The organism is Paenibacillus sp. FSL R5-0749 (assembly GCF_038595085.1).
In the GTDB taxonomy this organism is placed as follows: Bacteria; Bacillota; Bacilli; order Paenibacillales; family Paenibacillaceae; genus Paenibacillus.
The window spans coordinates 4,322,072-4,437,414 of the sequence record NZ_CP152005.1; the positions used below are offsets into that span (position 1 = coordinate 4,322,072).

The window sequence follows — 115,343 nt, forward strand, 5'->3', positions numbered from 1 at the left end:
ACTGGCTGCAACACCAATCACAATGCCCCAAAAAAAGGATGACGTCTTCATTACACCAACCTCCTTCAAGTGTTAAAATCATATTTAGTGTTTGCGGTAGTGAGCAATCTCATTCCGCATAAATACAGGAAAGCGAGTTGAAATCATGTTCAGACATACAGCCTCCCTGATTATTGCTGCAAGTTTGCTGCTGTCAGCCTGTGGGGTAGCCGAAGAAAAAACATCAGAAAATTCCACATCAGCAGGCGAATCCACCACGATTCAAGAAGAACAAAGTAATTCTAACCCAGCTGAAACAGGAGAATCCGGAACCAGTGCCCCTGAACTCTCAGCGAATGATACAACTGTGACTGAAGAAGAAACCGAATCTTCGGGAAAGGTTTCTACAGAAGAGAAAGTGGAAAAGACCTATCATATGAATGAAAATTATTATATTAAACCGAACGATGATACAAGCCAAAGCAAAGTGGTCTTGTTAACGTTTGATGATGGACCCAAAGAAGAAAAAATGATTACTTCACTAATCGACACTCTTGATAAACACAACGCCAAAGCGATATTTTTCGTCAATGGATATCGGGTGAAAAGTCATCCGGAATTGCTCAAACTTATCCACGAACGGGGTCAGATTGTAGGCAATCATGCCTGGGATCATGAGGATCTCAAAAAAATGTCTAATGCTGAAGCGGCAAAACAGGTTACAGATGTCCAAAAAATAGTGAAGGATACCATTGGTGAAGAACCGCAATTCTTCCGCCCACCTTTTGGATCGGGTAATGATGCACTGAAAGCTGCTGTGAAGAAAAATGGCATGTTATATATGACATGGTCTAATGGTTCCCTTGATTGGGATAAAAGCACCAAAGACAAACCGGAAAAAGTCATTCAAAATGTAATGGACCAGTTAAATCCAGGAAGTAATATTTTGATGCATGAATTGCCATGGACGGTTGAAGCATTGGATGAGTTGCTGACCAAGCTCGAAAAGAAAGGCTACGCATTTGTCGATCCGCGTGCAATCGAATTGGAAACTCGTTAAATCCTTATTTCTCGTATGTGTAAAGTTAAACAGCCTTGATCCAATGGATCAAGGCTGTTTCTCTGTAAGTGCTTTTTCCGCGGGCGCTCTTAATGTGATGATATGCATCTCCGCAGGACAACCTAGTCGGAGAGGAAGATGATTCGTACCGTATCCTCTGCTGACCAGCATTTTACCTTCTTGATGAACGTCCTCCGGATTGCGCTTCAGGGAGTACCACCCATTCGATATGGGACGATACGCTTTACTAAGGAAAACGGGTCCAAAAAATGGTAATACCAATTGCCCGCCATGTGTATGACCACTTAAAATAAGATCTGCATTTTGCTCCAAGCGAAGGGCCTGCAAAGGATCATGAACAATCGCAATTTTGCAAAAACTGTCGCCGATCTGCTCTAACAATTCATCGCCCTGTCTGGAACGATAATCTATACCGATCAGGCTTAATTTGTCGTTGCCCCTTTGTAGATATTCCACATTATCCTGCAAGAGCTGAACGCCCGATTGCTGAAGAATACGAGCAAGTTGAGCGGTACCAGCCCGCTTGTCATGGTTGCCATACACGGTAAAAGAAGGAGCAATGTTCGATAAGAGTTTCATATTATGTCTTACTAGAGACCATGAGATTCCTCTTTCCGCAACATCCCCACCGATCAGAACCCAGTCCACCTTGTTTTTAAAGTTTGCCAGATCCTTCTGCTTTAGATTGCGCTTATGAGTGTCGGATACATACAAAATCATGGCCCCATCAAAGGATGTTGGCAGATGAGGAACTTCGACCTCTTCTTCAATCAATTGATGAACATGGGCTTGACGCCACATATGAGAGAGTAGCAAAATTCCAATCAAAATGACTAATCCTGCGAGTAATAACATTACCACGGCAAGGGAAGGAACGTATTCAGAGCGGGGGCCCCTTCTACTCCCCACCAAACCAGACTAATCGTTAGCATGACAAAAATAAAAATGAGTGAATTGACAAACCTCTTACTCAATTTTAAACGACGTGAAGGATGTAATTCTGTCCGTGTAGGAAGCGAACCCGCTTCGGGGATCGATTCTTCTGTCGATTTTGGCGTTTTTTTGGAGCGTGATGGTGCCCTTTGAGGAAGTACTGGACTTTCCAGCTTTTCTGTATAAGGCTTGCGCTGTGATCTAGGTAAAGTAACGGAAGTAATTGGTGTAATTCCGCCAACCTCAGCAGCTGCTGCTGTTTCAGCAACGATGCTTACTTGAGAAGCCATCTCTCGCTCGGATGTCTCTTTTTTATCCGATTGACGATGGCGCTGACTGCCATATGTCTTCATTCTACTTAATGGCTGATTCATGATCCCCTCCGAAAACGTATCGCTAATCCGGACACCAAATCAATAATAAAGTGACATAATATAGGCGCCCATAATGTGCCGGATTGCAGGTAAATCCAACCCAATCCATAACTTGAGACAAACACCCAGCCTGTTGGAATCCAGTGGCGCAAATAACGAATGTGGATAACTGCAAATAAAATACTTGTCCAGTAAGGACCGATGGCATGTTGAATGGCTCCACGGAATAATAATTCCTCACACACAGCAACAATGGCTGCTATACATACAATGTGCCAGATCGGACGTCCACGGAACAACATCTCGTTAATTCCACCGTCATCCATGCTTTCCTGAGGTATAACATACGACAGTACCAAGTCCATAACAAGCATAATGCCAGCAAGACCAAGACCCCACCATACAAATTGGTAATTGTCAGGCCATGCGAGTACATCTAACAAGTTTCGTTTTTGCAATAAGATCCACACAACTCCGATAATCAGTGTCAGACCTTGAGTAAAGTATAGATTGATTAAAAGCAAACGCTCGGTGAGCTGCTGTGGCTCAGCCTTCTGAATCTTGAACTTGGGAAACTTGAATTTTTTCATCGGATACGTCTGTCCTCTTGAGTTAAATTTGATGGATAACAATTACGTTGTCCAATCGGATAGTATACTAAATCATAGCCAAAAAACCAAATAGGTTCAAGGCCTGCCCCAAGTCCTGGTTTTGCGTCAGTGACATTACTTCATTAAAGCAGTAAAATCCGGTTCACCAAACAGCTTACATTCCATCTTCTTGTAGTAGATAGAATAAGGAATGCATTGCTTATGGTGTCTTGGTATAGGTACGAAGCGAAAGCCATCTGCGAAACAATTTAAAACATTTAAGCCTATTGACATGCTCATGTCAGCCATGATACATTATGAAAAAATTAGTCACGTTAAACACGATGATGGAAAAAAGACGTTGCTTCGTCTTACAGAGAGCCGATGGTTGGTGTGAATCGGTGGCAGGCAATGGTCTTGAGCGCTCCTGAGTTATTGCATTGAAATTGGAGTAGGTGCAATCGGTTTAGACCCGTTATCCTCTTCGGTCTTCATTGACCGCTAAGACTGTCGTTGCGAAACGGCGGTGAATTAGGGTGGTACCACGACAACTCTCGTCCCTTATTGCGCAAGCAGTATGTGGATTGAGAGTTTTTTGATTTATTTTAATGGATATCTGTGGAATCACTCTATTTGCTTCACCTTCCCCCTCTGTTGCGACACCGCGTTGTTGGGCGGAAGAATCAACCTGGTTTTAAGGAATACCTCTTCCCTGAGGTCAAACCTTGACGATATAGATACACATACCTAAGGAGGAAGAAACCATGTACAAAGTGTTAGTGTCGGACCCAATCAGTGATCTCGGTATCCAGCAACTGGTGGATGCAAATGATGTTGTTGTTGAGAAGAAAACCGGTCTTAGTGAAGATGAACTTGTTGCCATTATTGGTGATTATGATGCCCTCTTGGTTCGTAGCCAGACTCGTGTTACAGATCGTATTATGACGGCGGGTACCAACCTTAAAGTGATTGGACGTGCAGGTGTTGGTGTAGATAACATTGATCTGGAAGCTGCTACACAGCGCGGGATCATCGTTATTAATGCACCTGATGGCAATACCATCACAACCTGTGAGCATACGTTTGCCATGATGATGGCATTGGCACGACACATTCCTCAGGCATACGCCAAGACTATTCAGGGTACGTGGGATCGTAAAACCTTCCTGGGTGTGGAATTAAGAAATAAAACGCTAGGTGTACTGGGTATGGGACGAATCGGTAGTGAAGTTGCCAAACGCGCTAAAGCATTCGGAATGGACATCCTTGCATACGACCCGTTCCTGACGGAGGAGCGTGCCGAGAAGCTGCAAGTGAAGCTGGCTAGTGTAGATGATATCATTCGTAATGCGGACTTCATGACCGTTCATACGCCATTAACACCGGAAACACGGCACATGATTTCACGTCCACAATTCGAAGTTATGAAAAAAGGCATGCGTATCATCAACTGTGCTCGTGGTGGTGTAGTTGACGAGATGGCACTTGTGGAAGCAATTGACGAAGGCATTGTTGCTGGAGCAGCATTTGATGTATTTGAAAGTGAACCACCTGCTCAGGACCATCCATTCCTGAATCACCCTAGCATCATCGTCACACCTCACTTGGGTGCATCGACTGTTGAGGCACAAGAAAACGTGGCAATTGACGTTTCTGAACAGGTTCTTCACATTCTGCGCAATGAACCTTTCAAGAACGCAGTTAACATGCCGGCTGTTGCACCAACCGTAATGAACAAATTGCAGCCTTATTTCAAATTGGGTGAAACATTGGGAAGTTTTGCAGCACAGATTACACAAAATGCAGTGCAGGAGATCCGAATCGACTATGCTGGCGAACTTTCTGAAGTAGATACATCGCCTCTTACGCGTTACATTGTGAAGGGTATTCTCGCCAGACATTTGGGTGGGGAAGCCAACATCGTCAACTCCATGCATTTGGCCAAAATCCGTGATCTGAATGTGGTTGTAAGCCAAACCTCTGCAACCAAAGGATTCACTAACCTGATTACTGTAACATTGGTTACAACTCAGGATGCTGAGGAACGCCGTGTAGCAGGTACATTGCTTGCAGGTTATGGAGAACGTATCGTTCGTCTGGACAAATTCCCGGTAGATATCGCTCCGGAAAGTCATCAAATCTTGATCTCACATAACGATAAGCCAGGTATTATCGGTCGTGTAGGAACACTGCTTGGACAAAACGATGTCAACATCGCATCCATGCAGGTTGGACGTAAAATTATTGGTGGTGCAGCCATCATGATTCTGACCGTAGATAAAGCTGTGCCAAAAGACGTGCTTGTGCAGCTTGCTGCGCTGCCTGAGATCAATACTGCTGTTGAAATCGTGCTGGAATAATCATACGTATTATAAATGTAAAAGAAAAGACGGGACCATCATGGTTCCGCCTTTTTTTGTCGCGAATTAAATTCAGTATCCATTTCAATTTTCAAGTTAAATTTGATAATGGTGAGTGATACTTCTGGCCGTGCACTTTCGGTTGCCCCAAACACCTGTTGTTTGATTGACCACTATCTGGAAAGAAAGAGAAACCCGAGTTATAAAAACGATTTGGGTTTCTCTGGATTCTGCTGCACCTATCCCGTAATGAGTCCCTCTTCTTTTGCCCACTAGTGATTCATCTTAAGACGTTATCAGACAATTAACTTAACTGAATAATATTTAGTGTAGATCCTGGAGGAGAAAGAATAGCTGTGCCAATAAGCCCGAATAATTGTAACTGTATTGTTGAACCAGCCGTAACGGTAACCATAAAGTCAGACTGAAGCTGACTGAGCGAAAGTGCTGGAGATACTACACTCGCTGGAATAGCTGTACCATTAAGTAAAACCCGAGATTGAATAGCAAGTGCAGCTGTCAGATTTATTTTGTATGAGATGTAATAACGACCTGCATTGGCAAGTGTGAAGGTGTCATTTGTCCCATTGACGGTTATACCTGTGCCGATATTTTGGTTATTCGGCAATGGAACGAGTGTACCTCCCAATATTACAACAATCGTACCATTAGTGTTCTCAGCAAAAGCAGAGTTAGATGTTACAGATGTTCCGGTTGCACCGGTAGCTCCCGTTTCACCAGTAGCACCCGTTATACCGGTACTTCCTGTTATGCCGACTCCTGTGGCCCCGGTTATCCCGGTTATCCCTGTTGCTCCTGTTCCCCCAGTTGCGCCCGTTGGTCCAGTGCTTCCCGTTACACCAACTCCTGTCGCTCCTGTTTCACCAGTGACACCCGTTAGTCCGGTTGTACCTGTAGCTCCTGTAACCCCAGTCGTTCCGGTCGCCCCTGCAAGACCCGTTACTCCACTTACTCCCGTTTCACCAGTAGCACCCGTTATACCGGTACTTCCTGTTATGCCGACTCCTGTGGCCCCGGTTATCCCTGTTGCTCCTGTTTCACCAGTTGCACCCGTTGGTCCAGTGCTTCCCGTCACACCAACTCCTGTGGCTCCGGTTATCCCTGTTGCTCCTGTTTCACCAGTGACACCCGTTAGTCCGGTTGTACCTGTAGCTCCTGTAACCCCAGTCGTTCCGGTCGCCCCTGCAAGACCCGTTACTCCACTTACTCCCGTTTCACCAGTAGCACCCGTTATACCGGTACTTCCTGTTATGCCGACTCCTGTGGCCCCGGTTATCCCTGTTGCTCCTGTTTCACCAGTTGCACCCGTTGGTCCAGTGCTTCCCGTCACACCAACTCCTGTGGCTCCGGTTATCCCTGTTGCTCCTGTTTCACCAGTGGCACCCGTTGGTCCAGTGCTTCCCGTTACACCAACTCCTGTGGCTCCCGTTATCCCTGTCGCTCCTGTTTCACCAGTGGCACCCGTTGACCCGGTACTTCCTGTTATGCCAACTCCTGTTGCTCCAGTTAACCCTGTCGCTCCTGTCTCACCAGTGGCTCCCGTTACTCCCGTACTTCCCGTTATGCCGACTCCCGTGGCTCCAGTCACACCTGTCGCTCCTGTTTCCCCTGTCGCACCCGTTGACCCGGTACTTCCTGTTATGCCGACTCCTGTTGCTCCAGTTAACCCTGTCGCTCCTGTTTCACCAGTGGCACCCGTTGGTCCAGTGCTTCCCGTTACACCAACTCCTGTGGCTCCGGTTATCCCTGTCGCTCCTGTTTCCCCTGTCGCACCCGTTGACCCGGTACTTCCTGTTACGCCGACTCCAGTGGCCCCCGTTATACCTGTTGCTCCTGTTCCACCAGTGACTCCGGTTAGCCCTGCCGTTCCCGTCGCTCCTGTTTCCCCAGTTGCACCGGATGCCCCTGTGTCTCCAGTACTGCCGGTTACGCCAACTCCTGTGGCTCCCGTAACACCCGTTGCCCCTGCGCCCGCAAGCAACGTAAAATCCGGTGAAGTCCCTGGCGTTCCCGTTGGTGATGCCACATTCGCGATATACGTACTTCCATTAAACGTTACGACCTGACCGACTGGATACGTCGGCGCAACTGCTGGATCGAACGGCACCACTCCCGTGAGTCCTGCACCCGTAACACCCGTTGCTCCGGTATTTCCTGTCACTCCAGCTCCCGTTACACCTGTCACACCTGTTGCTCCCGCACCCGCAATTAATGTGTAATCCGGTGATGTACCCGGTGTGCCCGTTGGAGATGCAAGATTGGATATATACGTACTGCCATTAAACGTTACAACTTGGCCGGCTGGATACGTTGGGGCTAAGGCTGGATCAAATGGCACGAGGCCACTCAAACCTACGCCTGTCGCTCCTGTTACACCTGCTGTTCCAGTGGGCCCCGTAGATCCTGCACCTGCAAGCAGTGTATAATCCGGCGATGTGCCCGGCGTTCCTGTTGGTGATGCCACATTCGCGATATACGTACTTCCATTAAACGTTACGATCTGACCGGCTGGATACGTTGGCGCTACCGCCGGATCGAATGGCACAACACCATCTAATCCAATTCCTGTGGCCCCGGTAACTCCCGTTGCTCCTGCGCCGGCAAGCAATGTATAATCCGGTGAAGTCCCCGGCGTTCCCGTTGGTGAGGCTACATTGGCAATATACGTACTGCCATTGAACGTTACTACTTGACCCGCTGGATACGTTGGGGCTACGGCTGGATCAAATGGCACGAGGCCACTCAAACCTACGCCTGTCGCTCCTGTTACACCTGAAGTCCCTGTAACTCCGGTACTTCCCGTTACCCCGACTCCGGTGGCTCCTGTAACTCCCGTCGCTCCTGCGCCTGCAAGCAACGTATAATCTGGCGACGTGCCCGGCGTGCCCGTCGGTGAGGCCACATTGGCGATATACGTACTCCCGTTAAACGTTACAACCTGACCCACTGGGTACGTTGGGGCTACCGCTGGGTCGAATGGTACGATACCACTCAAACCTGCACCTGTCGCTCCCGTTACACCTGAAGTCCCTGTAACTCCGGTACTTCCCGTTACCCCAACTCCGGTGGCTCCGGTAACTCCCGTCGCTCCTGCGCCTGCAAGCAACGTATAATCTGGCGACGTGCCCGGCGTGCCCGTTGGTGAGGCTACATTGGCAATATACGTACTGCCATTAAACGTTACTACTTGACCCACTGGGTACGTTGGGGCTACGGCTGGATCAAATGGTACGATACCACTCAAACCTGCACCTGTCGCTCCCGTTACACCTGAAGTCCCTGTAACTCCGGTACTTCCCGTTACCCCAACTCCGGTGGCTCCGGTAACTCCCGTCGCTCCTGCGCCCGCAAGCAACGTATAATCCGGCGATGTACCCGGCGTTCCCGTTGGTGCAGCTACATTGGCAATATACGTACTGCCATTGAACGTTACAACCTGACCCACTGGGTACGTTGGGGCTACGGCTGGATCAAATGGTACGATACCACTCAAACCTGCACCTGTCGCTCCCGTTACACCTGAAGTCCCTGTAACTCCGGTACTTCCCGTTACCCCAACTCCGGTGGCTCCGGTAACTCCCGTCGCTCCTGCGCCCGCAAGCAACGTATAATCCGGCGATGTACCCGGCGTTCCCGTTGGTGCAGCTACATTGGCAATATACGTACTCCCGTTAAACGTTACAACCTGACCAACTGAATATGTTGGAGCCACGGCTGGATCGAATGGCAAAATGCCTGTTAGTCCTGCCCCGGTTGCTCCCGTTACACCTGAGGCACCTGTGGCTCCTGTAGGTCCTGCTCCTGCAAGCAATGTATAGTCTGGCGAAGTCCCTGGAGTACCCGCAGGAGAAGCCACATTTGTTATATACGTACTGCCATTTAAGGTAACAACCTGACCGGTTGGATACGTTGGAGCTACTGCAGGGTCAAACGTAACTGCACCATCAAGGCCTATGCCCGTAGCTCCAGTCGAACCTGTAACTCCAGATCCTGCTAGCAGTGTATAATCTGGTGAACTGCCGGGTGTACCTGTTGGTGATGCCACATTGGTAATATAAGTACTTCCCCCAAATGTGATGATCTGTTCAGCGGGATAGGTTGGTGCTAATGCCGGATCGAATGGCACGATACCACTTAAACCTACGCCTGTGGCCCCGGTTGCTCCTGTCGTTCCTACACCCGTGTCTCCCGCAGCCGCAAGCAGCGTGTAATCCGGGGAGCTTCCTGGTACTCCTCCAGGACTTGCAACATTCGTAATATAAGTACTCCCGTTGTACGTAACAACCTGACCGGTTGGATATGTCGGGGATTGAGCCGGATCAAAAGAAGTTATTCCAGTTAGGCCTACACCAGTTGCACCGGTGTCCCCTGCAGCCGCAATTAATGTATAATCTGACGAAGTTCCCGGTGTTCCTAAAGGACTGGCAACACTTGTAATGTACGTACTCCCGTTATACGTAATTATCTGACCGGCTGGATAACCCGGGGCAAGCGCTGGATCAAATGCTAATGCACCCGTTAAACCAGCTCCGGTTGCTCCTGTAGCTCCGGTCGTTCCTCCCGCCAACAAAAGAGTGTAATCCGGGGAACTCCCAGGTATACCCAACGGACCGTTTACATTAGCAACATAAAGATTCCCCTCATAGCTTACTACCTGACCCTGAGCATATGTCGGTCCAAGTGCTGGATCATATCCGGTAATATTGTTTAAACCTACACCAGGTGCTCCTGCCGGACCCTGTGCTCCCTGTGGGCCAACTGGTCCTACTGGGCCGATTGGTCCAATTCCTCCTGCTGGTCCAGTAGCACCTTTCACCCCGGGAACACCCGGAACACCTGGTACTCCTGGTACTCCTGGAACTCCCTGTGGGCCAGTTGGTCCGGTAGCTCCTCCGTTTCCAAGAGTTGTCGTCGCCCGACTTAAGGATAACGATATCGAACGGATTAACCCCACGAATTTATCTTTTTCTACAGGTGGCACTTCAAGAAGTAACGTCACACTCAATAAATCATCTAGTAAATGTTGCAAGTTACCTGCGAGATTAATTAAAGGAACAGGAATAACCTCTGAGCCTGCAATCGTTAATTCCAGTACTGCTTGTAATTCTGCTTTTACCCCGGCACGAAATCCGGATTCATTTACAAATGTAAGTAACGGGCGTAATCCATTCTGTAATGCTAGTATATTGGCTGAAGTCGGCTGGCCGAGTGCAGCTGGAATAGTCACAGCGAGAGAACGCAGTATGGATTCAAATTGCTCCTGTTCTTTAGTGGTTATGGGAATAAACGGAGAGCCCGCTCTAAAAGATCTGCCTTCCAGAAAAGCTTTAATATTGACCCTTTTTCGATCATCGGACATGCTTAACTCAATCCTCCTCTATCTTGCTTGCTTTTCAAGCTTATGTAACATAGGAAGGAAAATTATCTTGGACACTCTTTTTAGTCAAAAATAAAAAAAATCATGTTCCACGTTGAACAAGATTAAACGGTACTCTTCAACAAAAAACACCCTCCGTAAGAGGGTGTTTCCGCACTTTTTGTATGAAATCAGGCTATTTCGATGAATCCAAGGGAAATTGTAAAATAAACTCTGTTCCTTCGCCAAGCACACTGTTGACGGTAATCATGCCTTGATGCGCATCAACAATATTTTTCACAATCGCTAACCCAAGCCCTGTACCTACACTTTCTCCCCGAACACGAGCCTTGTCTGCTTTGTAGAATCGTTCGAAAATAAATGGCAAGTCGGATGAAGGGATACCTACACCCTGATCCTTCACTGAAACTCTAACGAATGGCGCACGAAGATAAGTGACCCGCTCTGCCGAGATCATTACATTTTTGCCAGTCGGCGTATGCCTGAAGGCATTATCCAGCAAATTCGTAAAGACTTGCTCAAGTCGATCCTCATCTGCCTGTTGAAGTTCAATGGTTGGCTGTTCACATTCGAAGTGCAGTTGAATTCCCTGTTCTTTCGACCGCACTGAGAACTTCCGGTATACACGCTCAAGTAGTTCTCCAAGGTCAACTTCCTTCATCACCATGTCCGTGTGTCCAGCTTCCATCCGAGCCAGATCAAGCAGGTCTTTGACCAATCTGCCCATCCGCAGGGACTCATCATGAATAACCTGGATAAGTTCTTCGCTCTCTTCCGGTGAGGTTGCCATACCGTCCAGTAGGGCTTCACTGTAACCTTGCATCATGGATAGCGGAGTTCGTATTTCATGAGATACATTAGCCACAAAATCACGCCGCATTTTCTCCAAACGCACTTCTTCTGTTACATCTCTCAAGACAGCCACAGCGCCTCTGACAACACTGTCAGCATACAACGGTGCCATCTGGACAGACCAAACGCCTTGCTGTACATGAACATTGGAGTTCTGGTCCCCACCTTGCTCCATCACCATTCTGAACAATGGAAGAAGGGGCTCAGGTACATCACGTGAAGACTTGTCAAACTGTTCAGAATCTTTTCCTTCGTCCACTTTCGCCCAATCCAGATCATACCAAGTCTGCATGATCTTCTCTCCTGGCGGATTCGTCAGAATAACTTTGCCTTCACCATCAAATGTAACCACCGCATCGGTCATGCTTCGAAGCACACTAGCCAAATGTTCCTTCTCATGGTTAAGGTTTCGAATATTATCTTCCAGTTGGGCAGCCATATGATTAAAAGTATTGGCCAATTCACCAATCTCATCACTCGTTACCAGGGAGAGACGTGTTCCGTAGTTGCCTTTGCGAATCGCATTGGCTGCCTGAATCAATTGCTGCATAGGCTGCGTTATTTTGGTGAATAGGAACAATGCAAAAAAGGTAGTTAAACTGAATCCGATAATACAGATATAGGTGAACAACCGTTTAATATCTCTGGACTCGGATTCTGCAAAGTTCGTATCAATGTAGGGCAGCAAAAAAAGACCCAGCGCTATAAGTACACAACCCACAAGGCAGATAATAGTGATCCATAACTTCCCGACCAGCGATCTCCAGAAACTTAAACTACTTCGGTACTTCCAGTTTATAACCGACACCCCACACCGTCGTAATCATGGCCGCCGACTCTGGCGATACCTTGTTAAGTTTCTCGCGAAGACGCTTCACATGCGTATCCACGGTACGAAGATCGCCAAAGAACTCGTAGTTCCATACATCTTTGAGCAATTCTTCTCTGGAGAACACTTTGTCGGGAGATGTTGCCAAGTAGTGCAACAATTCATATTCTTTTGGTGTAAGGCTAATCTCTTCACCACCAGCCGTGACCCGGTGGGCATCATGCTCAATAACCAAATGTGGGAACACGATGTTATTACTCGAATTGCTCTCCTTCGAGAGATAAGCTGTCGCGGAAGATCGACGCAAAATCGCTTTGACACGATAAATCACTTCACGCGGACTGAATGGTTTTACTACGTAGTCATCAGCGCCAACTTCGAAGCCTTGAACCCGGTTAATCTCTTCACCTTTTGCAGTGAGCATCAAAACCGGCGTTGATTTCACCTGACGAAGACGGGTACACACTTCAACTCCATCCATACCCGGTAACATCACATCAAGCAAAATCAGTCCGTAGTCCCCTGCTGTTGCTTTACGCAGCGCAGTTTCCCCATCCTCAGCTTCATCAATTTCATAACCTTCTTTTTCGAGATACATTTTCAAAAGTCTGCGGATTCTCTCTTCGTCATCCACGACCAGTATTCGATTCTCATGTTCAGCCATGCCTCTCCAGCCCCTTTGCAATAACTCCTGATCACTTCTATTATGTTCGATCTGGCGAACAATATTTGAATACCCTTCAATAAAAAGGTACGTTTGTGTTTCCCGTTTCTAAATCCAACCTTTGCAAGACGAGTCTGTCCTAGTCCGCTCCAGCGTACGAATGCAATCCGGCAATGATCAGATTCACCCCAACTAGCGTAAACATGACAACCAGGAAACCAAGAACCGCAAGCCATGCAGACTTTTGACCTTGCCAACCTCTGGATAAACGCAAATGCAGATACACACTATAATATAGCCATGTAATTAACGCCCACACCTCTTTGGGGTCCCAACCCCAAAAACGACTCCAGGCAATCTGAGCCCAGATCATGGCAAAGATTAATGCTCCCAGTGTAAATATTGGAAAACCGATGGCAATCGCACGATAACTTATTTCATCCAGATCATCGGCATCGATTCCATCCATCATTGGCTGTAACGCTTGTCCAAGGGGTCTGCGCACAAGAAGTCGTACAATTCCATACAGGATCAGACCTACAATAAGTGACCAAATCACCGTATTCAGCTTACGCCCGGCATTTACGCCGTTCATCCAGGAAGGCGTCTCAAGTAAAGGTTTTTTCATGCCAAGAAACGGTGTCATGCTCTCCACTTCGCTATTATATGGCGCAAAAATTGGAGGCATGCGATAATTCACTTTCTCTATTGTACTATTTTCCTGTACCTGCATGTCAATGCTGACCGTTTTCTGCACAAAAACCGCCTCATAACCAGCTGCACGAAAGGCAAATACAGTCCCTATAAATCCAATAACGACAACGATCGTAACCAGGGTGAATTCAACCCATCCTCGTTGACGTCTTGAAGACTTGTCCTTACCACTAAAATCAACAGTACGGAGCAAATACATGAACCCTGCGGCAAAACCCACGGCGAAGAATGCTTCACCAAGTGCGGCCAACGTCACGTGTATTTTCAGCCAGATGGACTGAAGTGCCGGGATCAACGGTTGTACCTCCTGTGGAAATACAGCAGCATAAGCCATTATAATGATGGTAAGTGGTAAGGCAAACAAACCCAGTAACGACTTCCGATATATCGCGTATACAACGATAAATGCAACCATGATCATCATGGACAGAAAAGACATGAACTCGTACATGTTACTAACAGGAATATGCCCTGCCCCAGCCCATCGGGTTGCAAAGAATACAAGATGTGCCGCCAAAGCGACAGTCGAGGCAATGAAAGCTCGTTTACCCCAGCGATTCATGTGCGCCAGAGGATCACGATTGCTCCATTTTTTGCCCATTACCGCAACACCATATAAAAAGAATGCGGCACAATAGAGAAAGAAAGCTACGATAAATGCGTCGCTGCTGAAATCCAATAAATTCATGCTTGGTTCCCCCCGTTATCCAACGACTTCTCTTCCACTTCCAAATTCATTTGTTTCAAAACAGCCGCCACTTCACGCCTGAAGCCAAACCAGTTTTTGTTGGTATGTCCACCCAAGGTAAGCTGTTGATCATCAAAACGAATCCAGATGCGGCGATGATGCCAATAAAAACCCATGACCAGACCCAACATGACAATGCCGGCTCCTACCCACACAAAAGGCATTGCTTTATCTACGCGTATATTGAGATAACTTACGGATTGAATAATATCAACCTTGTCCATGCTGTCCACTTCCAACTGTAAAGGAATCTCTGTTCCAATTAGCTGTTGGTTAATTGCATCCTGCTGAAACCGTTGTTTATCAATCTGCTTCGCAAAATAAAGATATTGTATCCCCTCTTCCGGCAGATTCGGTCCCTTAATAAGAAAGAGAAAAGCAGGTGCATTAGGTGAAGGCGATATTGATTTGGGCTGTCCATTCTCATCCAATCCAAAGTCCATGAACTTTTCCTTCACGGTCAGTTCATAAGGGCCCGCTTCAAATGTTTTTTGGGTATCGACCATATCAATCTTAATCGCCCCATATACTTCACCAGTCTTTGTATTAACCAGATCCGGCGTTACGGATCGAATGGTGGGTGTTAGATCATAATCAAACTGATATGCTTTCAGACCGTTATAATTTAAGGGATGATTCACACGAACATCATGTCTGGCCACCTCAGCTAATTGAGGTTTTTTTGAAAGATCCGAACAATCTGCTGTACATTCATACAAAACAACTTTTGTTTCGAACAGTTTTGGAACGGTCTTGTTCAGGTTACGGAATTGCTCCGGTACTTCTTCCTCACTGTAAAATTCAACATTAAACTGTTCGTTTTTCAGATACATCGACGTATTCGGTATCTTTTTGATCTCACCTTCCGGAAAAGCAACATGCTCATCCAGATTCAGGCCAGGCAGCCCTCGTGCAAGCACCGCCAGCAGAAATATAATGAGTCCAATATGAATGACATATGGGCCCCATCGACTGAATCGCTGTTTCTCGGCGAGTAAAGCATCACCCTGAGTATGCACGCGGTAGCCTTTCTTTTTCAGCGGCGTAACCGCTTTCTTAATCCAGTCTTCTGGTGCCTCTTCGATAGGACCTTGGTACACCAGACGCTGTCTTGTTAGAAATTGCGTGTGTTTACGTATTTTCTGTTTATTCAGTGCTTTGTAGAGCGGTAGGACGCGATCCAGACTGCATATCACCAATGATGCACCAATCAGCACCAACAGCAAGATAAACCACCAGGATTCGTATGTATGGGATAAACCCAACAGATAATAGATATGACCCAACTGACCGTATGTTTCTTTGTAATACACGGAAGGATCAATATTTAGAAATGTACTTTCTTGCGGATAGATCGTGCCAAGCATAGAGCCTACAAGCGTTAACACAATCATATAGACAGCAATTTTGACGGATGAAAAAAAGTTCCAGATGCGATCAATGATGTTGGGATTACTGCGCTGTGAACGGCGCGCCATGCCATCGTAACGCATTTCCAGCACTTCATTCGATTTAGCTTCAGACTCCAGTAGTGGTTTCCCACATGCTTCACATAGTACAGTGCCAACCGGATTTTGGTGTCCGCACTCACATTTGGTATTTTGGAACACGAATAGACCTCCTGTCAGGGCTGCTTCGCCAGTTGCGAAATTTGAGCGTCAAGTGTGTCCAAATCAAGTTGCCCGATATGAATGGTAGAGATTTTGCCGGTGTCGGATACAAAAAATGTTGTTGGCATCGGAGAGATCCCGAAATCACGAACCGAGTTTTTCTCACGGTCTAACATGATTGGAAATGTAACCCCAACCTGCCGAACAAAATTATCCACGGTCATCTGGTCTTCTCCAACATTAATTCCGACAAATTGTACCCCCTTGTCCTTCCATTTGTCAGCTTGTGCCTGAAGTGCAGGCATTTCTTTAACACAAGGTTCACACCAGGTGCCCCAGAAATTGATCACCAATGCTTTTCCTTTGTACTCGTCAGACGTATGAACTTGACCATCCAGGCCCAGCAGTTCAAAAGAAGGAGACCTGTCCCCTTCCTTTGGCTTGCCGTTCGAGCCGGATACCGATGTCGTAATCGCATATCCGCCCAACACCAGGATCAATGTCAAAATGACGATTTGCACCGTTCTTCTTGATTTCCCCATGTGCTGCTCCCCTTTTAAGTGACTCTAACACTCGCATATTATTGAACTGGACAACTGTGAACATCCTATGAACAATTATAGCGAATTTCGTCACAAAACTGCGGCGGTTTTATGAAAATTATGTGTCCTCACATTACCTTTTTTTCATTTTTCTGGCTGGTTCTGATTGTGCGAGGGTAATCAGGTTGTTAACTTCCTCTTTGGTCAGATTGCGTGTCAAACCACGTTTCAGGTTTTGTAGCAAAATGCCACCAAACGAAATCCGTTTCAACCGGGTTACCGGATGGTTGATCGCCTCGAACATGCGTCTAACCTGACGGTTACGCCCTTCATAGATCGTAATGGAGATCACCGACTCATTGGCCGCTGTATCCACATCTTTGTACTCCACCTCTGCAGGAGCAGTCATGCCATCATCAAGCATAATGCCTGTCTTTAATTTTTCCAGAGCCGAACCATGCGGCACACCTTTGACCGTTGCGTGATAAGTTTTGGGTACGTGATGCTTCGGATGCGTCAACAAATGTGCAAACTCACCATCATTGGTCAGAATCAATAAGCCCTCTGTGTCATAATCCAGACGACCCACAGGGTATACACGTTCCTTGACACCTTTCAGGTAGTCGGATACAATTTTCCGACCTTCCGGGTCAGATGCACTTGTGATTACGCCTTTTGGCTTGTTCAACATCAAGTACACTTTTTTCTCACTGCGGATCGGTTTTCCATTAACCGTAATCATATCCTCTTCGGGGTTCGCTTTCGTACCCAGTTCGGTTACGACCTCCCCGTTAACTTCTACTTTGCCGGACAGGATTAGTTCCTCGCTCTTACGGCGGGATGCAATGCCTGCCTGTGCGATAATTTTTTGTAATCTTTCCATGTTTGTCATGTCACCTCACACTAATGATACCCATCACGCAAGGAAATCACAAGGATAATCCAAGGATTTTGTAAACTGACGACACGAATATCCATTTCAGGCTGACTTCCCCTTTGAGATTCACGTAAAAAAAGCCTACCTTTGCACGATCTGTTCAACACAGATAGCGTAAAGATAAGCCTTTACCTCAAACCAATTAATTGGAAACTTTTCCGGCAACTGCAACCTGTTTTTTGGCAGGCGTAGCGCTGTCCTTAATGAAAGACTGCAATGTTTTGGAAGTAATATAATAGGTGCGTCCACCGTATACAAATGTCATCATACCAATGACCCGGTTGTTCTGGTCCAGCACAGGGCCACCTGAATTACCTTGTGCCATGGATTTCACAATACTGCCGATTCCCTTTTTACCCGGAACATCCGAGGCTTGGGAACTGAACACTCTGCTTTTGGCTATCGTATTGTAGGTTGAAGGAAAATCTTCATCCAGGATGACCAGATCACCAGCAGGATTTTTGGGGAATCCAATCGTATAGACAACCTGGTTATCCCTTGCGTTTGCAAATGTGACCGGTTGGGCGTCTATTTCCTTGTCCAACTTCAGCAGCGCCATGTCTGTTACCGGATCAGTCTTCACAATCTTTGCCTTTACAGGTTTACCTAAGGAACCCGGACTCGCAACAGTCAGTGTGCCTTCATCGCCATCAGACAGTTCAGCATAACTCTGAACCACATGGTAATTCGTGAGCACTTCATCCTTCGAGATCAGTATCGAGGTACCAATATCATAATATACCATATCGGGTTCATTCTGCTTGACCAAACGTACATTCACGACGGGGAAAGAATCCGCTGTGACTGCCATTTGTGCACGCAGCTGTTTGTCGAAGTAACCTGTAAAATGTATCGTCTGAACGGCTTGAGCCGCCGCCAGCCCCGTTGAACCAGCGAGCATTGCAATGGCAAGCACACCTGACATTCCAACACGGAGCATTCGTTTCCAACTCTTCTGCATGTCTCACTCTCCTCCGCTATTATTCTAGCATAACTAATATATCGGAAGGAAAGGAGATATCTTTTAACCAAAAACGAGCAAACAAATGGCGAGGGCAGCAATAAAACCAACGACATCGGAAAACAACCCTACTTTGAGTGCATACCGACCATTCCTTATGCCTACAGCCCCGAAATAGACAGTCAGCACATATAATGTAGTATCTGTACTCCCCTGAATCGTAGATGCCATACGTCCAATCATGGAGTCGGGGCCATGGGTTTTAATCAGATCGGTTGTAAACGCCAGGGAGCCTGTCCCAGTCAAAGGACGCAGTATTCCGAGTGGTAACACTTCGCCTGGAACACCCATCCAGGACACCAATGGAGCCAATAGACTAATTACAAAATCCAGTGCACCCGAGGCACGAAATACGCTGATTGCGACCATCATGCCTACGAGATGCGGGATAATACTGATTGCAGTAGAGAATCCATCCTTGGCCCCATCAACAAAGGATTCGTAAACCGGGACCTTTTTGGTAAACGCATATAATGGAACAAACGCGATAATAACCGGGATGGCCCAGACAGAGATCCAGTTGATGAAGGTTAACAAAGCTACTCATCCTTTCATGCCGGGTTTGCCACTTTTCTGTATACGTGGCGGTTTATGTAAAGCCCTATTCCGATACCAGCGATCGGCGATTATAGCAGCAAGTGTAGCGATAATGGTAGCCATTAATGTTGTTCCCACGATCTCTGTAGCATTGGCGGAATGATAGTTTAATCGGATGGCAATTAGCGTTGTTGGAATAATGGTAATGCTGGCCGTATTCAGAGCCAGTAAGGTGCACATGGCTGGAGAAGCTGTTTGTTTATCCGGATTAAGCTCCTGCAGCTGTTGCATGGCTTTGATTCCCATTGGTGTCGCCGCATTTCCTAGCCCCAGCAGATTGGCACTCATATTGGAGAGAATATAACCCATCGCCGGATGATTTTTGGGCACATCGGGGAACAGGAAGCCCACAATGGGACCGAGCAGCTTAGCAATCCGAGACAGGAGACCGGCATCCTCAGCCATTTTCATCATGCCCATCCAGAACACAAGCACACTGATCAGTCCAAAACACACTGTAACTCCCGTGGCCGCGCCATCAAAAGCGGCTTGCGTGACCACCTCAATATTGCCGTTGATGGCTGCAAAAGCAAATCCGATTAAGATCATTAGCAGCCAAATTAAATTGATCAATGGTTATACCCTCCCTTCAACGATGATTCTACTAAGGAGACAACAGGTGACTTAACACGGCACGCCAAGCTGCTGCCCAGGAAGAAACGTCTCCGATTCCCCCTATCGTTGCCTCATCTGTCTTTGGTTCAGGAGGAATAAAACTGCCTTTGCGATATACCGGAATCGAGCCAACAAGTTTTCCGTCAAGTTGCATATCGATGCGTCCTGCCAATCCAAATGTAGGGTCTGTTGATTGTTTATTCCCTTCCGTTTCAGATTGGGCGCGATTTTCGTGCAAAATCAACTTTTTAGTCAATGAACTTTTCTCACTCTCAGCAAGTGGATACCAAAATCCCCGGCCTGTAACGACATCTGTATTTTGCACAGGCTGTTCTTGCCTCGCAATCTCTACCAATGGGAAGTATTCAAACCCAAAATCAAGCATCCGAGCATGATCATTCCAATCATTTCCATCGTTCAGCGTTACCGCGGCGAGCTGCTGTCCATTGCGTGTAGCCGAGCTGACCAAACATCTGAAAGCTTTCTTTGTATAGCCGGTTTTCACACCATCTGCACCTTCATACATCCGTAGCATTTTATTTTTGTTGTGCCAGGAGTATTCCCAGCTTTCATTGGGGTTCGGTGCGGATTTGTCCTCCGTGGCCACGATGCGTTTGAATACCGGATTGTGCAACGCGTAGGCAGTTAATCTGGCCAAGTCATTGGCTGTAGAATAATGACCTTCTGCATCCAGTCCATGAGGGTTCATAAAGTGGGAGTGCGTCAGACCGATTTGCTCTGCCTTTTTGTTCATTAATAGCACAAATCCTTCTTCCGAACCCCCCACATGCTCTGCGATCGCAGAAGCCGCGTCATTGCCTGAACGGAGCATTAGCCCGTACAACATGTTCTCGAGTGTCATCTCTTCACCTAACTTCAGATAGAGAGACGATCCTTCTTTGGCAAAAGCCGTGGGAGACACTTTCACTTTCTCATCCAGCTTGCTGTGTTCGATCGCTACAATCGCTGTCATGATTTTGGTCAAGCTGGCAATTCGCAGTTCCTTATCCCCATCCTTGCTGTATAAGATCCGGCCTGATGTGACATCGATGAGAGCAGCGCTTTGCGCATGTGTGGACGGACCTTGAATTGTTGCCTGGGCTTGAGTAACCCCTAAGGAAGACAGCAAGAAGACAGGGATAAGCATGCATGCAAGAACTTTCGTTATTTTTCGCATCAATTCATTCCTCCGGGTCACTTGGAATCTTGTACTATCTTATGTTCGGACAACTTGGAGTATGTCCCATAGGGCAAAAACAGCAAAAATCCCTCACGCTTGGATGCGGGAGGGATCATGACCAACTTATTCAGCTATAGGTTGAAGGATCTGGTGTAACCGGTACATCTGTTGTATTCATTGGTGTTGTATTACGTTGGAACATGCCTTGAATTCGATCAAGAACATAAGGCGTAGAGTCAATGAGTTTCTCAAACAGATGTGTGGAGTTATCAAGTGGCACAATGTGTACCCCCTGTTTACCTACCACCAGGAACGCAATAGGACGTATGGATACACCGCCGCCGCTACCGCCACCAAATGGAGAAGCCACTTTTGCTGAACTGGCATGTTCAGTAGAAGTCCCCGTGGCACCACTTTTGCCATTACTTTCTCCATTGACGTGAAAATCACTACCACCGGCAGCAAATCCGAATCCCACCTTACTGATTGGCAGAATCACGGTACCATCCGGTGTTTCTACTGCATCGCCAACAATTGTATTGACATCCACCATGGCCTTGATATTCTCCATAGCGGTTTCCATTAAGCCTTGAATTGGATGATCTGACATTTTAATTCCCTCCAGTTTCAATGTAAGCTAGGTTTGATCTAACCATATCATCCCCAAACTTGAAGGGACTTATGTAAATAAGCAATTTAAGTACACTCACTGAACTCCAACCTCACACTCCCAAAAACAGACCGACTAAGATGGACATCTACAGTGCTGTCCCACTAAGTTTTTTCTTTTGCTTTCGCTTCTCCTTACGCTTACGGCGTTGTTCTTGAAGAAGCTGAAGCCACATCCGCCATCCGCCTTCGACTTGGAGCACACGGGTTAGCAGTGTAAATCCAGCGATCAAAAGAGCTGTAATCCGAATCTTTACTCTGCAATCGAGCTCTGTTCTGAACTCCATTTCGTCTGACCACACCGGCATCACCTGAAGCACGGGTGTCTCATCGAACCGAATCTGATAGGTGAGAAAACCAACAATAATGGACTTGATACTCCACACCCAGCCCGTCAGCACCGCGGTGTATGCTGCATCGCCAACGCCGATGTGGGTAGACCAGGACAGTTGAGTCATATGCACATGCATGAGTGTTTGCTTGAGCCACAGCTTGAGTGCATCAGTCGCTCTTAGCATAACCTTTACATCTTTGGCCCACTTTTTGACTTTACGTTTGTTCACCCGCTCACTACCCTGGGCTTCCCCTCTGGAATGATTCATGGACTGTTCAGTCTTGACCAGAAAACCTTCCTTCATATTGCGAAAAACAATACTCGGGATCTCATAGTTAATCCGCACAATTCCATAAAGAATACGAACATTAATATTGGCGTAATCATCACTTTTATGCTTACTGAATGTAAAATGTACATGAACATTTGAGATGAGGACTGCGGCAATCAGCAATGCGAACAATAAACCGATTCCTCCAAGCCAAATCCACACAGGCCTTACCTCCAAGCCCTCAATTCTTTTCTCGTCTAGTATGGCACTCTGGATAGGAAAAAATTCACGTCTGACCTAAAAATCCCATTTCAGATTTATTTGGAACCGGTCCGTAACCTTTTATATAGACAAATTTGGACTTAAGATTAGTTACACTGGTCACTCCGATGACAGAATAACCTTCCGATCGCTGTTATCCCCAGATTTTTTTGATTCCCTTCTCTAAAGGGTAAATCCGGGGATAAGCGTATGCTTCCGATGCAGCTTTCTTTCAGAAAGCTTTTAGACGAACACTCCGTTTCTTCAGATTATTTCTGTCCTCTCCGTTATGTGTAAAATCTTTAGTTCAATCTATCTAAAACAATGCACAAATAACCGACTCCACTGCTGGGTGTCGGTTATCATGAATTTGCAAATTAGAATGATGAATCCGTATTATCGTCTTCGTTGTCTATTTGACTCCCATCATCTGTCGGATCAGCGCTTTCCGGTTCCAATTGTTGCAAATCCAGTTTGTTGAACAACAGTTGTGTCTCTTCCTCCAGGTTTTCCGAATCTTCAAACAACCCTGGTTCCGGAAGGTCTTTGATTGAAGCTAGTCCGAAATAATCCAGAAATGACTTGGTCGTTCCGTACAAAATGGGGCGTCCGATTGCCTCCGCTCGTCCCACTTCAATGATCAGATCCTTATTCACAAGTGTATGAATAGCCCGCTCCGATTTTACACCGCGAATCTCCTCAATCTCAACCCGGGTAATCGGCTGCCGGTACGCCACGATGGCCAACGTCTCCAGCGCCGCCTGGGATAAGGAGGTTCGTGCTGGTGAATACGCCAGTTTCTCAAAATACACAGCATGCTCAGGCAAGGTACCCAGCTGAACTACGCCAGCAATCTTGAGAATCTGTACACCTCGACCCTGCTGTGAAAATTCATGAATCATCTCCTCAATCGCGTCCGTTACAAGCTCCACTCGCTGGTCGACGATCTCGGCAATTTGTTTGATGCTTAGACCCTCTTCTCCGGACAAAAACAGCAGGCCTTCAATAATCGATTTCAATTTCGGAAAATCCATGATTCTTTGTTTCCCCTCTCCACTCCATAACGATATCCTCAAACAACCGTTCCTGATAACAGACAATCTGCTTCATCTTCATCAGTTCCAGCACCGCCAGAAAAGTGACAACAATCTCATGGCGATAGATATGCTCATCCATCAATTTGGAGAATAACAGTCTGCCTCCCGGCCCCATACTTTCCAAAGCGCCGATGACATCCCGTATCCGGTCCTTAACCGAAATCTCATCCCGTTTGATACGGGTTACGGTTGTACGCTTCTCAGCCTTGCGTAGCGCCTTCTGAAATGCTGCAATCAGGTCAGAGGTATGTAATCCCTCAACCGGGTTCGAAGGAGCTTCTACAGGCATATAAGGGCGCAGATCCTCGGGCTCTTTGGAAAATATAAGGCTGCGTTCCCACTCACGTTCATGAAGATGTCGCGCAATTCCCTTGTACTTGCGATATTCTATCAGACGTGCAATGAGCTCTGCACGTGGATCATAATCTTCTTCTTCCATAAAATCATAATCCTCGAAGTCTTCAATTACCGGTGGTTTGGGCAGTAGAAGTTTGCTCTTGATCGACAGCAGTGTAGCAGCCATGACCAGAAATTCACTTGTAATATCCAGTTCCAGTTCCTGCATCGAATGCAGATACGCCATGTATTGATCGGTAATATCGCTGATGGGAATATCCTGGATATGAATTTCAGCCTTGTCAATCAGGTGAAGCAGCAGATCCAAAGGCCCTTCAAAAGTCTCCAGTTTGTATGTAACTACCGTCACTAGACGAATCCTCCCGCCAGAAAAATACAAAACCCTGCCAAGCCGTCCGAATCCGGTCTCCCGTCTTCGTCTGCGCATAGCAGGGCACTACTATTAAATAAGCACTATTTTAGCTGTTTCGTCAAGTTTGCCATCTCAATTGCCGCCGTAGCTGCATCCCAACCTTTGTTACCCGCCTTGGTTCCGGCACGTTCAATCGCTTGTTCAATATTTTCTGTCGTAACCAATCCGAAGATCGTAGGCACGCCAGTTTTCAGGTTAATTGCTGCTACCCCTTTAGCCATCTCGTTGCACACATAATCGTAATGTGTAGTTGATCCACGGATAACGGTTCCCAGGGTAATCACTGCATCATACTTGCCGCTCTCTGCCATCTTCTGCGCAATCAAAGGGATTTCGAACGCTCCTGGAACCCAGGCTACATCTACTTCATCATCCTGCACACCGTGACGTTTGAATGCATCGAGCGCTGCGCTAAGCAATTTACTGGTGATAAATTCGTTGAAACGTCCAACGACAACTCCATATCTGGATCCTTCTGATACTAAATGTCCTTCGAAAAATTGTGGCATTCAAGTCATCTCCCTAACGGTATAATGTAATGTAAGTAACGGAAATTCCTAAGTAATCAATTCCATAAATTACATGGTGAACGTTGTTCATCTAAAACGCATTTACTGTTCGTTCTGCTCGATATCATCAAACTTGAGCATATGCCCCAGCTTGGCTTGCTTCGTATGAAGATACACCGTATTGTCCTCGTTCTCTTTCATTTCGATCGCAACACGCTCTACGACTTCAAGTCCATATCCTTCAAGACCTTTAATTTTACGAGGATTATTGGTTAGCAGTCTGATCTGACGAACCCCAAGGTCTTTCAGAATTTGGGCGCCAATTCCATAATCACGCAAGTCGGCAGCAAATCCCAGCTTCAGGTTTGCATCCACCGTATCCAGACCTTCCTCTTGCAGCTTGTAAGCTTTGAGTTTGTTGATGAGTCCAATGCCTCGACCTTCCTGTCTCATATAAAGCAGTACGCCGTTGCCTTCTTCATTGATCTGTTTGAGTGCCGCATCAAACTGAGGACCACAGTCACAACGATGGGAATGGAATACATCGCCTGTCAGACATTCAGAGTGTACCCGTACAAGTACAGGTTTGGAACCATCAATCTCACCTTTAACCAGAGCCACATGTTCCTTGTTGTCTACAGCATTTGTATAGGCCACTGCTTGAAACTCGCCAAAGTCTGTTGGCATACGTACAGCCACTTCACGTTGAACCAGCTGTTCTTTTTCATTACGGTAACGAATCATGTCCTGAATACTGATCAGCTTCAGATCATGTTTGCGGGCAATCTCCTGCAGATCCGGAAGTCTGGCCATTGTGCCATCTTCCTTAATCACTTCACAGATAACGCCTGCGGGATACGAACCACACATAATGGCCAAATCTACTGCCGCTTCTGTGTGGCCCGCACGACGAAGTACACCGCCGTCTTTTGCAATCAGCGGGAACATGTGACCAGGCTTACGGAAGTCCCCGGCTTTCGCCTCAGGATCGATCAGACCTTTCACGGTAATAGAGCGTTCATGTGCCGAGATACCGGTTGTGGTATCTTTGTGGTCCACAGAGACCGTGAAGGCAGTTCCGTGGAAATCCGTATTTTGTTGAACCATTGGTTTCAAGTTAAGTTCATCCGCACGTTGTTGTGTAATCGGAACACAGACCAGACCTCTACCTTCAGTAATCATGAAATTAATGACTTCAGGTGTCGCCTTTTCAGCCAAAGCGATAAAATCGCCTTCATTCTCCCGATCTTCATCATCCACAACAATGACGGGTTTGCCACGCATGAGATCATATATGGCTGCTTCTATCGTGTCCAAAATGGATTGTTCTGACATTGTCCCACCTCCAGTTTATTTCTTTCTCTATTTATGCAAATCCGTGATTGGCGAGAAAATCTTCACTGATACTGCGCGGCTTGCCAGCACCCGTCTCTCGATGTCCTCTCCCATACTGGAGCAGATGATCCACATATTTGCCCAAAATATCGCATTCGATATTAATGGTATCCCCTGTCTTTTTCACATTTAGTACAGTTTCACCAATGGTATGCGGGATAATGGAAACCGTGAATGCGGTATCCGATGTATGGACAACGGTCAAGCTAATGCCATCCAGTGTAACCGATCCTTTGGGGATCAGGTATTTGAACAACTGGTGATCATCCGGCTTGATCTCAAACACAATCGCATTCTGATCACGTGTTATACTGCCAATCACTCCAGTACCATCGACATGGCCTTGAACGATATGTCCTCCAAAACGGCCACCGGATTGCATGGCCCGCTCCAGATTAACTTTACTGCCGGATTGCAGCTGACTGAGATTGGTATGGCGATACGTTTCAGGCATGACATCGGCGGTAAAGCCGCCACCTTCCAACGTTGTCGCAGTTAAACATACTCCGTTCACTGCTACACTATCACCTATCTTGAGATCGTCCATGATGGCGGAAGCTCCGATATTCAGGACCATCGCTTCGCCTTTCCGACCAATACGCCGGATCTGACCAACTTCTTCCACCAAACCGGTAAACATGCTGCCGCCTCCCTTGTTTAATTTATTTATTCAGGCCACACCGGAATACCGCCAATGCTGATATTATCTCCAACTTGTTCGATCTCCAACTGATTCAATTGAATTGCCTGGTTCATACGTTCCACACCCTCGAAGCGGAAACTGCCAGGTGTATCATAACCGCCTACAATCTTAGGAGCGATAAACATGAGCAGTCGATCGACCAACCGTGCCTCCAGCATCGCTCCATTCAGAGTGCCTCCGCCTTCAAGCAAAATCGAACCAATCTCACGCTCACCCAACTTGCTAAGTCCGTTTAACAGATCCACACGTGGTCCAGGACCACAGCGGATAATTTCAACACCGTAGGCTTCCAAACGTTCAGCAGCTTCAGGACTGGCTTCGTCTGTTGTCAATACCCATGTTGGAGCAAGACCATCCTTAACCATTTTGGAACCTACTGGAAGACGCAACTTGGAATCCACCACGATTCGTACCGGGCTGATGCCTTCCACTTGCAAGCGGGTTGTAAGCTCCGGATTATCTGCGATCACCGTGTCGACACCAACCATAATGCCTTGGTGACGATGACGAAGGGCATGCACAATCTCACGAGCGGACTCGTTGGAGATCCACTTACTGTCTCCGCTGCGAGTGGCAATTTTCCCATCCAAAGTCGTAGCCGTTTTCAGTGTCACGAAAGGAAGGCCTGTTGTAATAAATTTAATGAATTTTTCATTCATGCGTCTTCCACGCTCACGCAGTACGCCAACTTCAACTTCAATGCCTTGTTGACGAAGCATGCTTATGCCTCTGCCGGATACTTGCGGATTTGGATCTTCACAACATACCACAACACGTTTTACCTTTTCATGAATCAGGCGTTCACTGCAAGGTGGCGTCTTGCCATAATGACTGCAGGGCTCAAGTGTAACGTATACCGTACTGCCTTCTGCATCGCTGCCCGCCATGTTCAGTGCATGTACCTCCGCATGACCGGTTCCACGTTTCAGATGGCTCCCAAGGCCTACAATACGCCCCTCTTTCACAACCACACATCCAACAACCGGATTAATTCCCGTCTGTCCCTGTGCTCGTTCCGCCATATCTAGTGCCAGTGCCATATAAAATTCATCATTGATCATTTCCAAATCCGTTCACCCCGCGGTTTAAAGTCTTGTTTATTAAAAAATCCCCGTCGAACAACCGTTCGATGGGGATGATGAGAGACAAATGTCAACAACAGGAGTCAAATGGATACAGCACGCCAACACTTTGCCCAAAACTTCATTTCGGACAAGTGAAAATAGACACATACCTTAATGAACATCAATTACAGGTAAAGAGCTTTATCGTGTGGCATATGTATGGAACTGTCCGGCCTAACCGGATCTTCCCTGCACAGTGCAAGACAAACACATCGTGACTGTACAGCCAACTCCTGCTGAATGCAAACCTGTTAGGTCTGCACCTCTCCTTCTCCCATCCAGACTATACTGTCGGTTCTGGAATTACACCAGATCAGCCATCTGCCACAGGCAGACAGGTCACGGACTTTGCATCAAGTGCTGGACATGTGTCCTTACACTCCCTGCATCACCGCCGGTAGGGAATTGCACCCTGCCCTGAAGGATTGCTTTCGTTATTAATTGGATGTTAGCACTTTAATGCCAAAAAATCAATTGTTTTTTGTTCCTTTTTGTCACATACTAACTTTTAATAAGCTAAGATACAGCAAAAAAACCGCATCTCACTAAGAGACACGATTTTAAGTTTTTAGATTATAGATTTTAGTTTACATCCTTCTCAGTTCCATCACAGCATTCTACATATCAGGAAAACACCAACGCACCATATGCTTCAAATCTTTGGCATTGTGAAATGGCAAGCGGTCAGGTTCTGGCAGCGGCGAACTGGGAAGCGGAATACCTCTCGCAACTCTTCTGACCCAACTTGTGGAATCGATCGCGATAGCCGAGCATTGCCAGCGTCCAGTCGTTCTCGGTCGAAACGTTCTCTGCAAATCGGTTTTTCCCGGCATGTCAGGAAAGACACCATCGAGATATTCAACGATAACGCGTTTGTCTCTGACTTCATGACAGTATACCGTCACCCATACACCTTCCCGGACCCGAACAGCATACACATCTCCAGCTTCTGCCTCCCCTGTGCCTGCATCAGGAGATTTCTTTGGCACTTTCCCTCGAACACTTCTCATCTTCTCCAATGCTCCCAGGATCGTTTCCTTTACAGGTGGACTCTCTTCAGGTTTATCCGCAAGAGATATGCTACTCAGATCAAAATCATGGAATATCTTGTTCAGGTTGTTCTCATTGATTCCGATAGATGAGTCCCACCACGCCAGAGGAGCCTGTACCTCAACCCGCACATTGGGGCGCGCGTCACGCTGTATGTAAGTCGTGTATTCTGTGATCATTCCGGGATGTTCCGGCGTATCCAGTATGCCAATCAGAGCTAATGTCTCAAGCAAGTCCCGATAAGCATATTCCTTTTGTGTAGGCAAAAGACGTTCCTTCTTGAGTGCTATTGCTGCTTTGCTGTAGCGTGTTTTTGGAGGTAATTGGCGCAGCACTGTTAACACCGCACAGAGTGTCCAGCGGTCGTAATCATTAGGTATTGGAAGCTCCTGCGCGGCAGCTAGCTCTCGGAGTGCCAGTACTTGTCCAAAGGGATCACCATCCAAAGGTGTTCCATTGGTCATGCGCCAATACCATTGTAACGTCGAGTCGGTTGCTTGATCTACGCTTAATCCGCAGATCTGACAAGTACTCGAAGATGGATATGGCGTGTGTTCATGGCTTGGCATACCGCTTGCAATAAGCTTGCCCGTAATCAGCGAGCGCCAGATCATGGGTGCTGACCACATCGATGCGACAAAGGCCTGTGCTGCTTCATTTATCGTCCATTGATTTGCAAGTTGTTTCAGCTCAGCGATCGTTTCATCATGCCCCGGACGTACAAACCGGTTCGGTTCATGCCCCGCTGTCTCAAGCGCTTCTAAATCCGGTGTGGATATACTCTGAGAAACATCATGTCGGGATGCCTGTAGTTCCTCGTCCCATCGTGTGGGTCCGCTATAGACTTGTTTTAACAAACGTAATTGATCCACTGTATTCAAAGGTTCTTCATCCTCCCTTGTCGCTTCGTCTAACGACAGAATAACCCCATGCCAGAACTTTCGCCAGATCCATTATGCTCATTTTGCACTATTTCATGATGAAAATAAAAAAAGTGCTTCTATAAAAAGAAGCACTCCGAGTTTAAATCAAGTAAGTCAACGTTACAAAGCTTATTAAGCTTCTACAACTTCAACAGTCTCCATTTTGTCTTTACCTTCCAAAGCGTCCACGAACTCCATACCTTTGGTTACTTTACCAAATACAGTATGTTGTCCATCCAAATGTGGTTGTGGTTGGTAGCAGATGTAGAACTGGCTTCCACCTGTGTTACGGCCAGCATGTGCCATAGCCAGTGTTCCACGCTCATGTTTGTTCGGGTTGATTTCACAGTTGATTGTGTAACCTGGGCCACCTGCACCAGTACCGTTAGGGCATCCGCCTTGAGCTACGAAGCCCGGGATAACGCGGTGGAATGTAAGACCATTGTAGAAACCGGAGTTAGCCAGTTTCTCAAAGTTTGCTACTGTGTTGGGAGCTTCTTGATCGAACAGATCGATCAGAACTTCTCCGCCGTTTGCCAATTTAATTTTCGCTTGTTTCGCCATATGTAAATGACTCCTTTCGTATTGACCATCGTTAATGGTGCCAAAACGCATGACCCTGGGTCAAGCATTACAGCACTTTTCTTAGTGTACACCGAAAATGACTGGATCGCAAAAAAAACGGCAACTTTTTTCACAATTTAGTCCGAATACGTAAAAAGCAGACGAAAAAGGAAGTTCCCTTTTCATCTGCTTCAACTATAGAATCCCTATATCCTGAATCATGCAGAAACGCATTATCTTTGACGAATTAGCGAGTTACTGGTTGTTTGCCAATACGCGCTGGTACCAGGTCATTCTGGATGATATCCTGATACGTCTCACGGCGTACCACGACATCTCCTTGACCGTCTTTGACAAACACAACAGCTGGGCGACGAATCCGGTTGTAGTTGCTCGCCATGGAGTAGTTATACGCACCTGTGCAAGCTACAGCGAGCAGATCACCACTTTCCACTTTTGGCAGGTCCAGATCCCAGATCAGCATATCGCCACTCTCACAACATTTACCCGCAACGGATACCGTTTCCTGAGCAGCCTCATTCGCACGGTTAGCAAGAACAGCTTCGTACTTGGATTCATACAAAGCAGGACGAGGGTTATCGGTCATACCACCGTCAACAGCAACGTATTTACGCACGCCCGGAATGTCTTTGCTTGTTCCAACGGTATACAGCGTTGTTCCTGCTTCACCCACGATGCTACGGCCTGGTTCAACCCAGATCTCAGGTACGGCATAGCCAATTTGGGCAAAATGATTTTTAACTGCGTCTGTAATAGCCTTCACGTATTGCGCAACTTCAAGCGGTGTATCTCCGTCGATATAACGGATTCCGAATCCACCACCAAGGTTAACCACTTTGAAAGCAACGTTAAGACGTTCATATACGCTTGCTGCAAATTCAGCAACACGTTGAACAGCCATCTGGAAGCCTTCAACTTCGAAGATCTGGGAACCGATGTGGGAATGCACACCGAGCAATACCAGGTTAGACTGCTTGGAAGCCAGTTCAATCGCTTCAAATGCTGTACCATTGCCGATATCGAATCCAAACTTGGAATCCGTTTGACCAGTGGAAATATATTCATGCGTATGGGCCTCAACACCAGGCGTCACACGAAGCAAAATGTTTACTTTACGATTTTTGTCCGCAGCTACAGCCTGCAACAGATGCAATTCATTGAAGTTATCAACAACAAAGCATCCAATCTCTGCATCAAGAGCCATTTCGATCTCTTCCAGCGTTTTGTTGTTACCGTGGAAATGAATGCGCTCAGCCGGGAATCCTGCTTGCAGTGCAGTGAACAGTTCACCATCAGATACAACATCCAGGGAAAGTCCTTCTTCAGCTGCAAGTGCACACATCGCCATTACACAGAATGCTTTACTTGCGTATGCAACCTGGAAACCCAAGCCGGAAGCGCGGAATGCTTCCATGTACTCTCTGCAACGCTCGCGAACCAATTGCTCGTCCACAACATACAGGGGAGTTCCAAATTGTTCTTTCAGATCTGTTGCATCCACTCCGCCAATCTCCAGATGCCCTTGCGCATTTATTTTACTTGTACCATGTAAATACATAATCTGCATTCCTCACTTTTTTGTATACTGGAACAGTTGCTATTCCAATGATTTTACACCAGTATATCAAATTAGGCGGCGAGATGAATGGATTTTTCGGAAGATCATTTGTGTTTTTTACTTTTTCGCAGTTCACCGTCCGGATCATCGGACATTTTGGTGTTGTCACGGGTTTTGTTGAATGATGGACGTTTTTTATTTTCCAGTAAAGGCAGCCGGAATAAAAAGTTGCCCAAGGCCTTTGCATTAAACGGTATAAAAGGCCATAGATACGAAGAATTATATGACCGGTGAACGGTGAGTGCCAATATGAGCAATGTACAGCCAACAACCAATCCCGGAACTTTGAATATCGCTACTGCTATGAGTAAAAACAGTCTGACTAACCTGTTGGCAAGTCCCAACTCGTAACTTGGTGTGGCAAACATTCCAATGGCTGCAATGGCCATATAGAGTACAACCTCATTAACAAAGTATCCCGTTTTCACAGCAATATCTCCAACAAGAATGGCCGCGATTAAACCCATGGCCGATGCCAGAGGTGTAGGCGTATGAACTGCAGCCATCCGCAATAGATCGACACCAAGCTCTATGAGAAGAAACTGCAAAATCAGAGGCAACTTCACATTTTCCTGTGGACCAATGAAGTCCAGCCCCATCGGTTTGAGCGAAGGTTCTATTACCATGAGAAGCCATAGGGGCAGCAAAAACAGCGATATGAGAATCCCTGCAAAACGAACCCATCGTAAATACGTCCCCATCAATGCCGTCTGTCTATTTTCCTCTGCATGTTCACACAGGTCGAAGAACGTCGTTGGCAAAATCATTACACTGGGAGAAGTATCAACGAAAATGACGACTCTGCCCTCCAGCAGATGGGATGCTGTTACATCCGGCCGCTCCGAATATCGAACGAGCGGGAATGGGTTCCATCCCTTGTTGATAATCGCTTCCTCCAGCTGTTTATCTGCGGCGGGAATACCATCGATATCCACCCGCTGAATTTTCTCACGGACTGAGTCCACCTGCACTTTATCCACAATATCGTCAATGTATACCACGCAGACATCGGTTTGTGTTCTCCGCCCCACCTGCATGATCTCAAACTTAAGTCCAGGGTCGCGTATTCTGCGGCGCACCAAGGTTACGTTAGTCAGGAGGGTTTCCGTAAAGCCATCTCTGGAACCTCGGACTACCCTTTCCAATGAAGGTTCTTCTGGTGAACGAACCGGGTAACTCCGGGTATCCATTACTAGGACCGAGCGATCCCCTTCAACGAACAATGCACTCATACCTGTAAGAACCTTGTTAATGACCGCACTCATCTTCTCGACTTTTTCCACCTGTATATGGGGAATGTAACAATCGAAATAAGATTTTAGTGCGTGCTCAGATACCTGATCAGGCGTGAGATAGGTTAACCTTTTTAATACTTCCAGTAGGATCTCATCCTTGGCGAAACCCGTCAAAAGAAGCAATCCCACATGTTTGCCACCCAGCACCATCTCTCTCATATCCACATCAAAAGATTCCCCAAGTCCGAGAACTTGCTTGAGCGTATTTTTGTTTTCACTCATCCGAGGGGAAATATCATCATTTTCCTGCCAATACTGTACGGATTCCTCAATACTGTCGGACATCTCATTTTGTTTTTTCTTATTGTACGCTTTCTCCTCTTCTTCCTTCTGAATCTCATATGCAGACTTGTGCAGCATCTCTTCCGTTATACCTTCACTATGTTCCTGGCCTGTGTGCTCCGTTCGTTCATCCATCTTCCATCCTCCTATGGCCACGAGTTACCGTTGATATATAAAGAAATCAAACAGGGAACCTGTCATTTTACCCAAAATCATGGCGAGCAGTAATCCAAACAAATAAGGTTTCATGCCTAATCGTTTAGCTAGCACGGGCAGTACATTAAGCACCTCGGTGAGTGCTGCGGCGAGCAGACCGATGAACACGCCACAGAACAACCCTACGATCGGGCTAAGCAGCAGCACCCCATGCATTTTCCAATGCCAGAAGTCCGCCACCGTTCCGAGCAGTGAACCACCGATTAGCGCCCCTTCGTACCAGTGAGTCTTGTCATACGTTTGCGTAAGTTGAGCCAACCTGGGAATCATATCGAGCACCAGAATAAGCGCAATTACGCCGCTTCCTACGGCAATTCCTCCCGCAATACCCAATACAATGCTGATTGCTCCATTAAGAACGCTCATCCGCATTCATCTCCCTGCGTTCCTGCTCATGCATCCGTTCGCTTTCCTCGATGACCACATATTGATCTACATTTTGCTGGTATAGGAACATCTCCACTTCCAGCGGGGTAGGCTCCTCATTCCACTTTTTCTTGAACAAGTGATTAAAAAATACTGCCATTCCGAATCCAATGCCAATCGAATATGCCACTTGGAACAGGTAGGGATGTTCGTCCCGATGTCCAGTGAGCATCTCCACAATTCGAATCTGAACTTCCTGCATGTTCACATCGGCATGAAAATTCATTATGGTTAAGGCTGATCCGAAGAAAAGAAGTAACCACACCAAAATGAACAGGGACTTGGAAGGTTGACCATTTCCCGCGATGACTTCAACCAACGTATGACCTGATCCCATCAGTTCAACACTGACCTCCGGCAAGATGTGCCGAATTCGGGGAATAATCTGTAATATATCAATGAGGATCAGATTGCCATCCTCCGGTCCAGGACGCAAAAGTTCAAGCTCCAGTAGCCTGCTCTCCTGATTTTCAGAAGTGGTCAGTACATGTGCAATGTCTCCAAGCTTGACTGCCCTGCCCCTCTGGATGCGAATGCGGCTGCGCAGTCGAACGTAGACCATTGGAGTGGGCGTCTGAGACATCCATAACACTCCTTTGCTGCGTAATTTAGGTTAGTATTTGAAGAATGTGCAAATTTATTACAAACGGGTTGGAAAAAGATCGGGAGGTGGGTGCGGGCGCTGCGGGATAGATCGGTCATTGATCGCTGTTGCTCGGGGTAGGATACACGCAGACACTCCGACGGCAGACCAACCTTCTGATCGCTGTTGTCTCCAAATTCTTCTGATTGATTTCTAAGTGTTAGAAATTTGGAGACAAAGGCGAACGCTTCGCTTCTTCAGGTCTAATCTGCCGCCTGCGTTGCTTGTGTATCATTAGGCAAGCCCTCACGCTTCGCTCCTTTTGACCGATCCCATCCCTCCGCTGCCCATCGTCCTCCCGTTTCCAAATGGTTGAAATAAATATGCTGGGGAGGTGCATGGAGGAATTGAAAGAGGAGCTTTGCGGTTATTTTGTTCAATACAATGACGCTAATGGTAGTGATAGATTGCTAAGTAACTATTTTTAAGGAGGAAAATTCATGAAGTATATCATACTGGTTTTTATGATAGCTATTATTGCAGGATGTGGTGAAAAAATTGACGCAGACCAGATGACGAGTACTAGCGATATTTTAGCAAATGAAATGATTCAAACTGATCCAACTGCAGATCTCTTTTTACTCAAAGATCGAGTGTATGTAAGAAAAGAGGAAATCAAAAATATCGACCAATTCGGTGAAAAGTTAGGGACAATTAAATACAGATATATAGAAGAGGAAAAATTTAAGGATTTGATGTCTACGCAACTTCCCGTGGGTACAGAAATTTATCAATTCAAAAATGAAAAATCGATAGATCAGGTGATTGTTAAGGAAAATGAAAAACTAATAATCTACCAATCATTAGCTGAAGGATAATCATAATCCATTGGATGCACAGCCTAACAACAAATAACCTCCCTCGCCATAATGCGCGATAGAAGGTTGTTAGTTGTCGTATATTGGTGCATAAGCACCAATAATGTTGTCGCAATCCCCGAATCACTGCGCGATCTGGTCGCGGATGGATTGCAGTATTTTTTTCTCCAAACGGGATACCTGCACCTGAGATATGCCCAGCCTGCTGGCAACCTCGGACTGTGTCTGATCCCGGTAATACCGGAGATAGACGATTAACCGCTCCCGTTCGCTGAGACCACCGATGGCTTCGTTCAGCGCCAGTTTGTCAAACCAACGTTCCTGAGACTCGTCAGCAATCTGATCCATTAATGTAATGGGATCACCGTCATTCTCAAATACCGTCTCATGGATGGAGGTCGGTGGTTTGTTCGCTTCCTGGGCAAATACGACTTCCTCGGGGGTTACCCCCAGCTCTGCGGCAACTTCCTTAATCGTTGGTAAACGATCCAGATGTTTGGACAGTTCGTCCCTTTTTTTGCGGACTTTATTCGCCATCTCTTTCAGTGAACGACTGACCTTTAGGGTACCGTCATCCCGCAGGAATCGCTGGATTTCTCCGATGATCATCGGTACCGCGTAGGTTGAGAACTTCACGTCATAACTGAGATCAAATTTGTCTACTGACTTGAGCAGACCGATACAACCAATCTGGAACAGATCTTCCGGATCATATCCCCTGTTCATAAAACGCTGTACGACGGACCAGACGAGTCTGATGTTGCAGTTCACCAGCGTATCCCGCGAAACATGGTCACCCGACTGACTGAGCGCAATCAGCCGTTTGACCTCGGCATCGTCCAAATAGGTCTGTGAAGATGGTTTCACTTCAGCATCCATAAGAACACCAACCCCTAATTATACAATGCTTTCTTGGATTCAATCCTTTTTTTCATCTTGATGGAGGTGCCTCTGCCGGGCTCACTGCTGACTTCGAATTCATCCATAAAGTTTTCCATAATGGTGAAGCCCATGCCCGACCGCTCAAGTTCGGGTTTGGACGTATATAACGGCTGCTTGGCCAGTTCAAGATCTTCGATACCTTCACCGCGGTCTTCCACAATAATCGTGATCATGTCTTCCCGAATCTCGGCCTGGATAGAGACAACACCTTCAGAGTTGTTGTTGTATCCATGGATGATGCTGTTGGTCACGGCTTCCGAAATGACCGTCTTCAGGTCACTGAGCTCGTCCATTGTTGGATCAAGCTGGGAGATAAATGCAGCAACGGTTACCCGTGCAAACGATTCATTCTCTGACTTGGCCGCGAATTGCAGATTCATGAAATTTGTCCCTGTTCCTTCATTCATGAGACGACCTCCAGACCTGAGAGAGCAGTTCCCTCATTTTCGTATATCGGCATTATCTTGAACAGACCCGACATTTCCAGCAAACGGTACACCGGCGAATTGACGTCACAGACCACCATCTTGCCGCCTTTGTTCTTAATGAGCTTGTATCTTCCCAAAATGACACCCAGGCCCGAACTATCCATAAATTGCAGATCTTTCAGGCTGAGTACCAGATGCTCGCTTTGTCTCCGCTGGATGGCTTCATCCATTTGCATCCGTACCATGTCAGCTGTATGGTGATCCAGCTCCCCGGATAATCGTACAATCAGAATCCCGCGATGGTGTTCCATTTCCACATGCAAGTTCACGTTTGCCCACTCTCCTCCCTGTCTTGAACAAGGATTTCTACGTATCCAAAGGCTTTTCCTGCCCCCCGACAAAACTAGAAGAAAACCCCTATTTAACTACAAAATATGTTCGAAGGATGCGAACAACTCGCGTAATTCGCCTTTTAATCAAACAGGTTGGACGTAGTCCGTTTAAACAGCTTCCACCAGCCAGCTTTATTCACGTCCTGTGGAGCCTGAATGTCGAATTCCTTAATGACGTCATTGCCCTGGTACACCACCAGTTTACCTATACTTTGTCCAGCCTTGATCGGAGCTTTCAATTCTTTGGCAACCAGCAATTCATGCCGGATGTCATTGGATTTCGCTCCTTTGCGCATCAGCACACTATAATTTTGCGTGGCATTCAGAGGCAATTCGGCAACTTCACCTTTTTCGATCTTTAGACTGCCCAGCAGATCCCCTGCCTTGTAGAGAGCCTTCATCGTATATTGACTAAAGGCATAATCAAACATCGATGACACTTCGCTATTTCGTGTTTTGGTATTTGGTTCACCAAGTACCACGGAAACAACACGCAGTCCCTCCTTGGACGCTGTTGCGGACAAGCAGAACTTCGCTTCGGATGTATAACCTGTTTTCAAACCATCTGCCCCTTCATAAAAACGAACCAGCTTGTTCGTGTTCACCAGCCAGAATGGCTTTTCCGAGTCTTTGCGAAGGTAATCCTGATAGGCACCGGTGTACTTCGTAATCCCTGAATGTTTCAGCAGTTCACGACTCATGACGGCAATGTCGTGGGCTGACGAATAATGATTATCCACCGGCAGACCGTTACAGTTGGCAAAATGAGTATCCTTCATGCCAAGCTCCTTCGCACGCTCATTCATCAGCTGTACAAAGGATTCCTCCGAACCAGCAATCTTCTCAGCCATAGCCACTGAGGCATCATTTCCTGAAGCCATCGCGATCCCTTTTAACATGTCATCAACGGTCATCTCTTCCCCAGGCTCCAGGAAGATCTGCGAACCGCCCATGGAAGCTGCATATTCGCTCGTTCTTACTTTATCTGTCAGCTTCAGCTTGCCGGAGTCGATCGCTTCGATTGTAAGCAGCATGGTCATAATTTTTGTAATGCTCGCCGGAGGCAGCTGATCATGACTGTTTTTCTCATATATGACGGTTCCTGTGTCCGCATCCATTAGGATCGCAGAGCGTGCCGACGGGGCAAGATCCGTCCCTCCCGCTGCCTTCGGTGTTTCTTCAGCTAATGCCGTTGATGCCATAAGGGACAGCAGGATACAAAGGGTCATGAACGATGCCATTATTCTTTTCTTCACAAGGTTACCTCCTCAAATGACTTGCTTACTGCATGTTCCATGCATGTACTGCTAATCATTGTCGGCCCGTTTCCAGTAAATTATTCCATGTAAAGCATGATTTCCCGAACTTTTATTGAAAATGTGATCAAAGCGAAAAAAACGCACTGTACTCAACGCATGAGTAAGCGGACGTTCAACACAACAAAAAAAGGTTACCCCCGATGATTTCTCATTCGAAGAGGTAACCTTCTCTACTCAACTCTTGCTTACATTTGTGGAATAACAGCCAATACCAGCGCCAGGAACGATTCACGAACACGCTCCGTCGTTTCCATCACCTCATCATGTGACAGCGGCTGGTCCAGAATTCCGGCAGCCATGTTACTGATACAGGAAATACCGAGCACTTCCAGACCTGCATGGCGTGCCACGATCACTTCAGATACAGTGGACATGCCCACGGCGTCCGCGCCCAATGTACGCAGCATTTTGATCTCTGCTGGTGTCTCGTAGTTCGGACCAAGCATACCTGCGTATACCCCTTCACGTACGTTAAAACCTTGTGAAGCCGCCGTATCCTTTGCCAGCGCACGCAAACGGCGGCTATAGGCTTCGGACAGATCAGGGAAACGCACGCCCAGGGCAGCGTCATTGGGTCCGATCAGTGGATTTTTGCCTGTAAGATTCAAGTGATCAGAGATCAGCATCAAATCTCCAGCTTCATACGACGTGTTCACGCCGCCCGCTGCATTGGTTACAAGCAAGCTGCTTACACCCAGTTCTTTCATTACTCGTACCGGGAAAGCTGTCAATTCCGGACCATATCCTTCGTACATGTGGAAGCGGCCTTTCATCATCACGACTGGACGGCCTTTAATGGTGCCGACCAATAGCTCACCTTCATGTCCTTCTACTGTGGACACCGGAAAATGTGGAATATCCTGATAAGCGATGCTTACGCCATCTTCAATCAGTTCTGCCAGTACGCCAAGACCCGAACCCAAAATCAAACCGACTTCCGGCTTGATGGAGCTTTTGCTTTGAATATAAGAGGCTGCTTCCGAAATCATTTGTTGGTTTAATGCTGTCATGCGATGTATGTTCCTCCTTGAGTTGAAACGATCCGTCTATAGACGCATTTTGCAAAATCTATTCAATCCGAATTTATGCAAACTGCTTATGTATAACGGCGTTTGGATGTATTCAATTTATTTTATCCTAAATCGTCGCGATGTTCCGCATTTATTTGTGAATGCCATGCGTCAAAATCTATTTTGCCCTCGGATGATGGGTTTCATAGATTTCTTTCATGGTTTTGCGACCATGGTTGCCATATTGTTGCCCCGGCTGCTCTACGTGCCCCAGCATGTCCTGAACCGCACGTGTGTCCGCCCCATTGGCAATCAGGTGCGCCGCAAAGGAATGACGCAGCGTATGCGGTGTAATTTCGTCCGAGATTCCTGCGTCCACTGCGGCTTTTTTGAGCAGCTTCCAGAAGCCCTGCCGGGTTAAACGTCTGCCAGATACATTCACGAACAGTGCCTGCTCGTCCGAATCGGTTTTGAGCAATTTGTTGCGGAATTCCTCCACATATACACTTGCCCAATGTGCAGCGGGTGCACCGATGGGAAGAATGCGTTCTTTGCCCGCTCCACCGCATCGTATAAAACGCATGCCTGGCTGTACATCCCGAATGTCCAGCGCAATCAGTTCCGATACCCGAATACCTGTAGCATATAACAGTTCAAGCATCGCTCGATCTCTCACACCCTGCGGTGAACGAATATCAGGCGCTGTCAGCAGTTGTTCGATCTCCTGTATGCTTAATACCTGTGGTGGCGACTTGTCCGCCTTGGGAGCTTCCACATCAAACGTAGGGTCCTGTATAATCTCCCCCCGGCGCATCAAAAAGTGAAAGTAGGAGCGCAGAGATACGATGCTGCGGGCAATGGTTGCGTTGGCACGTCCTGCCTGTTTGAGCTGACCTGCAAACAGGACGACATGCGTGCGTCTGACCTGATCGGCTTTGTGTATGCCAAACTCCTTATCTGCAAATTCAATGAACTTGTCCACGTCTCGGAGATACGATTCAAGCGTGCTGCTCGACATCCCTTTATCATCTTCCAAGTATAAGGCATAGGCGTGTATCGTCTGTTTCATGTACAACGCTCCTCAACTGACAGATCTGCCGCTCTGGCAGACTGCTCCCGTATTTGCATCCCTGACTGTTCGAAGCTACTCCCCGTACCAATAGAACAAACGGAGACGCTCTGCCATCGTAGGACGTCCTTCTCCATTACCCGGCCAATCCGTTTCCTGAAATACTTTGATTGCATTGCCAGTCGGCATCTGATACTGGTCCACAGGTGAGATCCAGCCATTGAACAGATCCAGAACATGATAGAACAGATAGACTAGTGCAGCAAAAAATATAATAAATCGAATAAAACGGAGCCCTCTCCGCACTGATATAATCATGGGTATATCCCCCTTCTGATTCAAATCCGGTAACGTCCTTGAATCAGGGTATGTCCATAAACACAAGTTTATGCCATTAGGGGTAAACTCCAGATCACGTCCGGTGCCAAAAAAGCTCTCCCGTCAAAACCGCCGGTGAGAGCTTGAAGATATGCTATGTTATTCTTCATCTTTGGGTTTCTGTTCATTTTTAGCTTTGCAACGATAACAAATTCCATGAAAATCCAGTCGGTGATCTACTACCGAAAAGTTGAATTCCCGCTCCAAACGCTCTTCAAGCGGTCCAAGCCAGTCTTCACGTATTTCATCCATACTTCCGCATTGAACACAGATTAAGTGATGATGGTGATGCTTGGATGTATCTCCGCGCAGATCATAACGCGCTACACCGTCGCCGAAGTTGATTTTCTCTACAACATGCAGCTCACTCAGCAGTTCGAGGGTACGGTACACGGTTGCCAGACCGATTTCGGGAGCCTTTTCTTTAACGAGCATGAATACGTCTTCTGCGCTCAGATGATCTTCTTCATTCTCAAGAAGTACTCTTACGGTGGCTTCCCGCTGGGGCGTTAATTTATATCCTTGGGACTGTAGTTGCTGCTTAATTTTATCAATCCGTGCTTCCATTTTCTCCCTCCCCCTAGGAAATCACTGCACACTGCAACTTAACCCACTCTTTTCATTATAGGGGGAGTGCGTAATTAAAGTCAACATTTTACACTATGCATTGCACGTTATGCCGGTAGTAGCATTGGCGTGACCCAGCGCATCATCGCAGGTGTAACCCATGTTTCGAAAGACGCCACGCCGAGCAGCATTGCAGCCATAACCAAAGTTAACACTATATATGAAGCAAACGGCCTTTGTCGACCGGGTGTTCGCTGCATCAAAACACGATTGCGAATGATGTATAGCGAGAATGTCATCGCCGCCACACTGCAGATCAGAAGGATTGGAATGACAAATAGATTATGTGGTGCCACGGAAACCAGTGCAAACAGCAGCCCTTTCCAAGAATACTGTCCAACCAGGTAACCCACAGTGAATCCAATGAGCACACCTTTCAGAAAATCCAGAACCAGTATACCAGGCAGTCCAACGACGGATAAACCCAGAATAAAGATTAGACCTACCCATTTTAGATGAAGCATGGCGATGTCCCAATAGGCCCCGGTCTCTGTCATCTGTGCACTGTGCTGCACGGTCATGAAGAAATTACCGAGATAACCCTCCAGATCCTGGCGTTGATCAAGAGACAATGCATTCACCATAAGCGCGCCAAAAATGACGCCGACCAGAAACAAGACAGCCACGAATACATATAACGAAGTCTGACCTTTAAATGTAAAGTAGGATGAGCGCATACAGGTACGAGTCCCCTTTCCGGTATCATGCTGCAAGGATTCTCAGTTACATCCTCATAGTCATTCTTATGAACCGGAATGCACCTGTATGACTTCTTGTCCAGATTGGTTCCCTGTATGGTGAAAGTTGAACCTCGGAATATAACTACAGCATATTTACACGAGTCACTCCATGGCTCTTTCCTGAACAGCAACTTTACCGTACGTTCCTCCACCACCAGAGGACAATTCCAGTTGCCCATTCCGTGCAGCCACGATCAAGCCAGCCAGCACAGCTCCAACAACCGCAGCAAGTTCTTCCTCATGCGTACGATGAAGCACATTCATTTCTGTACCAAAATGGTCCAGTAACTGGCGCAATTTGGCTTTGCCAAGTCCCGGAATGAACTCCAGTGGTACCTGATAATGATAGGCGGGTCTGTTTGCAGGAACATGAGGACTCTCCCGATCAGAGATGGCCAGAATGCGGTCCAATACCCCTTGAACCAGCTTCAGACTGCCACAGTGAGGACAACGCTCTGCCGACATCGCTTGCTCATCCATAATACTGCCACATGCTGCACAGTAGGTACGGTGATACTTGCCCAGCCTTGGATTCAGCCCATAATTGGCAGCAATGCTCCTGCCATCTTCTCCTTGAAGTGCCATACGGAATTCATCAAAAGAAGGGGTAGCAACTTGCAATTCGTTATACTCCCGTCCAATCTTACCGAGTGAATGTGCATCCGAATTGGTCAGGAACGGCACATGATCCAACTCTCGAATATAACTGGCCATGGATGAGTCTGAGCTTAACCCCAGCTCTACCGCATCCACAAGACGGGTATCCAGCACATCGCCCATACGGGGGGCTGTACTGCCATAGATGCCTTTATGCGGTGTAAATACATGTGCAGGCACAATTAGTCCACCACGTGCCTTAATCTCGGCCTGCATCTCTAGAGCGGGCACGTATACCCGCTGAGAACTGAGATTCACATTTTTCATATAACGTTTCATCCAGTCCGTGAAGGACTTCATCGTTTTCAGATCACGGAAGTATGCGAGCATATGGAACTCACGCATTTCAGGCTCGCGCAGCTCAATCTCTGTACCCAGCAGAATGGTGGTGTCCTGGTAGGCAATACCGCCCCCCTCAATCTCGGACATCGTACCGTTCTCCAGCAATTGCTCGATATCCATCTGTACAACCGGCGAATGACAATCAATCACACCCAGCAAATGAATTCCTTTGCGATCCGATGCTTCCCGGGCAATATTCTCAAATGTCAGATCGCGACTGCCACTGATTTTTACGGCCTCGCCGCGAGAAGTTCGTCCGATGTGAATATGCAGGTCTGTATAACAGGGCTCCCACATCGTGGACGTTTTCAGTTGGTCATTCATCCCTAGAACCGTCCTGTCGTTCTGTAGAGGTCCCACGCGTACACAGCCATCATCGTTTTGGCATCACTAATCCGGTTATCGTCCATGAGTGCGTAGGCTTCCTCCAGTGTGATCTCAGATACTTCAAGGAATTCATCTTCGTCCAGTTCCATATCTCCGGCTTCCAACTCTTCAGCGATGTATAGATGAATGATCTCATCTGCGAACCCTGGTGAGGTGTAGAACGAACGCAGATGACGCAGTGACTTGGCCACATATCCCGTCTCTTCTCGCAATTCACGTGCGGCAGCCACTTCCGGCTCTTCTCCCGGGTCCAGTTTTCCCGCAGGAATCTCCACTTCGGTGCGTCCCATTGCTTGTCGATACTGATCCACTACAAGCATGCGATCCCCATTCAGAGCGAGTACAGCTACTGCTCCAGGGTGCCGGATTATCTCACGTGTAGCCGTCTCACCGTTCGGCAGTTTAACCGTATCGACCTGTAGTGAAATCACTTTCCCCTCGAAGATGGGCTTGGTGGATACGGTCACTTCATCTAGTTTTGGATTGGCAGGTTGCGCTGCATGGATGGATTGAGCAGATTGGTTTGATTTCATTCGTTCTTCAACTCCATATCGTTGGATTATATATTCGATTAATGTATAAATCTCTGATTTTGGGCATATGGTGAGCGTATAGAACTCTCACAGTAAATATAAACAAATCAGGGGGAATTTTGATGAACAGTTATTTGACGCCTAAATCCGTACACGTGGTAGGACAAGCCCGGCAAGTACAGCTCATCCTTAAGCAATGGTTGCACGAGTGGGGACCGGATGCCAAATTAAGTGATCTGCTCGCTGGACGCAAATCAATGGGGCATTGATCTATTCAGCCATAGACACATGTTTCATCCAATATTAACGAGTCTTCTCCCTTGAAATATAACATGAATTTACAAAAAGTCCGAATCCGTACAGACCGGGTTCGGACTTTTGTCTAAAAACATGTGCAGTATCTTATTTCTTGCCAGCTGCCGTTTCCTGAATAATTGCCACCACCACTTGGGACAACTTCACAATGTCTTCGGCACGAATACGTTCTTTGGTTGTATGAATATCCTCATACCCTACCGCCAGATTCGCGGTTGGAATACCAAATCCGTTAAAGATGTTGGCATCACTGCCCCCACCAGAAGCGAACGTACGAGTCTCGAGACCCATACTGCGGATGGCGCGCTGTGCAAGCTGCACAACTTCGTGCTCATCATGGAAACCAAATGCCGGATAAAGGATTTCACTTCTGAATTCAGCCGTTGCACCGTATTTGCGACATGTTGTTTCGAGCGCATCACGCATCTGTGCTACCTGCAATTCCACTTTCTCTTGCACAATACTGCGAGCTTCCGCTTCAATCTGTACAAAGTCACATACCACGTTGAGTGCTGATCCACCCTGGAATTTACCAATGTTTGCTGTTGTCTCATCATCAATTCGTCCAAGCTTCATCGCTGCAATGGCTTTGGCAGCAACCTGAATGGCGCTGATCCCGTCTTCCGGGTTCACGCCCGCATGTGCGGACTTCCCATAGATGCTCATTTGGATTTCGGCTCTGGCCGGTGCAGCTACACAGATCGTCCCTACAGCTCCGTTGGAATCCAACGCATAGCCGAATTCGGCATCGATATCCTTCGGATTCATGGCACGTGCGCCCACCAGGCCAGACTCTTCGCCCACCGTAATGACGAATTGAATTTTACCATGTGGAATCTTGTTCTCCTGAATCACACGAATCGCTTCGAACAGTGCCGCAATCCCTGCCTTGTCATCTGCTCCCAGGATCGTTGTTCCATCACTGCGAATCCAGCCATCTTCACCCAGTTCAGGTTTAATGCTCTGTCCCGGCGTTACGGTGTCCATATGACATGTGAAAAAGATCGGTGCAACACCATCTGTTCCTTCGGCCTCCCAGGTAATGACAAGATTTCCCGCACCATGTCCGATTTGTTCCATGGTGTCGTCCTCATAGACATGAAGGCCGAGATCTGCAAACTGCTCTTTAAGCACCTTGGAGATGTTCTGTTCATTTTTCGTTTCACTATCAATCTGAACCAGTTCCATGAACTGATCGATAACACGTTGTTGTTTAATCATAGGACTTTCCTCCCTCTCGTGGATACGGTACAATACAATTACTATGGCTTACTTTATGTTGAAAGGAGTTCTCTCATCATGCAAAAAAAGAAATGGTTCAAAATCATCATCTATCTCATGCTGATCGCCATGATCGGGTCCACCCTTTTCATCGCTCTCGAACCGTTGCTGTTCGGATAGCCGCATGAAGCCTTTCTACGGTCTGTTTACAGACGTTGAAGGGCTTCTTTTTCGCTAATCCAATTGATTTGATATGGAAAAATGCGATTAAAGTACGGAACAATCTCGCGTGCTACCTGCTCCACTGTATAAGACTTGCCCGTGATATCCTCCAGTGAAGTAACACCATATTGCTCAATTCCACAAGGAACAATCCCCTGAAAACCAGCATGTTGAATGCCTGAGCTGATGTTAAAAGCAAACCCATGACTGGTCACGAAACCGCGGCGATGTTTGCAACGATTAAACTTGATGCCGATCGCAGCAATCTTCATATCGCCGATCCACACACCCGTATACCCCTCTTTGCGTCCGGCTTCGATGCCTTGGTCTGCGAGATAATCTATAAGTACCTGCTCAAGTTTCCGCAAATATCCGTGTAGATCCAAGTCTTCATCCCGACCAAGAATCAATAACGGGTAACCTACCAACTGGCCCGGGCCATGATAAGTAATATCACCGCCCCGATCAATCTGAAACAAAGAAATCCCTTGCTCACGCAATTCTTCCGGACTGAGAAGCAGATGCTCCGGATGATTTTGTGAACCAATCGTATACGTTGGCGGGTGTTGTAAAAGCAGCATCTGCTCGGCTCCCTCGCCCTCGTCCAATCGCTGCACAATCTCTTTCTGGCGGTTCCAAGCCTCTTCATAATCAAGCATCGGTATGTATGCAACATCCAGCGGCTTGCTCATGATTCCCCACACCCTTCTGCTTCAGGTTCAATGTACAATTGAGCACTTGTCCATAGACAACAGGAAAAGTGCACGGCCTCCGGCACATACACTTTCCCGTCTACTATTTACTTAATACACCGTGCTCTCCATGGTATATCCTTCAAGGTTTTCTTTGACACGTTGCAAGAAACGTCCGCTGATTACGCCATCCAGGATTCGGTGATCCAGCGACAGACACAGATTAGCCATCGAACGAACAGCGATCATATCATTAATAACCACGGGCTTCTTGACAATCGACTCGAATGTAAGAATCGCTGCCTGCGGATAGTTAATGATTGGCTGGGACAGGATCGAACCGAATGAACCGGTGTTGTTCACTGTGAACGTACCACCTTGCATATGGTCCAGCTTCAGCGTACCTTCACGTGTTTTGCGAGCCAGTTCATCTACTTCACGGGCCAGACCTGCAATATTTCGCTGATCGGCATGTTTGATTACCGGTGTAAGTACGGAATCTTCGGTCCCTACCGCCATGGACAGGTTAATGTCCCGTTTGACGATAATTTTGTCCACTGCCCATACCGAGTTCATGATTGGATAGTCTTTAATCGCATTAACGACACCCTTCATCATGAAGGACAGATATGTCAGATTGATGCCTTCCTTGCGCTTGAACTCATCCTTGAGTTTATTGCGCAGCATCACGAGATTCGTCACGTCTACTTCGATCATCGTCCATGCATGCGGGATTTCGGATACACTCTGACGCATATTCCGCGCAATCGCATTACGCACAGGGGTAACATCAATGAAATACTCCGATCTTCCTTGGCCGCCACCTTCTACTTCGATCTGTGGAATTTTCGGGCTTTCGGTTAGATGAATACCTGAATGTCTCACAGGAACGCCTGCATCGGACGCTGAGATCGCTTCTCCAGCGGTTAAACCCATGTCTCCGTTTCCACGATTTACGCCACTGAATGGAGAAGCAGACGGCACACCAGAAGGTGTATGCTGTGCAACTGGAGATGATGCTTGTGCAGACGCAGACGATCCAGCCACATTACCTCCCTGTGCAACAAATGCCAGCACATCTTTGCGGGTAATACGACCACCTGCTCCAGTACCTTGGATGCTTTGCAAGTTCAAACCATGCTCTGCTGCCAGGGATTGCACTGCCGGGGAATACCGATTACGCATCGGCTGATTAGGATCATGTGCTGCTGTATTTGAGACGGCAACAGGAGTATGGCTTACATGTTGCTGCACTTGCTCCTGTTGCTGCGATACTTGTGTTACCTGCTCAGCCGCTTCTTCGTCAGAAGCTGCGACCTGCATGCGGCAGATTGCTTCACCAACAGCAATCGTTGTGCCCTCTTCCACCAAAAGGTCACCCATAATTCCATCCACAGTGGAGGGAATCTCGGCATTAACTTTATCCGTGATTACTTCACAGATCGGCTCGTACTGTTCCACACGGTCGCCCGGTTTTTTCAACCATTTGCCTATGGTAGCCGAGACCAGCGATTCCGCCAATTGCGGCATAATGACCTCGATCCATTTCATACGTTCAGCCATTTGATTATCACTCCAAACTTTACTTTTAAACGAATAAACGATCCAATAAAACGAAATTAAAACTCGGCAAGTGTACGCATTGCTGCTTTGGCTTTGTCCTTGCTCAGCATGTAGAATTTCTCCAATGTTGGGCTAATTGGCATGGCCGGCACGTCAGGTCCACAGAGACGCTGAATCGGTGCATCCAGTTCAAACAGACATTCCTCGCTAATAATCGCGGCAACTTCGGCACCTACACCACCTGTTTTGTTATCTTCGTGAACGATCAGCACTTTGCCCGTCAGACGAGCGGAAGCAATAATCGCTTCACGATCCAGCGGTTGCAATGTGCGCAGATCCAGAACGTGTGCTGTAATGCCTTCCTCACGTTCCAGCTCCTCAGCAGCCTGCATGACAAAATGCAGCGGCTGGCTGTAGCCGATCACCGTAATATCTGCACCCTCACGAAGTACGTTGGCTTTGCCGATCGGAACGATGTAATCATCCTCAGGCACATCTTCCTTGATGAGCTTGTAGCATTTTTTATTTTCAAAAAAGAGTACCGGATCCGGGTCGCGAATGGCCGCTTTGAGCAGACCCTTGGCATCATATGCCGAGTAAGGCGCTATAATTTTCAGACCAGGTGTACCAAAGAAAATCGATTCCGGACATTGGGAGTGATACAACCCACCGAAGATTCCGCCACCAATCGGCGCTCGAATGACAATCGGACAACTCCAGTCATTGTTGGAACGATAACGAATTTTGGCCGCTTCACTAATGATCTGGTTTGTTGCCGGCAGCATGAAGTCCGAATATTGCATCTCGGCAATCGGCTTCATGCCATACATCGCTGCACCGATGGCAACACCTGCAATAGCTGATTCGGACAACGGTGTGTCCATGACACGCATCTCGCCAAACTGATCCTGCAAGCCTTTGGTTGTGGTGAACACACCACCTTTGACCCCTACGTCTTCACCGAGGATAAAGACATTCTCATCCCGCTCCATCTCTTCTTTCATCGCGAGACGGATTGCATCAATATATTCCATCACTGCCATACTTACCGTCCCCCTTCTTCGCTGTCCGCATAAACGTGCGTCAGAGTGTCCTCAGGTTTCGGATATGGCGCGTTGTCTGCATATTCAGTCGCTTCTTTCATTTCCAGCGCAAGCTGGGAAGCCAGATCCGCATCCCGGGCTTCGTCCCAGATGCCGCAATCAATCAGATAGTTCTTCATGCGAAGCACGCCGTCCTTCTTCCAGTTCTCTTCAACTTCTTCCTTGGTCCGGTAAGCCAGATCATTGTCAGAAGTGGAGTGTGGAGAGAGACGATACATCATCGCTTCGATTAGTGTGGGGCCTTCGCCTGCTATGGCACGTTGACGTGCTTCCTTCACAGCAGCGTATACTTCGAGCGCATCGTTACCATCTACACGCAGTCCGGGGAAACCGTAACCGAGTGCACGGTCCGATATTTTACCGCTAAGCTGCTTGTGAATTGGAACCGAAATCGCATACTGGTTGTTCTCACACATAATAATGACAGGCAACTTGTGTACACCTGCAAAGTTGGCTCCCTCATGGAAGTCACCCTGATTGCTTGATCCTTCACCAAACGTAACAAAAGAAACAAATTTTTGCTTCTTCATTTTGGCAGCCAGCGCAAACCCGACAGCGTGCGGAACCTGTGTTGTAACCGGGCTGGAGCCCGTCACAATCCGCAGCTTTTTGTGACCGAAGTGACCCGGCATTTGCCGACCGCCACTATTCGGATCTTCCGCTTTTGCAAAAGCAGACAGCATCAACTCACGCGGAGTCATGCCTACCGCCAGTACAAAACCATAATCGCGGTAATACGGTAAATAATAATCGTGATCCCGGTCCAGACCAAAAGCAGCGCCTACTTGCGCAGCCTCCTGCCCTACACCGGATACGTGAAAGTTAATTTTGCCAGCCCGTTGCAAGAGCAAGCAACGCTCGTCAAACTTGCGTGCGAGCAGCATGTATTTGTACATATCCAATACTTCACCATCGCTAAGTCCCAGCTGTTGATGCCGATGGACCGCGTCTGCAGTACCTTGTGAACTCATATGAGGTACCTCCTTTTAATCAGAGCCTGTGCCACTCTTACTACCCGATCTTATAACCTGGTACTAAGACTTGGCTTAACCTTATTATAATCCCTTTTACCCAAAAAAGGAAAGAACCTTTCTCATAAGCCTCTTTGGCTTACATTCCAATGGCCTTTCCATCGACCGCCAGCATGGCTTCACCCATGATTTCCGACAGAGAAGGGTGTGGATGAATGGTTTGGCCGACTTCCCAAGGTGTCGCATCCAGCATCTGAGCCAGTGAAGCCTCAGCGATCAATTCCGTCACATGGGTGCCAATCATATGTACCCCCAATATATCATTCGTCTTGGCATCTGCGATCACCTTCACGAATCCATCACGACTTCCGTGAATGAGCGATTTGCCAATCGCCTGAAACGGGAACTTGCCTGTTTTGATGTCATAGCCACGTTCTTTGGCTTCACGCTCGGTGAATCCAATGCTGGCTGCTTCCGGACGTGTGTACACACATCGCGGTATACGGTGGGATCCAACGGCATGTACCGTTTCCCCTGCCAAATGATTGACAGCGAGAATGCCTTCATGACTTGCCGCGTGCGCAAGCTGTAGACCACCAATGCAGTCGCCAATAGCGTAGATGTGACCTTCACCGGTCTGTAGCTGTTTGTTCACAGCAATGAAGCCACGCTCCAGCTTGATATCCGTATTTTCGAGTCCGATATTTTCGACATTGGCCTGACGTCCAACCGACACGAGCATTTTCTCCGCTTTCAGCGTTTCCTGCTTTTCGTCACCAAGCTGCACATCAATCTGGATGCCATCTGTATCCGTGCTATAGGTTTCCGTTAGCACTTTGGCTCCTGTCAGGAAACGAACCCCCCGCTTACCAAGCAATCGTTGCATCTCTCTTGCAACATCCTCATCCTCTGCAGGCAGCACGTGAGCAGCAGCTTCTACCACCGTGATGTCTACACCAAAGTCATTCAGCATGGATGCCCACTCCAGTCCAATCACACCACCGCCGACAATAATAAGTGATGCAGGAAGCTCGTCCATACGCAGTGCTTCGTCACTGCTCATAATAAACTTGCCATCCGGTTCCAGCCCTGGCAGCACACGTGGACGTGAACCAGTAGCAATAATGAGATTGGTCGGCACAACCGTATCCATCTCCCCATCTTCAAACTCTACAGCGACCGCTCCGCTCTGCGGGGAGAAGATGGAAGGTCCGATCACGCGACCGTTCGCGTGTACGACCTGGATTTTATTTTTTTTCATCAAATATTGAACGCCCTGATGGAGCTGCTCCACAATCGCATCCTTACGCGCCTGTACTTTGGGAAATACAAGTGTGGCTCCAGCTGTCTCAATACCATACGTCTCGCTCTCCTGAATCTCGGCGTACACTTCCGCGCTTTTCAGCAAAGCTTTGCTCGGAATACACCCACGATGCAGACAGGTTCCGCCGAGCTTGTCCTTCTCAATAATAACCACCTGTTTTCCCAGCTGTGCAGCTCGGATTGCGGCTACATATCCACCAGTTCCTCCTCCAAGAATTGCTACATCACATGTAATTGGCATCTCTCATGCTCTCCTCTATGAATCAAATTTCAGTATCATTTATGATGGCTTGAATCATGGTTTGGCTTATACCCTCTATATGCCATTGTACTCTCCTTGAGCGGTCAACTCAAAGTTTGAACCAATCACACATGGACAGCCCAAGCATTCCAAGCTATGATGGAATCAGGTATGATCTGTAAGCGTAACCTTTATTTAATGTCGACTTTGGCAGGAAGGGTATAATGCTCATGAATACAAGATTGGTATTTGCGCGATTTTTGGCGATTGTTGTTCTGGTCATCCCCGGTTTAATGGCAATGAAGGGTTTTCTGATGATGAAAGACGCCCTGTTCCTATATTATGCCGAGCACGGGAACGAACTGATTTCACCAGGATTCCAGTGGCTTTCCTTTGGCGGTGGACTTGTCCTGTTTGCCGCAGGTATGAGTTTTCTGGGAGGCTGGATCTTGTTCCGTGACCGCAAGCGTAATTATGTAGGTCCCCGTTTCCGATCCAAAAATGTACCCGAAAAAGCAGAGACGCCCGGAGGGACTCGTTGAGTCCGGGCTTTTTGTGTGTTTTTACAACACACCGCCTACTTTACATAGACAGGATGGATCATCATGGTATCATTTTTAATCACGTTACAACGACTGCTCAAAGGCATTTTCCATGCGTTCAAAGACCCCAAGTTTCTGGCTTTGTTCGCGTTAACGGCAGCAACGTTGCTGTCAGGCACTTTGTTTTACACTCGTGTTGAAGGTTTGCACTGGATCGATGCATTATACTTCTGTGCGGTTACCCTGACTACGGTTGGACATCCTGAATTTGTGCCATCCACCGGATTCAGTAAAGCCTTTACTGTCATCTACATGTTTGCAGGCATAGGTCTCACCTTTGCCATGATTGCCAGAATTACAGCAGGTATTCTATTCCCTCGCAAATTAAAGACAGAAGAGGACCCGGAGTAATCTCCGGGTCATTCGTATAAGGCATCCCGCAGTTTGGTAGACATACGTGATTCTTTGGAAGAAGACTTCAGGATCGTTCTACGCAGCGTCAGGTTACTTGCCTGCAGTCGCTCCGCTTCTGCGAACAGTTCTGCAAATAAGGCCTGCGCCGCTTCATCCAGTGATGCCTGCTCTTTCAGGCTTTCATATCGTTCTTGAAGTGATGTTAATACTTCACTCATCGTAAACACCTCTTTTCCATAACTCCTAGTAACAGCTGCCGGAACCAACGGCTTAACATTCCATATAGTAACACAAAGCTGCACAGATTAGTTCTGGCTCTTACCAAAGATTTTGTGGTACTCTGTAATGGTCGCTTTTTTTGTTGAATCCCGTATGTGAGAGGAGTAGCAGCACCGTGCAAACAGGACGTATTACCGTAATTACTGGACCCATGTTCAGTGAAAAGTCCGGTGAACTCATTCGCCGTTGTCAGAAATTAATTCAATTTGGCCGTAAAAAGGTTGTGGCCTACAAACCAGCCGAGGATGATCGGTTTGCCCAAGATGAAATCGTGAGCCGAATTGGTTATCGATTGCCTGCTCATTCCATTCCCCGGCAATTAACCCCGGAATCCGTAGAAATGATCCTGAATCAAACCATAGATGCTGATGTTGTTGCATTTGATGAAGTACAATTTTTCAGCAGTGCCATCATGGAACTGGTCTCGGAGCTAGCCTATTGTGGCAAACATGTTATTGTAGACGGACTTAATATGGATTACCGTGGTAAGGAATTCGGATATATCGGCGGTTTGCTTGCCATGGCAGATGACATTGAGAAACTCTCGGCTTTCTGTGCCGTATGTGGTAGCCCGGATGCTGCCTTTACGCAACGTATCGTCAATGGGGAACCCGTTACCTTGGGTCCGGTTGTTATGATTGGCGATTCAGAAGCTTACGAGCCGCGCTGTCGTTGCTGCTTCATTCCTCCTCACAAAGTTGAATGCTCATCATAGTTTCTAAATGATCTCTAAGATCCTCCAAAAAGCCCTTTTTGGGCTTTTTTTGATTATCGCAGCGAACTTTTGCACAAAAAAGCACCGCTTTGCAGCGATGCTTACAGGATTACTTCCCGCTAGTCCCGGGAAACAAAATATTTGTTGGTCATGTAGTAAGCGTCACCACGCGACGTTTCCACCATTCCTTTTTTGGCATCCAAAAATACAATCTCTTTACACTTCGTGCAGTACCATTTCGTGCGCTTGTATGGAGATTCCGTCACGTAAGCCGTGCCGCATTTACAATCAATCTTCATTAATAACTCGGTTGATTTATAAGCACTGGACAGGCGTTCCAGGTTATCCTGTTGCTGTGTAGGCATAATGGTCTGCTGATAATCCGATAGATGATTCTGAACCTTAAAGTCTGCTACCAATCCTGCATTCAATCCAAAAAACTCCTTGCCGATTTCGGTCACGAAGCGCTTCTCATTTCTGTAGCAATCCAGCCACTCAATAATCTGCTTATTAGACAGTGGAACCGTACCCTTGATACCGCTGTTTAAGGTGTAGGTCATGATGTATAAAGTATCGTCTTGTCTACCTGAGTACATTAGAATCCTCCTTCGAATACATTTGCTAATGTACTACAAAAACGCGCATAAATCAAAAAATTCTTATTTCCTGAGCGCATCTCTTCTTATTAAATGGGAAACATTCCTCTTTCATCCGCCAAAGACTTACAAGAACTGCATACACCTGAAACATTTCCCTGCGGTGTCGCATAATGCACGACCGATCTGACGTTTTTCTTACATATGGAACAGTAGTGCCTCCTTTCTTTTTTTGGGATATAGTCCGATAGCTTCACTACATTTTGGTTCTGTCGGAATCGTTGTAAGAAGCCCAGCCATTTCATCTCGCTTCACTCTCTCTTGTTCGCTTACCTCGTAGTCGTTTTTCGCTTTTGGTTAAAAATTATCGCGCCTTCTGTTATGTATACGATTCCAAGTTGTGCATGCCTATCTCATAATCTATTCGACGTTTTGGGCGTTTTTCCTGTTTTTAATCTCTACACATATAAAAAAAACCGACATAACCTGCTTTCCTTCCTTTTGGAAGAACAGTATTTTAGTCGGTTCCCACCTTATTTATAAAAAGTTCCCAGAACGTCCAGCTCTGGTGAGCGCTCAATTCGAAACGGGTAGATATACCCCTGATTCATTCGGGTAAATTTGCGACTCCACAGATCCAGTCCGGATGTGAACTGATAGGCCTGATATATAAACTTGGAACAGTAATTACGCTCAATACTGCGAAGATTGGTCTGCAAACAGTAGAATTTCACCTGCTTGTAATGGTCCTGTACCCAACCGGCTGCTTTCATGCCTGCCTCACTCAGCCTGGAACGGAATACAATGAAGCGATCTCCTTCATAGAAACGTGTGAGATACCAGTCTAATGAATCAGCAAATACAGGCCCATAAGGATGCACATGATACACTTTGCCGTCGAGCCCAATAATCCCCATATGCCCGGCGTAATACGTTGATTCCGAACTTGGTGTGTACACAATATCTCCAGGCTCCAGCTTCATCTCGCCTAATGCGTTAATGGGCAAGTCTTGATGCAGCCGTTTGGCTGCTGTACGTTCACGCCGTCCTTCAACCAACAAGCGATGAAGTGCCCCGGCAAGTGCAAGATATATTTCAGACCATTTGATCTTTTTTTTATCAGATCGTTTGAACCACCGCTGGATGAAGGTGAAACCTCGCTGTGGCTGTGATCCCTTTTTCATACGCTGCACTCCACTCTCATCTATTTATTGGATCTAAATATAAAAATTATTTTCACTGACACTACGATGACAGAATAATCTTCCAATCGCTGTAATCCCCAGACTTTTTCTGTCCTCTCCGTTATTGTGTAAATGATTATTTCAGATGATGTTTTTGTCATTCTAATGTATCTCAGGCTTATTATAGACATTTGGTAGCACATGTTCAATTCGGCAACCATTGTGTCTGTTGAAATTATGCCTTCTTATTACCCATTTTATGCAAAAAAGATGACTTCGGGATTAACCCGAAGTCATCTTACTCGTATCCAAATGTAACCCTCTATTCTTCTACAACACCAAGGGCTTTATTTTTCTCCTTAAAGCGACTGTTATGGGAAGAAACATAAGCCACTTTTTCCGCTTCAGGGTCCATGTAAAGCTTTGCACTATTCACTGCAAGAGCAGCATCAGTGAAAGTACCCGCAATCAGATAAAGTTTACTACCATAATCTACAAAATCACCTGCAGCAAATACGCCCGGTATATTCGTTTGTAATCTCTCCGTTGTAGTGACGTGCCATTCGCCAAGGTCAAGTCCCCAATCCCGAATTGGACCAAAGTCACTCTTCATGCCATGGTTCACAATGACAGCATCTACTTCAAGCAGTTCAGTCTCGCCCGTGTCCACATGTGAGATGGTCACTTGTTCAATCACATCGCCACTCATACTATGCAATGTCTCTACCGCATAAGGTGTACGGACATCTACTGAGGATTCTCTCATGCGCAGTACATTACGCTCCAACCCGCCAAAACGGTCACGACGATGCACAACTGTCACTTGCTCTGCCAATGCTTCCAGTTCATTCGCCCAGTCTACAGCAGAGTCGCCTCCACCCGAGATCAGTACCCGTTTACCCCGGAATGGCTCGAGTTCCTGCACCGTATAGTGCAGATTGCTAACCTCATAACGGTCAGCACCTTCAAGCTCCAGCTTGGCCATTTTATATATACCATATCCGATTGCCATAATGACCGTACGTGTCCAGTGTTGTTCACCTGTTGCAGAAGTTAACAGAATTGTGCCATCAGGTTGACGCTCGAATCCTTCGATCTGTTGTTCGAACACAAGCGTTGGATCGAAAGTTCGTGCCTGTTCTTCCAATTGTTTAATCAGATCCTCACACAGGATTGGCGTCACACCCCCGACGTCCCAGATCATTTTCTCCGGATAAAATAACATGCGACCGCCTAATCTGTCCCGTGCCTCAATTAACTTGGTCTTCATATCCCGCATGCCGCTATAAAAGGCAGAGTACATGCCCGCAGGGCCACCGCCGATAATGGTTACATCATAGAGTTCCAACTGCTGATTCATATTAAAAATACCTCCGTTAATTCGATCCAGAACATCGAGTATTTGATATCGATTCTCATTATCACTTAAATCCTAGTGTAATGGTAATCTTATCAAAATACAATGGCTAAAAAACAAACATTTCTTGTACAAAACATTTACGAACTACTCTGCACTCCACTATTGCGCTCTTGGAGCCGCCAATAGCTTTTCAACGACAAAATCAAGTTGTTTATTGATTGAATAGATATCTGAATAGTAGAAGAAATCAAAATCAATCTCAATCAGACGACCTTCCTTGATCGCAGGGATGCTGCTCCAAATTGGATTATCCGTCAAGTTATCTGCCCCATCGTATACAGAGCGAAATACATAGTCACCGATATATTCAGGCAGTACTTCCATGGAAATACTGGAGCCAGCTGCCTCCGAAACCACATCAATTTTTTTCTGTACAACCTCAGGTGCTTTCATTCCCAAGTACTCATATACCGCCTGAGATCCTCGGCCAAATTGTTTGCTCTCTACAATGACCATGCCCTTCAAACCGCCCTCCACAATGGAGATCGTTTTGTCCAGTATGCCTGCATCTGCAAGAGTTTTCTTACTCTCTTCTACTTTGGTTTTGAGATTGAGGAGTAACTTCTCGGCTTCCTGCTCTTTGCCAAAAATACTCGCTATACTATGCAGCCTTTCTTCTGTTGTCATTTTCTCGTACGGAATATATACAGTAGGTGCAATATCCTTTAATAACGTATATGTCTCTTCAGAAGGAACAATGATCAGATCCGGATCAAGATCAATGACAGCTTCAGGATTCGGTTCAAACCAGGTACCCAGTGCATTTACACCTTCAAGCTCACTCTTGTATGCAGCCCCGTCATATACATCTGAGGTAGCGATCGGCTTAACCCCAAGGGCAACGACATCTCCCTGGAGATACAGAACAACAACCCGTTTGGGGTCAGCTGGGACAACGACCTCACCCTTAACCGTCGAGACCGTGCGTGTTTCATTGTCCTTGTTGGTCTGGTTTCCTGTGTCTGATGACACGGTCGTACTGCTGTTATTGGAACTGGCACCCGTTCCTTCGCCAGCTGTTAGTGTGGTTGTACCTGAAGAGCAGGCTGAGAGCAGCATCGTGATGCTCAATAGAGCCACCATAATCATACTTGAACTTGTTTTTCTTCTTTTCATTGGTGTAGACCCTCCGTCTATATATTGATAATGATTCTCATAATCAATATATCCTGACTTCCATCTACGGCCAATGGAGGATTCAGATATTTGTAATGGACGATCCTCTGCTCTCGCTTCTTCTCTCCTATTTCGTTGATACTGGATTGGTGAGATCCCCACATGTTTTTTGAAGATACGACTAAAATAATACACATCCGAATAACCCACTTCTGCTGCAATTTCACCAAGCGTTGCATCAGATCGTACAAGCAGAGTACGAGCCTTGGCAAGTCGAGTCTGAATTAGATAATCAATCGGACTGTAACCCGTTTTTCGTTTGAATTGCATGGATAAATGACGAGAGCTGTAGTTGAATTGTTCAGCCAGAGAATCAAGCGTGACCTGTTCCCTGTAATGGTTCTGTATGTAACGAAGTGTTTGTTTCACCGGATCAGCATGTTCTGTTTTGATCTCTTGCTCTGTTAGCTGAATCAGCATTTCATGAATGAATTGGTAAAATAAACTTTTCGTATGAAGCAGATCCAGACTGCCGGACTGTGCCCATGCATCTTCAAGCTCATCTAGGTAACGTAACAGTCCAAGCGGACTATTCGGCGTAAAACCATATTGCAAAGAGAACGGTGCAACCTCAGGCTGTGTCAACAACCACGTTTTGCGATAACCAGGAAAGGCAAGGAATGCTCTGTAATAGAGCAGTAGATATTCCAAATCTTCATTGGTTTGAATATCCAATGAAGCACCCTTGGCCCCATGAAGCATGAAAAATCGCTCTGCCTTGTATGCTCGTCCATCCAATTGAAGCACAGCCGATCCTCGGATTGTATATATAAAACCATTTGCCGGAAGTGTGTAGGAACTCAGTTGTTCCCCCGCCTCCATAACGATCCGGCGTATATCCAGAACCTTAACAGCGGCAAGATTCCAGCATTTTATCTGTTCATCTATTTGCATCAATTACTCTCCAATCCCAGCCTCATCCGGAACAAAGACCTTACAAGGCATCATTCTGTCACACATCCGACAACATATGCGGAGCAGAGTTTCACTAATAATATACTTTTATTATAAATGATAATAATTTTCATTATCAACTGTAATTTTAGAGTGGAGTTGGATTTCATCTCATCAAGCACTTGTTACGCTTATTTTGGTTCAGAGCTCTTCGTAAACCACGCGGCCAATTCCTCTGTTTGATCCAATGTTGCAATGGGATCAAAGTACCACGAACGATCGGGGCTCCAGATAAACACACGATCATTTTTAACCGCATCCAATGAGCTCCAGACCGGTTTTGATTTCAACTCTTCGAGAGTCAGATTATCTGCTGTAAGAATGATGTAGTCACCAGCAAATTCAGGAATTGCTTCTGAGGATACTTCCACTAGTTGATCCTTCATTAAGATCTCTTTTTTATCTGCAGGAGGATTCAAACCAAGCGCGCTGTAGACTGCTTGACCTCCCCGACCAAAATTATCACCAAAAGCTAATGGGCCTTTATCATTGAACTGCATGACCGACACCTCGGCTGCTGGATCAATCGCCTCACCGACGCGCTTCTTGGCATCTGCAATTCTTGCATCATAATCGGCTAACCATGCCTCAGCTTCTTTTTCTTTATTCAGCACTTTACCGAAATAGGCAATCTCTTCGTGGGTGTTTTTCAATTCGCCAAACGGAATAACTAACGTAGGTGCAATTTTGCTAAAGGAATCAAATAAATCAGGATTACCTGTCACAATCAGATCCGGCTCAAGTTCCAACACTTTTTCGAGAGAGATCGTTTCGTATTCGCCAATATTTTGCACACCCTCAAGTGACTTGATAAAATAAGGATTCTTGAGGTTCAACTCGGGTGTACCCACAGGTTTGATCCCCAGGGCAATTAGGCTCCCTAGATACAAGTCAACTACAATCCGTTTAGGTTCAGCAGGGATTGTAACATTTCCCTTCACCGTTGAGATTGTACGTGGTTCAGATGTTTTACTTTCACTCTCTCCTGTTGCTGTTTTCGTGGAACTTGACGCACTATTGCTTCCAGATGCATCCACGTTTGAATTACTCGCAGCCCCTGTAGAGCAGGCACTTAACAGTAAAGTAAGACTTAGTAGAATACTCAGCAGCATTCCCGTTCTTGTCTGTCTGTTCATTTTGATTGACCCTCCATGCTTATATTGATAATGATTATCACCATCACTATAAACATACCTTCCACTTCCGCCTCTGAAAATGTCATTTCGCGCCACGCCTGATGTCAGATCAGGCCAATATAAGGGTTCTGAGGTCTTCTCTTTGAATTGCAAAGGAGAAAGACCTGTATGTTTCTTGAACATACGTCCCAAATAATAACCATCCGGATAGCCGATACCGGCTGCAATCTCATCCAACGTGGCGTCCGTTTGCAGCAACATTTCCTTGGCTTTGAACAACCGAAACTGAATCAGATAATCGATGGGACTGGTTCCCGTCGACTGCTTGAACTTGCGTGACAAGCTTCTTGGGCTGGTGCCGATCATGTCTGCCAAAACATGAAGTGTAAGTGGCTGGGTATAGGAAGCCTCTACAATTTCAATAACTTTGCTGACTTGATCCATCATACTTGGATAACGATTGGATACAAGAGGAACCTGTGACGATATCTGCTCCACAAATGCATAAAACAAACTCTTGACCTGAAAGTGCTGAATGGGGTTCTTTTGCTCCCACAAAAAACGCATCTGCTTCAATTGCTCATATAGAATGGTTGGCATATCGGGGGTAAAGCCATAGTTCAATCGAAACGGATTGATACGCTCCATTAACCTTCCCAGATCGGTTCTTCCTCTGCTAGGTAGGTTAGCTTTGTACATCAAGTAATAGAAGCGCAATCCGGCTTCGCCTGCTTGAATCACCAATTTGCTCCCTTTACCGCCATGGAGAATATAAAAGCGACTCACTTCATACGTTGCGTTGTCAATCATCACTCCAGCTTCACCCTGAATGGTGAGCACAAAGGTACTTGCTGGAAATTTGTATTTCATCTCTTCATATGCCTCTAATTCCATGTAACGGATATCTGCAATACTCACCGCAGCATAGTTCCAGAGGATATAATAATCATTCCACATTTTGCTAACCCAACTCCGTCTTCATGTATTATGTCTTGATTTCCACCCACTTATTGATAACCATTATCAATTAATATGATGAAGTATGCAATACAAGCGAGGTTAATCAGACCATTCTGACTGACATAAAGCTATTCAAATCCTTCTCTTAACATCCGATATATGTAAATAGAACCATGATAAAGAGAGAAGGAGAACGAGGATATGAATTCAATCTCATCTGCAACCAAAAGCAGTTTCACTCCCGGGAATCAAGTCTCCAGTCGGGATAAAGAAATTCAGGGACTTATGCAGCAGAAGGTCCGGCTCAATGAAGAAATACAAGGGGTAAAAACCAATGATGAGTTGGATACCAAAACCAAAGCTCAGCGGATTAAATCCTTAACAAGCTCCATATCCCAGATCGATAGCCAAATTGCTCAGATTAAAGCAGAGGAATTGCAAGAGAAGAACAAATTAAGACAGCCCGAAAAGACTCAACAGCAACAACCCAAACCTAGCGATGAGACACAAGCCCCTTCACTGGATCATCTAATCAAACATAGTCAGACTTATGATCAATTGGGTAAGCTCGTCGGTTTGCGTGATCGCATGCAGGGCTCCATTCAGACCACTGAAGGGGAGACCCGCTTCGACCGACTCGTTCTGGAGATCAATCCTCCTGCAAATAGTTCTGATCTCGGCAAATCAATGATGTTGGAAAACTCAGAGCGCACCGTCTTTCAGGCAAAACGAGAGGTTGTTCAGGACATCACTTCTCAGCTCAGCAAGGTCAATCAAAAGATTGGCGATCTGGTGAAAGAGATCCATCAGCCTGCACCTAAAGAAACAACACAACCTCCGATCTCTGCAACATCTGGAGAAGAAGATCAGGAAGTAAATGAAGGAAAGAAAAAGGAAAGTAAGGAGCCATCAGATGGGGGAGCCACGAATCAGAAATCCGGAAACGGCACGCAAACTCCGGCTTCCGCCTCTCCAGCTACGTCATATCCATCTGTAGATATTCGAATCTGAGTACCATTTGCTCAAACATAACTTATATGTATACATATTAGGGTTGAGGTGTTTTGTTTTCATAGCAAAGTTCTCAACTCGCATCCAATGATAGAAAAACCACTATTACAGGTGACTAACTCCTGATAAGTAGTGGTTTTTCTTCATTTCTGCATATTAATGGTATAGGTTTAAAACGATGCTTCACTTCTTGAGGTTCATTCTGTCCTCTATATTCTCTTATAAATGTATGTTTCAATTTATTTCGTATGCGAATTCCACTTCTAACATGGATTGCTTGTGGTATCATTTGCACAGATGATGCTGCCGGCAATCGCTTTACAGCCTTTTTTGATCCGTGTGGCCTCATCAATGATCTGATCTATGTTTTCATATTTTTGCTTGCTATTGGTTACAACGGCGATCGAGACCGAAACGAGAGGAATAGGCCCATTCAACCCGGAGCGTCCTTCCCCCAGAACATGTTGATGATGCCAATCATGTTCGTTGTAGAACGTCTTTTTCATTTTCTCAAAACCTGAGATGACTTCCTCACAGATAAGTTTGTAATCATGGTGATTCAGGATCGTAATAAAATCATCACCACCGATATGTCCAAGAAAAGCTTCAGGGAAAACAAAAAGCTTGCGAAGCAAATTAGCTGTCGCCTGAATAAGCTGATCTCCCATTTTGAAGCCATAGCTATCATTGTAGGATTTGAATTGATCGAGATCAACGTATAGTACGCTAAAATGGTCCATCTGAAGAGCCTGAGATAGCCTTTCATTTATGATATGGTTACCTGGAAGGCCAGTCAGGGGGTTCATAAAAATAGCCATTTCAGCGCGTACATCAGCAACAGCAAGCAGCAAACGGCGAATACTCACAGCTCCAAAGAAACTTTCTCCCGTCGTGACCAGCACAAGGTCATATATTTCCCCTTCATCTCGGTCCATCGCAAGAACACTGACATCTGTAATCTGTTCTGAATAATCCACAACCAGTGCCTGCGTGTTCATCACAAGTTCTACAGGACGTCCCATATACAGATTATAGCCATACTGAGTCCCAATCTGTTGAAAGAATCGTTGGCGCATCATCAAAGACACCCCCTTCTCCCCCATAACAGCTATACCTTCCAGACTGGGATTGGACTTGAACAGATGATAGACGATATCACATTTTGTATCAGATTGTACTACAGGAATTGGTTCAGCAATCTCGCCTATTTGCGTAAACATACGATTCTACTCCTTTGTTCGTAGCATCTAATCTGGACTTCCCAAATATATATGTAGGTCTTTGTCAATGGTCACATCGTACCACTTTCTACTCAAAAAAGCGTTAACTGAGGGTAAAAGTTTATGAAAGATTTCCTTCTACTGAATTTTACTATAAGGCGCCTTCTTTATTGCTTAATCTAAAATTGAGAAAGAATCATGCAAAACTGAATTTCATCATTTAATTTTTGTTATTTCGTTATGCTAAAATACCGTCAGTTACTGGATGACTTCAATCCAATAATTGACGGTATTCGTTGGCATATATCATAGAAGTTTATCGGCCACTTTCCTTGCCGAATCACTACTCCTCATCCTTTCAGCTTACCTTATGTTCAATTCTCAGCTTGTCAGCAACCATCGCGATGAACTCGCTATTTGTTGGTTTCGACTTGCTGATGTTGATCGTATAACCAAACAAGTGGCTGATGCTGTCGATGTTACCACGCGTCCACGCCACTTCAATGGCATGACGAATCGCACGTTCGACGCGAGAAGGCGTGGTTTTGAATTTTTCGGCGATTGCCGGATATAATGTTTTGGTGATAGCTCCCAAAATTTCGATATTGTTATACACCATCGTAATCGCTTCGCGCAAATACTGATATCCCTTAATATGCGCAGGTACACCGATTTCATGTATGATGGACGTAATGCTTGCATCCAGATTTTTGTGTTTGCCCATTGGCACGACATTGGATTTCATAAACATGGATGAACCGCTGCTTGTAGACATCGCAGTCTGTGTTCCCACCAATTGACGTACACGGTTCGCAAGCACTTCCATGTCAAACGGCTTGAGAATGTAATAGGAAGCTCCGAGTTGCACGGCACGCTGTGTGATATTCTCTTGTCCGAATGCCGTCAGCATAATGACTTTAGGCTGTGGAGACAGGTTCAGGTTGCGCAAGCGCTCAAGCACACCCAGACCGTCCAGATGAGGCATGATGATATCCAGAATCAATACATCCGGCACATCCCGAGTTTGCTCCAGCAATTGCAGTACTTCTTCTCCATTGTATGCAATACCGGTTACTTCCATATCTTCCTGCTCAGATATATATTCGGCAAGCAAATTCGTAAATTCACGATTATCATCGGCCAGCAATACCTCAATTTTTTGCAAAACGGTATCCTCCTTTAAATTAAACATCGTTTCGTACATTTCCTTACAGGTTAAATTTTCGACACAGCAAGTTAAATTCCTCCTGTCGAAAATTATTTTTCTTTATTTTTTTTTCTCAATCCTATATAATAAATAATTTATTTCATTATCCGATATATTATGTTTCGTTTCGACAAAAAAGAACCTCAGGCTGATTATCCAGCCTTGAGGTTCTTCGTGTTTTCCTTTTTCATCATCACACCAGCATCTTGTAACATCCATTCAATGAAGCAACCATAACCCGATTTCGGATCATTCACAAATACATGAGTAACTGCACCGATCAACTTACCATTTTGTACGATGGGGCTACCGCTCATACCTTGAACGATGCCTCCGGTCTTATCCAGCAGTTTCGGGTCCGTAATTCGTAGTACCAGACCTTTCGTTGCTGGCTCCGTTTGATCTGCCACATGGACAATGTCAATGGAGAAGCGTTCAACTTGTTGACCGTCAACCACGGTAAGTATTTCGGCCGGTCCTTCTTTGACTTCATGTGAGAAAGCGACGGGAATACCTTTTGAATACAAACTGTGCTCAGGATTTCCGGACATTTTACCAAAGATGCCAAAAGCCGTATTGCGTTCAATATTGCCCAAAATTTTGCTTTCCTTGAGGAAATGAGCACGTTTTTCACCCGGATCACCGGTCTCACTTTTCGAAATGGACGTCACATTGGACTGAACAATCTGACCACTACCCACAACAATAGATGTTTGTGTATTCATATCTGTAATGACATGGCCCAGTGCGCCGTATACGCCCTGATCGGGAGCATAGAAGGTAAGTGTGCCAACGCCGGCTGCGGAATCACGAATGTATAAACCAAGCCTCCACGCTTGATCCTCGGAGTCATAAGCCGGAGTCAATCGAGTCTTGACCGTTTCATTACCACGTTTCAACACAACATCAATACCTTTTTTACTTTTCCCTGCAAGCTCAACGGCTTCAGAGACACCTGCCACGCCATCCAGACGTTTACCATCCATATGCGTGATCAGATCTCCGAGCTTAATGCCTGCGTTTTCTCCTGGCGATACACGCTCATCCTGCCCGGAATGGACTAGATGATGGCCAACCACCAGAATGCCTGCCGATTTCACTTTGACGCCAATCGTTTGACCCCCGGGTACAACACGCAAATCCGGTATCACATTCACATGCACTGTTTTGACCGGAATTTTCCCCCACAACTTCAACGTTAATTTGGCATGTCCCGTCTGTTGTGGGTTAAGATGCAAAGGTTGTTGACTCGTAACATGCATCGCGGCCTGATCATCCAAGCCAACAATATCCGGACGATCTACAACGGCGCTTGAAGCAGCAGGTACAGCTAGCCGGACATCTGCTTGCCTGCCAGCAAACACCTGCAATTCATCCGGCAGTGAAGCATAACTTTGCACAGGCTGAATGGCCTGGCTAATCACACAAAGAAAGAAGGCAAATAAAAGACCTAGCAATTTCTTCCTGAGGGGGGAATTCAATGGCTGTCACACTCCCTTTGCTTCTTTCGCTTGACGAAAGGTGGTCGCCAATTGCGTACCTTTAAGATAACCTTGCCCCCAGGCTTTTATTACTGTCAATCATTACGCCAGCCGTTCGTTTCACCCTTTTTTGGCTTCCGCCAAATTCAGCATTTCCTGTGCGTGATGCAGTGTTTTTTCTGTAATTTCCACACCACCTAGCATACGTGCCAATTCCTTCACTCTGCCTTCGTCTGACAGCGATTCCACTTGCGTCATCGTCCGTCCATCGTAGACATGTTTTTCAATGAGATACTGATGATCTGCCATACAAGCCACTTGTGGCAAGTGAGTTATTGAGAAAACCTGACAAGTCGAAGAGAGACGGAACAATTTTTCAGCAATGGATTGAGCCGCTCTACCGCTAACTCCAGTATCAACTTCATCAAAAATCAACACAGGTATCCGGTCATGTCGTGCAAAGATACTCTTCATCGCCAGCATCATTCGCGACAACTCGCCACCTGAAGCAATTTTGCCCAGTGGTCGTAATGGCTCGCCCGGATTCGGTGAGATCAGGAATTCCGCATTGTCAGCACCCTGACGATTCAGACGAATACGGCGTCCATTCCATTCTATACCCTTCGGATCTTCAAATGGGGTAATCTGAACACGCAGTGTTGTGCGTTCCATCTGCAGATCTTTGAGCTCACTTTCAACCTGTGCAGCAAGTTCTTCCGCGCATTGTTTGCGAACCTTGCTGAGTTCTTCAGCAGACTCCATCACAAGGTTAAGCATTTTGTCACGTTCAGCTCGCAATTTCTCCAGCCGTTCGTCCTTGTTCTCCAGTTGATCGGTTTCATGGCTAATCTGCTCATAATAACTCAGAATAAGTTCAACACTGTCACCGTATTTCCGTCTGAGGCCAGAAATAAGATTCAGCCTTTGTTCCACTTCTTCCAGTCTTGCCGGATTGAATTCAATCTTCTCCCGATAATCCCTTAACTGGAATGTCGCATCTTCCAATTGATAAAATGCGGATTGCAGCTGCTCCACAATGGGTTGTAATCCTTTGCTGTCATATCCAGAAATGTCTTCAATTCTTGAAAGAGCAATGCTCACAGCTTCAAGCCCGCGTTGACCACTGAGCAGATCATATGCACCAGCGACACTGTCCATCATTTTCTCACTATGGGATAGTTTGACCCGTTCTTCCCCGAGTAATTCATCCTCGCCACGTGTAAGGCTTGCAGCTGCGATCTCCTCAAGCTGAAAGCGATACATGTCCAAGAGTTGATATGCCCGCTGACTCGACTCCTGAAGCGCACGAAGTTCTTTTTCCGCCGTGATAAACTTGCTGTAGCGTTCTTGGTACTTCGCTTTGACAGGTCCGATTACTTCCGAGCCATAGGTATCAAGAAGCCCCAGATGGCTCTCTGCACGCAGCAAACTCTGATGTTCATGTTGTCCATGGATATTGATTAACTTCTCGCCTACTTCACGCAGCATGGTCAGATTGACCAATTGTCCATTAATGCGGGACGTACTTTTCCCCTGAGTATTTAACTCACGTCGAATAACCAAATGCTCTTCCGGCTCACAATGGATACCAAGCTTCTCTAATGTCTGCCATACCGGATGACTTTGTTCCATCTCAAACAGAGCTTCCATCTCTGCCTTCTCGCATCCGTACCTAATCAAATCAGCCGAACTGCGTCCACCTGCAATTAAGCCAAGAGCATCTATAATGATCGACTTCCCTGCACCCGTTTCCCCTGAAAGTACATGGAATCCCGGATGGAATACAACGTCCACTTCTTCCACCACAGCCAGATTGCGAATCGATAACGTAACTAACATCTGCAAAAACACCTCCGGATGACTACCTCAGATATTATGTTTTTGAATCATTCATTAAGCAATATAACCCATGATCCGCTCAATAACCGTCACGCTGTTTCCTTCAGTCCTGCAAATAATAAGAATGGTATCATCTCCACAGATTGTGCCCATGACTTCATTCCACTCAATATTATCAAGCAGCGCTGCAATGGAGTTGGCTGTTCCTGGCAGACATTTCATCACAACCAGGTTGTTCGTGTGATCAATGTGCAAGAAGTTGTCAACGAGTGCACGCTTCAATTTTTGAATCGGATTATATCGTTGATCTGTCGGCAAAGAATATTTATACCGTCCGTCATCCATCGGGATCTTGATTAACAGTAGTTCCTTGATATCCCGGGATACCGTCGCTTGAGTCACCTGAAAACCTGATTTCCGCAGTGCTTCAACCAAATCATCCTGAGTCTCGATTTCATTTTGACTAATGATTTCACGAATCTTGATGTGCCTTTGTCCTTTCATACATGCCTCCAGTTAAATGTATTGCAATAAAGCAGCAATTGTAATCCGCCGCAGACTTTGCCCTGCAATGTTTATTCTTTTATATTAGTCCAGATCATCCCCATCATAAACATCTTCCTGATAGTCCATGAGCCTGATTAACTTAATATCGGAATCCTCCAAGTCAACATACAGCAATCCTTCACAGCCAGGATATAACAACAGATAATTGAGAAAGCGATCCCTGAGCGCAGGGCCGGTCATTTCAAGTGGCTGTCTGCGACGTGATGTTTTCACCAGGTATCTGAGATCCTCACGTTCTGCAACATAATCGATAAATAATCTGCTGTAATAAACGGATTCATTGGCTTCAAAAGCCAGAGGGACTTTCATTTTGCCACCGATAACTTCGTAACCCTGTGCTTCAAGCAAATCCAATGCAGGAGAATCCTGAATCTTCACGTTCAGTTGCATTCCAGACAAGCTTACCGGTATCGGTCGGTTTACCCAATTACGCAAGCCGAAGAACAACCACAAGATCAAACAGACAGCAAGTACACCTATAACGATTGTGTCATATTGACCATCCATTATCGCTCACCTCGAAGACATATTCGAGGTTCATTCCCGATTTCCCTTTACACCAATCATCTTTCCAGCGAAAAGAAACCCATCTTATGATGAGTTTCCCGTAAATGTATGAGCTGCTTCCTTGGCGACTTGCTCCGCAAGTGCATCAAGTGAAGCTGGATCGTTCTCTGGTTGTGATGCATCTGGTTCTTCCAGACGCCAATGTGCGAGAAATTCTATGTTCCCTTCTCCACCGGTTATCGGGGAAAAAGTTAAACTCTTCAGATGCAAACCAAGTTGACTGGCAAAATGAAGCATCGTCTGCAATACATCCTTGTGCACCTTCGTATCACGTACCACACCGGACTTGCCTACTTTTTCACGTCCTGCCTCAAATTGAGGTTTGATCAATGCAACGATATCTGCAGGTTGTCTCAGCAGAGCCAGAAGTGGCGGTAATATGATTCGCAGTGAAATGAACGACACATCAATGCTCGCAAAGTTCGGCACCGGTCCCGTCAGATCTTCAGGAGTGACATAGCGAAAGTTGGTTCGTTCCATAACCGTCACCCGCTCATCATTACGCAAAGACCAATCAAGCTGATTATAACCCACATCAATAGCGTAAACGTGAGACGCACCATGCTGTAGTGCACAATCCGTAAATCCACCGGTGGATGAACCAATGTCGAGCATGACAAATCCATTCATATCAAGGCCGAAATGACGGATCGCTTTTTCGAGCTTCAATCCGCCTCTGCCGACATAGGGATGTACCGAGCCTTTAACTTTCAGCTCGGCTTCCCTTGGAATTTTCATGCCCGCCTTTTCGATCGGCTCATTATTGGCATACACCAGTCCAGCCATGATTGCAGCTTTTGCCTTCTCACGGCTTTCATAATAGCCCTGCTCAACCAGCAGAACATCAATTCGTTCTTTCGGGAGTGACATGTATTTCTCCTATCATGTAGATTTACGAAGGAAAACGTGTTTTGGGGATGCCGTAAGATGATTGAACGGCCATCTTGCGCAGCTCAGCACATACATTCTCCACGGTAAGACCCACTTCCTCACGTTGTTCCTTAATACTGCCATGCTCAATGAAGCGATCCGGAATCCCCATTAATTGTACATGAACATCATGCAGTCCCTGTTCTGCATAGAACTCCAGCACTGCACTACCCATGCTACCTGCTTGGGATGCTTCTTCAAGTACAATCAATTTGGTTCCGCGAACAGCCAGATCACGCAGCATCTGCTCGTCAAGAGGTTTGAGGAAGCGTGCGTTGATTACGCCTGCTGTGATACCTTCCCGCTTCACCATCTCCGCTGCTTCTTCAGCAAGCTGTACCATCGACCCGGAAGCGATGACAGCATATCCCTCCGATGGACGCAGTTGCTCCCATGATCCGATTGGAATCGGAACAAGTACATCATCCAGAGGTACACCGACCACATTGTTTCGTGGATAACGGTAAGCAATTGGACCTTCATTATAATCAAGCGCCGTTTTCATCATATGGCGCAATTCATTTTCGTCTTTTGGCATCATCAGCACGATATTCGGAATATGACGCATGAATGCCACATCGTATACCCCTTGATGTGTTTCCCCATCCGGTCCAACAAATCCGGCACGGTCAATGGCAAACATCACGTTGGCGTTATGTCGGCATATATCATGTACAATCTGATCATATGCACGTTGCATGAATGTGGAATACACCGCGAAGACCGGCTTCAAGCCTTCCATAGCGAGTGCAGCACACATGGTGGCCGCATGCTGTTCTGCAATCCCTACGTCAATCATGCGATCAGGAAATTCCTTACTAAAAGGAATGAGACCAGATCCCGTAGGCATTGCCGGAGTTACCGCTACAATCCGCTTATCCTGCTTCGCAAGATCAATCAGCGTTTGACCGAACACTTCTGTGTACATCGGTTTCCCGACTGCTTTCAGCACTTGTCCCGATTCAATTTTGTACGGAGAAATCCCGTGCCACTTGTGCGAATCGGCTTCTGCTGGCTGATAGCCCTTACCTTTGGTTGTAAGTACATGGACCATGACTGGACCATCCACATTATCCGCCTGTGTAAAGGTTTCAATCAATTTGGGAATATCATGCCCATCAATCGGTCCCAAATATGTGAAGCCCAGTTCTTCAAAAAGAACACCTGGTACCATCATATATTTGACACTGTCTTTAATCCAGCTTGCCGATTTGGCCAAACGATCTCCAATAGCAGGAATTTTTTTAAGCATGCCCTCGACATCATCTTTTGCTTTCAGATAATGACGATCCGAACGAATTTTGCTCAAATATTTATGCATGGCCCCAACGTTTGGAGCAATGGACATTTCATTATCATTCAGAATAACCATCAGTTTTCTCTGCTCATGACCGATATGATTGAGAGCCTCAAAAGCCATACCACCTGTAAGCGCTCCATCACCAATCATCGCGATAACTTGGTTGTCCTCACCCTTCAGATCACGTGCAAGGGCCATCCCCATCGCAGCAGACAATGAAGTACTGCTGTGCCCGGCTTCCCATACATCATGTTCACTTTCGTTGCGTTTGACAAACCCGCACAGTCCGTTATGTTGACGCAATGTATCAAAGCGGTCCATACGTCCTGTCAGAACTTTGTGCACATAAGCCTGATGCCCTACATCAAAAATCATTTTGTCTGCCGGACTGTTATAGCAGTAATGCAGGGCTACCGTGAGCTCAACCACGCCTAAGTTAGGTGCGAGATGCCCCCCTGTAACGGACAGCTTCTCAATCAGAAACTGCCGGATCTCTGCCGACAAAAGGGCAAGATCATCCTGAGACATCGACTTTAGATCACTGGGTTGTTTAATTTGTGGAAGCAGCACGAGAATCTCCCCGCTTTCCTAGATTGTTTAGTTTATTGTTGTAAATCGATATATACATTATGAATCAAATAACATTAAATCATTATAACATAAAAGAATAAGAATCATAATTTCCTGCACTATACTCCCGATAACGAGCATTCTCGCCAGCAAGTTATTTAGAATTCTTCTCCATATGTATTCCCGCATCCACTCGGGACAGACTTATCCCATCCACTCGGAAAAAAGACATTACACTTATTACACGGTTATACAGGGTTTGAAACAGCGCATTTGTCAGAATCTAATGGTCTCGACTCATCAAATAATCTGCAATCTCCAGCAATCTCGATGCATCAGGTAACTCGGCTCTTTCAAGTGCATCTTTAGCAGATTGGGTAAGGGATTTTACTTCGTCTACAGAAGCCTCCATACCAATAAAATAAGGGTATGTTACCTTCTGCTGATTCACATCGCTTTGTGTTTTCTTGCCCATCTTCTGCTCGTCGCCCGTCAGGTCGAGAATATCATCCTGAATCTGGAACGCCAGGCCAAGATCACGGCCAAATACACGCAAGGCTTCCAATTGTCCTTCCGTTGCTCCACCAATTCGTGCTCCGGCAATGAGGGCAAAAACAATCAGGTCACCCGTTTTGTGCAGATGAATATATTGAAGCTGTGCAAGATCAGTCATGCCTTGTTCGCCTTCCATATCCGCAACCTGGCCGCCGACCATGCCTCTTGCTCCAGCGAGTTCGGACATGTCCTCCACGATAGACAGTAACGCATCTGCTGCCACACCACTACGGCGTCCAGCTTGAACAATGCTATAAAAAGCATGAGTTAGCAGTGCATCGCCTGCCAATATGGCTGTTGCTTCACCATAAACCTTATGATTCGTTAATTTTCCCCTGCGGTAATCATCATTATCCATAGCGGGCAGGTCGTCGTGGATCAGTGAATAGGTATGAACCATCTCCACGGCGCAGGCTACCGGCATTGCAGCTGTACGCTGTGCACCGAAGGCTTCCGCCGCAGCAACGACCAGAAGAGGACGAAGGCGTTTGCCTCCGGCCATAAGTGAATACTGCATCGCATCAGTCAGCGATTGGGGTACATCCCAGTGATCAGGAAGCGTCTGTTTCAACGCTTCTGTCACCTCAGCTGTGACCTCTTCGAGGTATGCTTGAAACGAAGGACGATTACTCATGGACTTCACCGCTCTCATCGTCAGCAGTTCCGAAAGGCTTCTTGCGAAGCTCTCCATCTTCTTCTACGATCATCTCGATCTTACGTTCCACTTGTTCCAGCTTCAGACCGCAAAGTTGCGAAAGTTTCATCCCGCGCTGAAATAGATCGATGGCCTGCTCCAACGGAACATCACCATGTTCAAGCTGACCTACGATGTCTTCCAATGCCGCCATTGCTTCTTCAAAATTCAATTCCGGTTCATTCGCCATGGGTATTGTCGTCCTCCTTCATTCCCCAAACCTGACAGTCCAGCTGTCCGTCTGTTAATTTAATCTTAATTGAATCTCCAGGCTGTACATCCTTCGTCGACTTGATCAACTGCTGTTCCTGCTCGTCATAGACAAGACTGTATCCTCGAGACATGACTTTAAGCGGGCTAAGCGCATCCAGATGCCGCACAGATGATTTCCACTGTTGCTGCTTCGATCTGGTTATGGATCTGATCGCAAGTTCCAGTTGTCTGCGTGCTGCCGCATTCTCGCGGCGTGCTGCATTGACCTGATCACGAGGATTGAATCGTTGCAGTGCCGCCCGAAGACGCTCCTGCTTCTCTCCAGTCCATTTCATACGCGTATCCACTGTTCTCAACAGCCGTTGATGCATCATATCCAGTCGTTCCGTGTGCTGCATCAAGGTACGTCTTGGATGAACAAGCACCGGCGAACGCTGTAATCTTGCGAGCCGTTCACGATTGTGGATAGCACGCTGACGCAAGCTGTGTTGTAACTGGCGCTGACGTTGTGCAATCTGATCCAGCAACTCAGCTCGATTAGGTACAGCCAGCTCCGCAGCAGCTGTTGGCGTCGCCGCACGCAGATCAGCCGCAAAATCCGCAATCGTAAAGTCCGTTTCGTGTCCAACTGCAGAAATAACAGGTATATCCGAAGCAACGATCGCTCTTGCCACTATCTCCTCGTTAAAAGCCCACAATTCCTCTAGTGAGCCGCCTCCACGTCCAACGATGAGTACGTCGGCTTCTCCCATCCGGTTCAAGTTGCCAATCGCCTTAACAATGGAAGGCGCAGCACCTTTGCCTTGAACCAGCACAGGATATAAAACCACTTTGGCAGATGGATACCTGCGCTGGAGTGTAATCATGATGTCCCGTACCGCTGCTCCCGTCGGTGAAGTAACAACACCAATGGTCTGTGGATAACGCGGGATCTCTCTTTTGCGCGAAGGTGAAAATAAGCCTTCATCCTCCAGCTTTTTCTTCAGTTGTTCGTAAGCTAGATACAGACTGCCGATCCCGTCCGGCTGCATATGAGTAGCGTAGAATTGATACTGCCCATCCCTTTCATACACCGAGACATTACCACGGGCAATAACCCTTGCACCCTCCTTCGGTACAAAGGGTAATCGCTGGTTATGGGAGGCAAACATAATCGACTTAATCCGGCTGTCCTTGTCCTTCAATGTAAAATACATATGGCCGCTGGAGTGATGTGTGAAATTGGATATCTCTCCGCGTAACCAAACGTCCGACAGGACCTGATCCGATTCCAGTTTCATCCGAATGTATCGGTTCAGGTCTTTGATGGAGTAGATCTTTTGATCTGCCACAGACAGAGCCCTAGGCCAATCCGTGAGCGCGCTTGGCAGCGATCAGTGTATTTTGCATTAGCATTGTGATTGTCATTGGACCAACACCACCAGGAACCGGTGTAATTGGACCAGATACTGCCTTCACGCTCTCAAAGTCTACATCTCCTGCCAGTTTGCCGTTCTCCAAACGGTTCATGCCGACATCGATGACCACAGCACCCGGTTTAACAAAATCAGCATCCACAAAGTTTGCACGACCGATAGCTACCACCAAAATATCAGCCTGACGCGTGATTTCTTTCATGTTTGCTGTGCGGGAGTGACACATGGTTACCGTTGCATTCTCGCGTTGGAGCAACAGCGATACCGGTTTGCCAACGATATTGCTTCTTCCGATAACCACTGCATGTTTACCAGACATTTCGAGTCCAGTACGCTTGATCAGTTCAATGACACCTGCTGGGGTACATGGAAGCAGACTATCGTCTCCAATCACGAGATTACCAACATTAACTGGATGGAATCCATCTACGTCTTTATCCACAGCAATCGCATCAATGACCGCTTTCTCTTCAATATGTTTCGGCAGTGGGAGTTGAACCAAAATTCCGTTAATGGATTGTTGATTGTTCAGCTTGTCCACCAGCGCGAGCAGATCTTCTTGCGATGTGTCTGCATCCAAACGATGCACTTCGGAGTAGAATCCGAGGTCATGACATGCTTTTTCTTTATTACGCACATATACTTGGGATGCCGGATCTTCCCCGACGAGCACAACAGCCAGACCAGGTACTACCCCCTGTTCGCTAAGCTGTTTTACTTCTGCTGTCATGCTTGCGCGGATCTCTTGGGATACTTCTTTACCGTTAATAATAGATGCTGTCATTGTACTCTCTCTCCCTTATGTGAATATAAAATTAGAGGTTGTTCAAAAAAACCGCTTTTGATTAAGAGGAGCACTGAAAACCGGTCCTTTTGAACACGCACTATGGTTAATCATAACTTAAGACAATTTTGCTTTAATGGCATCCACTTCCTGAATCATGCGTCCAAGCACGCCATTGACAAACTTGCCGGATTCTTCTGTACCAAAATATTTGGACAGTTCGATCGCTTCATTGACAGATACCTTTGCCGGAATGTCATCACGGAACACCATTTCATACGTAGACAGTCGTAAAATCTGGCGATCTACACGCGAAAGACGGCTAATCTGCCAACCTTTCAAATAATCCACGAGCAAGCCGTCGATCGCTTCCTTATTGTTCCAAGCTCCTTGTACAATCTCAGTAACATAAGTACGCATTACATCTGCATCGCGAATAACCACTTCGGTTTCATTATCTTCAGCAGCTTCATTGATCAACATGTTTACAGCTTCTGCTGCACCCACCTCATTCATTTCCATCTGATACAGACTTTGTACTGCAATTTCCCTTGCCAAACGTCTTTTCATGTCCTGCCTCCTGCAGCGCTCCTTCTGGAGCGTCATCATGCTTATTTTATAATCCATGCAACCATCTCATCAAGTCCTCAAGGGATTAGTCGATGGCTTCCACGGTATTGTTATTGTTATCTCTTTTCACAAAAAAACCTGCAATACGTCTCCTCCAAAAAACGGGCAACCTAAACTACAGCTCTATTTTCGGAAGAAACATATTGCAGGGTTCAGGTAGGTCATTTAAACGGACGCCAGCGATCGCCCAGCCATTGTCCCCACTCCCTCCAGGGAATGGACGAACCCAGCTTCGAATCGCTTCGTCTGCCTAACGTATAACCGATGAACACCAAGAGTGCAAAGAACAACATATCCCAAAAACCGATCCATACATAAAGAAATCCAAAAAAGATGCCGCCGATAATTCCGGTAATTCGGCCTCTGTGACTATCCCAAATCTCTTTCCACAGCATCAGTGAAACTCACCTCATTCCACTCGACTCTTGTAGTTAGGCGACTGGGTTACATTGGCGATATACACCGTTACAAAAGAAACCGGGATGCCCGTGATCTCTTGTACATGATCATGTATCGCCTTTTGCAGATCAGAAGTCAGCGCAGGAATAGGTGTCTCACCATCCACTACCGCACGAATCATAATCTCCAGTCCTGACTCAACCACGCGTATGCGTGCCTTGACATCACGTACTCCCCGGAAACGGGAAGTTGCCTTCAAACAGAGATTCTCAATCGTCTCCATCGAAATCTGTACATCACCAAACTCCGTACGTTGATCTACAGACGGCAACGATGCACGCTCACGCCGAACCGAGATGTAGAAAAATCGCAAACTCAGGACAAACAAAATGGCTGCTGCAATAACCGATGCAACAATAACGTTTTGTTCCTGCTGATAATTCAATTCGTAAGGCAGCACACCGCTGATCAGAAGAATGACGGCTGCCGATATTGCTCCAACGCTTATGCTGTATATAAACAACAGAAGCCGATCCAGTATTTTAGCCACGAACTGCACAGCCTCCCTTGCTCACTAACATGACTTAACCTGTTCACTAGCAAAAATGAGATCGTCATCTAGCTTTCACTATAATGAAGACCTGTCCAAGACGGGGATAACCCCCGGCAGAATATGCCGGGGGAATCTGTTTCTTTTATTTTACGCGCTGACTGTTCAGGTCGATCTCTTCCACTTTCTCGGTGCTCTTGAACTGAACGTCATGAATGTGCACATTCACTTCATTCACATTCAATCCTGTCATGTTCTCAATGGAACGTTTCACGTTCTGTTGAATCTCCGTAGCTACCTGTGGCAGACGGTATCCGTACTCGATAATTACGGAAACATCAACTGCAGCTTCACGTTGGCCCACTTCAACTTTAACACCTTTGGAAAGATTTTTGCGGCCAAGCAATTCAGCAAATCCGCCAGCGAATCCGCCACTCATGCCTGCAACACCCTTTACTTCAAGGGTTGCCAATCCAGCAATCACTTCAATAACTTCAGGTGCGATTTGGATTTCACCGATATCCGTTCGTTCAAATTCAGTCGGTAGTGTACTCATAACTGTTCAACACACCTTTCGCGAGATAAGTTTGCGGCCATCCGTCAGGGCGCTGGACTCAGGTTAGATAACCTTCAGAACCCTTCCGGTCCGGCTTTACCGGAACTCCTGCAAACATCCGCGAGGTGCGGGCTTATCCTTTGCAGGAGACATGCGCTCTTATTATTACATACTATATCATTTGGGCTACATTATGACAAACAAGCCCAATATACCTATTAAATCTCGTTTTCCTCAAGAAATTTGATATCAAAGTCACCACGAATGAACGTCGGGTGCTCCAACAATTTCTGATGGAAAGGAATGGTTGTAGATATGCCCTCAATCGCAAATTCCCCAAGTGCACGCTTCATCTTGGCAATCGCCTCTTCACGATTCGCTCCCCACACAATCAATTTTGCGATCATGGAGTCGTAGAAAGGTGAAATGGTATAACCAGGATACGCAGCACTATCTACACGAACGCCAGGTCCTCCCGGTGCAAGGTAGAATCCGATTTTGCCTGGTGATGGCATAAAGTTACGGTCCGGATCTTCTGCATTGATACGACATTCGATGGACCAGCCATTGATAACCACGTCTTCCTGACGGAATGAAAGTGGGTTGCCTTCCGCTACAGAGATCATCTCACGGATCAGATCCACGCCAGTAACCATCTCAGTTACCGGGTGTTCTACCTGAATACGCGTATTCATCTCCATGAAATAGAACTCGCCATTCGGGCTGAGCAGAAACTCCAATGTACCTGCTCCAGAGTAATCCACAGCAAGGGCAGCCCGTACCGCAGCTTCGCCCATAAGTGTACGCACATCTTCGGAGAGAATCGGACATGGAGCTTCTTCTACCAATTTCTGGCGGCGACGCTGAACCGAGCAATCACGCTCTCCCAAATGTGCTGCATTTCCGTGTTTATCAGCAATAATCTGAATTTCCACGTGTTTCATGCCTGTCAGGAATTTCTCCAGATACACACCTGCATTACCAAATGCCTTTTGTGCTTCCTGCTGAGCAGCCGTAATCTGCTTAATCAGCGTCTCTTCATCTTCGGCAATACGAATCCCCTTACCTCCGCCACCGGCAGTAGCTTTGATAATGATAGGATATCCGATATCTCTAGCAATCATGATGGCTTCTTCCATACTTTCGACGAGACCGTCTGATCCAGGAATAACAGGTACTCCTGCATCTTTCATCGTCTGTTTGGCAACAGCCTTGTCCCCCATTTTGGTAATGGCTTCGGGTGAAGGGCCGATGAATGTAATGTTGCAGGAACCACAGATTTCTGCAAAGTCAGCATTCTCCGCCAAAAAACCATAACCAGGGTGGATTGCATCACATTCCGTCAGGGTAGCTACACTCATCAGGTTGGTGAAGTTCAGATAACTGTCCTTGGACAGTGTCGGTCCGATACAGTAAGCCTCATCTGCAAGACGAACATGCAGAGAATCCTTGTCCGCTTCCGAATAGACGGCTACCGTTGAGATGCCGATTTCGCGGCAGGCACGAATAATACGTACCGCAATCTCTCCACGGTTCGCAATCAATATTTTTTGAAATTTCATTTCGTTTTGTCCTCCTTCGAAGCTCATGCGGTTAGCTGTTAACCAGCTATAACGGTTATTCCGGATTCACCAGGAAAAGGGGCTGCCCATACTCGACCAGCTGTCCGTTCTCAACCAGCACTTCAACGATTTCTCCCTTGATGTCCGCATCAAGCTCGTTCATCAGCTTCATGGCTTCGATGATACATACCGTTGTTTTCTCAACAACTTTATCACCTGCGCTCACAAAAGGACCCGCTTCCGGCGAGGAAGCTCTGTAAAAAGTACCTACCATCGGAGATACAATTTTATGTAAATGACTTGTAGTATCGACCTGCGGTGCAGCTTCACTTACCACTGCTGCCGGCTGTACTTGCGGAGCAGCAATCATTTGCGGTTGCACAGCAGCTGCTTGAACATACTCCGTTTTGCCCGGTTTGCGGATCGATAACCGTGATCCTTCATTTTCAATTTCCAACTCTTGAACGGAACTTTCATCTACCAGTTTGATCAGTTCTTTAATCTCACTCAATTTAAACATTTCCATTATTCACTCCTTCGGCATCATGCCAGTCTCACTAGGACGGTCATATGGCTTTATGTATTATATCATAATCATTAAAAATGGAAAGAGCCCGAGAGTGGAACAAGCTCCCGGGACTGCTTTTCCATGATTTGGATTACTGCTCTGTGACGTATTGCACACTGATTTTGTTCTGTGAAACGGCTAATTCTTTCATCACCAGATCCACAATGGATACCGCTTGTTTTACATCCAGTTTGTCACTGAGGACCACCACTTTATACTTGTCGGAATCTTCTTGAACAATCGCATTGGCGAACTGTTGGGAGAGGGTCTCCTCAATGCCTGTGATTTTGGCTTCTTTTTCTTCCAAGGTACGGAGCTGCTCCGTTGCCTTCGCATTCTCTTCTGGTGTTTTACTCAAGTCGCCTGCCACAGTCATCAGTTCTTCATACTTGCGATTGTTACTCTCTTCACGCTGCCATTGATAGTTCTGGAACTGGCTGCTCGCAGATGCTGCCGTATTCTGCTCTTCCATTTCCTTGAGGACTTCCTCATCAGTCTTGGTTGCAGTGCCCCCAGCCTGACCGTTTGTCTCTGGTGTGGTTGCTGCCCCTTTGTCGGTCTCTTTGCCTGCTTCACCCTTATTCTCTCCCGGTTCGGCAGCAGGTGTTTTCTCTGTATTTCCAGCTTCTTTACCTTCCGTAGCCGCCGGTTCTTCCACAGCGCCAGCCGCACTTGGATCACTTTCAACTTCGCCGCTACTTACTACTTCATTCACAACCAATCCTTCTGTAGGATCAAGAATGCCTGCCGTCTCCTTCGCTTCCCCTTGCTTGATTCCATCGACTTGCTGACTGTCAGCCACCGGCGCATTGATTGGACCGGAATCTTCAGTGAACAGATAATACGCGGACAAAATGACCATCAGACTCAGCATGGAAACGAGCCATACCGTTTGACGTTTGTTATTCATTAGAACTTCCTCCTCAAATTGGCTTCAATCTTATGAGAATTGAATCTTGTGATTCAACAAACCAAATTAGTCTTGTTTGCGCGGTACAACCGAGATCCGGTAGGCTGCCACATTCAGTCCTTTTTCTACAGCATCGGTTATCAGGTCCTTCACAACCTTGTTCTCTGCACCCCTCGCAACCACAAGCACACCACGGATCTGCGGTTTGAGCTTTTTGGTCACTATGGGTGTCTGATCCCCTGATATTTCGTACGTAATAATCTCACCATCACGGGTGTATTGCGTCATATGTCGTTTGCCCCCGCTGGCATCCGTTTCTTCGGTAAGTTGCTGAGAATCCTTAACGTTCCGCTGAACGACCAGTTCTTCTGTGGAGTCCACGGTAACCATCACATCAACTGTCCCCACACCAACGATGTTTTCCAACACACCTTTGATTTTGTCTTCAAATGCAATTTCGATCGCCTGAAAAGGATTCTGTTCCGACGGATCACTCTGTATGGATGCCATGGATGTTGCCGGGTCCGGTGGTTCCCGACCGATATTTTCGGAATCAATTTTTTTGACATTGACGAAGGAATTGAACAGCATGATTCCCACGCCGATCAAACCAAGGATAATCAGCCAGCGGAAGGTTTGACTACGCCTTGCCCCACCCTCTCCGCCACCCATCCAGGTTTCCATCTTTTTGAACCATTGTTTCATCGGATACCCTCCTTCTCAGAGCACTTCAGCACTTTTCGGTTCTGTCACTTGAACTTTATTTGCATCAACATCCCACTTTTCAGTCAACAAGGTAATAATCTGCACTGCATGTTCAGACCTTGTGGATGTCTCACCTTGTTGCTTAGTTTCATCTGCTTGATCACGTATAACAGGCTCGGAAGACGCTTCATTTCCATCACGCTGTCCTTTATTTACATCAATCTGTACATCAGGTACTTCAATCTGACTGATCTGGATGGGCTGCTGCATTTGAGATGACTTATCCTTGTCAGTTGCTGTGTCTGTACCGAATATGGGTTGTGTATTTACAGCGACTTCTTGCTGCGTAGCTTTCACTTCACTTCCTGCGTCCTCTCCTGCCATCTCAACCAACACACGCTGGATCACAGGCAGTTCGACGGATGAGGCAGCTTCCATCTCGGTTTCATATTTACTCATTGCTAGCTGTACCTCTACGGATCGAACCCTCGCTCCTGTGGTTTCTTCAATCTGGCCTTTCATGACATTAGCCAGTTCTTTTGCTGTCCATTGCAGGGATTGTTCCTGTTCACCCGCTTGCAGTCGTTTTCCCTGAGCCAAAATCTGTTCAAGTGTTGCATTCCCATCCGATGGAGCATCCATTGCCGACATTGCCCGTTTCAGTTCGCCAACCGGATCACTTTTGAGCAGCTTGGTTATGGGTGATAAAAGGGTCAGCAGGATGAGAAGGCTCAGCACAAGCTTGACGTAACGTTCCATGGATCGATTCGGCAATAGCATATCCACGAAAGTCGCCAGCAGAACGATCATAATCAATTCCTGGAGCCAGTTGCTCAGCCACCCCATCCTTTCCATCCCCTTTCTTGCCAACATACATTCAGCGCATCATGACAGTCAGATTGCCCGCGGTCAGCAGGATGGTAATTGCCAGGAAAAACATCAGTCCGACGGCTGCGAGCGCCGCAAATACATAAATCATGCTCTTGCCAATGGCCTGCAGGCATCCTACAATCGGGGTGTCTCCTAGCGGTTGCATGATGGCTCCCGTTACGTTGTATATCAAGGCAAGAGCCAGGATCTTGAGTGCCGGAAAGGCACATAGAAACAAAATGATGATCACCCCGGTGAGTCCAATTGCATTTTTCACCAGTAGAGAAGCTGTAATGACCGTATCCGTCGCATCCGCAAATGTTCTGCCCACAACAGGGACAAAGTTGCCTGCGATGTACTTGGCGGCCTTCAGGCTGACTCCATCCGCTACGGAGCCCGATGCCCCCTGAACCGAGATTACGCCCAAAAACATGGTCAACAGGATACCCAGCAATGCAACACTAATATTGCGCAGGAGGTCTGCCAGCTGTGTCAGCTTGTACTTGTCAGACAATGAACTGACGAGATGCAGAACAGCTGAGAAGAAGAGTAACGGGAATACCACCAAGTGAATCAATGTACTCACCAGATGAATCATGAAAATGATGAGTGGATGGGTCACGGAGACGGTGATGACATTCCCCATGGACGCGAGCAGTGTGAATAACAAGGGAACCATGGCCATCATGAAGTTGATCATGCCGGTAATGGCATCCTTGGCGTATCCAATCGCCACACTGAAGCTGTTGATTGCAATGATGATGATGACCATATAACAGATGGAATAGGCGATTTTGCTAATATTATTTTTCTCAAATGCGGTCTGAAGGGTCTCCAGAATCATGCTGAGTACGCTTAACATCACAATCGTGACCAGAAGCTTGCCATTATATAAAATTTCATGCAGCATGAAGGTGCCTATGGCTACAAACACCGATTTCAGGCTGAACCCTTCATTGCCGGGGATTAACATATCCATGAAGGAAGGGGTCTTCCCATCCGGGAAGAAACCACCGTATTGTTGCATCAGTTGGTCCCAGTATTTCTCCACCTGATCCTTGGGAAGCTGATCCGCCTGTTGCTCCATCCACTCACCGGAAGGTGCACTTGCAGTCACCTGTCCCAGGACTCCGAACAGAAAACAGAGCATCAGCACAACCGTAAGGCGCCACTGCGGCTTATGATGCATTAACTTCATATAAGTCCGCACGCCCCTTCTACACCGGCATCAGCTTCATGACGGTTTCGATAATAATGCTGATGATCGGTATAGCAAGTACAAGGATCAATACCTTACCAGCCAGTTCAATCTTGGACGCAATGCTCTCCTGACCTGCATCCCTGACAATCTGTGCGCCAAATTCAGCAATGTACGCTATGCCAATAATTTTCAGCACCGTTTTCAGATAAATACTTTCCATGCCTGAATTCTCGGCAAGCCGCTTCAACACTTCGATGACTGCACCGATTTTGCCAATCAACAACATGAAGATGACAATGCCGGTCGCGGCTGCAATCAGAAAGGCAAACATCGGTTTCTGTTCCTTAATGACCAGAATGAGTACTGTTGCGATGAGCGCCAAACCTACAACTTGTATAATTTCCACAGGTCACCACCATCCGGCTTTATGACCGTTTTTCATTGAAAAAGGAATATCGACTTGATCTCTTGCAGCAGGCTGTCCAACATACGGACCACCATGAACAATACAACGACAAATCCGATTACGGTCACCCAGTGAGCCATATCTTCCTTTCCCATTTGTTTCAGTACCGTGTGAATCATGGCAATGATGATTCCGATACCCGCAATTTGAAAGATTGCGTTCACTTCTAGATTCATGACCTTGGCACCTCACTATCCCGGCTATTTCAGAAGATCAGAATGACGATTAACGCTCCGACAAGCATCCCGAGGCTTCGGCTCATTCGTTCATATTTCATTTGATCCGCCTGAGCACGGGATTCCTCATGCATTAGTTGTTGAATGGCTAACGATATATGTTTGGTCTGATCCTGACGGTCACTTGTGCCAAGGCTGAAGCTTAATTGCATCATGACCTCACGCTCGTCAGCCTTCATGGCCGATCTTCCCCATGCCACATCCACGCCTGACTGCAGACTTTCGCGGGCGGTGAGTCCATGGGGAGGTTCCATCTGTGTGGCTGCATGAAGGAACAGCGTCTTAACAGGTTCTTTGGTCTGGGCTCCCATCTTGCCCATGGCATCGGGAAGTGGAGTGAGCCCATAGTTAATCTCCGTCATTAGTCGCTGGAGGGCCGCAATGAGTTCTCGCAACTGTCTCGGTCTTAATGCATACTGTCTGGCCTTGTAAAAACCGGCGAGGGTGCTGGCTAATAGAATGATTACCGCACCAAGCATGTTAACCAAATCCTTCACCTCCTGCCCCGCTCTGCTGCAACCCACGCATTTTGCCATCAGCCAGCCGAAAGGTCATGCCCCGGCTCGTCCGTTGCAGCTGGACATAACGTTGAAACATCTGCTCTGTAATTAAGGTTCTGAGGGCGGGTCTGGCCGACAGCTCCGACAGGTCACGGCCATGAGCAGTCGCGATCACAGAGACTCCTGCATGCAGGGCTTCCATCACCGCCTCAGCATCCTCCGGGCGACCGATCTCGTCCACAATCAGGACATCGGGCGACATGGATCGAAGCATCATCATCATGCCCTCAGCCTTCGGACAACCGTCCATCACATCAGTTCGGGGACCTACGTCGAAGCCAGGTACTCCTTTGTAGCTACCAGCGATTTCGGACCTTTCATCCACAATGCCTACTTTCAGACGTGGACGAATGCCTTGAACCAGTTCATTGCCCCCTGTAAGCTTTGTACCACTGCTAATTTGTCTCGCCAGATCTCGCAGCAACGTCGTTTTTCCTTGTTGTGGTGGTGACAGGATTAACGTGTGCAGGACCTGTCCGCTCTTCATGTCGAGAAGGTAAGGAAGGATACGATCAGCCACTCCATGTACCTCACGGGCTATCCGAACGTTAAACCCGTTGATGTCGCGCAAGTATTCAACACGCCCATCACTTAGTACCGTCCGGCCAGCAAGTCCGATTCGATGTCCGCCAGGTATGGTGATGAACCCTTTGCGCAGCTCCTCTTCCAATGTATAAAGTGAATGATTACTGATCAGATCCAGCAACCTGTGGGTCACTTCTTTCTGAGGGACATACGCTTCATCAGGATTCCCGGTCGGACAACCTTGAGGTGTCAGGAAGTGGTATGTGTTGTCTGCATTAATCTCCAGGGGTCTGCCTTCACGAATACGTACTTCCTCCACTTGTTCCAATAGAGCGGGTGGCATCCTTCCGAGAATGGTTCGAATCGGTTCCGGAAAAAGTTCCTTCCAGTTCACCTTCATGAGTAGGCTCCTCCAACCTTGAGATCATTTGGTTCACGCTTCTGGCGCTTGTTCATATCTCAAGTTTATGCCTGTACATTTAATTTATGACGCTGAAATCTATCAATTCTTCAGAATACGGTTGAGAGTTGAAAGCATAGATCCACCTTCTGTTCTAGGCACCCGTCTAGATGCGCATGCATACAGTAATGGCAGATAGGTAAGTTCCATTCGGGTTCAAAACAGAACTACCGATCCCCAGATACAGAAAGGAGCTGTGGGGAGTGCGAGTCGATGTCGTTGGCAATGTGAATGAAGTACGTACCATTGATATTGCAGGGCGAAGTGCAGTTGTCATTGATGTATTGTGTACGACCAGTACAATTGTTACGGCTCTGGCGTATGACGCTTCGGCTGTGATTGCCGTAGAGACGGTTCCACAAGCCAAACAAATGGAAGTGAAAGATTGCATTCGAGGCGGAGAGCGTTTTGACAAAAAAATCACCGGATTTGAGGTGGGAAATTCCCCCTATGAATATATGACCGCAGGCATTGCAGATAAAACCATTATTCTAACCACAACCGATGGAACCCGAGCTTTGATCAAGGCTTCCAAGGGGAAACATGTATTCGCTGGTTCATTCCTCAATGTGCAGGCTGTTGCAGCAGTTCTATGTGAACTTCAACGAGATGTATTGCTGTTATGTGCGGGGAACCAGGATGAATTTGCACTGGAGGACGCTTTATGTGCCGGATGTATCATCGATGAACTGCACCGTCAATCCTGTTCTCCCCTCCAACTAAACGATCTCGGCACAGTGCTTCATCAAGCGGTATCCCAAAAACAGGAGAGCATCCCGGATCTGGTGCAAAAATCGGTTAGCGGACGGAGGCTTGAAAAGTTAGGCAGAGTTCATGATATATCGTATTGTTCTCAATTAAACCTGCTGGATTGCGTTCCGGAGATGGGGGAGGGGAACCGCATGCAACCTTATAGAGGCATACGTGGGGGGAAGATGTTCAAGTTAATGTGAGAATGGCGATGAGTAAAACAAAAAAAAGGTGTACTGCTGCCCGTTGGCAACAGTACACCTTTGCTAATTTATATACACAGAAACAACTTATCTGCGATCTTGTGGTCCACCGATAACGGCTTGCTCGGCAGTGTCGAGATCATATGCTGTATGCAATGCCTTAATGACGTCATGCAGCTTATCTCCATCAATAACACAAGATACTTTGATCTCCGAAGTACTCACCATTTTGATGCTCACGCCTTCAGCGGAGATGACTTTGAACATCTTCGCAGCTACACCTGGGTGACTGACCATGCCTGCACCAACAATGGAGATTTTAACGAGGTTCTCCTCTGATGTGACTTCACGGTAAGGCAAACGGCTGTGAAGGCCTTCAATGACACGCAATGCGTTCTCACGATCAGACAGCGCCACAGAGAAAGAAAAGTCCGCTTTTCCATCCATCACTCCGCTCTGAACGATAATGTCCACATCCAGCTGATTTGCCGCAAGTGCACCAAATACTTCGGCCAGAACTCCTGGTACATCCGGCACACCCAAAATACTGATGCGAGCCACATTTTTGTCATAGGCAATTCCACTAACCACTACGCCTTGTTCCATTGCTGCTTCCTCCTTTACAACCGTTCCTTCATTATGGTTAAAGCTGGATCTTACAATTAAAGGTACACCGGAATGCTTCGCGTACTCTACAGCACGCGGATGCAGCACCGCTGCCCCCAAATTAGCGAGCTCCAGCATTTCGTCGTACGATATTTCCTTCAACTTGCGCGCAACCTTAACGATCCGCGGGTCCGTAGAATATATTCCGTCTACATCCGTATAGATCTCACACGCATCAGCCTTAATGGCTGCTGCCAGCGCTACCGCTGTTGTATCCGAACCACCACGACCCAATGTTGTGATCTCGCCGTCTTCCGTCATGCCCTGGAAGCCTGCAACAATAACGATGTTGCCTTCAGCAAGTGCTGCATTCACACGGTCTGGATGAATATCATGAATACGTGCTTTTCCATGAACTGGCTCTGTGCGGAAACCCGCTTGCCAGCCTGTAAACGATACTGCCTTGCGCCCAAGCGCTTGAATAGCCATGGATAACAAAGAGATCGAAATCTGTTCTCCTGTGGTTAAGAGCATATCCATCTCACGAGCAGGCAGCTCACTATTCAGTTGTTTTGCCTGATCAATCAAATCATCTGTTGTATCCCCCATGGCCGAAACCACGACTACACACCGATGTCCTTCATCCGCTTTTTCTACAACACGTCCGGCTACACGCTTCATGCGTTCTGTATCTCCGACCGAGCTGCCCCCAAATTTCATGACGTACAATGACAACGCAAATCCACTCCCTACCTTGTGCAGTATGCATAATTGATGTCCATCGTCATTATTCTCTACGAGAAATGACTTTAACCCAGTATATTACGAAAGCGCCTGATAGGCTAATCTTTTTTCGAAAAAAACCCTCTGCCAAAGGAATGGCAAAGGGTTGTTAATACCGTTTATTAGCTTACAGCTTGTGAAAGTTACGCACGGGAAGAGTATTTGCCTTCACGTGTGTCAATCAGGAGAACGTCACCTTCGTTAATGAACAAAGGAACCTGTACGTTCAAGCCTGTTTCCACTTTTGCATTTTTGGTAGCGCCTTGTGCAGTGTTACCTTTAACACTTGGCTCAGTCTCGATGACTTTCAACTCAACGCTTGTTGGCAAGTCGATTCCGAGGATTTCACCTTGGTAGCTAACGATTTTAACGACCATGTTTTCTTTCAGGAAGTTCAATTCCCATTCCAGTTGATCACTAGTCAATGTGAACTGATCATAAGTTTCGTTATCCATGAACGTGTGTTCTGTACCACTCGCATACAGATAGGATACGCCGCGGTTTTCGATGATGGCACGACCAATGGTTTCGCCTGCACGGAATGTTTTTTCAACAGTGTTACCATTACGCAGGTTTTTCAATTTGGAACGTACGAAGGCAGCGCCTTTACCTGGTTTAACGTGTTGGAAATCAAGCACGGTATAGATATCGTTGTCTACTTGCACGGTCAAGCCTGTTTTAAAATCGTTTACTGAAATCACAAAAAATCCCTCCTGATATGGTTGAAAAGTAGGTGATATAAGACGATGGGTTAATGTAAAGGTGGGTTTATTCTGAATTGATGACCATGTGCGATGTGACCGTTACGGGTTCGGATCGTTCCTCCGATCGCTGTTGTCTCCTCATTTTCCCGACTAGATTTTAATAAGGTTTAAAATGAGGAGACAAAGGCGAGCGCTTCGCTTCTTCAGAATCGATTCCGCTCCCTTCACTACTTTTGCATATGGTCCAAAACATTCAGCAATAACCTGTACCTTTATATTAAAAATCGTCTTATATCCCTTGTGGCTGTAATTTAGCCGATTACGGTGAACTTCTTGTCCGACTTCGTGAGAATATGAATACCCGTCTCGGTAATCACTACGTCATCCTCGATACGCACGCCGCCAAGCCCATCAATATATATACCCGGTTCAACGGTAACAACCATACCCGGTTTCAATACATCGTCGCTAAGCTTGGACAAGCGAGGAGCTTCGTGAACTTCCATACCCAGACCGTGGCCTGTGCTGTGTCCGAATTGATCTCCGTATCCGTGACCTGCAATGATATCACGAGCCAATGCATCTGCTTCCCGTCCGGTCATGCCCGGTTTCAGGTTCTCCAGCGTATGTAACTGAGCTTCCAGTACAATGTCATAAATTTTGCGCAGTTCAGGTACAGGTGTACCTGTTGCAATGGTACGTGTCAGATCTGAACAGTATCCGTCCAAAAGTGCACCAAAGTCAAATGTAATTAACTCATTTTGCCCGATAGCCTTGCTGCTCGCTACCCCGTGAGGCATAGCAGAACGTTCACCCGATGCTACAATGGTGTCAAACGAAGAGGACGTTGCTCCATGTTTGCGCATGAAAAACTCCATCTCCAGATCCACTTCCCGCTCCGTCATGCCTGGTTTCGCAAACTGCAAAACGTGGCTGAAGGTGGCATCTGCCAGATCTGCCGCTCTCTGCATGACCGCGATCTCGTCTTCATCCTTGAACATGCGAAGTTGTTCCACGATCCCGGATACAGCTTTCAGTTCAATAGATTGAAGTGCTTCAGCATAAGCAGAGTGCGTGCCGAATGTAACACTATCCTGCTCGAAGCCTACTTCTTTGATATTCGCGGACGCAAGCAGTTCGCGCACCGTGTCCATTGGCTTAGCTCCGTGCTCCACAACAGTGAATCCTTTGGCTTGCTGAGGCGCTTGAGCCATGTAACGGAAATCAGTCAACAAGAAAGCATCCTGTTCCGTAATCAGCACATATCCCGCCGAGCCTGTAAAACCCGTCATATAACGACGGTTAATCGGGTTTGTAATCAGCATTGCTCTGAGTTCACGCTCACGCATGGCTTCACGCAATTTATTAACTCGTTTGTTTTCCATCGGTAACCCTTCTTTCTCTCACATTCCCGGGTTCCCGGCTCAGGTTTGTTTGTCCAGATGACGCACAAGAGCCAGCAATCCCAGTTCATAGCTTACTTCGCCAAATCCGGCAATCTGCCCGATTGTTTCCGCTGCAATCACTGAATGATGTCTGAACGCTTCGCGTGCATGAATGTTGGATAGATGTACTTCCACTGTAGGGACTTTTACAGCATTGATTGCATCACGTATAGCATAGCTATAATGAGTAAATGCTCCGGCATTCAATATCATTCCGTCTGCTTCGCCCATCGCTGCATGAATACGATCAATGATATCCCCTTCATGGTTCGATTGATAAAAAGCGATGGAGACGCCAAGTTCATCAGCCTGTCTGCGAATTTTGTCCTCAATATCCTTCAGACTAAGCGTTCCATAGATGCCTGGTTCGCGTACGCCAAGCATGTTCAGGTTCGGACCATTGATCACAATAATTCGTTTCATCGCTGCTCCACCCTCTCTGCAAATAACCATCTGCTATTTTAACACAGGCATTGCCGGATTGAGAAGCTTTTTTGCGCTATGCCCCTGCTTGCTCTGGCTCGCGTTTGCGTTCATCCGTGTACTCCATGGCTACCGTGTATCCAATGAACAGCCCCCATAGCAAAAAGAAGCAGATTTCCGTGATGATGGAATCCCATGTTAAACCCTTCAAAGGCTTCATCATTCCCAGTTTTGGTCCGACCAGCACAAAGAGAATCAGCCACCAGACAAGTCCATACACCATGCCGGGTAACGGCCCTTTCAATTTTCTAATCGTAAACGTGTAGAGCAAGGAAGCCAAGACCGAAAAGACAATAAAAAACAGCCACCCTGTCAAATGCCCTGCTGCGGTATATATATATTGATGTTTGAAAAAAGGCTCTGCGAGAAATCCTACAGGCACAATCGTAAAGTGCAACAGGTAGAATAGCCAGTGTAGCCCTCCCCAGATTAGACCTGCAAAGAAACCAAGCTCCAAAGCAAAGGAAAATGGCTTGGTATAGTAGTGCGCTTGACCCTGCCTCTGGGTAGGGCGCCTGCCCCTGTCTTTTGGCTGCCGTTCTCTCGGTCGTTGACCTTCATGATGTGATGTATCTTCATGCGTACGTTCTGTCATCGATATTCTCCTTCATTCAGTTGATAATCCCGCGTTATGCCCCGAATTTCCTGTCTGATTCTACGAGGTAGTATGTTCAAAACAGGACAATCTTAACAACATCCTTCAAGCTTTGACTCACAAACTAGAAATTGGTCTTAAAATTCGATACAATAGGGTTATTAAACTGCCTTTGATTGCGAAGGCCAAGAACAGAATAGGAAGGTGAATAATTTGCCTCAACAATCCAAGCCTGTCAGCTATGGGGGGCAAGCTGTCATTGAAGGCGTAATGTTTGGTGGGAAACATGTCAACGTTACAGCTGTTCGTAGAAAAGACGGCGAAATTACGTATCTGGAAGTTCCCAAGCAAGACAAGTCCTGGGTCACGAAATTGCGGCGGATTCCTTTATTACGCGGAATTGTCAGCATTATAGATTCAAGTGTCAAAGGTAGCAGACATCTCAATTATTCTGCTGACGCCTATGCTGATGATGAACTGGAACCGGAAGAGAAAGCCAAGCAAAAAGAGAAAGAAGGTTCGGGGTGGAGCCTTAGCATGATCATTGGTGTGACCGCCGTAGCCATCCTCTCATTCCTTTTTGGTAAAGTTGTGCTCACATTGCTTCCTGTTGTTATCGAGAATTTTCTATTCAAAAATGCATTCGACAATCAGTTTTTGCATAATTTACTGGAAGGCGGCATTAAGCTGATCCTGTTACTGGCCTATCTGTGGTTAATCTCACAGACGCCGATGATTAAACGTCTCTTCCAGTATCATGGAGCGGAACACAAAGTCATTAGCGCACATGAAGCTGGTGAAGAACTGACACCGGAGAACGTGCAAAAGTACAGCCGTCTGCACTACCGCTGCGGAAGCAGCTTCATCATGTTGACTGTCATTATTGGCGTGTTTCTATACTCCCTCTTCACGTACGATAACCTCTGGGAACGTATGGGTCAGCGTCTGTTGTTATTGCCAGTTGTGCTAGGCATTTCTTTTGAACTGTTAAAGCTCACGAATTCGGTACGCGATATTCCTGTACTACGTTATCTCGGCTATCCGGGATTATGGCTGCAATTGCTGACAACAAAAGAACCGACCAACGAACAGGTAGAAGTATCCATTGCTTCGTTTAACCGTATGCGTGAGTTGGATGCCAAGCTTGCCAATGTCTCTGCTACATCAGAAGTACCTGTTGCAACACTCGATCCTGTGAAAGGGTGAATGATATGAACAAGCAGGCAATCTTATTTTGGACGTTCATCGCACTAGCTGCTGTTGGAGTCTTGACTTGGCTGGGAAATGCTAGTCCATCCAGGATCATTATTCCTCTGGTCGTGTTCGGAGCCGTATTCCTGCTGTACAGATATCCGCCTCGTCGCTGGGCAAGCAAAACCAAATCACCGAAGATTAAGCCATCCGCACGAACCATGGCGAAAGTCAATGCACAGTCCAGTGCCAGAAAGAGCAGCGGTTCTTCAAAGAAACGCAAGGATTATCCTTTCCAGGTGATTCAGGGACAAAAGGGTAAAAGCGATGAAGATATACCGAAATATCACTAAAAGTTACTGAATGTACAAAAAGCAATTCTCCCATGCGGAGAATTGCTTTTTTCACGTTTATACAGGAATCAGCGGTGGAGCTTCTGCTTGTTTCTTGCGCAATTCTTTTCTTTGTTTGTCCAGCTGCTCATCATACATTTTCGTATTCCACCCGTTGAAAAATTCGCTTCCAGCGGTAACACCTGAACGGTATAAAGCCGTGCTGTCCTGTAACGATAAATGAAATTGTGTTGGTTTAATGCCAAGCGTTGGTATTTTCACGGTACGAAACCGGTTAATCTGTTCGATGTAGCGTTCATCATGTGCTGTGAGCATCGTCTCCACAAGGGCCTGAAGCATGCTTAGCGGTCCTTTAATCCGGGCAGGCTCCACCTCCGTTTTGCCCACCATTTTGAATCCGACGACCGGAATAACATCTCCCCCCTGTCCCGTACGATCACCATCGAAGAGCCACAACGGAAAATTGCTAAGCAACCCACCATCCACTACGTACACGAACTGATCTTGAAAAGGAAGCCCTTTGGAGAATACTGGCGATTTGCGTATGACAACCGGATCGAAAAAATACGGAATACTGCAACTCATACGTACCGCTTTTGCCACATCCAACTTAGCAGGATCAATGCCGAACCGCCGAATATCGTCCGGCAGCACCAAGATGGTCCCATTGGATATGTCCGATGCGGTTATAAGCAACTTGCCTTTCGGCAAGTCAGCGAATGTGCGAATCCCTTTTTGCTCCAGCATCTTGCGAATCCATGATTCCAGCGCTTCTCCCGAATACAGTCCTTTCTTCAAGAACAGCCTTGCTGCGGGTCCGATCCATCGGGTATTAAAAATGGGGGAACGACGCAGCAATGAAATAAAGGGTGTTTTCTCAATAATGTCTTTCATCTCTTCGGCCCGATAACCGGCGGCCAGCAGCGCAGCTACAATGGAGCCGGATGACGTGCCAGCTACCCGATTAAACTGAATGCCACAATCTTGAGCACCCTGAACAGCACCTGCAAGCGATATTCCCTTGACGCCTCCACCTTCAAATACCGCGTTAATTAACATCACAAAAAACCCCCGTTCTCCAGGCAGCACATTTCTACTGCCACTCTATGAGAACAAGGGTTTGTCTTATCACTATGTTGTTAAAATGTTTTATAGACCATAGTAGGCTTTCAATTTGGCAATCAGGCCGAGAGGGTTCTTCGTCAGGTACTGTGAACTAAAGAAAATGTCCCCTTTGACCGAGCCATACTTTTTGTTGTAGTTCAGCTGATCGATGATCTCCTGTGATGTCTGCCAGCCAATCTCCGGCGTGCCCAGCTTATAAGGAGCGTGTCCAATATACAATTTCACATTTGTGTTAGCCACTTCATTCGCCCACCAGTCCACAACTTTGTCGTATCGAGCTGCGCTTAGTGTCATACTCCAATACACCTGAGGAGCGACATAGTCGATCCACTCCTGATTGATCCATGTCCGCACATCTGCATTCATGCTGTCATACGCGGTTACTCCTGCTTTGGTATCAGAGCCTGTCAGATCAACAGATTTATTACGCCATACACCGAATGGACTAATTCCATATTCAACGTTCGCTTTTACCCTATGAATGCTCTGTCCGAGCTGCTTGACGAACTGATTAATATTGTCCCGACGCCATTCAGCACGGTCTTTCGTATTCAATGTGTTATAGGTTTTGAAGGCTGCATCATCATTAAACGTCACATTGGATGGATAGAAATAATCATCCAGGTGTACACCATCAATATCATATTGATTGACCACTTCCATGATTGTATCGATAATATGCTGTCTGGCTTCCGGGATGCCCGGGTTAATATACATTTTGCCGGATGCATTCACAATCCAGTCTGGGTGAAGCTTGGAAATGTGATTTGCAGCCAGATTGGATGTGCTCGCTGAGTTGGTCGCTCTAAACGGATTAAACCAGGCATGGAACTCCAGGCCCCGCTTGTGAGCTTCCTCAATCATGAAGGCGAGGGGATCATAACCTGGATCTTTACCCTGTGTCCCTGTCAGCACACTGTTCCAAGGCACCAGACCTGAAGGATAGATGGCATCTCCGTTGGCTCTCACTTGGACAAATACGGCGTTAATGCCCATGCCTTGTAATGTATCAAGCTGTTTCGTATATTCCTGCTTTTGCTTCTCTACATTTCCCTTCGCCCCGGATGAAGGCCAGTCTCCATTCACAGTGGAGATCCACGCTCCACGCATCTCTTCAGATGCCGGTACAGTGCCTGTGCCTCCAGGCTCTGCCGGGATTGCCGGAGTTGGTTCAGGTGTTGGTGTTGAAACGTCTCCTGTGTACAAATCAATGGTCTGGGCTGATTGGTTCCAATTCACCCGAATGCCAAGGTTCTCACTGACAAATCGAATAGGTACCATAACCCGACCCTGTTTCAATTCTACCGATGCATCCAGACCAACTACAGCGTTATCCACGGTCGCCTGCTGGCGTCCACTCGTCATCGTGATGACGGAATCGGACTTCTGGATGGTCACGGTACGAGTAGCCTGAGACCATAGTACAGATGCACCCAGTCCTTCGCTAATGACACGCAGAGGTACCATCGTTACATTTACTTTGGGCAAGATGTATGGTGATACATCCGATTCCAAGCGGTTTCCGTCCAGAAAAATAGCAATCTCCTTCTGTCCGGCAGCTTGTGCCGTCATGCCTGCTGTCTGTAATCCAAGTACAAAAATGAGCAGCAGCATCAATCCTTTACGAACATTCATTAGTGCAGTCCTCCAAAATCATTATAAATTTGCGGTAAATTCTACTAGTTTAATAGACGCTCCTACCGTTCGTTTAGTTGCGAAAAATCACCAAATTATGGTGTCAAACCAAACAAAAAAATGCTTCCTGCCATTAAAACGGCAAGAAGCATCCTTTGATCACAGGATACAATTCATTGTATATTACTTTGTTTAATGTACTGCTGGAACTCAAGACTCCGTATTACTCATGACGTCCTGAAGGTTTTTGAGGTCACGCAACCGACTCTCATCCTGACGGAAGTATTCAACCAAGGACTCAATACATGTAATGGAGTCCCAGCTCAGGTGATGTTCGATGCCTTCCACATCATTGTAGATATTTTCTTCCTGAACACCAATCGTTGTCAAAAATTGTTCAAGCAGATGATGGCGTTCCATCAAACGTTTGCCCATCTTTTTGCCTTTTGGCGTAAGCACCAGTCCGCGGTACTTCTCATAGATCAGGTACTCGTCTTTGTCCAGCTTTTGGATCATCTTCGTCACCGATGAAGGATGCACTTCCAGTCCTTCAGCTATATCAGACACACGAGCATAGCCCTTTTCATCAATTAATTTGTATATACGCTCCAAATAATCTTCCATACTGGGCGTTGGCATCTGCTTCCCTCTTTTCTCTCTGACCGGCCCCTATTCGTGCCTGGTCCCTATCTTATAATGATACATGTTATCAATACGCATTGGCAAGTCCTGCACATTTCGCAGCGCACGGTACACAAGTAATTGGCAGGCGTGACTTTTCACCGAACGAGGCAAACTAAGCTAAGTTCCGCATCGAAAGGAGTGATTTCGTGAGTACAAGTGTAGCTCAACCGCCAGTTCGCAAAGCAAAAGGTACTAAACCCTTTATTCCCGATTTGGTGTACTTTGAACCCGGTGCGCTGGAATATGATAAAGGTAAACGTATTATGGAGTGGGTGACTTCCAAAAACATTCCTTATCAGATGACCACATCGCATAACCGGATCACGAATCTGCCAGGTGAAACCGAACAAGAAAAGTACCGGATGGCGAAGCGTACTCTGGTCGTTGGTGTGCGCAAAACACTCAAGTTCGACCAGTCGAAACCTTCAGCGGAATATGCCATTCCTATCTCTACAGGCTGTATGGGACACTGCCATTATTGTTATCTTCAAACTACACTTGGTGCCAAACCTTATGTCCGGGTGTACGTCAATACCGAGGAGATCATTCAGGCTGCCAAAGGGTATATCGAAGAGCGCGCGCCAGAAATCACTCGATTTGAAGCCGCTTGTACGTCTGATCCTGTAGGACTCGAGCATATCACGGAGAATTTAAGTGACTTGATCCGTTTTATGGCGGAAGAAGAATATGGACGCTTGCGCTTCGTAACCAAATATCATCACGTTGATCCGTTGCTGAACATTAAGCATAACGGCCACACCCGTATCCGGTTTAGTGTCAATTCGGATTATGTCATCAAAAACTTTGAACCGGCTACCTCCAGATTTGAGGAACGCATAGAAGCTGCTGGCAAAATTGCACACGCAGGTTACCCTCTTGGCTTCATTATCGCTCCTATTATGTGGTATGAGGGCTGGGAAGAAGGATATTCCGAGCTGTTGCAGAAGCTGGCAGATACACTTCCAGAGGAAGCAACCAAGGACCTTACGTTTGAGATGATCCAGCACCGTTTTACCAAAACGGCCAAAGCGACCATTGAAAAGCGTTATCCTAAGACCAAGCTGGAGATGGATATCGAGAAACGCAAGATGAAATGGGGCCGCTGGGGCCAGTACAAGTATGTGTATAAAGATGATCAGCAAGATGCGCTGCGCGAATTCATTACGGAACGGATCTTTGAACATTTTCCACTAGCCAATATTGATTACTTCACCTAAACGAAAAAACGGGACTGCCCTGCACGAATAGTGATGCGGGTATAAACATTCACACCAAACGATTAAAAAGCAGGTTACATGACCCAGAGTGGCTCTGGTTAACATGTAGCCTGCTTTATCATGCATAATAAAAATCTAATTTCAGTTCATCCGTTTAAATAATCATCCAGTCTGGTGTAATCTGCTGCAACCAGATCGTAATCTTCGTCATCCGGTCTGTAAAAAGCAATATTCCAAGGAATAGCATTAATGCTCCCCCGATTTTCATCATGACATTGGAATACCGTAAGATCCAGCGTGTCGAACCAATAAAAAACGCCAAAATGAAGAACGGGATGGCAAACCCTGCAGTATAACCTGTAATCAGCGCCAGCCAGGTGGTGGGTTCACTCGCAGCCATTGCAATAATCGCTGTTAGAATAGGCCCAATACAAGGCGACCATCCTGCTGAGAAACCGATACCAAATATGAAAGAGCCCAGATAGCCTGCTGGTTTCCACTTCATATCCATCTTTCGTTCCTTCATTAGAAACTGCGGTTTGAACACACCAAGCAAAAATAACCCCATAAGCATAATCAAAATCGCAGACAATTGCCGAATCAGTTCCCGGTTATCATTGAAAAATTGGCCAAACAGTCCGGCACCCAAGCCGAGCGAATAAAACACAGCCGAAAAGCCCAGAATAAACGCCAGCGTGTGCGTCATGGTCTTAAAGCGGACTTCTCGCTGATTGCGGTCATCCTTCAATTGTTGCACCGTCATCCCTGTAATGTAAGAGAGATATGACGGATACAACGGAAGACAACATGGTGATATAAATGAGACCAAACCTGCTACAAAAGCCATCCATACATTAACATCAGGCATGAAGCGGATGTCTCCCTTCCCCGGGCTCACGTGCTTGCTCGTTCCGTCGTCAGGCTCGGAACCCTTTTTTTCCAATCATCGTCAGAATCAACATCATGATCAGCAATAATACGATCGTTGCTCCAGGTGCGAGGTTCCAGATGCCCGCAACAACCAATCCAAGGACTACGGCAATTTCACCGATCACCACGGACAGAATTATCGCGGATTTGAAACTTCGAGCCATCAATAGGCTGACCGCTACCGGAATGGTCAATAGCGCTGACACCAGTAGTGCGCCGACAATCTTGATCGCCGTACTAATAACGAGTGCTGTCATTACAGTGATTAACATATTCAGAATTCTTACAGGCAATCCTGTAACCGCTGCTGCATCTTCCTCAAAACTGAGCAGGAAAAATTCCTTATGTAACAATGCCACTACAATCACCACGATCAGCGTAACCACACCTACCAGCTTCAGATCTGTAGCGTCTAAGGTATATATGCTGCCGAACAAATAACTCATGACATCTGCATTATATCCTTTGCCCAGCGTGAAGAACAAGGAAGCAAGAGCGACGCCACCGGACATGATAATGGCAATCGATAATTCGGCGTAACTCTTATACGCTTTGCGCAATTTCTCTATCGCAAATGAAGCAAGCACGGCAAATATCAAGCCTACCGCAATGGGATACACTTCAATCAGGAATCCAAGTGCAACCCCGGCAATGGTCACATGAGACAAGGTGTCTCCGATCATGGATAACCGCCGCAAGACCAGAAACAGTCCGATTAACGGAGCGGTAATACCGATTAGCAACCCACCCGCCAGCGCACGCTGAAAAAAATCACTCATTAATATTTCCAAAACAAACACGACTCCTTCGGCCTTACTTACTCTAATCTAATGGGCCATACATACGGCTAGCGTACCTGTGCAGTGGTATGTTGCAGATTGGTTTCTGCACAATCCTGTACCTCATGCGAATGACGAACATGGAAATTAATTTTGCCATTCGTTACGGCAGCTTCAGAACCCAGATAACTCTCCATCCGATCCATATCATGAGACACCATCAGAAAAGTCATGCGGTGATGTTCATGCATATGGGTAATCAGTTCAAAGAAACTGGCCTGTGATTCGGCATCAATACCTACTGTGGGTTCATCCAGAATCAACAGATCCGGGTGATTGATAAGCGCTCGTGCCAAAAAAACACGCTGCTGCTGTCCACCGGACAATTGACCAATTCGTTTGTTCGCCAGATCTTCAATCCGCATAACCTGCATCGCATCTGTGCACTGTTGCTGACATTTGCGAGACATACGACGGAACATGTTTTTGTTATTGTACAAACCGGACATAACCACTTCACGAACAGTTGCAGGGAATAACGGGTTAAATGCATTCTTTTGAGGTACATACCCGATTCGTTCCCAGTCCTTGAACCTGCGGATCGACTCTCCGAATAGCTTGATATCTCCCTGCGCAGGAGGAAGAAGTCCTACCAACATACGCAACAATGTCGTTTTTCCCGCCCCATTGGAACCGATAATCCCGACAAAGTCCCGTTCCTGGGCCATAAAATTGAGATTCTCAATCACTCGCTGGTCCCCGTAGGAAAATGATAGTTTCTCGATCTCTATAATTGGATCATGACATAGTGGCATGATTTGCTGCATGGCAAAGCCGCCCTTCATTATATATAAGGATTGCATAGCGTCCTAAGAGCCTTCACCGCGAACGGTAAAGACTCTTCGACCTGAATCCTTCATTCTATCTTATTTTAATGCGATCAGCAGATTTTGCAAATTTTTCTCCATCAGGGTGAAATAATCATCCCCGTTGGTTGCCTGCTCCTTGGTCAATCCCTCAACTGGGTTAAGAACCATGGTCTCCACTCCTGCTTCACTTGCCAGAGTTTTCGCCAATTTGTCAGATACCAGCTCTTCGAAGAAAATGTACTTAATGCCTTCATCTTTAACCAGTTTCGCAAGTTTCACAATATCCTGCCCTGTCGGTTCAGCATCCGGGGAAAGTCCCATAATCGCATGCTGAGTTAGTCCATAATCACGTGCAAGGTAGCCGAACGCTTGGTGCGAGACAACAATTTCCTTGTTTGGCACTTTAGCCAATTCATCTGTAAAATGCTGATCCAGCGTCTCAAGCTTGGTACGAAGCTCTTCATAACGTTGTTCGTACCCTGCTGTGTGATCAGGATCTGCCTCGACCAGACTATTTTTGATGTTTTCAGCCATGATCATAGCAGATTTCGGACTAACCCACGTATGTGGATCAATATGATGATCAGCGACATCTTCTTCACTGGTAGCCTCATCTGCATGTTCGTCTTCATGCTCTTCGCCGTGACCGTGCCCATCGTCACCCTCTGCGGTCAACAGCTTCACGCCTTCGCTGACGGCAACAGACTTCACCTTTGTATCGCTATTCAACGACTTTAGGAAATTCGGCACCCATCCTTCCAGTCCAGCTCCATTATAGAAAAATAACTGTGCCTTGGAGGTATTAACTATATCCTGACTCTTTGGAGTCCAGTCATGTGGTTCTACTCCCGTTGGCAGCAGGTTAATGACATTGGCATCTTCACCACCAATTGCAGCCGTAAAAGCATACACAGGATAAAATGTCGTCACAACGTTTACTTTACCTTCCACAATCGTCGCACTCTTGGAGTTATCCTGCGCACATGCAGACAATACCAGTAAACTGAGAATAAGGAAACCCGTCCACAGTAACTTCATATTGCCTCTTTTGCTTGTCTTCCCTGTCCGGTTATCCGGAACTTGATGTTGCACTTTATAAAATGTCATTATGATTCACTCCGTCTCTTAATCGTAAACATTACTGAAAGAATTATAGGTAACCTGAACCTACTTGTCAAGCTATCCCGTCCTATTCATTCTTTCCTGAAGTACGGAGTTATAACAGTATATGCTTGTTCTCTCCCTGTCAGATACGAAATTATATCAACAAAAAAAGGGACCCGAATTACATCGGGCCACCTTGAGTTATAGATACGACAATATTTGAATCAATTTCATAACTCATAAAAAAAGGATTATGATTTGATTCTTCTTATTTTACTTGTGCGCCATTAGGCATGCTGTCTGGTACTGTAGCAAGTGTAAGCTGGTCGCCATGGGATGCTGCAAGGATCATACCTTGTGACAGTTCACCACGAAGTTTCACCGGTTTGAGGTTAGTTACACAGATGACTTTGCGTCCAACCATCTCTTCTGGCGAATAGAACTTTGCGATTCCAGAGACGACTTGGCGCTGTTCATAACCAAGATCGAGCTGCAATTTCAGCAACTTATCCGCTTTTTTGACAGGTTCGCAGGAAATGACTTGAGCCACACGCAGTTCAACTTTGGCAAAATCGTCAATGCCGATCTCTTCCGTACCTTCAGGTGCAGTTACCGGTTCAACAGCTGCCGAAGCTCCAGCCTCTGCTTGACTTGCTTCAGGCTGTGCCGCTTTTTGGCCGCCAGTCATCGCTTCTGAGATATAGGCAATCTCCTGTTCGGAATCCAAACGCGGGAAGATTGGATCACCTTTTTGCAAAGCGTTTCCAGCCGGAACCAGCCCCCATTGCTTGGCTGTATCCCACGCCGTGAGTTCACCTTCCTGAATGCCGAGCTGTGCCCAAATTTTATGCGGAGCACGCGTCAGGAACGGTTGCAACAGGATGGAAGAAATGCGCAAGCTTTCGATCAGGTGAGCCATAACGGATGCCAATTCATCGCGTTTTTCTTCATCACGAGCCAGCGCCCATGGCTGCGTCTCATCAATGTATTTATTGGTGCGGCTGACAAATTGGCTGATCGCCGTCAGTGCTACGGAAAACTGCAGGTTTTCCATCGCCTGTTCCACTTTTTCTACTGTAGCATGGCCTGCTTCTTCCAGCGAAGCATCAAATTCCGTTACATTCGATGCAAACGCAGGGGCTTTGCCTTCAAAATATTTGTCTACCATGGCAACTGTACGGTTCAACAGGTTACCCAGATCGTTCGCAAGGTCGGAGTTTACACGTTCTACGAAGCTCTCCGGTGTAAACGTACCATCGGAACCAAACGGTACTTCACGCAGCAGGTAATAACGCAGTGCATCGAGACCATAGCGGTCAATCAGAGTCACTGGATCAACCACATTGCCTTTGGATTTGGACATCTTGCCATCCTTCATCAACAACCAACCATGTGCAAACACTTTCTTCGGCAATGGCAGATCCAATGCCATCAACATAATTGGCCAATAGATCGTATGGAAACGAACAATTTCTTTACCTACCAGATGTACATCCGCAGGCCAGAACTTGTTATACAGGGATGCATCGGATGAACCATAGCCCAGAGCTGTAATATAGTTGGACAATGCATCAATCCACACGTAAACCACGTGTTTTGGATCGCCTTTAACTTTGACGCCCCATTCAAATGTAGTACGTGATACAGCCAAATCTTCAAGACCCGGCTTAATGAAGTTGTTGATCATCTCGTTCTTACGGGATTCCGGCTGAATAAATCCCGGGTTCTCTTCATAATATTTCAACAAACGATCTGCATATTTGCTCATACGGAAGAAGTAGGATTCTTCTTTGACCAATTCAACGGGGTGGCCGCTATCCGGGCTCTTGGCTGAGATAATCTCGCCCTTCTCATTCTTCTCTACATCCACCAGTTGAGTCTCCGTGTAATACGTCTCATCCGGAATGCTGTACCAGCCTTCATACTCACCTTTGTAGATATCTCCCTGTTTCAGCAAACGGTCAAAGATATCCTGAACGACGGTTTTGTGACGCTCTTCAGTTGTACGGATAAAGTCGTCATTGGAAATGTCCAGCTTGTTCCACAGTTCCTTAATTCCCACAACGATATCATCGATAAATGCTTGCGGAGTCTGCCCTTTTTCCTGGGCCTTGCGCTCAATCTTCTGGCCATGTTCATCGGTTCCTGTCAGATAATGAGCATCATAACCACGCAGACGCTTGTAACGAACCATCGCATCTCCCGCCACAGTTGTATACGCGTGCCCAATATGCAATTTGTCACTCGGATAATAAATCGGGGTTGTCAGATAAAATGTTTTTTGGTCAGCCATGAATGACTTCTCCTCCTTCAAATGGTCCTGCTTCATGTGATCCTTTCGTCCAAAACAACTAAAAAAGAACACAAAAAACTCCCGCCCCTATGGGACGAGAGTTGCTCTCACGTGTTACCACCCAAATTCCCCATGTTTTTCGCAAAACACAGGCTCTGTCGGTCCTTCGACCGCCCATTAACGCTGGATCACGCCTCAGCCTTACGACAGCAGCTCTGAAATCGCTGTCTGCACGCTCGAAAGAGGTTCCTCCGGGACCATGTTCCATCCTCCTCCCAGACCGGTTCTCAGCTCATCCGGCTCTCTGCACTGGGGGTGTGTCTGTACTTATCCCTTCACTGGAAATCATATAGAAGTTGTTCAAAAAGTAAAACCAGACTTTTGAACTTGCACATATAGGAAAAATATACTGAAATGCGGGCCCCTTTGTCAAGTGGGCAGCAGCCTCGAGTTCAATTCCAGTTTGCTTCACGGCCACCCGAATACTTCAGGTTATAACGTTACTCGGATACCAGAGTAGACTTCTCCGCCTTTGGTGGCACCAGATCTACACCACCTGGATGAAACGGATGACATTTGGCAATACGTTTCGCTGTTAACAACGAGCCTTTGAGCGCACCGTGCACTTCAATCGCCTCCATGGCATAAGCCGAACAGCTCGGATAGAACCGACATGTTGGCGGCGTTAATGGAGAGATATAGTTGCGGTACACACGAATGGGTGCCTGAGCGATTCTGCGCGATAACTTCATCGTCAGTGCTTCCCGTGAGCGTGATGTCCCGACGCCGCTTTGGCAGGAGCATGCTCAGCACAGTCCTTGCAATAGCCAAACACCTCAAACTTGTGGTCCACAACCTGAAATTGTTCAGGCGCATCCGCAAGCTGCATCGGGCAAAAAATAATAGGATACGTCTTCTGACACTTCAGACAGATCATATGATGGTGATGATGATCTTCACTACAGTGTGCTTTGAATTTAACGCCATCTTCGAAGATGACCTGTTCCAGTACACCCAGTTCCTGCATCACCCGCAGATTCCGATATACTGTGTCAAAACTCAGTCCGCTGTAAGTCTTACCCATATATTCATAGACGTCCTTGGGTGTAAGATACCCGGGGGACTCGGCAAATAACCGGGCCAGTGTTTTCCGCTGATCAGTAATGCGGAGCCCCTGTGAGGACATAGTCGAAATAATCTGTTCTGTCGACAGCATGATCTAAAGCACCTCCTGTCTTACGAGCATTTTGCCTCTTCTGTATACATCTAATAATGCATCAAATTACGATTAGAGTCAACGAAGACACCGGGTTAGGTCATTCCAACAACACATAAAAAGGACTCCATACACATGCATTGCCATTACGTTTAGCTTTGAGCTAATGACATTACATATTGATGGAGTCCCTTCCTGACGGTTCAGATGATCAATCGTTCGGGCGACTTTTGGGGTGAACGGGTATATATGATATAAGCTTTCACTCCAAACCGTCCGTGCATGTTCATGATATTACTTTTCAGCCGGAAGCGGCGTGAACAGCAGGTTAACAGGCAAGTTACTTCCTGGTGCCGCCGAGAAGAGAATCGTTACACTCTCGCCGTATGAACCTGTGCGATACATTACGCTTTGCTCATTAGGTGCAGTTACAGATTTACCTGTGGAAATCTGAACAACTTGTCCGTTCACGAGTGCCACACCTGAGTATCTGCCTCCACGAGGGTTAAATGAAATCAACGTGCGCGGAGCAACATTATTCAATGTAATTTTGTACAATACACCGAAGTTACCTGCGTTGGAAGCTTCTGTGTAAGCCATCGGGTCCGTTCCCACAAGGTTCGGATCACTTGCATTGTCTCCAAGTGGAAGACGTGCAGGCTTCGATCCTATTTCTTGATCATACGTGATGATCCGTGTTGCATTCGGGTACGTTCCGCGGTTGTGAACACCATCACGATCCAGAACCGGCAGGCTCGACAACACTTCCATCGGGTCCTTGTTTTCTTCGATCATGATAATGTTGTAATCCAGTTCATAGTCACTGAATACATCCGAATACAAGGAGATGACTTGTCCCTGTTTCATCGGGAGAACACTCAGATCATTAAGAATCAGTTTGCTTTCTCCTGGCTGGATATACACTTTCTTTTGTCCGGTACCATTCTGCATGGACTGGAACCAACGATCAATGGACAACTTTCCAGCTACCGTTGCAAAAGGAGATGGTCCTGCAAAGCCCATGTTTTGTTGTTCAATGGACGCCGTGTATGCATTGTTGTTTGTCGCTACAACATACATTTTCACTTTTTTGCCCGTGTTGTTCACATGGTGAATCATGAATCGTGTCTGTCCGAAGGAAGATTCCTTGTACACAATGCCTTCTGTATTCACGGTTTCCGGGCTGTTACTGCGGATCAGCAGACTGGGTTCATCATAATAAGTGAAAGGTACTTTCTCCAATGCGGGTACTCCACCACCGTCAAAAGTGAATTTCTCACCAACTGGTGTGAACAATTGATTGAAGTCGGACAAACTATACAGCGTTTCGCCCGTAATGTTGATCATCTTGGTGTAGCTATCACTAGCACCATGTTTATCGGTAACTGTAATCGTTACGGTCTTCGGTCCTGGAACAAAGAATGCAAGTGCATTGTTATCCCACTCTGTTTTTACAATGGCATTCTCATCATCTGTGCTTTGATCAATATAAGTGATTTTCTCACCCATTTTGTATTCTTCTTTATCTGTCGTAAACATTGCGACAGGTGGCAGATTCGGTCTTTCAACCTTAATCGTAACCGAATACGGATCGCTCCATTGACCACTTGAATCCTGAACCGCATAGGTTACTGTGTATACACCTGGTTGGTCGAATGAATCCTGACGACCTGTCCAACGCTCATCTACAATGCTGAGTCCCTTGGGAGAACTTGATCTGGTGGTGTAGGTCACCTGGTCTCCGGCAAAGACCTCTTTTTGTACCGTGAAGCTCGCCACCGGTTTGGTACTCAGATTCAATACAACCGTTTTGGCAGATTGATTTACTTTATACGTAATGTCCAGAGCCTGTGTAATTGAAGTCAATGGCACCATGAACGTATTTTTTTGTTGATAAGCCGCGCCCTTCATCGTTCTGGACACACCATTAACGGTATAGATCTTGCTGTTGGTTTTGAAACGCAGCTCATCTTCACCACTAATAATGATCGTTTCTTTGGTTGTGTTATCGTATTTAACATCATAGCCAACCCGATCAACGAGAGCACGAATAGCTACATAGGATACACCATTTTTAACAGCCATTGGCTGCCCGGCAAGATATGTTTTGCCATCTTGCATCATTTTATTACTGTTCATATAAAGAGTAAGGTCTCCACCTCCGCCTCCAGCAACAGATGAACTCCCCGTAGACGGTTGCTCTACTTCTACTGGTGCAGGTGCTGGTGTTTCCTCAGCTGTACCTTCTTCGTCCGTCGGTTCCTCTACCGGATCAACTGGAGTAACATCTGTTCCTGTAGGAACATTGGTTTCCGGATTCACTTCTTCAGTTGTTTCATTATTTGATGTTGGCGTGTTTGTTTCGGATTTCACTTCGGATTCCGCGATGGTTTGTTCTTTCTTCACAACCTCCACGGATTTAACTTTGGCTGTATTCACTGGTGTAGTATCGCTCTGATCTGCTGATTGTGCATTGGCAGGAATCACTGCAAACGCCTGAAAAACAGCAAAAGCGGTAAGTATGGACAATTTCTTCTTCAAATTCATTCTTTGTCTTTGGCTCCTTCTGCTCCCATTTATAAATATCCCCCTCAAAAAGTCATATTATTAGACGCTTGCAACCGGGAAAAGTTGCTAAAAAGTTAAGAGGAGAATTGTAAACTTTTAATAGAAGGAAAATACTATGAAAATAGTTATCTATCAATAATCATTTCGGCATGGGATTCCAAAATTACCCATTGACAACTTTCAACAAAAAAATCTCTCTGCCATATGGTCTATCAGCACCATATCACAGAGAGATGTAAGGATTGAATAGATCTAGCGCAAACGGACAGGCAGGCGCCCTGTTGGCTGCAGTCCCCATGTTAACACTTGGGACAGTGCCCGGACGACTGCTGGTGTATTCTCATAAGTACACACATAACTTCCCGGCCTCGAAATCTCCAGCAGATCATATGGATTGCGCAGAGCAATGACAATCAGCGAATGATTCTCACTCAGCTTTTCAACCAAATACTGTTGCCCTTTCGGAAGATGCCCTGCAGATGTGTACGTACATACGATAACTTGCTCACTCTCCAACACTTCAGCCAATATCCGATCTGCTTCATCATAAGTAGGCTGAGTTGTAATCTTGTGTTCACGAACTCTGCCTCGCAGTTGCGATAACGCTATACCAAGCGATTCTGTATGGGACCATGGTTCATCCACCTCTGTCCGCTGCACAACCTCAGGCCAGATGACATGCACGTCCTTCTCTGGATCCAACGGCAGTAGTCCATCATTATGAACGATGGTAATGCTGCTTGAAGCAATCTTGAACAGCGTCGATTCGTTTCGTTCACTGGGATCACTGGGTTCAGTGGATTCATTGTCATTAACAGGTTCAACATCGGTTACTTCGATCGTTTCACTTGCTTTAGGCGAATCAAGACCAGTGTCCGGGTACCCGCAGCGCGCTGCCTTCCATGTAATAATACGTTCCAGTGCCTTGTTAATGATATCTTCCGTAATTCGCCCTGTTCGAACGGCTTGAACAATGGCTTCCACAGCAGCAACCTGATCTTGCAGGGTATGACTTACCAGAATCAGATCTGCTCCTGCCTCCACAGCACAAATGGCAGCTTCAGCTACCCCATACGGCTTGGATATTGCATGCATTTCTAGACAGTCTGTAATAATAATGCCCTCAAAGCCCATTTCTTCGCGTAGCAGACCAGTTAAAACTTTACGCGACAACGTTGCCGGAATGGGCTCAGGCTCAATTGAAGGGAACATCACATGAGCTGTCATAATAGCATCAACTCCGGCCTCAATCGCCTTGCGGAACGGTAACAACTCCATCTGTTCCAATCTGTTTCGATCATGAGGTACCGTAACCATACCCAGATGAGAATCTACGGCGGTATCTCCATGTCCCGGAAAATGTTTGGCAGTAGCAGCAATGCCTTGTGATTGGTATCCCCTGATGGCTGCTACGCCATGAGCGGCCACACTTTCAGCATGTTCACCATACGAACGCACACCGATAACCGGATTGAGCGGGTTGTTATTCACGTCAACCACGGGGGCAAGGTTCATATCAATACCGATGCTTTTTAACTCACGCCCCAGAATTTGGGCACACGCCAGGGTATATTCCGGATTGCCTGTCGCACCAAGTGCCATATTACCCGGCACTTGCGTCATTCCCTCTTTGTCAATCCGTGCAACCATGCCACCTTCCTGGTCCACCGAAATCATGAGTGGAAATGCCCCCGCTGCAGCCGCCATATCTTGCAGTTCGGCGGACAGCTTTGTCAATTGATCTACACTGTGCACATTGCGCCGAAAATAAATGACGCCTCCAATATGATAGTCACGTATTAAATGAGTAATCTGTTCATCTGCGTGCTGACCGTGAAATCCACACATCAACAATTGGCCTACCTTTTGCTCCAATGTCAGCTCATTCAAGGGTTTCATTCGACCTCTCCTCTCGTTTCCGTTGCCACTATGAACCCAGTCGTTTGCTCTGTCTATACTCCGAAGGTTTCATGTGGAAGTGTTTGTGAAACACCTTGGAGAAGTAACGGCGCTCCTTGAACCCTGTTGCTTCCCCAATCGCTGTAATGCTCCATTCGGTTGTACTCAACAATAAAGCAGCACTTTCCATCCGTTTCTGGGTCATGTATTCCACAAAAGTAACACCCATTTGAGTTTTAAATAGCTGGCAGAAGTATCCCGGACTGATTCCGAGCCAATCGGAGACTTCATCTATTCCCAAGTCCTGTTGCAGCCGTGCATCCATATACTCACAAGCAGACAGGATCAGTTCCGATACGGAAGGACGTGGCTGCGTTTGTTTGCCCTGACAGGCTTGGGTAAGAACCTCTGCAAGTTCAAGCAGTTCCCTCATGGACACGGCCCCTTGCAGTGCATTCCAATAATTCACTTCATGCCCTTCAGCGATGGCCTGTACTTCGCGCAGTTCCCGAAGCATGTGTACAAGCATAAACCGAAGATTGGTTTCATCCATTCTATTGAAGGTGTGTCCTGAATTCCCCATTCGTTGTTTAAGACGATCCAACACATCGCGTAACCCGTGCTTGTTCCCTTGACGAATCCACCGAGTAACCAGCTCCAGATCTTCTCTTGTAATCCATGAGTTAGCCCCTTTGGAGGCCGTGTGATCATACGATAAAGCGGTTTCGGGACAACTCGAACTTAGCACCCTGTCTTCACTCTCCGAATGGAACATCAGTATTTTTTGACAATGCCGGTATCGCTCCAGAATTTTACTTTCCCGGTTCACGGGCACATCATCCTGAACAACCCTGATCCTCACACTTGAATTCAAGGATACGATCGCATTCAATTCATGATACAGTTGATGGGCCAGTTCCTCTGAACGACATTTCCACTCACCCGATGCCTCCAGCAGGATGCACCACTCACCTTTGCGAGTCGAAAGAATCTGACAGTCCCCCGTCATGCTCTCTGCCACTTCCCGAAGTCTTGAACTGATGTTCTCATGCCATCGCTCATGCTGAAGCTCGGACCAGCCGATAGAATGGCGAAAATAACCGACCGCATCCACCAGCAGCAACGTATACGGTGCAGCCGCTGTTATGAACTCAGGAACAGAGGCAGGATAGGCAATTTTCTGCGGTGCTTCTCCCCGCAATAGGTCAATCAAATGTTTGTGTCTGATCCAGCTTTCCATCTCTTGGCTGCGATAACGTTGCGATTCGTTTTCCATACGTCTCTTCTGGATCTGCCCGGCAAGCTCACGCAGTTTATGTTCCAGATTCAAATAATCGATGGGCTTGCATATGTATTCATGCACGTTATATTGAATAGCGGTCCGAGCATACTCAAACTGCTGATAACCGGTCAGCAAAATAATTTCACACGTTTCACCCTGCTCTCGCAGCAACCGAATGAGTTCCAATCCATCCATGGACGGCATCCGAATATCGCATAAGAGAATGTCTGGATGAATTTCTGTTACTTTCCCCAGCGCTTCTGCCCCGCTTCTCGCTGTACCCGTAATTTCAATCCCCATCTCTTCCCAGGGTAAGATGTAGTTCAGATTCTCCAGAATCGGGAGCTCATCGTCAACCAGCATTGCAGTCAGATTCATCCGGCTTCCTCCTGCTCATATAATGGTATGATGCATCGAATTACAGTGCCATACCCCGGTGCAGAACATATGAATATGCCATACCCGGTCCCGTATTGAATACGAATTCGATCTGCCACACTTCGTAATCCCAATCCCCGGCGTTCCGTTATGGATGATAATGATTCCGTCCCTTTGACCAGCATGTCTTCCGGCGGATCTGCTGCCATGTACTCAAATCGTGCGAGCATTTCCTGGGCAATACCAATCCCATTATCCTCAACACATAACACAAGTTGATCCCGTTCTGCATATGCGCTTATCCGCAATACACCTGGATAGGTGATTCCCTCAAACCCATGTTGAATGCTATTTTCCACCAGAGGCTGGAGCGTCAGTTTGAGCAAAATTGAACTGTATAGATGGGGTGGTATGTCAATCTCATAGGTGAACAAATCACTGAACCTGTATTGTTGAATTTCCAGATAACTCTGCAAATGCCTTATCTCCTCACTCAGCGGAATCTCCTCCTGATCCTGAATGCTGATACGAAGCATATTGCCCAACCTGGTCACCATCTCGCTTACTTTGCGGCCCTCGCCACGTAGTGCCAATCCATTAATGGATTCCAATGTGTTAAACAGAAAATGGGGTTTGATCTGGGCTTGGAGTACACGTAGTTCCGCTTGGGCCTTCTGCTCTTGCTCAGCCCGAACACGACGGAATAATCCCCCAATACGTTCCAATAGCTCATTGAATCCTTGCGCCAGAAGCTGCATCTCGTCAAAACCTTTACCTTCCACCCTTGCGTTAAAATCACCATCATCCACACGGCGCATAAATCTTACAAGTACAGCAATATTGCCCGTAATGCGATTCATGAAAAATAGATTAAAGATCATGGCGGCGAACAGGCACGACAGAATAATAATGACAGACCAGCCTGCAAAAGTATTTGTTTCCGCAGATAAGGCTTCCCATGAAGTCACACTGACGAGACTCCAGTTATAGTTCTTCAGATGATATTGCGAAATGATGCTCTCCTTGCCGTCAAAGACCGTTCTGACGCTGCGAAAGCCGGGACCGTAACTGCCGGATTCTGCTCCAAGGTTCTGCATGTTCTCACCGTTATAACGCCCTGCAGGATCATAAACGATCAGTCCTTCTTCGTTAATTAACAGGAATGATGTATCCTGTGCCGAATCACTGATTTGCAGGTGACGAAAGATCCGGTCGATCTCTCCTTTTTTGATCTGAACAACAAGCACGCCGATATTTTGAAAATAACTGAGTTCCTTGACCAGTCTGATCTGGGTGAAAACAGGTTCTACTCCGGTTAATTCGGAATACTCCAGAGGTGCGAGCCATTTGGGCACGCCATTAAGTTGCTGAATTTCGTTGAATAAGGGATGCACTTTGAATTGCTGAAAAGGAAGGGCTTGAAAATTTTCTTTGGTGAAAATGGAGACAATCTGGTTGTTCTCAGAAGAACGCAAATCATATAAAAAGGCATAACTGATGAACGGATAATTATATAGAAGGGAACGGAAATTGCGCTGGCTGGCATTCAGGGATAACTGATTACCGGTGCCCAGATCCTGCTTGGTCGGGTCTTTCGCGTTCAATGCCATCTGGAAAACAGATGTCGCTATCCCGTTGTCGGTCACATTATTAATCTGCTGAAATACATTCTCGATATTGTAACTAATGGCCTGAAGCGCATATTCGGCCTGTTGATTGTATTTTTTCTCAATCGTATGTGATGTGACCAGAAACATGCCAATGCCCAGCGCACACATCGGTACAATGATCAGCAGCAGAAATGCCAAGGCCAGCTTCATTCGCAAGTTCATATCCCGTTCTCCCTATTCACTGGTTCATGGTATTAACCTTTGACACCGCCTGCAGTTACTCCTTCTATAATTTTCTCCTGGAGTATGGCGTAGATCACAAGTACAGGTACAACGCTGTATACAATACCTGCCGACATCTGAGCATAGTTCATCTGATATTGATCCCGAAACTGGACCATACCCACGGGCAGCGTGCGCAATTTATCGGTGGATAAGAAATAGTTGGCGAGTAAAAATTCGTTCCAGTTCCCGAGGAAATTAACGATAAAAACGGTAACAATAGCCGGAACCGTAAGAGGTATCACTATTTTAGCAAAGATACCCGGGGCCCTCAAGCCGTCCATAACCGCCGCTTCCTCAATTTCACCAGGCAGAGATCGCATAAAAGCCGCCAGTATAATAATGGTAAAGGGAATCGCATTCGCCACATAGGGAACGATCAATGCCAGATGTGTATCCAATATGCCCATTTTGCGTACAAGCAGATAGATCGGCAGCATGAGTGCATTGTTGGGAATAAGCATGCCCGCCAGAATCAAGCTGTACAGAAATAGACTCCATTTCCGGTGTCTCATCCGGGTTACGGCAAAAGCAAACATCGCACCGAGTGCAATTGTACACGCCGAAGACAGAATTGAGATGTATAGGCTGTTCCAGAAATACGTGCCAATCTTCGCATTCACCCAGGCCTCCACATAATTGTTAAACTCCCATGTTGTCGGCAGACCGAATGGATTCAAGGCAATTTCATTGTTATCCTGCTTGAAAGACGAGAAAATCACAAATAAAAAGGGAAACAAAATTGCGATTAAATACAACATTAACAACACATGAGGTATACTGCTTTTTATGTTTTTCGCCATCAATATTCCACCTTCTCGCTCTTTCTCGCCACCAGCAGTTGATACACCGCAGTAAGCACAAGCGTCAGAGCAAAGATCAGTACCGCAATGGTATTGCCATAACCATATTTGAAATTGGTAATCGCATATTTGATCATGTATGTCGCAAGAACCTCGGTGGACCCAGCGGGCCCACCTTTGGTCATGACAATCACGATGTCAGCTGCTTTCATAGCTCCTGCAATGGACAACATGATAACGACGGAAATGATCGGACGAATCAGCGGCAGTGTTATCCGCATTGCACGTTGTACCGCCGTTGCACCATCGATTGCAGCTGCTTCATCCAAATCACGGGGAATCGCCAGTATGGCAGCCAGTACCATGACAATGTAAAATCCCGTCCACTGCCAGGCATTGGTAACCAAAATGGACAACATGGCAAATCGGTTATCGGATAACCAGTAGATTGGATCGATGCCCAGCACATGAAGCATTTTGTTTAATAATCCGATGTTGGGCTCATAGATGAACCCCCATAAGATACCGATCACGGCTGTAGACATAATGGATGGTAAAAAAACAGCTGTTTTATACAGACCTTTCAGCCTTTTCACATTGGCAATCAGTAGCGAAAACAGGACGATTAGAGGTACCTGAATCAGTACCGAAAATCCGATGAAAAAGCCGTTATTCCGTGTGGAAATCCAAAATCGTTCATCGGTCAGTGCCTTCACATAGTTGGATAAGCCCACAAAACGTGGCTCAGCGGAAACCCCATTCCAACTCGTCAGACTGTAATATAAGGAGCTGCCAATAGGATATAGAAAGAACATGATAAACAGAATCAGGGCTGGCATTACAAACAGCGTATAGATTAACGGGCTGCGGAGTGAAGTATTCATGGTCAGCCTCCTTAAGTCACTTCAACGGTCGCAGTTTCAACTTGGATTGATTTATTCCACTGAAGCGTTTGCTTCCTCCTGTACCTTTTGCAGTTCTTCTGCCATTTTCTCTGGCGTAGTCTGCCCACCGATCAACTTCTGAATCTGCAGATTACTGATCTCTGTCGTCACATCAGCCTGAACGAGTGCATCAAATGCCGGGAACGACATCTTGGACGCATTAAGCACGGCCACAATTTCTTTCATCAAATCATCGGT

Annotated in this window: 113 protein-coding genes, 1 riboswitch and 1 other annotated feature (2 of these 115 running past the window's edge); of the genes, 13 read left to right on the plus strand and 100 right to left on the minus strand. The window is 46.6% G+C overall.

Annotated elements, in window-relative coordinates; genetic code table 11:
- Nucleotides 1-51: the 5' portion of a hypothetical protein gene (locus MKY85_RS19210; RefSeq protein ID WP_339235257.1), read on the minus strand. 303 nt of this gene lie to the left of the window's left edge; 51 of the gene's 354 nt are visible here — the first part of the coding sequence; the start codon lies at nt 49-51; the stop codon falls past the left edge of the window.
- Between the two features lie 94 nt (nt 52-145).
- Between MKY85_RS19210 and MKY85_RS19215 the strand changes: the two genes are divergently transcribed.
- Nucleotides 146-1,039 (plus strand): polysaccharide deacetylase family protein, encoded by an 894-nt coding sequence (locus MKY85_RS19215; RefSeq protein WP_342570553.1) that lies wholly within the window; start codon nt 146-148, stop codon nt 1,037-1,039.
- A gap of 48 nt (nt 1,040-1,087) precedes the next feature.
- Here MKY85_RS19215 and MKY85_RS19220 read toward each other — a convergent pair whose 3' ends face one another.
- Genes MKY85_RS19220 through MKY85_RS19230 form a run of 3 tightly spaced genes read right to left on the minus strand, consistent with a single transcriptional unit; the run spans nt 1,088 to nt 2,957 of the window.
- Nucleotides 1,088-1,888, minus strand: coding sequence for a metallophosphoesterase (locus MKY85_RS19220; RefSeq protein ID WP_342570554.1), 801 nt, complete (start codon nt 1,886-1,888; stop codon nt 1,088-1,090).
- Between the two features lie 26 nt (nt 1,889-1,914).
- The gene (locus MKY85_RS19225; RefSeq protein ID WP_342570555.1) at nt 1,915-2,367 is read right to left on the minus strand and encodes a hypothetical protein; all 453 of its coding nucleotides are present in this window, start codon (nt 2,365-2,367) and stop codon (nt 1,915-1,917) included.
- Entirely contained in the window at nt 2,364-2,957 is a 594-nt protein-coding gene (locus MKY85_RS19230; protein ID WP_339235264.1) for a type II CAAX endopeptidase family protein, read from the minus strand. Before MKY85_RS19230 ends, MKY85_RS19225 begins: the two co-directional genes overlap by 4 nt.
- Before the next feature lie 335 nt (nt 2,958-3,292).
- Nucleotides 3,293-3,522, plus strand: a binding site (T-box leader).
- A gap of 199 nt (nt 3,523-3,721) precedes the next feature.
- Between MKY85_RS19230 and serA the strand changes: the two genes are divergently transcribed.
- Nucleotides 3,722-5,317 carry a phosphoglycerate dehydrogenase gene (gene serA, locus MKY85_RS19235; RefSeq protein ID WP_253438670.1) on the plus strand — a complete coding sequence of 532 codons (1,596 nt, stop codon included), beginning with the start codon at nt 3,722-3,724 and terminating at the stop codon, nt 5,315-5,317.
- Nucleotides 5,318-5,621: 304 nt separating this feature from the next.
- Here the strand turns inward: serA and MKY85_RS19240 are convergent, their stop codons facing one another.
- The 25 genes from MKY85_RS19240 to MKY85_RS19360 all read right to left on the minus strand — a co-directional run bounded on the left by MKY85_RS19240 (nt 5,622) and on the right by MKY85_RS19360 (nt 35,134).
- Complete coding sequence (locus MKY85_RS19240) at nt 5,622-10,697, minus strand: collagen-like repeat preface domain-containing protein (protein ID WP_342570556.1); 5,076 nt, start codon at nt 10,695-10,697, stop codon at nt 5,622-5,624.
- Nucleotides 10,698-10,890: 193 nt separating this feature from the next.
- Complete coding sequence (locus tag MKY85_RS19245) at nt 10,891-12,288, minus strand: ATP-binding protein (RefSeq protein ID WP_339243132.1); 1,398 nt, start codon at nt 12,286-12,288, stop codon at nt 10,891-10,893.
- Nucleotides 12,289-12,343: 55 nt separating this feature from the next.
- The gene (locus MKY85_RS19250; protein WP_017687664.1) at nt 12,344-13,060 is read right to left on the minus strand and encodes a response regulator transcription factor; all 717 of its coding nucleotides are present in this window, start codon (nt 13,058-13,060) and stop codon (nt 12,344-12,346) included.
- Nucleotides 13,061-13,199: 139 nt separating this feature from the next.
- Nucleotides 13,200-14,462 (minus strand): cytochrome c biogenesis protein CcsA, encoded by a 1,263-nt coding sequence (gene ccsA, locus MKY85_RS19255; RefSeq protein ID WP_342570557.1) that lies wholly within the window; start codon nt 14,460-14,462, stop codon nt 13,200-13,202.
- A complete protein-coding gene (locus MKY85_RS19260; RefSeq protein WP_339235270.1) occupies nt 14,459-16,132 on the minus strand; it encodes a cytochrome c biogenesis protein ResB in 1,674 nt (557 codons plus the stop codon). The genes ccsA and MKY85_RS19260 overlap by 4 nt, the downstream gene beginning before the upstream one ends.
- A gap of 14 nt (nt 16,133-16,146) precedes the next feature.
- Nucleotides 16,147-16,674 (minus strand): redoxin family protein, encoded by a 528-nt coding sequence (locus MKY85_RS19265; RefSeq protein ID WP_339235274.1) that lies wholly within the window; start codon nt 16,672-16,674, stop codon nt 16,147-16,149.
- A 133-nt stretch (nt 16,675-16,807) separates the two neighbouring features.
- Nucleotides 16,808-17,557 (minus strand): pseudouridine synthase, encoded by a 750-nt coding sequence (locus tag MKY85_RS19270; RefSeq protein WP_124116190.1) that lies wholly within the window; start codon nt 17,555-17,557, stop codon nt 16,808-16,810.
- Between the two features lie 196 nt (nt 17,558-17,753).
- A complete protein-coding gene (locus MKY85_RS19275) occupies nt 17,754-18,572 on the minus strand; it encodes a serine protease (RefSeq protein ID WP_339235278.1) in 819 nt (272 codons plus the stop codon).
- Nucleotides 18,573-18,635: 63 nt separating this feature from the next.
- A complete protein-coding gene (locus MKY85_RS19280) occupies nt 18,636-19,169 on the minus strand; it encodes a spore maturation protein (RefSeq protein ID WP_062835224.1) in 534 nt (177 codons plus the stop codon).
- A gap of 6 nt (nt 19,170-19,175) precedes the next feature.
- Nucleotides 19,176-19,802: a nucleoside recognition domain-containing protein gene (locus MKY85_RS19285; protein ID WP_339235281.1), complete on the minus strand. Its 627-nt coding sequence runs from the start codon at nt 19,800-19,802 to the stop codon at nt 19,176-19,178.
- A gap of 31 nt (nt 19,803-19,833) precedes the next feature.
- Nucleotides 19,834-21,021, minus strand: a complete 1,188-nt coding sequence (locus MKY85_RS19290; RefSeq protein ID WP_339235282.1) for a D-alanyl-D-alanine carboxypeptidase family protein — start codon at nt 21,019-21,021, stop codon at nt 19,834-19,836.
- A 130-nt stretch (nt 21,022-21,151) separates the two neighbouring features.
- Nucleotides 21,152-21,634, minus strand: coding sequence for a GerW family sporulation protein (ytfJ, locus tag MKY85_RS19295; protein ID WP_339307231.1), 483 nt, complete (start codon nt 21,632-21,634; stop codon nt 21,152-21,154).
- Nucleotides 21,635-21,782: 148 nt separating this feature from the next.
- The gene (locus MKY85_RS19300) at nt 21,783-22,520 is read right to left on the minus strand and encodes a DUF2953 domain-containing protein (protein ID WP_342570558.1); all 738 of its coding nucleotides are present in this window, start codon (nt 22,518-22,520) and stop codon (nt 21,783-21,785) included.
- A gap of 416 nt (nt 22,521-22,936) precedes the next feature.
- Complete coding sequence (scpB, locus tag MKY85_RS19305) at nt 22,937-23,593, minus strand: SMC-Scp complex subunit ScpB (protein ID WP_339256165.1); 657 nt, start codon at nt 23,591-23,593, stop codon at nt 22,937-22,939.
- Nucleotides 23,562-24,362, minus strand: a complete 801-nt coding sequence (locus MKY85_RS19310; protein WP_339235375.1) for a segregation/condensation protein A — start codon at nt 24,360-24,362, stop codon at nt 23,562-23,564. Before MKY85_RS19310 ends, scpB begins: the two co-directional genes overlap by 32 nt.
- A 104-nt stretch (nt 24,363-24,466) precedes the next feature.
- Nucleotides 24,467-24,934 carry a 6,7-dimethyl-8-ribityllumazine synthase gene (gene ribE / locus MKY85_RS19315; protein WP_017687651.1) on the minus strand — a complete coding sequence of 156 codons (468 nt, stop codon included), beginning with the start codon at nt 24,932-24,934 and terminating at the stop codon, nt 24,467-24,469.
- A 102-nt stretch (nt 24,935-25,036) separates the two neighbouring features.
- The gene (locus MKY85_RS19320; protein WP_339256167.1) at nt 25,037-26,269 is read right to left on the minus strand and encodes a bifunctional 3,4-dihydroxy-2-butanone-4-phosphate synthase/GTP cyclohydrolase II; all 1,233 of its coding nucleotides are present in this window, start codon (nt 26,267-26,269) and stop codon (nt 25,037-25,039) included.
- 31 nt (nt 26,270-26,300) lie between these two features.
- Complete coding sequence (gene ribE, locus MKY85_RS19325) at nt 26,301-26,969, minus strand: riboflavin synthase (RefSeq protein ID WP_150364570.1); 669 nt, start codon at nt 26,967-26,969, stop codon at nt 26,301-26,303.
- Nucleotides 26,970-26,995: 26 nt separating this feature from the next.
- Entirely contained in the window at nt 26,996-28,099 is a 1,104-nt protein-coding gene (gene ribD / locus MKY85_RS19330) for a bifunctional diaminohydroxyphosphoribosylaminopyrimidine deaminase/5-amino-6-(5-phosphoribosylamino)uracil reductase RibD (RefSeq protein WP_339235382.1), read from the minus strand.
- Nucleotides 28,100-28,418: 319 nt separating this feature from the next.
- Nucleotides 28,419-28,585, minus strand: a riboswitch (FMN riboswitch).
- Nucleotides 28,586-28,773: 188 nt separating this feature from the next.
- Nucleotides 28,774-30,078, minus strand: coding sequence for a hypothetical protein (locus MKY85_RS19335; RefSeq protein ID WP_342573427.1), 1,305 nt, complete (start codon nt 30,076-30,078; stop codon nt 28,774-28,776).
- Between the two features lie 183 nt (nt 30,079-30,261).
- Nucleotides 30,262-30,693 (minus strand): peptidylprolyl isomerase, encoded by a 432-nt coding sequence (locus tag MKY85_RS19340; protein WP_253438709.1) that lies wholly within the window; start codon nt 30,691-30,693, stop codon nt 30,262-30,264.
- Between the two features lie 247 nt (nt 30,694-30,940).
- On the minus strand, nt 30,941-32,272 hold the full coding sequence (gene lysA, locus MKY85_RS19345; RefSeq protein WP_145148860.1) for a diaminopimelate decarboxylase: 1,332 nt from the start codon (nt 32,270-32,272) through the stop codon (nt 30,941-30,943).
- A gap of 104 nt (nt 32,273-32,376) precedes the next feature.
- Nucleotides 32,377-34,044, minus strand: a complete 1,668-nt coding sequence (locus MKY85_RS19350; RefSeq protein ID WP_339235387.1) for a spore germination protein — start codon at nt 34,042-34,044, stop codon at nt 32,377-32,379.
- Nucleotides 34,045-34,068: 24 nt separating this feature from the next.
- Entirely contained in the window at nt 34,069-34,497 is a 429-nt protein-coding gene (locus MKY85_RS19355) for a stage V sporulation protein AB (protein ID WP_339235389.1), read from the minus strand.
- Nucleotides 34,478-35,134 carry a stage V sporulation protein AA gene (locus tag MKY85_RS19360; protein ID WP_339235392.1) on the minus strand — a complete coding sequence of 219 codons (657 nt, stop codon included), beginning with the start codon at nt 35,132-35,134 and terminating at the stop codon, nt 34,478-34,480. The genes MKY85_RS19355 and MKY85_RS19360 overlap by 20 nt, the downstream gene beginning before the upstream one ends.
- 500 nt (nt 35,135-35,634) lie before the next feature.
- On the opposite strand from MKY85_RS19360, the gene MKY85_RS19365 reads away from it, so the two are divergent.
- Entirely contained in the window at nt 35,635-36,012 is a 378-nt protein-coding gene (locus MKY85_RS19365) for a hypothetical protein (RefSeq protein WP_339235394.1), read from the plus strand.
- 123 nt (nt 36,013-36,135) lie between these two features.
- Here the strand turns inward: MKY85_RS19365 and sigF are convergent, their stop codons facing one another.
- From sigF to MKY85_RS19420, 11 genes are all read right to left on the minus strand, one after another.
- Nucleotides 36,136-36,891, minus strand: a complete 756-nt coding sequence (gene sigF / locus MKY85_RS19370) for an RNA polymerase sporulation sigma factor SigF (RefSeq protein WP_036607856.1) — start codon at nt 36,889-36,891, stop codon at nt 36,136-36,138.
- 14 nt (nt 36,892-36,905) lie between these two features.
- The gene (gene spoIIAB / locus MKY85_RS19375) at nt 36,906-37,361 is read right to left on the minus strand and encodes an anti-sigma F factor (protein WP_036672324.1); all 456 of its coding nucleotides are present in this window, start codon (nt 37,359-37,361) and stop codon (nt 36,906-36,908) included.
- Entirely contained in the window at nt 37,358-37,711 is a 354-nt protein-coding gene (gene spoIIAA / locus MKY85_RS19380; RefSeq protein ID WP_017687636.1) for an anti-sigma F factor antagonist, read from the minus strand. The genes spoIIAB and spoIIAA overlap by 4 nt, the downstream gene beginning before the upstream one ends.
- A gap of 143 nt (nt 37,712-37,854) precedes the next feature.
- Nucleotides 37,855-38,976, minus strand: coding sequence for a D-alanyl-D-alanine carboxypeptidase family protein (locus MKY85_RS19385; protein ID WP_339243135.1), 1,122 nt, complete (start codon nt 38,974-38,976; stop codon nt 37,855-37,857).
- A gap of 302 nt (nt 38,977-39,278) precedes the next feature.
- A complete protein-coding gene (locus MKY85_RS19390; RefSeq protein ID WP_062835238.1) occupies nt 39,279-40,103 on the minus strand; it encodes a purine-nucleoside phosphorylase in 825 nt (274 codons plus the stop codon).
- A gap of 178 nt (nt 40,104-40,281) precedes the next feature.
- Entirely contained in the window at nt 40,282-41,172 is an 891-nt protein-coding gene (locus tag MKY85_RS19395; RefSeq protein WP_339256174.1) for a tyrosine recombinase, read from the minus strand.
- 75 nt (nt 41,173-41,247) lie between these two features.
- The gene (locus tag MKY85_RS19400) at nt 41,248-41,490 is read right to left on the minus strand and encodes a DUF4227 family protein (RefSeq protein WP_017687632.1); all 243 of its coding nucleotides are present in this window, start codon (nt 41,488-41,490) and stop codon (nt 41,248-41,250) included.
- Between the two features lie 159 nt (nt 41,491-41,649).
- A complete protein-coding gene (locus MKY85_RS19405) occupies nt 41,650-42,117 on the minus strand; it encodes a Fur family transcriptional regulator (protein ID WP_090922447.1) in 468 nt (155 codons plus the stop codon).
- Nucleotides 42,118-42,224: 107 nt separating this feature from the next.
- On the minus strand, nt 42,225-42,854 hold the full coding sequence (gene spoIIM / locus MKY85_RS19410) for a stage II sporulation protein M (protein WP_339235400.1): 630 nt from the start codon (nt 42,852-42,854) through the stop codon (nt 42,225-42,227).
- 165 nt (nt 42,855-43,019) lie between these two features.
- Nucleotides 43,020-44,240 (minus strand): endonuclease Q family protein, encoded by a 1,221-nt coding sequence (locus MKY85_RS19415; RefSeq protein WP_342570559.1) that lies wholly within the window; start codon nt 44,238-44,240, stop codon nt 43,020-43,022.
- Between the two features lie 2 nt (nt 44,241-44,242).
- Nucleotides 44,243-44,836, minus strand: coding sequence for an NUDIX hydrolase (locus tag MKY85_RS19420; protein ID WP_339256180.1), 594 nt, complete (start codon nt 44,834-44,836; stop codon nt 44,243-44,245).
- A gap of 122 nt (nt 44,837-44,958) precedes the next feature.
- On the opposite strand from MKY85_RS19420, the gene mciZ reads away from it, so the two are divergent.
- Nucleotides 44,959-45,105 carry a Z-ring formation inhibitor MciZ gene (mciZ, locus tag MKY85_RS19425; protein WP_253438738.1) on the plus strand — a complete coding sequence of 49 codons (147 nt, stop codon included), beginning with the start codon at nt 44,959-44,961 and terminating at the stop codon, nt 45,103-45,105.
- A 133-nt stretch (nt 45,106-45,238) separates the two neighbouring features.
- Here the strand turns inward: mciZ and MKY85_RS19430 are convergent, their stop codons facing one another.
- Nucleotides 45,239-46,372, minus strand: coding sequence for a M20/M25/M40 family metallo-hydrolase (locus MKY85_RS19430; RefSeq protein WP_339235410.1), 1,134 nt, complete (start codon nt 46,370-46,372; stop codon nt 45,239-45,241).
- A gap of 78 nt (nt 46,373-46,450) precedes the next feature.
- Between MKY85_RS19430 and prli42 the strand changes: the two genes are divergently transcribed.
- Nucleotides 46,451-46,552 (plus strand): stressosome-associated protein Prli42, encoded by a 102-nt coding sequence (gene prli42 / locus MKY85_RS19435; protein WP_017687624.1) that lies wholly within the window; start codon nt 46,451-46,453, stop codon nt 46,550-46,552.
- 26 nt (nt 46,553-46,578) lie between these two features.
- Here prli42 and lipB read toward each other — a convergent pair whose 3' ends face one another.
- The 5 genes from lipB to lpdA form a co-directional block, all read right to left on the minus strand.
- Nucleotides 46,579-47,289 carry a lipoyl(octanoyl) transferase LipB gene (gene lipB / locus MKY85_RS19440; protein WP_342573429.1) on the minus strand — a complete coding sequence of 237 codons (711 nt, stop codon included), beginning with the start codon at nt 47,287-47,289 and terminating at the stop codon, nt 46,579-46,581.
- Between the two features lie 108 nt (nt 47,290-47,397).
- Nucleotides 47,398-48,849 (minus strand): dihydrolipoamide acetyltransferase family protein, encoded by a 1,452-nt coding sequence (locus MKY85_RS19445; RefSeq protein ID WP_342570560.1) that lies wholly within the window; start codon nt 48,847-48,849, stop codon nt 47,398-47,400.
- Nucleotides 48,850-48,905: 56 nt separating this feature from the next.
- Complete coding sequence (locus tag MKY85_RS19450; RefSeq protein WP_062835245.1) at nt 48,906-49,892, minus strand: alpha-ketoacid dehydrogenase subunit beta; 987 nt, start codon at nt 49,890-49,892, stop codon at nt 48,906-48,908.
- Between the two features lie 2 nt (nt 49,893-49,894).
- Complete coding sequence (locus MKY85_RS19455; RefSeq protein WP_342570561.1) at nt 49,895-50,923, minus strand: thiamine pyrophosphate-dependent dehydrogenase E1 component subunit alpha; 1,029 nt, start codon at nt 50,921-50,923, stop codon at nt 49,895-49,897.
- A gap of 139 nt (nt 50,924-51,062) precedes the next feature.
- Nucleotides 51,063-52,487: a dihydrolipoyl dehydrogenase gene (lpdA, locus tag MKY85_RS19460; RefSeq protein ID WP_342570562.1), complete on the minus strand. Its 1,425-nt coding sequence runs from the start codon at nt 52,485-52,487 to the stop codon at nt 51,063-51,065.
- 224 nt (nt 52,488-52,711) lie between these two features.
- On the opposite strand from lpdA, the gene MKY85_RS19465 reads away from it, so the two are divergent.
- Both MKY85_RS19465 and MKY85_RS19470 read left to right on the plus strand, forming a co-directional pair.
- The gene (locus tag MKY85_RS19465) at nt 52,712-53,029 is read left to right on the plus strand and encodes a DUF2627 domain-containing protein (RefSeq protein ID WP_339235424.1); all 318 of its coding nucleotides are present in this window, start codon (nt 52,712-52,714) and stop codon (nt 53,027-53,029) included.
- Between the two features lie 63 nt (nt 53,030-53,092).
- Entirely contained in the window at nt 53,093-53,440 is a 348-nt protein-coding gene (locus MKY85_RS19470; protein WP_192133999.1) for a potassium channel family protein, read from the plus strand.
- Nucleotides 53,441-53,448: 8 nt separating this feature from the next.
- Here MKY85_RS19470 and MKY85_RS19475 read toward each other — a convergent pair whose 3' ends face one another.
- Complete coding sequence (locus MKY85_RS19475) at nt 53,449-53,661, minus strand: hypothetical protein (RefSeq protein WP_253438764.1); 213 nt, start codon at nt 53,659-53,661, stop codon at nt 53,449-53,451.
- A 176-nt stretch (nt 53,662-53,837) separates the two neighbouring features.
- Between MKY85_RS19475 and MKY85_RS19480 the strand changes: the two genes are divergently transcribed.
- A complete protein-coding gene (locus MKY85_RS19480) occupies nt 53,838-54,437 on the plus strand; it encodes a thymidine kinase (protein ID WP_339235429.1) in 600 nt (199 codons plus the stop codon).
- Nucleotides 54,438-54,556: 119 nt separating this feature from the next.
- Here the strand turns inward: MKY85_RS19480 and MKY85_RS19485 are convergent, their stop codons facing one another.
- From MKY85_RS19485 to MKY85_RS19505, 5 genes are all read right to left on the minus strand, one after another.
- A complete protein-coding gene (locus tag MKY85_RS19485; protein WP_017687614.1) occupies nt 54,557-55,033 on the minus strand; it encodes a hypothetical protein in 477 nt (158 codons plus the stop codon).
- Nucleotides 55,034-55,566: 533 nt separating this feature from the next.
- Nucleotides 55,567-56,217 (minus strand): hypothetical protein, encoded by a 651-nt coding sequence (locus tag MKY85_RS19490; RefSeq protein WP_342570563.1) that lies wholly within the window; start codon nt 56,215-56,217, stop codon nt 55,567-55,569.
- 322 nt (nt 56,218-56,539) lie between these two features.
- Entirely contained in the window at nt 56,540-57,577 is a 1,038-nt protein-coding gene (locus MKY85_RS19495; RefSeq protein ID WP_339235435.1) for an NAD(P)/FAD-dependent oxidoreductase, read from the minus strand.
- Nucleotides 57,578-57,736: 159 nt separating this feature from the next.
- The gene (locus tag MKY85_RS19500; protein WP_342570564.1) at nt 57,737-59,707 is read right to left on the minus strand and encodes an AraC family transcriptional regulator; all 1,971 of its coding nucleotides are present in this window, start codon (nt 59,705-59,707) and stop codon (nt 57,737-57,739) included.
- Nucleotides 59,708-59,898: 191 nt separating this feature from the next.
- The gene (locus MKY85_RS19505; protein WP_342570565.1) at nt 59,899-61,860 is read right to left on the minus strand and encodes an AraC family transcriptional regulator; all 1,962 of its coding nucleotides are present in this window, start codon (nt 61,858-61,860) and stop codon (nt 59,899-59,901) included.
- A 204-nt stretch (nt 61,861-62,064) separates the two neighbouring features.
- Here MKY85_RS19505 and MKY85_RS19510 point away from each other — a divergent pair, with 204 nt between their 5' ends.
- Entirely contained in the window at nt 62,065-62,874 is an 810-nt protein-coding gene (locus MKY85_RS19510) for a FlxA-like family protein (RefSeq protein WP_339256197.1), read from the plus strand.
- Between the two features lie 263 nt (nt 62,875-63,137).
- Here the strand turns inward: MKY85_RS19510 and MKY85_RS19515 are convergent, their stop codons facing one another.
- From MKY85_RS19515 to spoIIIAA, 26 genes are all read right to left on the minus strand, one after another.
- The gene (locus tag MKY85_RS19515) at nt 63,138-64,094 is read right to left on the minus strand and encodes a GGDEF domain-containing protein (RefSeq protein ID WP_342570566.1); all 957 of its coding nucleotides are present in this window, start codon (nt 64,092-64,094) and stop codon (nt 63,138-63,140) included.
- Between the two features lie 358 nt (nt 64,095-64,452).
- Nucleotides 64,453-65,259 (minus strand): sporulation transcription factor Spo0A, encoded by an 807-nt coding sequence (spo0A, locus tag MKY85_RS19520; protein WP_062835258.1) that lies wholly within the window; start codon nt 65,257-65,259, stop codon nt 64,453-64,455.
- A 194-nt stretch (nt 65,260-65,453) separates the two neighbouring features.
- Nucleotides 65,454-66,782 (minus strand): SpoIVB peptidase, encoded by a 1,329-nt coding sequence (gene spoIVB, locus MKY85_RS19525; RefSeq protein WP_339235449.1) that lies wholly within the window; start codon nt 66,780-66,782, stop codon nt 65,454-65,456.
- Between the two features lie 120 nt (nt 66,783-66,902).
- Complete coding sequence (recN, locus tag MKY85_RS19530; protein WP_339235453.1) at nt 66,903-68,621, minus strand: DNA repair protein RecN; 1,719 nt, start codon at nt 68,619-68,621, stop codon at nt 66,903-66,905.
- Nucleotides 68,622-68,675: 54 nt separating this feature from the next.
- A complete protein-coding gene (gene argR / locus MKY85_RS19535) occupies nt 68,676-69,125 on the minus strand; it encodes a transcriptional regulator ArgR (RefSeq protein ID WP_017687604.1) in 450 nt (149 codons plus the stop codon).
- An 84-nt stretch (nt 69,126-69,209) separates the two neighbouring features.
- Complete coding sequence (locus MKY85_RS19540; protein ID WP_339235455.1) at nt 69,210-69,695, minus strand: hypothetical protein; 486 nt, start codon at nt 69,693-69,695, stop codon at nt 69,210-69,212.
- A gap of 84 nt (nt 69,696-69,779) precedes the next feature.
- Nucleotides 69,780-70,625, minus strand: coding sequence for a TlyA family RNA methyltransferase (locus MKY85_RS19545; protein ID WP_339235458.1), 846 nt, complete (start codon nt 70,623-70,625; stop codon nt 69,780-69,782).
- Nucleotides 70,626-70,647: 22 nt separating this feature from the next.
- Nucleotides 70,648-72,555, minus strand: coding sequence for a 1-deoxy-D-xylulose-5-phosphate synthase (dxs, locus tag MKY85_RS19550; protein WP_339235461.1), 1,908 nt, complete (start codon nt 72,553-72,555; stop codon nt 70,648-70,650).
- A gap of 283 nt (nt 72,556-72,838) precedes the next feature.
- The gene (locus tag MKY85_RS19555) at nt 72,839-73,762 is read right to left on the minus strand and encodes a polyprenyl synthetase family protein (protein WP_339235464.1); all 924 of its coding nucleotides are present in this window, start codon (nt 73,760-73,762) and stop codon (nt 72,839-72,841) included.
- A complete protein-coding gene (xseB, locus tag MKY85_RS19560; RefSeq protein ID WP_017687599.1) occupies nt 73,737-73,994 on the minus strand; it encodes an exodeoxyribonuclease VII small subunit in 258 nt (85 codons plus the stop codon). Before xseB ends, MKY85_RS19555 begins: the two co-directional genes overlap by 26 nt.
- Nucleotides 73,984-75,348 carry an exodeoxyribonuclease VII large subunit gene (xseA, locus tag MKY85_RS19565; protein WP_342570567.1) on the minus strand — a complete coding sequence of 455 codons (1,365 nt, stop codon included), beginning with the start codon at nt 75,346-75,348 and terminating at the stop codon, nt 73,984-73,986. Before xseA ends, xseB begins: the two co-directional genes overlap by 11 nt.
- A gap of 10 nt (nt 75,349-75,358) precedes the next feature.
- Complete coding sequence (gene folD / locus MKY85_RS19570) at nt 75,359-76,216, minus strand: bifunctional methylenetetrahydrofolate dehydrogenase/methenyltetrahydrofolate cyclohydrolase FolD (protein WP_339235469.1); 858 nt, start codon at nt 76,214-76,216, stop codon at nt 75,359-75,361.
- Nucleotides 76,217-76,333: 117 nt separating this feature from the next.
- A complete protein-coding gene (gene nusB / locus MKY85_RS19575) occupies nt 76,334-76,786 on the minus strand; it encodes a transcription antitermination factor NusB (RefSeq protein ID WP_017687596.1) in 453 nt (150 codons plus the stop codon).
- Nucleotides 76,787-77,007: 221 nt separating this feature from the next.
- Entirely contained in the window at nt 77,008-77,241 is a 234-nt protein-coding gene (locus tag MKY85_RS19580; protein ID WP_017687595.1) for a DUF2273 domain-containing protein, read from the minus strand.
- Between the two features lie 14 nt (nt 77,242-77,255).
- Nucleotides 77,256-77,795 (minus strand): alkaline shock response membrane anchor protein AmaP, encoded by a 540-nt coding sequence (gene amaP / locus MKY85_RS19585; protein WP_339235472.1) that lies wholly within the window; start codon nt 77,793-77,795, stop codon nt 77,256-77,258.
- A gap of 145 nt (nt 77,796-77,940) precedes the next feature.
- Nucleotides 77,941-78,351 carry an Asp23/Gls24 family envelope stress response protein gene (locus MKY85_RS19590; RefSeq protein ID WP_017687593.1) on the minus strand — a complete coding sequence of 137 codons (411 nt, stop codon included), beginning with the start codon at nt 78,349-78,351 and terminating at the stop codon, nt 77,941-77,943.
- A 218-nt stretch (nt 78,352-78,569) separates the two neighbouring features.
- Complete coding sequence (gene accC / locus MKY85_RS19595) at nt 78,570-79,913, minus strand: acetyl-CoA carboxylase biotin carboxylase subunit (RefSeq protein WP_339235475.1); 1,344 nt, start codon at nt 79,911-79,913, stop codon at nt 78,570-78,572.
- 55 nt (nt 79,914-79,968) lie between these two features.
- Entirely contained in the window at nt 79,969-80,433 is a 465-nt protein-coding gene (accB, locus tag MKY85_RS19600) for an acetyl-CoA carboxylase biotin carboxyl carrier protein (protein WP_342570568.1), read from the minus strand.
- Between the two features lie 139 nt (nt 80,434-80,572).
- Nucleotides 80,573-81,391 (minus strand): SpoIIIAH-like family protein, encoded by an 819-nt coding sequence (locus MKY85_RS19605; protein WP_342570569.1) that lies wholly within the window; start codon nt 81,389-81,391, stop codon nt 80,573-80,575.
- Nucleotides 81,392-81,457: 66 nt separating this feature from the next.
- Nucleotides 81,458-82,096, minus strand: a complete 639-nt coding sequence (gene spoIIIAG, locus MKY85_RS19610; protein WP_017687589.1) for a stage III sporulation protein AG — start codon at nt 82,094-82,096, stop codon at nt 81,458-81,460.
- A 15-nt stretch (nt 82,097-82,111) separates the two neighbouring features.
- Nucleotides 82,112-82,942: a stage III sporulation protein AF gene (gene spoIIIAF / locus MKY85_RS19615; protein WP_339235481.1), complete on the minus strand. Its 831-nt coding sequence runs from the start codon at nt 82,940-82,942 to the stop codon at nt 82,112-82,114.
- 31 nt (nt 82,943-82,973) lie between these two features.
- Entirely contained in the window at nt 82,974-84,164 is a 1,191-nt protein-coding gene (gene spoIIIAE / locus MKY85_RS19620; protein WP_342570570.1) for a stage III sporulation protein AE, read from the minus strand.
- Between the two features lie 19 nt (nt 84,165-84,183).
- Nucleotides 84,184-84,573, minus strand: coding sequence for a stage III sporulation protein AD (gene spoIIIAD, locus MKY85_RS19625; protein ID WP_017687586.1), 390 nt, complete (start codon nt 84,571-84,573; stop codon nt 84,184-84,186).
- Nucleotides 84,574-84,605: 32 nt separating this feature from the next.
- Nucleotides 84,606-84,809 (minus strand): stage III sporulation protein AC, encoded by a 204-nt coding sequence (gene spoIIIAC, locus MKY85_RS19630; RefSeq protein ID WP_017687585.1) that lies wholly within the window; start codon nt 84,807-84,809, stop codon nt 84,606-84,608.
- A 29-nt stretch (nt 84,810-84,838) separates the two neighbouring features.
- On the minus strand, nt 84,839-85,357 hold the full coding sequence (gene spoIIIAB / locus MKY85_RS19635; protein ID WP_339235486.1) for a stage III sporulation protein SpoIIIAB: 519 nt from the start codon (nt 85,355-85,357) through the stop codon (nt 84,839-84,841).
- Nucleotides 85,350-86,354, minus strand: coding sequence for a stage III sporulation protein AA (gene spoIIIAA / locus MKY85_RS19640; RefSeq protein WP_339235487.1), 1,005 nt, complete (start codon nt 86,352-86,354; stop codon nt 85,350-85,352). Before spoIIIAA ends, spoIIIAB begins: the two co-directional genes overlap by 8 nt.
- A 263-nt stretch (nt 86,355-86,617) precedes the next feature.
- On the opposite strand from spoIIIAA, the gene MKY85_RS19645 reads away from it, so the two are divergent.
- Nucleotides 86,618-87,367, plus strand: a complete 750-nt coding sequence (locus tag MKY85_RS19645) for a 2-phosphosulfolactate phosphatase (protein WP_339235489.1) — start codon at nt 86,618-86,620, stop codon at nt 87,365-87,367.
- 87 nt (nt 87,368-87,454) lie between these two features.
- Here the strand turns inward: MKY85_RS19645 and MKY85_RS19650 are convergent, their stop codons facing one another.
- The 5 genes from MKY85_RS19650 to MKY85_RS19670 form a co-directional block, all read right to left on the minus strand.
- Nucleotides 87,455-88,708: an aspartate kinase gene (locus MKY85_RS19650; protein WP_339235492.1), complete on the minus strand. Its 1,254-nt coding sequence runs from the start codon at nt 88,706-88,708 to the stop codon at nt 87,455-87,457.
- Between the two features lie 191 nt (nt 88,709-88,899).
- Entirely contained in the window at nt 88,900-89,457 is a 558-nt protein-coding gene (efp, locus tag MKY85_RS19655; protein ID WP_017687580.1) for an elongation factor P, read from the minus strand.
- Nucleotides 89,458-89,771: 314 nt separating this feature from the next.
- Entirely contained in the window at nt 89,772-90,845 is a 1,074-nt protein-coding gene (locus MKY85_RS19660) for a Xaa-Pro peptidase family protein (protein ID WP_339235494.1), read from the minus strand.
- Between the two features lie 39 nt (nt 90,846-90,884).
- Entirely contained in the window at nt 90,885-91,328 is a 444-nt protein-coding gene (gene aroQ / locus MKY85_RS19665) for a type II 3-dehydroquinate dehydratase (protein ID WP_339235497.1), read from the minus strand.
- A 76-nt stretch (nt 91,329-91,404) separates the two neighbouring features.
- Nucleotides 91,405-91,983 (minus strand): YqhR family membrane protein, encoded by a 579-nt coding sequence (locus MKY85_RS19670; protein ID WP_339235499.1) that lies wholly within the window; start codon nt 91,981-91,983, stop codon nt 91,405-91,407.
- Nucleotides 91,984-92,196: 213 nt separating this feature from the next.
- On the opposite strand from MKY85_RS19670, the gene MKY85_RS19675 reads away from it, so the two are divergent.
- Both MKY85_RS19675 and MKY85_RS19680 read left to right on the plus strand, forming a co-directional pair.
- Nucleotides 92,197-93,189, plus strand: coding sequence for a DUF1385 domain-containing protein (locus tag MKY85_RS19675; protein WP_062835280.1), 993 nt, complete (start codon nt 92,197-92,199; stop codon nt 93,187-93,189).
- A gap of 5 nt (nt 93,190-93,194) precedes the next feature.
- A complete protein-coding gene (locus MKY85_RS19680; protein ID WP_339235501.1) occupies nt 93,195-93,527 on the plus strand; it encodes a hypothetical protein in 333 nt (110 codons plus the stop codon).
- A gap of 57 nt (nt 93,528-93,584) precedes the next feature.
- Here MKY85_RS19680 and MKY85_RS19685 read toward each other — a convergent pair whose 3' ends face one another.
- The 3 genes from MKY85_RS19685 to mntR form a co-directional block, all read right to left on the minus strand.
- Nucleotides 93,585-94,586 (minus strand): patatin-like phospholipase family protein, encoded by a 1,002-nt coding sequence (locus MKY85_RS19685; RefSeq protein ID WP_342570571.1) that lies wholly within the window; start codon nt 94,584-94,586, stop codon nt 93,585-93,587.
- A 90-nt stretch (nt 94,587-94,676) separates the two neighbouring features.
- Nucleotides 94,677-96,287 carry a family 10 glycosylhydrolase gene (locus MKY85_RS19690; RefSeq protein ID WP_342570572.1) on the minus strand — a complete coding sequence of 537 codons (1,611 nt, stop codon included), beginning with the start codon at nt 96,285-96,287 and terminating at the stop codon, nt 94,677-94,679.
- A 210-nt stretch (nt 96,288-96,497) separates the two neighbouring features.
- Nucleotides 96,498-96,926 (minus strand): transcriptional regulator MntR, encoded by a 429-nt coding sequence (gene mntR / locus MKY85_RS19695; protein WP_062835284.1) that lies wholly within the window; start codon nt 96,924-96,926, stop codon nt 96,498-96,500.
- A gap of 191 nt (nt 96,927-97,117) precedes the next feature.
- Between mntR and splB the strand changes: the two genes are divergently transcribed.
- Nucleotides 97,118-98,188: a spore photoproduct lyase gene (splB, locus tag MKY85_RS19700; protein ID WP_342570573.1), complete on the plus strand. Its 1,071-nt coding sequence runs from the start codon at nt 97,118-97,120 to the stop codon at nt 98,186-98,188.
- A 154-nt stretch (nt 98,189-98,342) separates the two neighbouring features.
- On the opposite strand, the gene MKY85_RS19705 is transcribed toward splB, so the two are convergent.
- The 14 genes from MKY85_RS19705 to MKY85_RS19770 all read right to left on the minus strand — a co-directional run.
- On the minus strand, nt 98,343-99,056 hold the full coding sequence (locus tag MKY85_RS19705; protein ID WP_342570574.1) for a cytochrome c biogenesis protein CcdA: 714 nt from the start codon (nt 99,054-99,056) through the stop codon (nt 98,343-98,345).
- Nucleotides 99,057-99,105: 49 nt separating this feature from the next.
- On the minus strand, nt 99,106-99,909 hold the full coding sequence (locus MKY85_RS19710) for a metal ABC transporter permease (RefSeq protein ID WP_017687569.1): 804 nt from the start codon (nt 99,907-99,909) through the stop codon (nt 99,106-99,108).
- A 56-nt stretch (nt 99,910-99,965) separates the two neighbouring features.
- Nucleotides 99,966-100,724, minus strand: a complete 759-nt coding sequence (locus MKY85_RS19715) for a metal ABC transporter ATP-binding protein (RefSeq protein WP_339235515.1) — start codon at nt 100,722-100,724, stop codon at nt 99,966-99,968.
- 99 nt (nt 100,725-100,823) lie between these two features.
- Nucleotides 100,824-101,804, minus strand: coding sequence for a metal ABC transporter substrate-binding protein (locus tag MKY85_RS19720; protein ID WP_342573430.1), 981 nt, complete (start codon nt 101,802-101,804; stop codon nt 100,824-100,826).
- A 334-nt stretch (nt 101,805-102,138) separates the two neighbouring features.
- Nucleotides 102,139-104,199 (minus strand): methionine--tRNA ligase, encoded by a 2,061-nt coding sequence (metG, locus tag MKY85_RS19725; RefSeq protein WP_342570575.1) that lies wholly within the window; start codon nt 104,197-104,199, stop codon nt 102,139-102,141.
- Nucleotides 104,200-104,663: 464 nt separating this feature from the next.
- Nucleotides 104,664-104,915 (minus strand): membrane protein insertion efficiency factor YidD, encoded by a 252-nt coding sequence (gene yidD, locus MKY85_RS19730; RefSeq protein WP_091018158.1) that lies wholly within the window; start codon nt 104,913-104,915, stop codon nt 104,664-104,666.
- Nucleotides 104,916-104,917: 2 nt separating this feature from the next.
- Nucleotides 104,918-105,379 carry a Fur family transcriptional regulator gene (locus MKY85_RS19735; RefSeq protein WP_339235519.1) on the minus strand — a complete coding sequence of 154 codons (462 nt, stop codon included), beginning with the start codon at nt 105,377-105,379 and terminating at the stop codon, nt 104,918-104,920.
- A 294-nt stretch (nt 105,380-105,673) separates the two neighbouring features.
- A complete protein-coding gene (locus MKY85_RS19740; protein WP_342570576.1) occupies nt 105,674-107,926 on the minus strand; it encodes a stalk domain-containing protein in 2,253 nt (750 codons plus the stop codon).
- Nucleotides 107,927-108,199: 273 nt separating this feature from the next.
- Nucleotides 108,200-109,846: a beta-N-acetylhexosaminidase gene (nagZ, locus tag MKY85_RS19745; RefSeq protein ID WP_342570577.1), complete on the minus strand. Its 1,647-nt coding sequence runs from the start codon at nt 109,844-109,846 to the stop codon at nt 108,200-108,202.
- Nucleotides 109,847-109,874: 28 nt separating this feature from the next.
- Nucleotides 109,875-111,506, minus strand: a complete 1,632-nt coding sequence (locus MKY85_RS19750) for a response regulator (protein WP_342570578.1) — start codon at nt 111,504-111,506, stop codon at nt 109,875-109,877.
- A complete protein-coding gene (locus MKY85_RS19755; protein ID WP_342570579.1) occupies nt 111,503-113,338 on the minus strand; it encodes a sensor histidine kinase in 1,836 nt (611 codons plus the stop codon). Before MKY85_RS19755 ends, MKY85_RS19750 begins: the two co-directional genes overlap by 4 nt.
- Before the next feature lie 32 nt (nt 113,339-113,370).
- Nucleotides 113,371-114,201 carry a carbohydrate ABC transporter permease gene (locus tag MKY85_RS19760; RefSeq protein ID WP_339235533.1) on the minus strand — a complete coding sequence of 277 codons (831 nt, stop codon included), beginning with the start codon at nt 114,199-114,201 and terminating at the stop codon, nt 113,371-113,373.
- The gene (locus MKY85_RS19765) at nt 114,201-115,085 is read right to left on the minus strand and encodes a sugar ABC transporter permease (RefSeq protein ID WP_339256228.1); all 885 of its coding nucleotides are present in this window, start codon (nt 115,083-115,085) and stop codon (nt 114,201-114,203) included. The genes MKY85_RS19760 and MKY85_RS19765 overlap by 1 nt, the downstream gene beginning before the upstream one ends.
- A 51-nt stretch (nt 115,086-115,136) precedes the next feature.
- Nucleotides 115,137-115,343, minus strand: partial view of an extracellular solute-binding protein gene (locus MKY85_RS19770; protein WP_342570580.1) — the 3' end only. The gene runs 1,161 nt beyond the window's last position; 207 of the gene's 1,368 nt are visible here — the last part of the coding sequence; its start codon lies off the right edge, out of view — the gene reads right to left on this strand; it ends in the stop codon at nt 115,137-115,139.

What these genes read in the sequence shown, in the direction of transcription:
- MKY85_RS19215 (WP_342570553.1), top strand. Translation starts at nt 146, where the DNA reads ATGTTCAGACATACAGCCTCCCTGATTATTGCTGCAAGTTTGCTGCTG.
- MKY85_RS19225 (WP_342570555.1), bottom strand. Translation starts at nt 2,367, where the DNA reads ATGAATCAGCCATTAAGTAGAATGAAGACATATGGCAGTCAGCGCCAT.
- MKY85_RS19230 (WP_339235264.1), bottom strand. Translation starts at nt 2,957, where the DNA reads ATGAAAAAATTCAAGTTTCCCAAGTTCAAGATTCAGAAGGCTGAGCCA.
- serA (WP_253438670.1), top strand. Translation starts at nt 3,722, where the DNA reads ATGTACAAAGTGTTAGTGTCGGACCCAATCAGTGATCTCGGTATCCAG.
- MKY85_RS19240 (WP_342570556.1), bottom strand. Translation starts at nt 10,697, where the DNA reads ATGTCCGATGATCGAAAAAGGGTCAATATTAAAGCTTTTCTGGAAGGC.
- MKY85_RS19250 (WP_017687664.1), bottom strand. Translation starts at nt 13,060, where the DNA reads ATGGCTGAACATGAGAATCGAATACTGGTCGTGGATGACGAAGAGAGA.
- ccsA (WP_342570557.1), bottom strand. Translation starts at nt 14,462, where the DNA reads ATGAATTTATTGGATTTCAGCAGCGACGCATTTATCGTAGCTTTCTTT.
- MKY85_RS19265 (WP_339235274.1), bottom strand. Translation starts at nt 16,674, where the DNA reads ATGGGGAAATCAAGAAGAACGGTGCAAATCGTCATTTTGACATTGATC.
- MKY85_RS19270 (WP_124116190.1), bottom strand. Translation starts at nt 17,557, where the DNA reads ATGGAAAGATTACAAAAAATTATCGCACAGGCAGGCATTGCATCCCGC.
- MKY85_RS19275 (WP_339235278.1), bottom strand. Translation starts at nt 18,572, where the DNA reads ATGCAGAAGAGTTGGAAACGAATGCTCCGTGTTGGAATGTCAGGTGTG.
- MKY85_RS19290 (WP_339235282.1), bottom strand. Translation starts at nt 21,021, where the DNA reads ATGCGAAAAATAACGAAAGTTCTTGCATGCATGCTTATCCCTGTCTTC.
- ytfJ (WP_339307231.1), bottom strand. Translation starts at nt 21,634, where the DNA reads ATGTCAGATCATCCAATTCAAGGCTTAATGGAAACCGCTATGGAGAAT.
- scpB (WP_339256165.1), bottom strand. Translation starts at nt 23,593, where the DNA reads ATGGATTTTCCGAAATTGAAATCGATTATTGAAGGCCTGCTGTTTTTG.
- ribE (WP_017687651.1), bottom strand. Translation starts at nt 24,934, where the DNA reads ATGCCACAATTTTTCGAAGGACATTTAGTATCAGAAGGATCCAGATAT.
- MKY85_RS19320 (WP_339256167.1), bottom strand. Translation starts at nt 26,269, where the DNA reads ATGTCAGAACAATCCATTTTGGACACGATAGAAGCAGCCATATATGAT.
- ribE (WP_150364570.1), bottom strand. Translation starts at nt 26,969, where the DNA reads ATGTTTACCGGTTTGGTGGAAGAAGTTGGTCAGATCCGGCGTATTGGT.
- MKY85_RS19340 (WP_253438709.1), bottom strand. Translation starts at nt 30,693, where the DNA reads ATGGCGAAACAAGCGAAAATTAAATTGGCAAACGGCGGAGAAGTTCTG.
- lysA (WP_145148860.1), bottom strand. Translation starts at nt 32,272, where the DNA reads ATGTATTTACATGGTACAAGTAAAATAAATGCGCAAGGGCATCTGGAG.
- MKY85_RS19350 (WP_339235387.1), bottom strand. Translation starts at nt 34,044, where the DNA reads ATGGATGAACGAACGGAGCACACAGGCCAGGAACATAGTGAAGGTATA.
- MKY85_RS19355 (WP_339235389.1), bottom strand. Translation starts at nt 34,497, where the DNA reads ATGCGGATGAGCGTTCTTAATGGAGCAATCAGCATTGTATTGGGTATT.
- MKY85_RS19360 (WP_339235392.1), bottom strand. Translation starts at nt 35,134, where the DNA reads ATGTCTCAGACGCCCACTCCAATGGTCTACGTTCGACTGCGCAGCCGC.
- MKY85_RS19365 (WP_339235394.1), top strand. Translation starts at nt 35,635, where the DNA reads ATGAAGTATATCATACTGGTTTTTATGATAGCTATTATTGCAGGATGT.
- sigF (WP_036607856.1), bottom strand. Translation starts at nt 36,891, where the DNA reads ATGGATGCTGAAGTGAAACCATCTTCACAGACCTATTTGGACGATGCC.
- spoIIAB (WP_036672324.1), bottom strand. Translation starts at nt 37,361, where the DNA reads ATGAATGAAGGAACAGGGACAAATTTCATGAATCTGCAATTCGCGGCC.
- MKY85_RS19385 (WP_339243135.1), bottom strand. Translation starts at nt 38,976, where the DNA reads ATGGCATCAACGGCATTAGCTGAAGAAACACCGAAGGCAGCGGGAGGG.
- MKY85_RS19390 (WP_062835238.1), bottom strand. Translation starts at nt 40,103, where the DNA reads ATGACAGCATTAAACCAACAAATGATTTCGGAAGCAGCCTCTTATATT.
- MKY85_RS19395 (WP_339256174.1), bottom strand. Translation starts at nt 41,172, where the DNA reads ATGAAACAGACGATACACGCCTATGCCTTATACTTGGAAGATGATAAA.
- MKY85_RS19400 (WP_017687632.1), bottom strand. Translation starts at nt 41,490, where the DNA reads ATGATTATATCAGTGCGGAGAGGGCTCCGTTTTATTCGATTTATTATA.
- MKY85_RS19405 (WP_090922447.1), bottom strand. Translation starts at nt 42,117, where the DNA reads ATGGAAGCACGGATTGATAAAATTAAGCAGCAACTACAGTCCCAAGGA.
- spoIIM (WP_339235400.1), bottom strand. Translation starts at nt 42,854, where the DNA reads ATGCGCTCATCCTACTTTACATTTAAAGGTCAGACTTCGTTATATGTA.
- MKY85_RS19415 (WP_342570559.1), bottom strand. Translation starts at nt 44,240, where the DNA reads ATGAATGACCAACTGAAAACGTCCACGATGTGGGAGCCCTGTTATACA.
- MKY85_RS19420 (WP_339256180.1), bottom strand. Translation starts at nt 44,836, where the DNA reads ATGAAATCAAACCAATCTGCTCAATCCATCCATGCAGCGCAACCTGCC.
- mciZ (WP_253438738.1), top strand. Translation starts at nt 44,959, where the DNA reads ATGAACAGTTATTTGACGCCTAAATCCGTACACGTGGTAGGACAAGCC.
- MKY85_RS19430 (WP_339235410.1), bottom strand. Translation starts at nt 46,372, where the DNA reads ATGATTAAACAACAACGTGTTATCGATCAGTTCATGGAACTGGTTCAG.
- prli42 (WP_017687624.1), top strand. Translation starts at nt 46,451, where the DNA reads ATGCAAAAAAAGAAATGGTTCAAAATCATCATCTATCTCATGCTGATC.
- MKY85_RS19445 (WP_342570560.1), bottom strand. Translation starts at nt 48,849, where the DNA reads ATGGCTGAACGTATGAAATGGATCGAGGTCATTATGCCGCAATTGGCG.
- MKY85_RS19450 (WP_062835245.1), bottom strand. Translation starts at nt 49,892, where the DNA reads ATGGCAGTGATGGAATATATTGATGCAATCCGTCTCGCGATGAAAGAA.
- MKY85_RS19455 (WP_342570561.1), bottom strand. Translation starts at nt 50,923, where the DNA reads ATGAGTTCACAAGGTACTGCAGACGCGGTCCATCGGCATCAACAGCTG.
- lpdA (WP_342570562.1), bottom strand. Translation starts at nt 52,487, where the DNA reads ATGCCAATTACATGTGATGTAGCAATTCTTGGAGGAGGAACTGGTGGA.
- MKY85_RS19465 (WP_339235424.1), top strand. Translation starts at nt 52,712, where the DNA reads ATGCTCATGAATACAAGATTGGTATTTGCGCGATTTTTGGCGATTGTT.
- MKY85_RS19470 (WP_192133999.1), top strand. Translation starts at nt 53,093, where the DNA reads ATGGTATCATTTTTAATCACGTTACAACGACTGCTCAAAGGCATTTTC.
- MKY85_RS19475 (WP_253438764.1), bottom strand. Translation starts at nt 53,661, where the DNA reads ATGAGTGAAGTATTAACATCACTTCAAGAACGATATGAAAGCCTGAAA.
- MKY85_RS19485 (WP_017687614.1), bottom strand. Translation starts at nt 55,033, where the DNA reads ATGTACTCAGGTAGACAAGACGATACTTTATACATCATGACCTACACC.
- MKY85_RS19490 (WP_342570563.1), bottom strand. Translation starts at nt 56,217, where the DNA reads ATGAAAAAGGGATCACAGCCACAGCGAGGTTTCACCTTCATCCAGCGG.
- MKY85_RS19495 (WP_339235435.1), bottom strand. Translation starts at nt 57,577, where the DNA reads ATGAATCAGCAGTTGGAACTCTATGATGTAACCATTATCGGCGGTGGC.
- MKY85_RS19500 (WP_342570564.1), bottom strand. Translation starts at nt 59,707, where the DNA reads ATGCAAATAGATGAACAGATAAAATGCTGGAATCTTGCCGCTGTTAAG.
- MKY85_RS19505 (WP_342570565.1), bottom strand. Translation starts at nt 61,860, where the DNA reads ATGTGGAATGATTATTATATCCTCTGGAACTATGCTGCGGTGAGTATT.
- MKY85_RS19510 (WP_339256197.1), top strand. Translation starts at nt 62,065, where the DNA reads ATGAATTCAATCTCATCTGCAACCAAAAGCAGTTTCACTCCCGGGAAT.
- MKY85_RS19515 (WP_342570566.1), bottom strand. Translation starts at nt 64,094, where the DNA reads ATGTTTACGCAAATAGGCGAGATTGCTGAACCAATTCCTGTAGTACAA.
- recN (WP_339235453.1), bottom strand. Translation starts at nt 68,621, where the DNA reads ATGTTAGTTACGTTATCGATTCGCAATCTGGCTGTGGTGGAAGAAGTG.
- argR (WP_017687604.1), bottom strand. Translation starts at nt 69,125, where the DNA reads ATGAAAGGACAAAGGCACATCAAGATTCGTGAAATCATTAGTCAAAAT.
- MKY85_RS19540 (WP_339235455.1), bottom strand. Translation starts at nt 69,695, where the DNA reads ATGGATGGTCAATATGACACAATCGTTATAGGTGTACTTGCTGTCTGT.
- MKY85_RS19545 (WP_339235458.1), bottom strand. Translation starts at nt 70,625, where the DNA reads ATGTCACTCCCGAAAGAACGAATTGATGTTCTGCTGGTTGAGCAGGGC.
- MKY85_RS19555 (WP_339235464.1), bottom strand. Translation starts at nt 73,762, where the DNA reads ATGAGAGCGGTGAAGTCCATGAGTAATCGTCCTTCGTTTCAAGCATAC.
- xseB (WP_017687599.1), bottom strand. Translation starts at nt 73,994, where the DNA reads ATGGCGAATGAACCGGAATTGAATTTTGAAGAAGCAATGGCGGCATTG.
- folD (WP_339235469.1), bottom strand. Translation starts at nt 76,216, where the DNA reads ATGACAGCATCTATTATTAACGGTAAAGAAGTATCCCAAGAGATCCGC.
- nusB (WP_017687596.1), bottom strand. Translation starts at nt 76,786, where the DNA reads ATGAAAAGACGTTTGGCAAGGGAAATTGCAGTACAAAGTCTGTATCAG.
- MKY85_RS19580 (WP_017687595.1), bottom strand. Translation starts at nt 77,241, where the DNA reads ATGCTGTGGAAAGAGATTTGGGATAGTCACAGAGGCCGAATTACCGGA.
- MKY85_RS19590 (WP_017687593.1), bottom strand. Translation starts at nt 78,351, where the DNA reads ATGAGTACACTACCGACTGAATTTGAACGAACGGATATCGGTGAAATC.
- accC (WP_339235475.1), bottom strand. Translation starts at nt 79,913, where the DNA reads ATGAAATTTCAAAAAATATTGATTGCGAACCGTGGAGAGATTGCGGTA.
- accB (WP_342570568.1), bottom strand. Translation starts at nt 80,433, where the DNA reads ATGTTTAAATTGAGTGAGATTAAAGAACTGATCAAACTGGTAGATGAA.
- MKY85_RS19605 (WP_342570569.1), bottom strand. Translation starts at nt 81,391, where the DNA reads ATGAATAACAAACGTCAAACGGTATGGCTCGTTTCCATGCTGAGTCTG.
- spoIIIAG (WP_017687589.1), bottom strand. Translation starts at nt 82,096, where the DNA reads ATGAAACAATGGTTCAAAAAGATGGAAACCTGGATGGGTGGCGGAGAG.
- spoIIIAF (WP_339235481.1), bottom strand. Translation starts at nt 82,942, where the DNA reads ATGGGGTGGCTGAGCAACTGGCTCCAGGAATTGATTATGATCGTTCTG.
- spoIIIAE (WP_342570570.1), bottom strand. Translation starts at nt 84,164, where the DNA reads ATGAAGTTAATGCATCATAAGCCGCAGTGGCGCCTTACGGTTGTGCTG.
- spoIIIAC (WP_017687585.1), bottom strand. Translation starts at nt 84,809, where the DNA reads ATGAATCTAGAAGTGAACGCAATCTTTCAAATTGCGGGTATCGGAATC.
- spoIIIAA (WP_339235487.1), bottom strand. Translation starts at nt 86,354, where the DNA reads ATGAAGGTGAACTGGAAGGAACTTTTTCCGGAACCGATTCGAACCATT.
- MKY85_RS19660 (WP_339235494.1), bottom strand. Translation starts at nt 90,845, where the DNA reads ATGGAAAACAAACGAGTTAATAAATTGCGTGAAGCCATGCGTGAGCGT.
- aroQ (WP_339235497.1), bottom strand. Translation starts at nt 91,328, where the DNA reads ATGAAACGAATTATTGTGATCAATGGTCCGAACCTGAACATGCTTGGC.
- MKY85_RS19670 (WP_339235499.1), bottom strand. Translation starts at nt 91,983, where the DNA reads ATGACAGAACGTACGCATGAAGATACATCACATCATGAAGGTCAACGA.
- MKY85_RS19680 (WP_339235501.1), top strand. Translation starts at nt 93,195, where the DNA reads ATGAACAAGCAGGCAATCTTATTTTGGACGTTCATCGCACTAGCTGCT.
- MKY85_RS19685 (WP_342570571.1), bottom strand. Translation starts at nt 94,586, where the DNA reads ATGTTAATTAACGCGGTATTTGAAGGTGGAGGCGTCAAGGGAATATCG.
- MKY85_RS19690 (WP_342570572.1), bottom strand. Translation starts at nt 96,287, where the DNA reads ATGAATGTTCGTAAAGGATTGATGCTGCTGCTCATTTTTGTACTTGGA.
- mntR (WP_062835284.1), bottom strand. Translation starts at nt 96,926, where the DNA reads ATGCCAACGCCCAGTATGGAAGATTATTTGGAGCGTATATACAAATTA.
- MKY85_RS19705 (WP_342570574.1), bottom strand. Translation starts at nt 99,056, where the DNA reads ATGCCTGATGTTAATGTATGGATGGCTTTTGTAGCAGGTTTGGTCTCA.
- MKY85_RS19715 (WP_339235515.1), bottom strand. Translation starts at nt 100,724, where the DNA reads ATGCAGCAAATCATGCCACTATGTCATGATCCAATTATAGAGATCGAG.
- MKY85_RS19720 (WP_342573430.1), bottom strand. Translation starts at nt 101,804, where the DNA reads ATGAAGTTACTGTGGACGGGTTTCCTTATTCTCAGTTTACTGGTATTG.
- metG (WP_342570575.1), bottom strand. Translation starts at nt 104,199, where the DNA reads ATGAAGCAGGACCATTTGAAGGAGGAGAAGTCATTCATGGCTGACCAA.
- yidD (WP_091018158.1), bottom strand. Translation starts at nt 104,915, where the DNA reads ATGAAGTTATCGCGCAGAATCGCTCAGGCACCCATTCGTGTGTACCGC.
- MKY85_RS19735 (WP_339235519.1), bottom strand. Translation starts at nt 105,379, where the DNA reads ATGCTGTCGACAGAACAGATTATTTCGACTATGTCCTCACAGGGGCTC.
- MKY85_RS19740 (WP_342570576.1), bottom strand. Translation starts at nt 107,926, where the DNA reads ATGAATTTGAAGAAGAAATTGTCCATACTTACCGCTTTTGCTGTTTTT.
- nagZ (WP_342570577.1), bottom strand. Translation starts at nt 109,846, where the DNA reads ATGAAACCCTTGAATGAGCTGACATTGGAGCAAAAGGTAGGCCAATTG.
- MKY85_RS19750 (WP_342570578.1), bottom strand. Translation starts at nt 111,506, where the DNA reads ATGAATCTGACTGCAATGCTGGTTGACGATGAGCTCCCGATTCTGGAG.
- MKY85_RS19755 (WP_342570579.1), bottom strand. Translation starts at nt 113,338, where the DNA reads ATGAACTTGCGAATGAAGCTGGCCTTGGCATTTCTGCTGCTGATCATT.
- MKY85_RS19760 (WP_339235533.1), bottom strand. Translation starts at nt 114,201, where the DNA reads ATGGCGAAAAACATAAAAAGCAGTATACCTCATGTGTTGTTAATGTTG.
- MKY85_RS19765 (WP_339256228.1), bottom strand. Translation starts at nt 115,085, where the DNA reads ATGAATACTTCACTCCGCAGCCCGTTAATCTATACGCTGTTTGTAATG.